Raw genomic sequence first — 115343 nt, forward strand, 5'->3', positions numbered from 1 at the left:
AGCGATCTCCAAATACAACGCACGCGGACCCGCCATCGACCGCACCACCTACAAAGCCACTATCAGCATCAACATGCTCATGAACGGGCCTTGACACCCCGGACCCCGACCTAACTGAACGGCGTTGGGCCTAGAAGTCGTCCAGCCACACCACGATCCCGGTGCGCCCGGTCAGTGCCGCCGCGGCGCCCGCCCGGATGGCGGCCGCGCAGCGGGCGTCGGTGAACGAGGCGGGGTCGTACGTCGAGGACATGCCGAGCCCCTCCCCGCGGAACGAGGCCCCCGACCAGTCGACCGCCGTCACGTTCTCGGTGGGTTCGGCGAGTTCCGCCCCCACGACCAGGAACTTCTGGGCGAGATGGCTCGGGGTCACCGTCGTCAGGGGGTCGATGAGGTCGTTGCCCGCGCTGACGACGAGATCCGGGTGCAGGTCCAGCGCCCGGGTGACGGCGGGCAGCAGGTCTGTGTCACCGGACGCGGTCACGGTGCGCAGGTCCACGTCCGTCTCCCGCGCCCACTCCTTCACCGCCTTGGCGAGGGTCTTCGCCGGGCGGTCGCCGCCCGCGGTGAGCAGGACGACACGGGTGCCGGGAGCGGGCCGGACCCCGGACCACGAACCCGGGCTCGGCGTGACGGTCGACTCAGGCGCGGGCGGCCGGTCCGGATCGGTGAACCCCGCCCCCGGTGTGCCGACGGCGGAGGGGGCGGGGCGCCGCTGCGACCAGTCGTCACCCGGGGCGCATCCGGTGAGCAGGGCGGCGGCCACCGCCAGGACGGCGGCGAGAGGCGGGCGGTACAAGGCGATCGTCCTTCGGTGCGGGGCGGCTTTTCCCTCATCCTGGTCGGCCGTTCCACACGATCTCCATCGATCCGACCGCTTTCGAACGCTTGTTTTCTCATGGTTCGCCGACCGGTCGTCGGCGGTTCATCCGCGACCAGCACGGTGCACGGGCAACCCCAAGGAGACCCATGTCGCACCGTGCCCGCCACCTGCTGCTCGCCTTCGCCGCGGCGGCCTTCCTCTTCCTCGGCCTCGCCGGGCCCGCAGCCGCCCATGGCTTCACCTCCGTCGTGTACGCGCACGTCACCGCCGATGGTGACGGCCGGCTCCGGAGCGAACTGAAGCTGGAGTACGACCTGCTCGTGGTCTCGGCCGCAGACGCGGGGTCGGACGACCCCCTCTTCCGGGCCGGGACCGACGCGTTCGAAGCCAAGGACACCGACGCCCAGGCCAAGGCCCTGGACGCGCACCGCGCGACCGTCCTCGACTACGTCACCCGCCGCTTCTCGGTCACCGCCGGTGGCGCCGACTGCGAGCCCGCTCCCGCCGGCGGCTTTCGGATGGGCACCGAGCAGGGCGTGCCGTACGCCCTGCTCACGCTCGACTGGACCTGTCCCGGACACGGCACCGGCGACCACGAGATCCGCGGCGGCCTCTTCCCCGACCCGGAGGGATACGTCAAGGGAACCAAGACGATCGTCACCTACGCCGTCGACGGCCGCACCGGCAGCGCCGCCCTCGACAGCGGTCACCCGGCCTTCTCGATCAGCCAGTCCTGGCCGCAGCGCTTCTGGGAGTTCTTCCGCCTCGGCGCCGAGCACCTGCTGACGGGCACCGACCACATCCTGTTCCTGCTCGCCCTCATCGCCGGATCGCGGCGGCCCCGCGAAGTCGTCCTGGCGGCCACCGCGTTCACCCTCGCCCACTCGGTGACGTTCCTGCTGGCCGCCCTGGGCTTGGTCGACGTCCCCGCCGGGCTGGTGGAGCCCGTCATCGCGCTGTCCATCGCCGTGGTCGCGGGCTGGCACCTGTGGCGCCTGAGAGGGGCCGGCGACCGGGCCGCGGAGCTTCCGGCGCCGGACGGGAGCCGGTTCGGGCTGGACCGCGCCGGGTGGACCCGGCTCGGCGTGGTCTTCGGCTTCGGCCTCGTGCACGGCCTCGGCTTCGCGGGCGCACTCGGCATCGAGGCGGCGTGGTCATGGACCCTGCTGTGGTCCCTGCTGGTGTTCAACGTCGGCATCGAGGCCGTCCAACTCGGCTTCATCGCCGTGCTGTTCCCGCTACTGCTGCTGCTCGGCCGCCGCTCTCCGCGGGCCGCCCGGTGGGTCACCGGAGCCCTGTCCGCGGGAGTGGCCGGCATGGGCCTCGCCTGGTTCGTGCAGCGCGTGACCGGATCGTAGGCGCGTTCCGCAGGCGATGTTCAGCCTCCGCCCGGATCGCCTTCGCGCGCTGTTCACCCGGGGCCGGGAACTTGGTGCCGTCCTTCGTGTGCGCACATCCTGCCCACCATTTGTACACAAAAGAATCGATACTTCATGAGAACGAACCCTTCCCAGCGGGCCGGCCGGCCCGTGGGGCACCGTGCGGTCACCGGCGCCACCGCCGCCTTCCTCGCTCTGGCCGTGGCCTTCGCGGGCGGACATGCCTCGCCCGCCGCCGCGGCCGAAACCTCCACCCTCTCCGGCATCGTCCTGGGCGTCGGTGCCAACGAGACCCAGCGCACCGTCAGCTGGTACTCCTCCGCCGACACCGCCCAGAAGGTCCAGCTCGTCCCCACCGCGCGGCTCACCGGTGGCGAGTTCCCCGCCGACGCGGCCGACTTCGACGCCCTGGGCGCCAAGAACACCGCCGGCGGCGGCTACAACCGCAGTGCCACGCTCACCGGCCTCAAGGAGAACACCGCGTACTCCTACCGCGTCGGGACCGACGGCAACTGGTCCCCGGCGTACTCCTTCACGACCCAGGACTTCGAGGGCGACTACGACTTCCTGTTCCTCGGCGACCCGCAGATAGGCTCCTCCGGCGACCTGGCGCAGGACCGGGCCGGCTGGCAGGACACCCTGGACGTGGCCACCAAGGCCAACCCGAAGGCCGAGATCCTGGTCTCCGGCGGCGACCAGGTCGAGAGCGCCAACAACGAGTCCCAGTGGACCGCCTTCCTGGCACCCGACCAGCTGCGCCAGTACCCGTGGGCCGCCACCATCGGCAACCACGACGTCGGCGGCAAGGCGTACGAGCAGCACTTCTCGACGCCGAACACCGACAACTCCGGTGCGCTGTACGCCAACGGCAAACCGGCGTCCGACACCTCGGGCGGCAACTACTGGTACATCTACAAGGATGTGCTCTTCATCGACCTCAACAGCAACAGCTACGACACCGCCCAGGGCGGCGGGGGCGACGAGGCGCACACCAAGTACGTCACCGACGTCATCAACGAGCACGGCTCCGAGGCCAAGTGGAAGGTGCTCGTCTACCACCACTCGATCTACTCGCCGGCCTCGCACGCCAAGGACAAGGACAACAAGGCCCGCCGGGTCGACTTCCCGACGACCTTCTCCCGGCTGGGCGTCGACATGGTCCTCCAGGGCCACGACCACAGCTACTCCCGCAGCTACCTCATCAAGAACGGCAAGAAGGCCGACCCCGACGAGCAGCCCGGCGCGGCGGACGTCTACCCCGGCCCCGGCGGCGTCCTGTACGTCACGGCCAACTCGGCCTCGGGTTCGAAGTACTACGACATCACCCCGCCCGACTCCAGCGGCACCAGCGGCGCGGGCAACGGCGCCGACCCGCTGAACCCGGACAGCTACTGGTACAACTCGGTCCAGAACCAGGAGCACGTCCGCAGCTACGTCAAGGTCCGGGTGCGGGACGACGAGCTCGTCGTGGAGAACATCCGCAGCGGCACCTGCGAGGCCCCCAACTCCCAGGTCTCCAAGGGCGACTGGTGCAAGAACACCACCACCGCCCAGCCGGTCGGCTCGGTCGTCGACAAGGTGAGCGTCCACCCGTACCACGGTGACGGCCAGTCCCTCCAGGTCAACGTCCCGAAGCCGGCCCCGGGCGAGTTCGGCTGGACCATCGACGGCTACAACGGCCTGGTGGACCTCGGTACGGCCAAGGAGGAGAACGGTGACCACTTCACCGCCTCCGGCAAGATCAACCCGATCCGCGTGACGGACACCCGCCGCTCGCTCTCCCCGTGGGCGGTCTCGGCCGGCGTGAGCACGTTCAAGGACGCCGGAAAGACGTTCGCGGGCTCCTACCTCGGCTGGTCGCCGTACATCCTCGACCAGGGCGCCGGCGCCAAGGCCGGTCCGTCGGTCCCGTCCGGCTACGCAGGCAAGGGCGACGGCCTGGCCCTCTCCCGCAACCTCGGCTCCGCGCCCCAGGGGCACGCCCGCGGTACGGCCAGGCTGGGCGCCGACCTCGACCTGAAGATCCCGGACTCCGTCCAGAAGGGCGGCTACCGCGCCACCCTCACCATCACCGCGCTGAGCAGCTGACCCTCCCCGCTCCACCGGCGTGGCAGGCTCCGGTACGCCGCAGCCTGCCACGCCGCCGTTCCGAGAGAGACCCCATGCACGCAGTGGCACCACCTCGCCGCACCGCCGCCGTCCGCGCCGCCCTCCTCGCCCTCCTCGCGGCCCTGGCGTTCGCCGTGACCACCGGCCCGGCCCGGGCGGCCGGGGGCGACGTCACCTGGACGGTCCGGACGGCCGGGGGCGACTACGGGGAAGACCGATCGAGCTTCAGCTACGCCGTCAACCCCGGCGGTGAGGCCGAGGACGCCCTCGTCGTGGCCAACCACGGCACGGACCCGCTGAGCCTCGCCGTCTACGCCGCCGACGGCTTCACGACCGAGAAGGGCCAACTCGACCTGCTCGCCGAGGGGAAGAAGTCCCGCTCCATCGGCGCCTGGGTGCGGCCCGGCCGCGAGAGCGTGCGGATACCCCCGGGCAGGAGCGCCGAGATCCCCTTCACCGTCGAGGTCCCGCGCAACGCGCCCCCCGGGGACTACGTGGGCGGCATCCTGACGTCGCTCAAGCAGGCCGGTGACACCGAGGGCATCACCGTCGACCGGCGCCTGGGCATCCGGATCAAGCTGCGGGTCAGCGGCGCACTGAAGCCCGCGCTCGCCGTCGAGGACGTGCACATCGACTACCGGGGCACCGCCGACCCCTTCGGCCGGGGCGACGCCACGGTGACCTACAGCCTCCACAACACCGGCAACGCGCTGCTCTCCGGCGCCCAGAAGGTCACCCTCACCGGCCCCTTCGGCATGCTGAGCACCGAGGCCGGCAAGATCGCGGCGCCGCCGGAGCTGCTGCCCGGCGAACGCTGGAAGGTCACGGTCCCCGTCCACGACGTCACCCCGGCCTTCCGGCTCGCGGCCACCGTCGCCGTCACCCCGCTCCTCACCGACGCCGCGGGCTCCACCCGAGCCCTCGACCCCGTCCGGACCACGGCCCACGGCTGGGCCGTCCCCTGGACGCTCCTGCTGCTCCTGGTCCTCGTCCTGGGCGTGGGCGCGGCGGTGTTCGTGTTCCTCCGGCGGGCGCGTGTGCGGCGCGCACGGCGCGAGGAGGAGCGGGTGCGCGAAGCGGTGGAGCAAGCGCTGCGCGACAAGGCGGAACAGCACTCCTGAGGGCATCGCGCATACGAGGACGGGCCGCCCGGCGTCCGGGCGGCCCGTCGTCATGGGTGCGCCGGGTGACTCAGGAGATCAGCTCGATCTCCGCCAGCGTCGCCGCTTCCGTGCTCACCAGCCGGTACTTCGCGTACGCCTTCGGCGCCCGTACCGAGAACGCCCGGGTCTGCTTGTCCCAGGCGAAGGTCTGGCCGGACCGCTTGTCGAGGTCCTTCCAGGAGGTGCCGTCCGCCGAACCCTGGAGCACCCAGCCGGTCGGGGCCTCCGCCGCCGTCGCCGAGGTCAGCGTGTACTGGACCGCCTTCGTGCCCGCGGGGGCCGGCAGCTCCACCGTCGCCACCGCGCCCGAGGTCGCCGAGGTGTTGTCGAACAGCGGGCCCTCGCCCTTCAGCACGTCCTTCCGGGGGGACGGCACCTGGTCGTCCTGGGTGATGGAGACCGGGGCGGCGTTCTTGCCGGTGCCCCAGGCGGACGGCTTCGCGCCCATGTCGAAGTCCAGCGTCCCGCCCTTGGCCAGCAGGTCGTGCGGCAGCGAGGTGGAGGTCCACTTCTTGCCGTTGACCTTCAGGCCCTGGACGTAGATGTTCCGCGCGCTGTTCTTCGGTGCCTTGACCACCAGCTTGCGGCCGTTCTCCAGGTGCACGGTGGCCTTGGTGAACAGCGGGGAGCCGATCGCGTACTCGCCACTGCCCATGACCAGCGGGTAGAAGCCGAGCGAGGAGAAGAGGAACCAGGCCGACTGCTCGCCGTTGTCCTCGTCGCCGTGGTAGCCCTGGCCGATGTCGCTGCCCGTGTACAGCCGGCCGAGGACCTCGCGGACCTTCTCCTGCGTCTTGTACGGCTGCCCGGCCGCGTCGTACATGTAGGTGACGTGGTGGGCGACCTGGTTGCTGTGCCCGTACTGGCCCATCCGTACGTCACGGGCCTCCGTCATCTCGTGGATGACGCCGCCGTAGCTGCCGACGAACTCGGGGCCCGCCGTCTCCGGGGTGGCGAAGTACGTGTCCAGCTTCTCGGCCAGGCCGTCCCGGCCGCCGTACAGGTTGGCCAGGCCCCGGCTGTCCTGCGGGGCGGTGAAGGCGTAGCCCCAGCCGTTGGTCTCCGTGTAGTCGTAACCCCAGACGCGCGGGTCGTACAGGTCGGAGGGCAGGCGCCAGTCGCCCTCGGCGTCCTTGCCCTGGAAGAAGCCCGCCTTGTCGTCGAACAGCTCCACGTAGTCGCGGGCCCGGTTCATGAAGTACTCGGACTCGTCCTTGTAGTGCTGCTTGTGCGTCTTCTCGTAGAGCGCCTGGCCCATCCGCGCGATGCCGTAGTCGTTGAGGTAGCCCTCCAGCGACCAGGACAGGCCCTCATGGGTGGAGGTGTCGGCGTAGCCCACGAACGGGGACGTCTCCATGCCCTTGCGGCCGACGCCCGAGGTCGGCGGGACCACGGTGGCGTTCTTCAGGGCCGCGTCGTACGCCGCCTCGGCGTCGAACTTCACGCCCTTGACGTACGCGTCGGCGAACGCCACGTCCGAGGAGGTGCCGGTCATCAGGTCCGCGTAGCCGGGGGAGGACCAGCGGGAGATCCAGCCGCCGTCCTTGTACTGCTGCACGAAGCCGTCGACCATCTCGCCGGCCTTCGAAGGGGTGAGGAGGGAGTACGCCGGCCAGGTCGTCCGGTAGGTGTCCCAGAAGCCGTTGTTGACGTACACCTTGCCCCGGACGATCTTCGCGCCGGTGTGCGTCGGGGTGTCCGAGCCGACCTGCGGGGAGAACGGGGAGGCGTAGGTGTCCTTGCCGTCGACCTTCTCGAAGCCCGAGTTCGGGTAGAGGTAGAGGCGGTACAGGCTGGAGTACAGCGTGGTCAGCTGGTCGGCGGTCGCGCCCTCGACCTCCACCTTGCCCAGCAGCCCGTCCCAGGCGTCCCGCGCCTTGTCCTCGACCTGGGCGAAGGAGCGCGAGGCGGGGATCTCGGCGGCCAGGTTCTTCTTCGCCTGGTCGACGCTGATCAGCGAGGTCGCCAGGCGCAGGCCGACCGTACGGTCCTTGCCCGCGTCGAAGCGGAGGTAGCCGGTCACGTCGTCACCGCCGCCGCCGGAGAGCTTGCCGCTCGCGGTGACGGGCGCGTCGAAGACCCCGTACACGAACAGGCGCGTCGCCCCGGTCGAGCCGCCGCTCCTGACGTCGGAGAAGCCCGTGAACGAGCTGGTGTCCGGGTCCAGGGTGAGCCCGCCGTCGTTGGAGACGTTGTCGAAGACGATGCTCGCGTCCTTGCCGGGATACGTGAACCGCATCCGCGCCGCGTGGTCGGTCGGCGCCATCTCGGCCTTGAGGCCGTTCTCGAACGTCACCCCGTAGTAGTGGGGCCTCGCCGTCTCGCTCTCGTGCCTGAAGGGCAGCGCGCGTGCCTCGCGGGAGGCGTCCGGGGTGCCGGAGGCCGTCGACGGCATCAGCTGGAAGGTCTGCCGGTCACCCATCCAGGGGCTCGGCTCGTGGCTCGCGCTGAACGCCTGCATGGTGGGCAGGTTGTCGTCGTTGTTGCCCCGCGCGTAGTCGTAGAGCCAGCTGGTCGAGCCGGCGTTGGTGACCGGGGTCCAGAAGTTGAAGCCGTTGGGGACGGCGGTCGCGGGGAAGTCGTTGCCGCGCGAGAAGGAGCCGCTGGAGTTGGTTCCGCGCACGGTCGAGGCGTAGTCCGAGAGGTGCGCCTTGCGCTTTTCCGGGGCCCTGGGCGCGATCTTCAGGTCGTCGATCCAGCCCTGGAACTTCGCCGGGCCCTTCGGGGAGTCGTACGCGACCAGGACGCGGTCCACGGTCTTGCCCGCCGCGACGGTGCCGATCCCGGCTTCGACCTTGTTCCACTGGTTGACGTACAGCCGCTTGGCGTCGGCCTGGCCCTGCGGGGTCAGCAGCCCGCCGTTGGAGTCGGTGGCGTGCAGGTCGCTCAGGTAGGTGCCGTCCGTGAACGCCAGGTCCACCGCGACGTGCGTGGCCGGATAGGACAGGTCCGTCTCGCCCATCTGGGGGTAGACCAGGTAGGAAAGCTCGGTGTCCCGGGTGACGGGCGTGTTGACGTCGAAGACCTTGTTGTACGAGTAACCGCGGCCGTCCGCCTTGTGCGTGCCCGCGTACCGCAGCGCCTTCCTGCCGGTGAAGCCCGCGCCGGCCTTCGCGGTGGGGGAGCCGGACGGGCCCCGGTCGACCTGGCTGCGCATGTCGGCGGGGGCGGGGGCGGAGGTGTCGCCGTCGGAGAACTGGACGTCGGCGAGCTGGGTGGCGTCGGTGGCGCCGTTGTTCCTGGTGATGTCCAGGCGGAAGTGCTGGTAGGCCCTGTCCGCCGTGAAGTCGTACGACTTGGTCTGGAACCGCTCGCTGAAGGTCTGACCGGTCCGGGTGTCCAGGTCCGTCCAGCTCTCGCCGTCCTCGGAGCCCTGGAGGGTCCAGTCCCTGGGGTCGCGCTCGTCGTGGTCGTCGGCCGAGGTCAGCGCGTACGTCACGACCTGGACCGGCTCCGTCAGGTCGAACTCGACCCAGGCGGTGGGCTCGAACGAGAGCCACTTGGTGCCGGACTCGCCGTCGACGAGGTTCTCCTTCACCTCGCCGCCGCCGGTGTTCTCGTCGCTGGCGCGGACGTCCGTGACCTTGTCGGTCACGTTGCCCGGTATTCCGGAGGAGAAGCCGCCGTCGATGCCCGATGCCCGCTTCTTTCCGTCAGGGCCTTCTTCTACGGTATTGCGCCAATCCGGCTGCTTTTCGTCCTCTTCGAAGGACGTACTGAATGTCCGGTCACCCGCGGGCTTTTGGCCTTTTCCGGCCGGCCCGGCCGATTGGGCGGCGGCCGCCGTGGGGGCTGTCACGACCAGGACCAAAGAGGCCGCGATCAGCGCCGCCGTGTTGCTTCGTCTCGTGCGAGAACGGTGTGGGGGGTGCATGCCGAGCCATTCCTCCCGGGGAAGTGCGCTTGGACAACGTTGTCAGAAGATGCGCAGGAACAAGTAGGGAGTGAAGTGGTCTGTGATGTCAAGGGTGTTGGGCCCGAGCCGGCCGCAGAATCGACCGGAATGCGGAAATCGTTACATCCGAAGGAGGGCGTACGGTGCCGAGGTATCCGCGAGGTCTCAACTCGGGAAAGACTCCCGTGCAAACTTGCTTTCGATCTTGCTCAGTTGGCGGCAAGTGGACTATACCTGTCGGCGTCTGCACAGCCGGGTCACTGGTTGAGCGGCTGGGGGACCCGGGGGAGGACAACACGACGCCGCAGGTGCGTCGGCTGTTCGGTGCCCCGACGCCCCCCACGGCAATGGTTAGCCTGAAATCTGTACCACCCAAGCGCAACTGACCGCGGTGGCGGGGCCCTTCGCTGAGGCGAATAACGACGGGGCGACCGGTACACACCGCCTGAGTCCTGGAGAAGGCGAGGACTTGAGCATGGGATACACCTCCGCCCACAAGAATGAGGGCCTTGGCCGTCGCGATGTGATCAAGCGTTCTGCCGCACTCGGTCTGATCACCGTTCCGACGATGAGCTTCCTGTCCGCCTGCGCGAGCGGCGACAGCGGCAGCGACGACACGGTCAAGAAGGGCAAGACCAGCGCGAAGAACCCGCTGGGCGTCAACGAGACGGCTTCCCTCGACGTGGTCATCTTCAACGGCGGCTTCGGCGACAAGTACGCGAAGGACGCCGAGAAGAAGTACAAGGCGTCCTACCCGAAGGCCGATGTCAAGCACTCCGCCACGCAGAAGATCCAGTCGCAGCTCCAGCCGCGCTTCAACGGCGGCACCCCGCCGGACCTGATCGACAACTCCGGTGCCGAGCAGATGGACATGGGTGTCCTCGTCGGCAAGAAGCAGCTGCTCGACCTCACCCCGCTGATGGACGCCCCGTCCATCGACGACCCGTCCAAGAAGGTCCGCGACACCCTGCGTCCCGGCGTGCTGGAGATGGGCCAGTTCGACGGCGAGCAGGTCTGGATCATGAACTACGCCTACACCGTGTACGGCGTCTGGTACTCGCAGACCGCGCTCGACAACCTCGACGCGCAGTACCCCGAGAACTGGGACGACATGCTCGCGCTCTGCGCGAAGGCGAAGAAGAAGGGCGTCGCCGGCTGGACGTACGCGGGCAAGTACCCGTACTACCTGCCGTTCTCGCTCTACCCCTTCATCGGCAAGATCGGTGGCCGCGAGGTTCTCGACAAGATCGACAACCTTGAGCCGAACGCGTGGAAGGACCCCGCCGTCAAGGCGGCGTTCGAGGCGTACTACGAGCTGTACAAGAAGGGGTACATCCTCCAGGGCACCCCCGGTCTGACCCACATCCAGTCGCAGACCGAGTGGACGAAGGGCAAGGCGCTCTTCATCCCGAACGGTTCGTGGGTGGAGAACGAGGCGGCGCCGACCACGCCCAAGGACTTCAAGATGATGGTCGGGGCGCCGTCCAGCCTGGACTCGTCCGACAAGCTGCCGTTCGGCACCATCTGGGCCGCCGGCGGCGAGCCGTTCATCGTCCCGGCCAAGGCGAAGAACCCGCAGGGCGGCATGGAGCAGCTGCGCATCATGCTCTCCGAGGAGTCCTCGAAGAACTTCACCAAGGAGGTCAAGTCCCTGAGCGCCTTCAACGGAGGCACCGACGGCCTGACCCTGTCCACGGCCCTCCAGTCCGGTGTCGACGCGCTGAACAAGGCCGGCGACAACGTGTTGAACCCGCGGCTGCAGGACTGGTACGGCAAGCTCCAGAAGGAGCAGATCGGTACCGCCTGCCTCGGCGAGATGATGGCCGGGCGCCTGACGCCCGCCGAGGCCATCAAGAAGATCCAGGACTACGCGGACGCCGCGGCCAAGGATCAGTCCATCAAGCACTACAAGCACCAGTGAGCAACCGTCACCAGCGGCGGCACCCGCGGAAAGATCGGGGTCGGTAAACGATGCAGCACGGCAAGTACCGGTTCATTGTGGGGTTCCTGGTAGTCCCCTTGGCCTTGTACGCGGTCTTCGTCATCTGGCCGTTCATCCAGGCCATCTACTATTCCTTCACGGACTGGACCGGTCTGAGCCCGGACTTCAAGATGGTCGGCTTCAGCAACTACACCAGGATGCTGAAGGACGACATTTTCTGGAAGTCCCTCCAGCACAGCGTGATCCTGGTGCTGGTGCTGCCGCTGGTGACGCTGAGCCTCGCGCTCTTCTTCGCCTTCATGCTGAACGTCGGAGGCCGCCGGCGGAAGAACGCCGCGGTCTCCGGTGTGCGGGGCTCGGGCTTCTACAAGATCGCTTATTTCTTCCCGCAGGTCCTCTCGATCGTCATCGTCGCCCTGCTGTTCCAGTTCGCGTACAACCCGCGTTCGGGAATGGTGAATTCGGCGCTCAAGGGGATCGGTCTCGACTCCGTCCAGCCGGACTGGCTGGGTGACCCGAGTCTGGCCCTGATCTGCGTCATGGTGGTGCTGGTCTGGTCGACGGTCGGCTTCTTCGTCGTCCTCTTCTCGGCCGGAATGGCGTCCATTCCCAAGGACTTCTACGAGGCGGCGCTCCTGGACGGGGCCAGCCGCGTCACGACGTTCTTCAAGATCACCGTGCCGCTGCTCTGGGACACCATCCAGTCGGGCTGGGTCTACATGGGCATCCTGGCCCTCGGTGTCGAGGCGTTCACGGCCGTCCAGGTCATGACCGTCGGCCCCGGCGGCCCCGACTACGCGACCTCCATCCTGCCGCTGTACGTCTACCAGACCGCCTTCCGGGACGGTCAGGCCGGCTACGCGACGACGATCGGTGTCGGACTGTTCGTCGTCACCATGGCGTTCGCCGCCGTCGTGATGCGGCTGGGCCGGCGCGATCGGCTGGAGTTCTGATGCTGCGCTTCCCGGGACGCGGTGCCCGGACCCCCAGCAGGCAAAACAGCCCGGTCTCGGCGGCCGGCTCGACAGTAGTACGAGGTGAGCACACGTGAAGGCCACTGAAAACCCTCCCGTGGTCGCGGTGAAGGAACCGGCCCCCGTATCCAAGGCGCCCGCCCCGGGCGGCAAGGAGAAGAGCAGCGAGGGCAAGACCCTCAACGTCTTCTCGCACGGCGTGCTGATCATCTGGGCGATCCTGGTGGTCATGCCGCTGCTCTGGGCGGTCATGTCCTCGTTCAAGAGCGACGACTCGATCCTGTCGACCCCCTGGGCGCTGCCGGACAAGCTCCACTTCGACAACTGGTCGCGCGCCTGGAGCCAGGCGCACATGAGCGACTACTTCTTCAACACGATCATCGTGGTGGGCGGTTCGCTCATCGGCACCCTGCTGCTCGGCTCGATGGCGGCCTACGTGCTGGCCCGGTTCGACTTCCCGGGCAACCGCTTCATCTACTACTTGTTCATCGGCGGGATGAGCTTCCCGATCATCCTGGCGCTGGTCCCGCTGTTCTTCGTGATGAACAACATGGGCCTGCTCAACACGCGGCACGGACTGATCATGGTCTACATCGCGTACTCACTGCCCTTCACCGTCTTCTTCCTCACCTCCTTCTTCCGGACCCTGCCAGGCTCGGTGGCGGAGGCGGCGATGATCGACGGGGCCTCGCACACCCGGACGTTCTTCCAGGTGATGCTGCCGATGGCCAAGCCCGGCCTGATCAGCGTCGGTATCTTCAACTTCCTCGGACAGTGGAACCAGTACATGCTGCCGACGGTGCTGAACACCGACCCGAAGTACCGGGTGCTCTCGCAGGGGCTGGTCGAACTGGCCAACAGCCGGGGTTACAAGGGCGACTGGTCCGGGCTCTTCGCCGGTCTGGTGATGGCGATGCTGCCGGTCCTCGCGGCCTACATCATCTTCCAGCGCCAGGTCGTGGCGGGGCTGACCGCGGGTGCGGTGAAGTAACGCCTCCGCCCCCCGCCCCCGTTCCGCCCGCCCGCACCTCCTGAACACACCTCCCGAACGAACCGAACCGCCCGCCGGCATCCCTGCCGGCGGGCGGTTCGTCTGTGTACGGGGGAGTACGGCCTGCCGGCGGTACGGGGGAGCGGTGCTCATCGGTGGCTCGGACTGCTCAAGGTCTTGACGGGGAGGACCCCAAAACGGTCAGCTTAGAGTTCACATGTTGGAGAATATGGCAGGAGTGAGTGAGTCGATGGAGACTCCGGGGTCGCAGACGTCTCTGCATCGCGCCAACCTTGAGCGGGTCGTGCGCGCCGTACGTATGGCTGGTTCGCTCACCCAGGCGGAGATCGCCAGGAGTACGGGCCTGTCCGCGGCCACAGTCTCCAATATCGTTCGCGAACTGAAGGACGGCGGCACGGTCGAGGTGACCCCCACCTCGGCGGGCGGCCGCCGGGCCCGCAGCGTCTCGCTCAGCGGCGACGCGGGCATCGTGATCGGCGTCGACTTCGGCCACACCCACCTGCGCGTCGCCGTCGGCAACCTGGCTCACCAGGTGCTCGCCGAGGAGTCCGAGCCGCTGGACGTAGACGCCTCGTCGGCCCAGGGCTTCGGACGGGCGGAACATCTGGTCAACCGCCTGATCGAGACCACCGGGATCAGCCCCGGCAAGGTCATCGGGGTGGGGCTCGGTGTTCCCGGCCCGATCGACGTCGAGTCCGGCACGCTGGGCTCCACGTCGATCCTGCCGGGCTGGACGGGCATCAACCCCAGCGAGGAGCTCGCCGCACGCCTCGGAGTGCCGGTGTACGTGGACAACGACGCCAACCTCGGCGCGCTCGGCGAGCTGGTGTGGGGGAGCGGCCGGGGGGTCAGGGACCTCGCGTACATCAAGGTCGCCAGCGGTGTCGGCGCCGGTCTGGTGATCGACGGGCACATCTACCGGGGCCCCGGCGGCACGGCCGGCGAGATCGGCCACATCACCCTCGACGAGTCGGGCCCCGTCTGCCGCTGCGGCAATCGCGGATGCCTGGAGACCTTCACGGCCGCGCGCTACGTCCTGCCCCTGCTCCAGCCCAGCCACGGCCCCGATCTCACCATGGAGCGGGTGGTCCAGCTGGCCCGTGAGGGCGATCCGGGCTGCCGGCGGGTGATCGGCGACGTCGGGCGGCACATCGGCAGCGGGGTGGCCAACCTCTGCAACCTCCTGAATCCGAGCCGCGTGGTGCTCGGCGGCTCGCTGGCGGAGGCCGGGGAGCTGGTCCTCGGGCCCATCCGCGACTCCGTGTCCCGCTACGCCATCCCCAGCGCCGCACGACAGCTCTCGGTGCTCCCGGGGGCCCTGGGAGGCCGGGCGGAGGTGCTGGGGGCGCTGGCGCTCGTGCTGAGCGAGATGGGGGATTCGACCCTTTTGGAGAGCACCTTGCCCGCGGCCACCCCTGCCTTCACTTAGATAACGAATGGCACCGTTGTCATCTCGTTAAGGATTTACTCCTTGACGTCGCCCCTGCGGCCGAGTTGACTTCCAGCCACCTCGGCCGCGACGTTGCGGCCTCGTCAGGGAGGCAAACCCCCAATGAACGCAATGACGCGACGCATCGTCATAGGTACGGCCGCAGTTTCGATGGCCGTCTCCCTCGCCGCTTGCGGCAAGGCGGGCGACGACAAGAAGGACTCGGCGGACTCGGGCAGCAAGACCAAGATCGGTCTGCTTCTCCCGGAGAACAAGACCGCCCGCTACGAGACGCTGGACAAGCCGCTGTTCATCGAGGCGGTCGAGAAGGACTGCGCGGAGTGCGAGGTCGTCTACAACAACGCGGCCAGTGACGTCGGCCAGCAGAAGCAGCAGTTCGAGCAGCAGATCGCCGACGGCGTCAAGGTCATCGCGATCTCCTCGGTCGACGCCGAGAAGTCCGCCGCGTGGGTCGCCGACGCGCACAAGAAGGGCGTCAAGGTCGTCGCGTACGACCGCGCCATCGAGGGTGCCGACGCCTACGTCAGCCACGACAACGAGAAGATCGGCAAGCTCCAGGGCCAGGCCATCCTCGACGCCCTCGGCTCCAAGGCGGCCGACTCCAACCTCGTCATGATCAACGGTGACGAGAAGGACCCGAACGCCGGCCTGTTCAAGAAGGGCGCCCACGCGTCCCTCGACGGCAAGGTCAAGATCGCCTACGAGGCGTCCGGCGAGTGGGACCCGAAGATCGCCGGCGAGAAGATGACCGCCGCCATCTCCTCGGTGGGCAAGGGCAAGATCGACGCGGTCTACTCCGCCAACGACGGCATGGCGGGCGGCATCATCACGTCCCTGGGCAACGCCGGCATCAAGGACATCCCGGTGGGTGGCCAGGACGCCGAGCTCCCCGGTATCCAGCGGATCATCGCCGGTACGCAGACCTTCACGATCTACAAGTCGCCGAAGCAGCTCGCCCCGGCGGCCGCCCAGTTCGCCGTCAACCTGCTCCAGGGCAAGGACATCGGCGCCGAGGGCGAGACGGACGGCGTTCCCTCCACGCTGCTCGAGCCGACCGTGGTGAACAAGGACAACATCCAGTCCACCGTGATCAAGGACGGCATCTACCAGGCCTCCAAGGTCTGCGTGAAGGACATCGCCGCCAAGTGCACCGCACTGGGCATCAAGTAGTCCCTCCTCGCGCCAGGGCCGGCCGGCCCTGGCGCGTACGGGTTTGATCCGCGCCGCACGGCGGAGTCCGCCCACCCCATGACTGTCCGGCCCCGGCCGGCCCACACCCCGCTGCCGGCCGGGTGCCGGACGCTCTTCCCCCAGTACTTCCCGTACGTCGACGCAGCCCCTCGTGGCGCGGCGTCTCCGCCGGTCAGGCGGCACATCCCCGCCGGTCAGGCGGCGAAGGAGATGGTTCACGTGTCACAGACGCCCGTGCTGGCGTTGCGTGGAGTCTTCAAGCGATTCGGAGCGGTCCAGGTCCTCTCCGGTGTCGATCTCGAAGTCCACGCCGGAGAAGTGGTCGCCCTGGTCGGCGACAACGGTGCCGGAAAGTCCACGCTGGTCAAGACGATCGCCGGCGTGCACCCCATCGATGAGGGCGTCATCGAGTGGGAGGGCGCGAAGGTGGACATCAGCCGTCCGCACGACGCCCAGAACCTCGGCGTAGCCACCGTCTACCAGGACCTCGCGCTCTGCGACAACCTGGACGTCGTCGCCAACCTCTTCCTCGGGCGCGAGATCAAGAAGGGCGGCGTCCTCGACGAGGTCGCCATGGAGAAGCGGGCCCAGGACCTCCTGTCCACGCTCTCCATCCGTATTCCCAGCGTCCGTATCCCGGTCGCCGCGCTCTCCGGTGGCCAGCGCCAGGTCGTGGCCATCGCCCGCGCCCTGGTCGGCAACCCCAAGATCGTGATCCTGGACGAGCCCACCGCGGCCCTCGGCGTCGAGCAGACCGCACAGGTCCTCGACCTGGTGGAGCGGCTGCGCGAGCAGAACCTCGGCGTCATCCTCATCAGCCACAACATGGCCGATGTGAAGGCTGTCGCCGACAAGGTCGCCGTGCTGCGACTCGGCCACAACAACGGCATCTTCCCGGTGGCGACGACCAGCCACGAAGAAATCATCGCCGCGATCACGGGCGCCACCGACAACGCCGTGACCCGCCGCAAGTCCCGCAGCGCGGAGGCATCCAAGTGAGCAACACCAACGAGACCCCGGCCAAGGTCCCGGCCCAGGCAGACGCCACCACCGAGGCTCCCGCGGCTGCGGCCGGCGCGGTCAGGGTCGTCGACCCCCGCCTGCTCATCCGTGAGCAGGGCTTCAAGGGCTACTGGACCGAGTTCAAGCGCAAGGTGCGCTCGGGCGAGATCGGCTCGCTGCCTGTCGTGGTGGGCCTGATCATCATCGGGATCGTCTTCCAGCTGGAGACCGGCAACTTCCTCACCTCGTACAACCTCGACCAGATCACGCTGTACGCGGCGGGCCCCGGCATCATGGCCGTGGGCATCGTCTTCGTACTGCTGCTCGGCGAGATCGACCTCGCGGTCGGTTCCGTCGCGGGTCTCGCGGGTGCGGTGTGGGCCGTGGTCGGCACGGACATACCCGACTCCCTCGCCATCGTGGTGGGCATTCTGTCCGGCACGGTCATCGGCGCCTTCCACGGCATCGTCTTCGCCAAGATCGGCGTGCCCGCGTTCGTCGTGACCCTGGCGGGCTTCCTGGGCTGGGCCGGCATGCAGACCTGGGTGATGGGCGACAAGTCCACCATCACCACCCCCCTCGGCAGCTTCGTCCGCGACCTGACCAGCTACTACTTCGCCGACGTCGCCGCCGCCTACGGTCTCGCCGTGGTCGTGATCGTCGCCTTCTACCTCGCGCAGCTGCGCGACGCGAGGCGCCGCAAGGCCGCGGAGCTGCCGCACCGCCCGCAGAGCGAGATCATCCTGCGCACCGTGCTGCTCGCCGTCCTGAGCCTCCTCGCCGCGTACGCGTTCAACCAGGAGCAGGGCCTCCCGCTCTCCCTGGTGATCTTCCTCGGGATCTTGGTCATCACCGACTTCGTTCTGCGCCGCACCACCTACGGCCGTCAGGTCTTCGCGGTCGGCGGTGGCGTCGAGGCAGCGCGTCGTGCCGGTATCAACGTGTCCTGGATTCGCATCTCGGTGTTCATGATCTCCGGCACGCTCGGTGCGGTCGGCGGTCTCTTCCTGGCCTCCGCGACCGGCGGCGCCGACCGTTCGCTCGGTGGCGGCAACCAGCTCATGATGTGCATCGCCGCAGCCGTTATCGGCGGTACGTCCCTGTTCGGCGGACGCGGCAAGGTCTGGTCCGCGCTGCTGGGCATCCTGGTCATCCAGTCGATCGTCCAGGGCCTCAACCAGATGAACCTGTCGTCGAACGCGATCCAGTACATGATCACCGGCGGAGTACTCCTCATCGCCGTGATCATCGACTCGGTCTCGCGCAAGACCCAGAAGACCGCAGGCCGCGCCTAGGATCTGTCCGGCGAAGATCCGCCGGACAGAGCCCAGGGCGCACGCCGCACGCACCACCGCCGGAGCCCGGCGCCCCGCGAAGGGGCGCCGGGCTCCGGCACGTACCGGCCCGGACGGGGCAGCCCGCCCCGCCCCCGCTTCGGGGGGAGGCCGTTAGACTCATCGGATCGGCATGCTCGACCAGCACAATCGCAAGGAGGCACGGTGACACAGCCGCGCGAAGCGCGTCACGCACGGGCGGTGGTGGGCGACGGATGGGATCTGCTGACCCGCATCGGCGGACCGCGTGACCTTGACCGGCTCACTCCCGAGCAGCTGGAGCAGCTCGCCGAAGAGATCCGGACCTTCCTCGTCGACGCCGTCTCCAAGACCGGCGGCCACCTCGGACCCAACCTCGGCGTGGTCGAGCTGACCATCGCCCTGCACCGGGTCTTCGACTCCCCGAAGGACAAGGTCCTCTTCGACACCGGCCACCAGAGCTACGTCCACAAGCTCCTCACCGGCCGCCAGGACTTCACCAGGCTCAAGAGCAAGGGCGGCCTGTCCGGCTACCCCTCGCGCGCCGAGTCCGAGCACGACGTCATCGAGAACTCGCACGCCTCCACCGTCCTGGGCTGGGCCGACGGCCTCGCCAAGGCCAACGAGGTGCGCGGCAAGGACGACCACGTCGTCGCGGTCATCGGTGACGGAGCCCTCACCGGCGGCATGGCCTGGGAGGCGCTGAACAACATCGCCGCCGCCAAGGACCGCCCCCTCGTCATCGTCGTCAACGACAACGAACGCTCCTACGCCCCCACCATCGGCGGCCTCGCCAACCACCTGGCGACCCTGCGCACCACCGACGGCTACGAACGCTTCCTGGCCCGCGGCAAGGACCTCCTGGAGCGCACCCCCGTCGTCGGCAAGCCGCTGTACGAGACGCTGCACGGCGCCAAGAAGGGCCTCAAGGACTTCATCGCCCCGCAGGGCATGTTCGAGGACCTCGGCCTGAAGTACGTCGGCCCCATCGACGGCCACGACATCGAGGCCCTGGAGTCCGCGCTCCAGCGCGCCAAGCGCTTCGGCGGCCCCGTCATCGTGCACTGCCTCACCGAGAAGGGCCGCGGCTACACCCCCGCCCTGCTCGACGAGGCCGACCGCTTCCACGCCGTCGGCAAGATCCACCCCGACACCGGCCTGCCCGTCGCCACCTCCGGGCTCGACTGGACCTCCGTGTTCGGCGAGGAGATGGTCAAGCTCGGCCACGAGCGCGAGGACATCGTCGCGATCACCGCGGCCATGCTCCAGCCGGTCGGACTGACCAAGTTCGAGAAGGAGTTCCCGGACCGGATCTACGACGTCGGCATCGCCGAGCAGCACGGCGCGGTCTCCGCCGCGGGCCTGGCCACCGGCGGCCTGCACCCCGTCTTCGCGGTGTACGCCACCTTCCTCAACCGGGCCTTCGACCAGGTCCTGATGGACGTCGCCCTGCACAAGTGCGGGGTCACCTTCGTCCTGGACCGGGCCGGGATCACCGGAACCGACGGCGCCTCGCACAACGGCATGTGGGACATGTCGATCCTCCAGTGCGTGCCCTCGCTCAGGATCGCCGCCCCGCGCGACGCCGACCAGGTCCGCGCCCAGCTGCGCGAGGCCGTCGAGGTGGACGACGCCCCGACCGTCGTCCGCTTCTCCAAGGGCGCGGTCGGCCCCTCGGTCAAGGCCGTCTCCACGGTCGGCGGCATGGACGTGCTGCGCGGGCCCGACGCCGCCCGGCCGGACGTCCTGCTCGTCTCCATCGGCGCGCTCGCCCCGATGTGCCTGGAGATCGCCGACCTGCTCGACGCCCAGGGCATCTCCACGACCGTCGTCGACCCGCGCTGGGTCAAGCCGGTGGACGAGGCCATGGCCCCGCTCGCCGCGCAGCACCGCGTCGTCGTCACCGTCGAGGACAACAGCAGGGCCGGCGGCGTCGGCTCCGCCATCGCCCAGGCGCTGCGCGACGAGGACGTCGACGTACCGCTGCGCGACTTCGGCATCCCGCCGGTCTTCCTCGACCACGCCTCCCGCAAGGAGGTCATGGCCGAGATCGGGCTGACCGCGCCGGACATCGCCCGCCAGGTCACCGGCCTGGTCGCCAAGCTCGACGGCCGCTACGAGACGGCCGCGGAGAGCCGCACCGTCGCGGAGCGCGTCCGGGACTGATCCCTACCCGCACCTCGGCCGAATGGGCCGGTCGGCCACCCTGTACGGGTGGTTCGACCGGCCCATTCGCGTGAAATCCCGCAGTGGAAGGCGTGGAGCGGGCGGCCGGGTCCGAATCATGGCGTGCACGACGAGTGCGTGGAGGTACGCCGGTGAGCACGCAGAAGGACCTGCCCCCCAGCGGAGGCGGGCTGTTCCGGACCAAGACGGTCGAACAGTCCATCCGCGACACCGAGGAGCCGGAGCAATCCCTCAAGAAGTCCCTCTCCGCGCTCGACCTCACGGTCTTCGGGGTCGGCGTCATCATCGGCACCGGCATCTTCGTCCTCACCGGGAAGGTCGCCAAGGAGACGGCGGGCCCGGCCACCGCCATCGCCTTCGTGGTCGCCGGCGTCGTCTGCGCCCTGGCCGCCCTGTGCTACGCGGAGTTCGCCTCCACGGTGCCGGTGGCCGGCTCGGCGTACACCTTCTCCTACGCCTCGCTGGGTGAGCTGGTCGCCTGGATCATCGGCTGGGACCTGGTGCTGGAGTTCGCGCTGGGTACGGCGGTGGTCGCGGTCGGCTGGTCCGGCTACGTCCGCTCGCTGCTGGACAACGCCGGCTGGCACCTGCCGGACGTGCTGTCCGGACCGGACGTGGCGGAAGGGTTCGGCTTCGACATCCTCGCGTTCGCCCTGATCCTGCTCCTCACCGTCATCCTGGTGCTGGGCATGAAGCTGTCGGCCCGGGTCACCACGGTGGTCGTCGCCGTGAAGATCGCCGTGGTCCTGGTCGTCATCATCGCGGGCCTGTTCTTCATCGACACCGCCAACTACTCGCCGTTCGTCCCCGAGGCCGAGCCGCAGCCCTCCGGATCGGGGTTCGACGCCCCGCTGGTCCAGCTGATCTTCGGCTACGCCCCGACGAACTTCGGCGTCATGGGCATCTTCACCGCCGCCTCCGTCGTCTTCTTCGCGTTCATCGGCTTCGACGTCGTGGCCACGGCGGCGGAGGAGACGAAGCTCCCGCAGCGCGACATGCCGCGCGGCATCATGGCCTCGCTGTTCATCTGCACCGCGCTCTACGTCGCCGTATCGATCGTCGTCACCGGCATGCAGCACTACACCGAGCTGTCCGTCAGCGCACCGCTCGCCGACGCCTTCAAGGCCGTCGGACACCCCTTCTACGCGGGCGTCATCAGCTTCGGCGCGGCGGTCGGCCTCACCACGGTCTGCATGATCCTGCTGCTCGGCCAGACCCGGGTGTTCTTCGCGATGAGCCGCGACGGCCTGCTCCCGAGGTTCTTCTCCAAGACGCACCCGCGCTTTCGCACCCCGTACCGCCCGACCATCCTGCTCGGCGTGATCATCGCCGTCGTCGCCGGCCTGACCAGCATCAACGAGCTGGCGACGCTGGTGAACATCGGCACCCTCTTCGCCTTCGTGGTCGTCGCGCTCGGCGTCATCGTGCTGCGCCGCACCCGCCCGGACCTGCACCGCGCCTTCCGCACCCCGTGGGTGCCGCTGATCCCCATCCTGTCGGTGGCCGCCTCGGTCTGGCTGATGCTCAACCTGCCGGCCGAGACCTGGCTGCGGTTCGCGATCTGGATGGTGATCGGCGCGATCATCTACTTCTCGTACGGGCGCAAGCACAGCCGGGTGCACCGCACCCGGGCGTGACCCTCCCCGTCAGCGCCCGGGCCGCACCGTACGCGGGCCCGCGCACCGCGCCCCGTACGCCTCGACCCGGCGCCGCAGCTCGCGGTCGGCGGTGACGACGAGGCAGGGCCGCGGCGGGGCACCCGCCGCGGCCTCGGCCGCCAGCTCGGTGATCCGGTCGTCACCGCTGCCCGGCGCGGCCTCCACCCGTACCCCCGGCACCGGAGCGACGTCCCGGGCGCGCCCCTCGACCACCAGGACCAGATCGACGGGACCGGGCAGGCCGGGCAGGCCTTCGGCGGCGTACGGAACCAGCGCGTCCCGCAGCCGCTCGGCCGCGCCGCGCCGGTCCCGCCACCAGCCGTCCGGGACGGAGCCGACCACGTTGGCGGCGTCGACGATGACCAGGGTGCGCGGGGCGGACATGCCGCAAGGGTGTCACGGGCGACGCCTTCGGCGTACGCTGCGGGGCCCCGAGTGCGGGCCGGTAGCGGCGATTCCGCGGGTTCGAACGGTGATTCTATGATGGGTGCTCCCCGACTTCCGGGTGCCGGTCGTGACACAAAGCCGCAGATCGGGAGCGGACCATCACGGAAGGATGACCTCACGACATGCGAGTCAGGTCGAGACGTTCCCAGGGGAGCACCTCGGGAAAGGGCGAGGGCGCCCTGCGAGACGTCGAAAGCGCCGAGGGGCCTGCCGGAACCCCGGTCGGCGGACGCTGGCTCGTGCGTGGCAAGGACGGCAGGCTCACCGCATACGCCCGCAACGAGGACGGGGTCCTGCGCTGGACCGAGGAGCGCCCGGGAGGGCCCCGCTGGGAGGGCCCCGAGTTCTTCCCGGTCCCGCATCTGACCCATCTCGGCATCGCCCAGGGCGCGGACGGCTACGTGCACTTCGTCGGGCGCCGGACGGTGCCCGTGGACGAGGGCCCGCCGCAGGTCGACCTCGTCCACGCCATCCAGTACCAGACGGGCCGCCCGGTCACCGCGTGGCGCTCCCTGGGCAACCCCTACAAGGACGCCGAGCGGGCCGCCCGCATCGGCCCTCCGGCGGCCGGTGTCGCCCCGTCCGGCGCGGTCAACGTCTTCGTCCGCAACGCCAACGGCGGGATGATGCTGCGCCGTGAGGGCAAGAACGGCAAATGGGAGGGGTGGAAGGACCTGCGGGGCACCCTGGGCAAGGAGACGATGGCCGTCGCGGTCGCCGAGTCCGGGCGGATCGAGCTTCTCGTCCCCGGCATCAGCAAGGCCATGAGGTGGACGCAGGCCGAACCGGGCGGCGCCTTCGAGAAGGTACCGAACCTGAACGTCAAGATCGCCGGCGGTGCGGTGAGCGTGCTGGAGACCGCTCCCGACCGCAACACCTTCTACTGGACCGACGCCGCGGCCGGCACCCTCACCGCCAACCGCCTGGGCACCCCGGCGGTCACGATCGCCGACACCCCGGCCGAGGGCCCGGTCGCCGCGCTCCGCGCCGAGCTGGACGGCTACGACTGCACGGTGCTCGCCCACCGCGACCGCGACGGCCGGGTGATGCTCGCGGCCTGCGGAACGGAGAACGAGAGCGGCGGCCTCTGGTGGGCGGCGACCGGCGAACGGACCGCCACGGCCCCGGCGTTGGCGCTCGACGGGAAGGGCCGCGTGGTCCTCGGGGTGATCGGGGTGCACGGCGGGCTCTACGTGGCCCGGCAGAACAGCGAACCGGGCCTCGCGCTGGGCCCGGCCCAGCGGGTGTGAGCCCCCGAACGGCGGCCGTGGGACCGGAAAGGTCCCACGGCCGTTTCGTACGACGCCGGGCGCGCGGTGCGCCGGTGCGGTGACGGGCCGTCAGCCGCCGGTGGCCGGGGACTTCTTGGCCGACTCGGGGATGGCGGTGTCCTCGCGGATCGCCTTCCACAACGTCTTGGCCTGCGGCTGAGCGGCGACGACCCGGTTGGGGTCGACCTTGTCGTAGGCGACGGGGAGCATGATCGTCTCCATCGTGTCCGGGTCGACGCCGTTCATCGAACGGGCGAACTGCGTGAGGGACTTGAGGGAGGCCAGGTCCTCGTCGGTGGTGAGGGACTTGGTGGCCGAGTTGGCGATCTTGTAGGCGTTCGTCGGACTGCCCAGCAGATCCTGCTTCTTGACCTCGCTGAGCAGGGCCATGAGGAACTGCTGCTGGAGCCCGATGCGTCCGAGGTCGCTGCCGTCGCCGATGCCGTGGCGGGTGCGGACGTAGGAGAGCGACTCGGTGCCGTTGAGCTTGTGCGACCCGGCGGTCAGGTCGAGCCCGGAGGACTTGTCGTGGATGTCCTCCGGGACGTCGACGGTCACGCCGCCGATGGCGTCCACGAGGTCCTTGAACCCGGCGAAGTTGATCTCCAGGTAGTGGTCGATGCGCACACCGGACATCTTCTCGACGGTCTTGACCACACAGGCCGGACCGACCTGCGCGTAGACGGAGTTGAACATCACGCGGTTCGCGGTGTCCACCGTCGAGCCGTCGGCCTTGGTGCACTCGGGCCGGGTCACCAGGGTGTCGCGGGGTATCGACACGGCGACGGCCTTGCTGCGGCCCTCGGGGATGTGCACGACCAGCGCGGTGTCGGACCGGGCCCCGCTGACACCGGCGCCGCCGCCCAGCTTCTTGTTCTCCGCGCCGGCCCGTGAGTCGGAGCCGAGGATCAGCAGGTTCTGCCCGCTGGTGGGAAGCTTCTCGGGGCGGTCATCACCCAGCGCCTTGTTGATGTCGACGCCCTTGATGTTCCCGTCGAGGCGGCTGTAGAGCCACCATGCGGTGCCGCCTGCGGCGAGCAGCAGGACGAGCAGCACAATCAGGGTGATCTTGAGACCGCGACGCCGCTTGCGACCTTCTCTGCGCTTCCGTCCGCCGCCATGAGACGCCGGAGGGCTTTCGTGCGTGCTCGCGGGTATGGCGTCGTGGCTCATCGTGGTCGAGTCCTCAAATCTCGTGGCCCGGGGCGGGCTGTGGAGTGCGTGGGACTCGGGTGGGGGGCGGGGCCGGTCCGTGCGTGTATGACTGAGCGTGCACTATAGAACAGAGGATCGTTCGAATGGGTGTCTTGGTTCCCTGGGGCCGACGGCCGCGCGACCCGATCAGGCGGATCGGCGCTGAGCATATGATGCTATCGATCCTGTGTGGGCGGGATGAGGGATCGGTGAAGGGGAGAGGGTGTCAAGGGCCATGCGGAGAAGGAAACCGGACTCCTCGGGCAGCACCCTCCTCTCGGCTCCGTCCACCGGCCGCCACCAGGTCAGCGGTACGCCGCGCGGCCGCTGGATGACGCTGGGTAAGGACGGCAGGCTCACGCTGTACGCCCGCACGGACGGCGGCCTGTTGCGCTGGACGCAGCGGAGCCGGGGCGGTGACCGGTGGGACGGGCCGGACTTCGTGCCGGTCGCGGGCCTCACGGACCTCACCGTCGTTCAGGGCGCCGACGCCTACGTGCATTTCCTCGGGCGGCGGGAACGCCGCGGTGACGAGGGGCCGAGCGTCGACTTCGTACACGCCGTCCAGTACCAGACCGGCCGGCCCGTCACCGAGTGGCGCTCCCTCGGCAACTTCTACCGCGACCGGGAGAGGGGCCGGAAGGTGGGGGCGCCGGCCGGAGCCGTCGACGCGCAGGGGACGGTCTTCGTCTTCGCGCGCAACGCGGGCCGCGGACTGCAGATGCGCCGCGAGGGTAAGGGCGGCAAATGGGGGGCCTGGCAGGACCTCAAGGGCGTCGGGCTCTCCGCCCAAATCGTGCCGTCGGTGACCTCCGGCGGGCTCGTGGAGGTCTTCGCGACCGGTGACCGCGGCGTGCAGCAGTGGCGGCAGGACGTTCCGGACGGCCCGCTGCTGATAGCTCCTCCCCTGCAGTTCTACGCTCTGGAGGGGTCTGCGACGGCGCTGGAGACCGCGCCCGGCCGCCTCACGTACTACTGGACCGATGCGGCTACGGCGGGAATCGTCTTCTTCCGGGCAGGTGCCTGGCCCGTGCTGCTGGGCGGGTACCCCGGAGAGGGCGCCGTCGTCGCGCTGCGTGCCGACCTGGGCGGCTACGACTGCACGGTTCTCGCGCAGCGCGGGACGAGCGGCACTCTGCTGATCGGGGTCTGCGGCACCGAAGGGGAGCAGGGCGGGGTCTGGTGGTCCGACACCACCGAGGAGTGCGTCGGTGATCCCGCGCTCGCCGTCGACGGGTGCGGCCGAGTCGTCGTAGCGGTGCGCGGGCGGGACGGGGCGGTGTCCCTCGCCCGGCAGGAGCCGGGTCCGGGGCTGACGCTCTCGCCGCAGTGGCACCGGCTCTGATCCGCCGGCCCCTTCCGGAGCATCGGCACGACACCGGGGTGTCGCTCCTCCGCCATGTGGCGTTCTCGTGAAGTTGTAAAAGGTTGTATGAGTTCCCAGTGGGATTCATCACGGGTACACGTCGCATCTGTCCACCTTTTTGGCTGGACGTTGACCGGTTCTTTATGTGAAGGTTCTGTGACTTGCTCGCAGGTGAGCAAATGTGACCGTCTCGCGGGGCGGTTCTTCGTGGGGGATGACAGGTTTCGGTCTCATGCCGTCCTTTGTCCGGGCGCAACGAGGCATCCGGTCGAGGCTGACGCTGGACCGCAGTGGCGTGGGTGGTGGATGCCTCGTGGTCGGTTCCGGCAATCCGGAGGCGGGATCGCTGGTTTCGGCGTACCGGTCCGTGGTGCCGGCAGGCGCACGGAGGGGCATCGTCCGCAAAGTGCCGGCTCCGCTCCGCTCGGCGGTGAAGTCCTCGTTCAGCTCCGTCGACGCCATCCGGTCCGCGACGGTCGTCTGGGCGATGGGCGGCCGCCGCAACGCACCCCGGCACAGCGCGGACTCCGCCCGCCGCGTGGTGCGCGTCAAGGGCCGACACATGCACGCCCTGGTTGTCGAGGGCGCCACGGCCTGGGCAGCCCGGGCCCGCAATCTGCACATCCTCGTCGCCGCGCTGGAGGCCGGGGGAGTTGACTACTTCTGCGTTCGCGGCGCCACGAAGGATCTTCCGACCGTCGCGGTGCCCGCAGGACAGCGCGAGTCGGCGGAGGAGATGCTCCAGATCGCCTTCGAGCAGACCCCCGGCTACGTCGGCGCGGCCACCGCATCGGAGTCCGGCATGCGGCCCGGCGACGTCGGTAAGTCCTGGCGCCAGCTGCGCAAGCACGACGCTCTGCGGGTCGCCTGGTACGTCACCGACCCCACCCAGGAGCTCGTCTACGGCGCCGACCAGGGCTGTGACCTGGAATTCTGGAAGGAACGGGACGGACAGCTGGAGGCGCCCCGCCCCAACCGGGTGGTGACCGAGGTGCCGGTCGACGTACCACGCCACACCGTCCCGCAGGCTCTGTTCGCCTTGATTCCCGGCGCCTACACCACCGGCAGCGCGCGTACCGTGGCCGAATTCACCCAGCCCCTGGCGGAGGACCACCTCTTTCCCATCGATGTCGTCTACACCTGGGTCGACGACTCCGACCCTCAGTGGAGCGCCGAACGCGACGCCGTCCGCTCGGGGCGGCTGGGCGACCCGCCCCGGACCTTGCATGCCCAGGCGGCCAACGACTCGCGCTTCACCAGCCGCGACGAACTGCGCTACTCCCTGCGCTCCCTGCACCAGTACGCGCCCTGGGTCCGCACCGTCTATCTGGTCACCGCCGGACAGGTGCCCAGCTGGCTGGACACCGACGCCTCGGGCATCAAGGTCGTCGACCATCGCGAGATCTTCTCCGACCCCACTGCCCTGCCCACGTTCAACTCGCACGCCATCGAAAGCCAGCTGCACCACATCGACGGCCTGTCCGAGCACTTCCTCTACCTCAACGACGACGTTTTCTTCGGCCGCCCCCTCGGCGCCGACCGCTTCTTCCACACCAACGGCCTGACCAAGTTCTTCCAGTCCAAGGCGCTCATACCGAGCGGCCCCGTGGGCACGGACGACCTGCCGGTGAACGCGGCAGGCAAGAACAGCCGGGCCTTGATCGAGCGGTCCTTCGGCACCCGTATCGCGCAGAAGATGAAGCACACCCCGCATCCCCTGCGCCGTAGCATCCTCTCCGACATCGAGCTGGTCTACAGCGCGGAGCACCACCGCACCCAGCACTCCCGCTTCCGGTCTCCCGAGGACGTCCCGATCGCCTCGTCACTGCACCACTACTACGGCTTCCACACCGGCCGTACGACCACCGGGAACCTGCGCTACCAGTACATCGACCTCGCCGCCGACCAGGCCCGGCGCCGCTTGGACAACCTTCTCGCCCACCGGCACTTCGACACGTTCTGCCTGAACGACACCGTCGAGCACCCCGATCCGGAGGCACAGGAGCGCATGGTCCGGTCGTTCCTCGACAGGTACTTCCCCGTCCCCAGCCGCTACGAGCTGCCCGACGGGGCCACCGGTCCCACCCGGCTCAGCGACCGCCGCGTCTCACCTCCGAAGCTGGACGCGGTTCCCACCCAACACGGACTCGCCGACGGAGTTGCCAGATGAAACGTCGACGCCCCCTGCGCGCACTGCGCCGCCGCGCGCGCCGCCGGACCGCCCGCGTCCGGTCGGTCCTGCTGCGCCGGTATTTCCTGCCCCGTCGCCAGGGCCGTGCCGCTGTGCTCCACTACGCCGCCGTGCTCGACGGGCAGACCGTCAACCTGCACGCCCGGATGCCGCACTGGGCGCGGCCGGACGAGGACGCCCGGATCGAGCTGAAGCGCCGAGGACGCCGGCTCACCACGGACGCCAAGGTCTACACCGACCACGACGGTGGCGTCGCGATGGACGCCGCGATCCTGCTCGGACAGGACGTGACCGGCCTGCCGCTGACGCCCGGCCGCTGGAAGATCCGGCTGCGCCTGTCACGCGGGGCGCGCCGCCGTGCGCTGCCCCTGCTCCTCGTGGACCTTCCCGTTCCGTACGGCGGCCCGACCCGCCCCATGGAGGCGTCCGCCGCGACCGGCGACCGCTACCGGCTGGGCCGCAGTGTCACCGGGAGCGCCCAGGTCACGTTCAGCCGGCCCCAGCCGTCGGCGGAGGTCGTGCGGGTCCACGTGACCCACAGCCAGGTCGACGTCACCTTCCGTGTGGTGGGCGGCGAGCCCCAGGCCCCGTCGGTCGAGTTCGTCGCCTCGGGGCGTCGCCTGGAGGCCGGCGTCGAGCGGTTCGACGGAGGGCTGTGGCAGGTGTCCGTGCCGCTGCACCTCATGGCGCCGCGCCGCGACCGCGCCGAGCAGTGGGACCTGGCGCTCAGCTCGGACAACCTGCGGACCATGCGCCTGGGCCGGCGTCTCCACGACGTCCGCAACCCCGGACGGGTCTTCGCCTACCGGCAGACCGCGGTCACGCCTGTGGGCCTGCACCCCATGCTCGTACTGCCCCGCTACACACCCGCGGGTAACTTCCGCATCCAGTGCAGCCCGATGACGGAAGCCGTGTAACCGCACCCAATGAAGATCACTTTTCTCCTGCTCACCGCGGATGCCGTAGGGGGCACCGAACGAGCAGTGTTCAACCAGGCCGCCGAACTCGTGGCCAACCACGACGTCCGAGTGATGAGCATCCTCAAGACGCAGCCGCAACTGTTCTTCCCGATCGACCAGCGCATCCGTGTCGACTACCTGATCGACCGGACCGGTGCCACCCCCCTCCCCGTCCGCCCCACCGGTCTGGCCCCCGAGGCGTGGGCACAGGTCGCGGACCGGCCGAGCGCCCTGGTCGACCCCGCCTGGGAAGCGGCGTTCAACAGGCTGACCGACCTGGAACTGGAGTACGCGCTCCAGCACACCGACACGGATCTGCTGATCACCACCACACCGGCGCTCATGGCCCTCGCGGTGCAGCTGGCACCCCCGCACGTGATGACGCTCCACCAGGAGCACCGTGTCTCGGAACTCCGGGGCGCCAGCGCCGAACCGCTGCTGCGCTACGCCTCCCGCCTGGACGCGCTCGCCGTGCTCAGCAACCGCACGCGTGACTGGTTCGCCGAGACCCTCGGCCACAGCGCGCCGCGCATGGATGTCGTCCCCAACGCCCTGCCGCGCGGATTCAGGCCACGCTCCACCCTGGAGACCCGGAGCGTCGTCATCGCGGGCCGTCTGGTCGGCGAGAAGCAGATCGACCACGCGATCACCATCTGGGACACCGTGGCGCGCAAGCACCCCACCTGGACGCTGCGCATCTTCGGTGACGGCCCGCTCGCCGGAACCCTGCGGCGACAGATCGACATGCTCGGCCTGCAGGACAGCGTCCAGCTCAACGGCAATTCCCCTCACCTGGCGGAGGAGTGGGCGAAGGCCAGCATCGCGCTCATGACCTCCCGCAACGAGGCGTTCCCGCTGGTGCTGACCGAGGCCCAGGCCGCCGGTGTGCCCGTGGTCTCCTACGACTGCCCCAACGGCCCGCGCGAAGTCGTCCTGGACGGGCAGACCGGCATCCTCGTGCCGGCCGGAGACACCGATGCCGCCGCCCGGGCGCTCATCCGACTCATCGAGGACGCGCCGCTGCGCCACGGCATGGGGCACGCGGCCGCGGAATCGGTCGCCCGGCTCGCTCCGCCCGTGGTGACCGCCATGTGGGAGAACGTCTTCGCCGAGATGCACGCCGAGCGGGCGTCCGGGGCACGCGAGTCGCGCAAGGCGGAGCGGCAGGCGGTGCACGCCCTGATGAGCGGCCAGGAGGGCATCCTCCGTCCGGCCGCCCCGGCCCCCGCGACCACCATCGACACCAAGGCGCAGCGGGCCCTGGAGGAGCGGATGCTGCGTGCCGATCGCGCTCTCGTCCGCGACGGCGGACAGCTGTGCCGCCGCATGGGCGGCGAATCCCCGTGGGACGTGGTCCAGCACAATCTCGCCCTGGTCGCCACGGCCCTGGAGAACGCGCGCATCCCGTACTTCGTCACCCGGGACACCAACGTCCGGCACGCCGTCGCCGTCCACACCTCGAACCGGGAGGTCGTGCTCAAAGCGCTCACCGCGGCGCACGCGGACAGTGCGGTGTACGTGGCGCTGCTCAACGAACGCCAGAGCCCGACCGCCACGGTCCTCGCCGCTTTCGCCGAGCAGTACACCCAGACCCCCTGCTCGGCCGTGCGCGTCTACCAGAACGCCGTCACGCCCGCCCGGACCCTCCGTCTCGCCGGGGTCTACGGCTGCACCATCAACTTCTGGGAGGAGGACCCGGAGGACCCGAGCATGATGGTCTCGCCGGTCCGCACCGTGGTGGGCGACAAGGTGTCCACCCAGACCATGAACGTGACGGGGATCGTGCTGGGCGGGCGCACCTACCCCACCATCGAGCCGTACGCAGGCCCCGTCCACGGCGACGTCAACTTCCCCATCGACGCGGTGTACACCTGGGTCGACGGAGGCGACATCGCTTGGCTGGAGCGGAAGAACGCGGTGATGCACGCCCTCGGCATGCAGACCGAGGACTCCGCGAGCAGCGCCGCCCGCTTTCGCGACCGCGACGAACTGCGCTACTCGCTGCGCTCCATCGACATGTACGCCCCATGGATCCGCACCATCTATCTGGTCACCGACCAGCAGGTCCCGGAGTGGCTCGACCTGAACCATCCGCGGGTCCGTGTGGTCGACCACCGGGAGATCTTCGCCGACCCGTCGGTGCTGCCGACGTACAACTCGCACGCCATCGAAAGCCAGCTGCACCGCATCGACGGGCTGTCCGAGCACTTCCTGTACTTCAACGACGACGTGTTCATCGGCCGTGTGCTGCAGCCGAGCGTGTTCTTCCACAGCAACGGCGTCGCCAAGCACTTCATGTCCCCGACGACCGTGCCCATGGGCCCGACCACGACCGCCGACGAGTTCAACGTGAGCGCGGCCAAGAACAACCGCGAACTGATAGCCGGCTCCTTCGGCCAGGTACTCGCCCACTCGTTCCTGCACGCGCCGCACCCGCTGCGCCGCAGCGTCCTCGCGGACATCGAGCACTACTACGAGCACGCTGTCGCCGGTACCGCCGCCAGCCGCTTCCGCAGCCACTCCGACCTCGCCATAGCCTCGTCGCTGCACCACTACTTCGGCTTCCACACGCAGCGGTCGGCACCGGGCAGTATCAACTGCGGCTTCGTCAACGTGGGGCTGAGCGAGCACCGGCAGCGGCTCTCCCGCCTTCAGCTAAATCGTCCGCACGACGTGTTCTGCCTGAACGACTACCACGACGGCGATGTCACCGAGGACGAGCAGGACGCCGTCCTGGCGGCGTTCCTGCCCTCGTACTTCCCGGTGGCCAGCCAGTTCGAGGCGGGCTCCCCGCGCAACCAGCGCTTCCACGCCGGGGGCCTGCCGGGGTGGCCACTGTGAGCGCGTCCCGCCCGGGCTCCCGTTCCTCAGCCGCGCCCGATCGGAGCGTCCACCGACCATGACCCAGCCGGCCGAGGCGAACTCCACTTCGCTGTTCCAGGTGTTCGCGCACACCGACGACGACCTCTACTTCGCCAACCCCGACCTGTACCGGGTGCTGGCCGCCGGTCACCGTGTCACGAGCGTCTACCTCACGGCCGGTGAGGCCGACGGTCGCAATGCGGACACCCGTGACCCCCTGCGGGATCAGGCCCCGGTCGACTATGCGGGGTACATGGAGGCGCGCCAGAACGGGCTGCGCGCCGCCTACGCCACCATGGTCCTCGGCAACAGAGAGGCCGCCTGGGGCCGGGAACCGGTCGAACTCGTGCCGGGCGTGGCCGCCGAGCGGTGCTACCTGGCGGACGCGCCGCACGTGCAGCTCTTCTTCCTGGGCCTGCGGATGGCGGATGCCGCACACGGTTTCCCGGCGGAGCAGCCGGCGGCCCGACTGACCGACCTCTGGGACGGACGGGCCGCCCGGCAGCCCACCCTCCTGGCCGCCGAGTCGGAGCTGCACCAGGCGCAGGCCCTCGCCCGTGAGGACGTCGTCGGCGCCCTCACGCAACTGCTCTCCTACGCGCAGCCCACGCTGCTGTGGACCATGGACCCGGACCCGCTGCACGAGTCGTACGACGAGAAGCGCGGCATCATTTCCAGCGACCACCCGGACCACACCGCCACCGCCCAGTTCGCCCGCGAGGCGCTCCGCCGGCACCTGCGCGCCGGAGGCCGTCCGCCGCTGACCGAGCACTTCACGGGCTACGGGAACAAGAACTGGCCGAACAACCTGAGCGAGCGCACCCACGCGCTGAAGAAGTCCCTGGTCGATGTGTACGCGGGGGCCGACGGCCACGCCTGTGCGCACCGCTACTGCGGCGACCTGCAACTCGGCGACGGATCCGACATCCGCCGGTACGGGTGGAGCACCCGCAGCCGCTATCCGCAGGGCACGCAGTGGCTGCACCGGCAGACGGACGGCCGGCTCGCCGCCTACGCGGTCCTGGGCGACCGGGCCGCCGTGTGGACGGAGACGGGAGCCGGCGCCGGACGCTTCGAGGGGCCGCTCCTGCTGCCCGGGGGCGACCTCATGCCGTGCCTCGCCGTAGCCCCCGACCGCACCGGTGGCGTCCACCTGGTCGGGCTGCGGCGCGTCCCGGGCACCGAGGGCCGGGTCGACGTCGAAGTGGTGCGCATGTGGCGCCAGGGACGCACCGGCTCCGTGCTGCCCTGGGAGTCCCTCGGCAACCCCGACGAGTCCACCGGTGACTGGCGGCGCTGCCGCGAGGCCGGGGTGCCCGCGGCGGTGGTGGACCCGGCCGGTCACCTTCACGTCTTCGTACGGAACTTCTCGGTGGGCGTCAGCATGCGACGCGAGACGCCGGAAGGGCTTGCCGGGTGGGAGGTGTTCGGCGGGCGCTGGGTGCAGGACTCCCTGACCACCGTGGCGCGCTCCACCGGCCGTATCGACATGTACGCCGCGAATCGCACCGGAGGGGTCCGGTGGCGGCAGGAGGCCGTGTACGGGCCGTTCAAACTGGAGGACCAGCTGGTGACCGGCGTGCCGGAGAGCTGGCGCCCGGCCTCCGGCCTGACCCCCGTCCAGATCGGCCGCAACCGGATGGCGCTGTTCTACCGGGAGGAGGACACCGGCGCGGTGATGCGCCACCGGCAGCGCCCCAACGGAACGTGGGAGCAGCGGGTGGAGCGGCTCAGCGACGACGGAGGCACCGGGGCGGTCGCCGCCGCCCGGCTGCTCACCCCGGAGCACCACCTCGTGGTCCTCGCCCGCAGGGACGAACGGAGCAGGCCCGCGGTGACCGTGCTGTCGGCGGACGACCAGTCCACGGAGCGGCCCGAGTGGGAGCGCCACGAGATCCAGATGGTCGGCGCACCGGCGATCGCCGCCGACGTGCACGGCCGGGCGGTCGTCGCGGTGCTCGGCACGGACGGCCGGCTGCACTGGGCGCGGCAGGAAGAAACGCGGCCGGGCGCAGGCTTCGGCCCCTGGCAGGCAGGCTGACCCCCGCCCCGGGGCCACGTGACAACGGAGACGAGAAGAAGACATGAGAAAGATCTGCGTCATCGGCAACTCGGTGGCCGCCTCACGCACCGAGGGGGAGTCGCCGCTCGCGGGCTGGGGCCAGTATCTGAAAGAGTTCCTGGGACCCGACTGCGACGTACGCAACTACGCGCGCGACGGCATGACGCTGCGGGCCTACTACACGGAGCGGTTGGCGGCGCTGCTCACGCTCGTCGACCACGGGGACCTCGTACTCATTGCCTTCGGCAATGTCGAGCAGCGCATCAACCAGCCCAACCTCTACCACAGCCCGCGCGAGTTCAAGGAGTATCTGCGGCTGTACATCGAGGCGATCCGGGCCGAGGGCGCCGTGCCCGTCCTCCTGACGCCGACGGCCCGGTGCGTCTTCGACATCTCCGGCACTCCGGTTGAGGCACACGACGGATACCCCCGGCTGGCTCTGGAGGCCGCCGCGGAACTCGGCTGCCCGGTCATCGACATGATGGCTTCCACCACCCAGCTCCTTGCCGAGCTGGGCCCCACGAGGGCCCGAGGGCTCTTCCGGTGGCTCGATCCGGGGGAGCACCCGGCGCACCCGCAGGGCATCGTGGACGCCACTCACTTCAACCATGCCGGGGCCCGCGAAGCGGCGCGGTTGGTGGCGAGCGGCCTGGCCGGCGTCCCCGGGCTGCCGCCCGGGCTGGTGGACGTCCAGCGGCTGGTGCCTGGGCAGCTCCCGCCGGTGCAGACCGAGTTCACCGTGCAGCAGCCGCAGCTCGCGCTGACCGCGCAGCCCGAGGTCGCCGCCGCTCCGGCCTTCACCTCGCCGGCCCCCGGCGCCCTGGTCGGTGTCGGCCGCAAGCTCACGGGGACGGCGCCCAAGGGGGCCGAGTACCTGCTTTTCTTCGAGGAGGGGGACTACCTCGGCGGGACCCGCACCGCCGAGGACGGGACATGGCAGTGGCGGCGCGCCGTGCAGTGGCCGGCAGGCCGGCACAAGGTGACCGCGGTCGCCCTCGCCGGCAACGCGGTCTCCACGGCGGCGGAGACGGAGTTCGAGGTTATCGACCGGTTGGCGGCGCCCGAGACCATCGGGCCGCGCAAGGGAGCGTGGAGCGGTCCCCGCCCCCGGTTCTCGGGCACGGCAGGACGTGGCGTCGAGAAGGTCGTGGTGCTGGAGCAGGGCCGGCTGGTAGCCGAGGCCCCGGTGGGGGAGGACGGCAGTTGGCGGGTCACGCACGCCCACGACTGGCGACCGGGCACCTACGCCGTCGAGTTCGTGGCGGTGTTCAGCGCGATTCACTCGCCCCCGGCGCGTTTGGAGCTGAAGGTGCACGGCGTTCCCGAGGACAGCTGGCTGCATACGTCGATGTCCTCGCGTCTGCCCTGCGGCCCGGACTGCGAGCACTACCCGGCCCTGCCCTCCTGGTGACGCGGGGCGCACGCCGAAGGGGCGGGGGCCCCGCGCGACCGTCCTGAGCCGGTCCCGCGGCACCCCCGCCCCACTACGGCGCTGCGCGTTACGCCGGAACGCTCGCCACGCCCCGCTCCAGGAACTTCTTCCCGTTCACCCGCTCGGAGACGCCCTCGCGGTCCAGGTACGGCGTGATGCCGCCCAGGTGGAAGGGCCAGCCCGCACCGGTGATCAGGCAGAGGTCGATGTCCTGGGCCTCGGCGACGACGCCCTCGTCCAGCATCAGGCCGATCTCCTGCGCCACCGCGTCCAGGACGCGGTCGCGGACCTGCTCCTCGGTCAGGACCGAGTCGCCCTGCTTGAGGAGGGCGGCGACCTCCGGGTCCAGCTCCGGCTTGCCGGAGTCGTAGACGTAGAAGCCGCGCTTGCCGGCCTTGACCACGGCGGCCAGGTTCTCGGAGACGGTGAAGCGCTCCGGGAAGGCGCGGTTCAGGGTCTCGGAGACGTGCAGGCCGATCGCCGGGCCGACCAGCTCCAGGAGCACCAGCGGGGACATCGGCAGGCCGAGCGGCTCGATGGCCTTCTCCGCGACCTCGACCGGGGTGCCCTCGTCGATGACGTTCTGGATCTCGCCCATGAAGCGGGTGAGGATGCGGTTGACGACGAACGCCGGGGCGTCCTTCACCAGCACCGCGGTCTTCTTCAGCTTGCGGGCGACACCGAAGGCCGTGGCCAGCGAGGCGTCGTCGGTCTGCTCGCCGCGCACGATCTCCAGGAGCGGGAGGATCGCGACCGGGTTGAAGAAGTGGAAGCCGACGACCCGCTCCGGGTTCTTCAGCTTCGAGGCCATCTCGGTCACCGAGAGGGAGGAGGTGTTGGTGGCGAGGATCGCGTGCGCCGGGGCGACCGCCTCGACCTCCGCGAACACCTGCTGCTTGACGCCGATCTCCTCGAAGACGGCCTCGATGATGAAGTCGGCGTCGGAGAAGCCCTCCGCCTTGTCCAGCACACCGGAGACCAGGGCCTTGAGGCGGTTGGCCTTGTCCTGGTTGATGCGGCCCTTGCCGAGCAGCTTCTCGATCTCGGCGTGGACGTAGCCGACACCCTTGTCGACGCGCTCCTGGTCGATGTCGGTCAGGACGACCGGCACCTCCAGGCGGCGCAGGAACAGCAGGGCGAGCTGGCTGGCCATCAGGCCGGCGCCCACCACACCGACCTTGGTGACCGGGCGGGCCAGGTTCTTGTCCGGGGCACCGGCCGGGCGCTTGGCGCGCTTCTGGACCAGATTGAACGAATAGATACCGGAGCGCAGCTCGCCGCCCATGATCAGGTCCGCCAGGGCCTGGTCCTCGCGGTCGAAGCCGGCGCCCAGGTCGCCGTCCTTGGCCGCGGCGATGATCTCCAGCGCGCGGTACGCGGCCGGGGCGGCGCCGTGCACCTTGGAGTCCGCGATGGCCTTGCCGCGGGCGACGGCCTGGTCCCAGGCCTCGCCGCGGTCGACCTCGGGGCGCTCCACCGTGACCGTGCCGTTGAGCACGTCCGCGGTCCACACCAGCGACCGCTCCAGGAAGTCCGCGCCCTCGAAGATCGCGTCGGCGATGCCGAGCTCGAAGACCTGCTTGCCCTTGAGCTGGCGGTTCTGGTTCAGCGAGTTCTCGATGATCACCGAGACCGCGCGGTCGGCGCCGATCAGGTTCGGGAGCAGCACGCAGCCGCCCCAGCCGGGGACCAGGCCGAGGAAGACCTCGGGCAGCGAGAACGCGGGCAGCGCCTTGGAGACGGTGCGGTACGAGCAGTGCAGCCCGACCTCGACACCGCCGCCCATCGCCGCGCCGTTGTAGTACGCGAACGTGGGGACGGCGAGCGAGGAGAGCCGGCGGAAGACGTCGTGGCCGCCCTTGCCGATGGCCAGCGCGTCCTTGTGCTCCTTGAGCAGCTCGACGCCCTTGAGGTCGGCGCCGACCGCGAAGATGAACGGCTTGCCGGTGATGCCGACGCCGGTGATCGCGCCCTCGGCGGCCTCCTTCTCGACCTGGTCGATCGCGGCGTTCAGGTTGGCCAGCGACTGCGGCCCGAAGGTGGTCGGCTTGGTGTGGTCCAGGCCGTTGTCCAGCGTGATGAGGGCGAAGCGCCCGGCACCGGCCGGCAGGTCCAGGTGGCGTACGTGCGCCTGGGTGACGACCTCGCCGGGGAACAGCTCGGCCGCACCCTTCAGAAGCTCGGTGGTGGTGCTCACTTGTCGCCTCCGGCGTTCTCGAAGTGCGGGTTCTCCCAGACGACCGTCGCGCCCATGCCGAAGCCGACGCACATGGTCGTCAGGCCGTAGCGGACCTCGGGCTGCTCCTCGAACTGGCGGGCCAGCTGTGTCATCAGCCGGACGCCGGAGGAGGCCAGCGGGTGGCCGTAGGCGATCGCGCCGCCGTACTGGTTGACCCGGACGTCGTCGTCGGCGATGCCGTAGTGCTCCAGGAAGGCCAGCACCTGGACGGCGAACGCCTCGTTGATCTCGAAGAGACCGATGTCCGAGATGGACAGGCCCGCCTTGGCGAGGGCCTTCTCCGTGGCCGGGATCGGGCCGTAGCCCATGACCTCCGGCTCGACGCCCGCGAAGGCGTAGGAGACCAGGCGCATCTTGACCGGGAGGCCCAGCTCGCGGGCGACGTCCTCGGCGGCGAGCAGGGAGGCGGTGGCGCCGTCGTTGAGACCCGCGGCGTTACCGGCCGTCACGCGGCCGTGGGCGCGGAACGGGGTCTTCAGGTTCGCCAGGGACTCCATCGTGGTGCCCGGGCGCATCGGCTCGTCGGCGGTGACCAGGCCCCAGCCCGTCTCGCCGGCTTCCGCGTTGGTGCGGCGCACGGAGACCGGCACCAGGTCCTGCTGGATCTTGCCGTTGGCGTACGCCTTGGCGGCCTTCTCCTGCGAGCGCACCGCGTACTCGTCGGCGCGCTGCTTGGTGATCGTGGGGTACCGGTCGTGCAGGTTCTCCGCGGTCATGCCCATGAACAGGGCGGACTCGTCGACCAGCTTCTCCGACACGAAGCGCGGGTTCGGGTCCACGCCCTCGCCCATCGGGTGGCGGCCCATGTGCTCGACGCCACCGGCGACGACGACGTCGTACGCGCCGAAGGCGATGGAGCCGGCCGTCGAGGTGACGGCGGTCAGGGCGCCCGCGCACATGCGGTCGATGGAGTAGCCGGGGACGGACTGCGGCAGCCCGGCCAGGATTCCGGCGGTACGGCCGAGCGTGAGGCCCTGGTCGCCGATCTGCGTGGTCGCGGCGATGGCGACCTCGTCGATCTTCTTGGGGTCCAGGTCCGGGTTGCGGCGCAGCAGCTCCCGGATGGCCTTCACGACGAGATCGTCGGCGCGGGTCTCGTGGTAGATGCCCTTCGGGCCCGCCTTGCCGAACGGGGTGCGGACGCCGTCGACGAAGACGACGTCCCGGATGGTACGAGGCACGATGGCTCTCCTCCAGGGTGCGGGATGGCACTGCTGCGGGGCGCGCCCGGAGGCACGCCGCTCCGCTCATGCTACTTGCGGGTAACCAGACTGCCCACCCCCTGTGCCGGGAGCGGTGAAGGTCACACAGGGGAAAGTGCCCGCTCCGGGCCGCGCCGCACACGGCGAATGGCCCGGACGGACTCGAAATCGAGTCCGTCCGGGCCATGGCGGAGTGCGTGCCGCGTGGCGAGGGGTCGCGCAGAACTGGCGTGAATACGCCCCTGTCCTATGCCGTTCCCATGCCTTCTCAGGCCGACTGCGTGAGCGCGCGGACCAGGAGCGGGGCCACCTGCTCGATCTGCCAGTGCCGCGCGCCGTATCCGGCCAGCGCCGATTCCACCGTCTCCGGCGTCGGATTCTTCGGCGGCTCCCAGCACACCCGGCGCACGGTGTCCGGCGTGATCAGGTTCTCCTGCGGCAGGTGCAGGCGCTCCGCCAGCTCGGAGACCGCGGTACGGGCGGCCGAGAGCCGGGCCGCGGCGGCCGGGTCCTTGTCGGCCCAGGCGCGCGGCGGCGGCGGGCCCGCGAGGGCCTGGCCGGGCTGCGGCAGCTCCGTGTCGGGCAGCGCCTTGGCCCGGTCGACGGCGGCCTGCCACTGCTCCAGCTGGCGCCGCCCCATGCGCGGGCCGAAGCCGGGCAGGGCCGTCAGCGCCTGGGTGTTCGGCGGCAGCGCGAGCGCGGCCTCGATGATCGCGGCGTCCCCGAGCACCTTGCCGGGCGAGATGTCCCGCCGCCGGGCGACCTGGTCACGGGTGGTCCACAGCTCCCGTACCACCGCCATCTGCCGGCGGCGGCGGACCTTGTGCATCCCGGAGGTGCGGCGCCAGGGGTCCTGGCGCGGGGGAGCGGGCGGCGCCGAGGCGATGGCGGCGAACTCCTCCTGCGCCCACTCCAGCTTGCCCTGCCGGTCGAGCTCGTCCTCCAGGGCGTTGCGCAGGTCGATCAGGAGCTCGACGTCGAGCGCGGCGTACCGCAGCCAGGGCTCGGGCAGCGGGCGGGTGGACCAGTCGACGGCGGAGTGGCCCTTCTCCAGGGAGTAGCCGAGGACGTTCTCGACCATCGCGCCGAGGCCGACCCGCGGGAACCCGGCCAGCCGTCCGGCCAGCTCGGTGTCGAAGAGCCCGGTCGGCGTCATCCCTATCTCGCGCAGACAGGGCAGGTCCTGCGTCGCCGCGTGCAGAATCCACTCGGTGCCGCGCAGGGCCTCGCCGAGCCCGGACAGGTCGGGGCAGCCGACGGGGTCGACCAGCGCGCTGCCCGCGCCGTCACGGCGCAGCTGTACGAGGTAGGCGCGCTGCCCGTAGCGGTAGCCGGACGCCCGCTCGGCGTCCACGGCCACCGGCCCGGAGCCCGCGGCGAAGGCCGCGATCACCCCGGCCAGGGCGTCGTCGGAGGCCACCACCGGCGGAATGCCCTCGCGCGGTTCGAGCAAGGGGATCGGCGCCGGGGCGACGTCGTCCGGGGGAGCGCCCCCGGTGGTTCGCAGTGAACTGTCTGCTGCGGTCTCTTGGGCGTCGGTCACGTGTCAAGGGTATCTGTGTGTGCGCGGCGCCCGTCGACGGAACGTTCCGTCGACGGGCGCCGATGTGCGTAATCCGGCCGGTTCCGCATTTCTGCACACCGGCCGGGGTGCGGAATCAGTGGATGATGCCCGTCCGCAGGGCCACGGCGACCATTCCTGCGCGGTCTCCGGTGCCGAGCTTGCGGGCGATGCGGGCGAGGTGGCTCTTGACGGTCAGGGCGGACAGCCCCATCGAGACGCCGATGGCCTTGTTGGACTGGCCTTCGGCGACGAGCCGCAGAACCTCCACCTCGCGGCCGGACAGTTCGCGGTAGCCGCCCGGGTGGCTCGGGGTGCCGGGGGGCCGGCGGTGCATACGGGCGGCGGTGGCGCCGATGGGGGCGACGCCGGGACGGGCCGGGTGGCCGATATTGGTACGGGTGCCGGTGACGACGTAGCCCTTGACGCCGCCCGCGAGGGCGTTGCGCACGGCGCCGATGTCGTCGGCGGCGGACAGGGCGAGACCGTTGGGCCAGCCGGCGGCTCGGGTTTCGGACAGCAGGGTCAGCCCGGAACCGTCGGGCAGGTGGACGTCGGCAACGCAGATGTCGCGCGGGTTGCCGACGCGGGGACGGGCCTCCGCGATGGACGACGCCTCGATGACGTCACGTACTCCGAGGGCCCACAGATGGCGGGTGACGGTGGAACGGACGCGCGGGTCGGCCACGACGACCATGGCCGTCGGCTTGTTCGGGCGGTAGGCGACCAGGCTTGCGGGCTGCTCGAGGAGAACGGACACCAGGCCTCCTGGGAAGTGGACGGGACGGGCCGGCTCGGGGATGAAGCCGGGGCGAACCGTGCTTGAAGGGTCATTGACTCCTTCGGCAGCAGACCCCTGCTCCTTTAGGGGAAGATCACGATTGCTGCGTAACAATTCGGGCAAATAGGACGCGCGATCGATTGTACGAAAAGCGCGGCGATGGCTGGAAGTGATCGGGTGACGCAGCGTCACGAGAAACGGAGGCGGTCCGCACGCCTTACTGAGACCTGTGGCCCGCGCCGCTGACGTCCTACGGGACCTGCGGCCCACGCCGCTGACGTCCTACGGGACCTGTGGCCCGCGCCGCTGGGGCAGTGTCACCACCGCCGCGTCGAGCGGGCCCGAGGGCGGCAGCCCCGCGATCTGGCACAGCAGGTCCCCCCACGCCACCAGATGCGCCGCCGTGTCCGGCACACCGCCGCGTCCCTCGCGCGGCGTCCAGGACGCCCGGATCTCGATCTGGGTCGCGGGGCGCCGCGTCTCCAGCGCACCGAAGTAGTGGGAACCCGCCATGGTGACCGTGCCGCCGGCCTCCCCGTAGGACAGTCCGCGCGCCTCCAGCGCGCCGGTCAGCCAGGACCAGCACACCTCCGGCAGCAGCGGGTCGGCGGCCATCTCCGGCTCCAGCTCCGCGCGCACCAGCGTCACCAGCCGGAAGGTGCCCTGCCAGGCCTCGTGCCCGTCAGGGTCGTGGAGCAGGACGAGCCGGCCGTCGGCGAGATCGTCCTCGCCGTCGACGACCGCCGCCTCCAGTGCGTACGCGTGCGGAGCGAGCCGCTTCGGCGGCCGGGTCGGTTCCACCTCCAGCTCGGAACGCAGCCGCGCCGAGCGCAGCGCGTCCACCGCCGAACGGAACGCGGGCGGGACGGAACCACCCTCCGCGCCGTCCTTGCCGTCAGCGCCATCGGATTGACCGGAGATGTGTCCCTGAGCCGCAGCCATGCGGGGAAGAGTAGGCGGAACCGGAGCTTCGCGCGCGGAAGGACACCCGTGCGGGGCCGGGCTCGTTGCGCGCACGTGCGAAGATTCTGTGCGTGAGTGCCAACGATCGCCCCTCGGGGCAGCAGACGAAGACCTCCGCCACCCATGACTCGGCGTTCCTGAAGGCGTGCCGCCGCGAGCCCGTGCCACACACGCCGGTCTGGTTCATGCGTCAGGCGGGGCGCTCGCTGCCCGAGTACCTGAAGGTGCGCGAAGGCATCGCGATGCTCGACTCCTGCATGATGCCGGAGCTGGTCGCCGAGATCACCATGCAGCCCGTACGCCGCCACAAGGTCGACGCCGCGATCTACTTCAGCGACATCGTCGTCCCCCTCAAGGCCATCGGCATCGACCTCGACATCAAGCCCGGCGTCGGCCCCGTCGTCGCCGAGCCGGTCCGCACCCGCGCCGACCTGGCCCGGCTGCGCGACCTCACCCCCGAGGACGTCCCGTACGTCACCGAGGCCATCGGCCTGCTCACCGCCGAGCTGGGGGCCACCCCGCTGATCGGCTTCGCGGGTGCGCCGTTCACCCTCGCGAGCTACCTCGTGGAGGGCGGCCCGTCCCGCAACCACGAGCACACCAAGGCCATGATGTACGGCGACCCGGAGCTCTGGGCCGACCTGCTCGACCGCCTCGCCGAGATCACCGGCGCCTTCCTCAAGGTCCAGATCGAGGCCGGCGCCTCGGCGGTGCAGCTCTTCGACTCCTGGGTGGGCGCGCTCGCCCCCGCCGACTACCGGCGCTCCGTGCTGCCCGCCTCCGCGAAGGTCTTCGACACCGTCGCCCCCTACGAGGTCCCCCGCATCCACTTCGGCGTCGGCACCGGCGAACTGCTCGGCCTCATGGGCGAGGCGGGCGCGGACGTCGTCGGCGTCGACTGGCGGGTTCCCATGGACGAGGCCGCGCGCCGCGTCGGCCCCGGCAAGGCGCTCCAGGGCAACCTCGACCCCGCCGTGCTGTTCGCCCCGACCGCCGCGGTGGAGGCCAAGACCCAGGAGGTGCTGGACGCGGCCGCGGGTCTTGAGGGCCACATCTTCAACCTGGGCCACGGCGTGATGCCGTCGATGGACCCGGACGCGCTGACCCGCCTCGTCGAGTACGTCCACACCAGCACCGCCCGCTGACCGCCCGGGGGCGGGCGCCGCTCAGGCGGTGCCCGCCTTCCGCAGCACCGACACCGTCTTGCGGGCCGCCACCAGGACCGGGTCCCAGACCGGCGAGAACGGCGGGGCGTAGCCCAGGTCCAGGGCCGTCATCTGCTCGACCGTCATCCCGGCGGTGAGCGCCACGGCCGCCACGTCCACCCGCTTGCCCGCGCCCTCGCGGCCCACGATCTGCACGCCGAGCAGCCGCCCCGTGCGGTACTCCGCGAGCATCTTCACCGTCATCGGCCGGGCCCCCGGGTAGTAGCCGGCCCGGCCCGTCGACTCGATCGTCGCCGTCACGAACCGCAGGCCCACCGCCCGGGCGTCCTTCTCGCGCAGCCCGGTGCGGGCGATCTCCAGGTCGCAGACCTTGCTCACCGCCGTACCCACCACGCCGGGGAACGTGCCGTAGCCGCCGCCGACGTTGGAGCCGATGACCTGCCCGTGCTTGTTGGCGTGCGTGCCGAGCGCGATGTGCCGGGTGCGGCCCGCCACCAGGTCCAGGACCTCCACGCAGTCGCCGCCCGCCCAGATGTTCTCGTGGCCCACGACCCGCATCGACAGGTCGGTGAGCAGCCCGCCGTACGGTCCCAGCGGCAGCCCGACCGCTCGGGCCAGCGTCGTCTCCGGCTCGACGCCGATGCCGAGCACCACCACGTCCGCCGGGTAGGACGCGCCGTCCGTGGTGACCTCCGTGACCCGGCCGTCCGGCCCGGTGCGGATGCCGGTGACGTCGGCCCCGTTCACCGTGGTGATGCCGAGCCCGTCCATGGCGTCGTGGACCATGCGCCCCATGTCCGGGTCGAGCGTCGCCATCGGCTGCTCGCCGCGGTTGAGCACGGTCACCTCGTAGCCGCGCTTCAGCATCGCCTCCGCCATCTCGACCCCGATGTAACCGGCCCCGACGACGACCGCGCGCCGGCCCTTCGTCCGCTCCAGGCTCTCCAGCAGCGCCTGCCCGTCGTCCAGGGTCTGCACCCCGTGCACCCCGGCCGCGTCCATGCCGGGCAGCTCCGGGCGCACCGGGCGGGCCCCGGTGGCGATGACCAGCTTGTCGAACCCGGTCCAGTACGTCTCCCCGGAGTCCCGGTCCAGGGCGCGCACCCGCCGCCCGGCCACGTCGATCTCCGTCACCTCGGTGCGGGTGCGCAGGTCGATGTCGCGGGCCCGGTGCTCCTCGGGGGTACGGGCGATCAGGTCGTCCAGCTCGGACACGTCGCCGCTGACCCAGTACGGGATGCCGCACGCGGAGAACGAGGTGAAGTGGCCCCGTTCGAAGGCGGTGATGCTCAGCTCGTCCGGGCCCTTGAGCCGCCGGGCCTGGGACGCGGCGGACATCCCCGTCGCGTCCCCGCCGATGATCACCAGTCGTTCAGCCGCCATGCCAGTCCCTTCGACGCCCCGTCAGAAGGAACCCACGCTACGGCGCGGCCCGCCCCGGTGACGTACGCACCCGCCCACGGCGGCCCCGGGGAACCGGTTTGAGAGAGTGGGGGAATGCAGCGTTCAACACACAGCGCGGACAGGGCCCCCGGCCGCGTCGTCGTCATCGGCGGTGGCATCGCCGGACTGGCGGCCGCCCACCGGCTCGTCGGCGCCGGGCTGAGGGTCACCGTCCTGGAGGCGACCGACCGGCTCGGCGGCAAGCTGATGACCGGCGAGGTCGCGGGCGTCCGGGTCGACCTCGGTGCCGAGTCCATGCTCGCCCGCCGACCGGAGGCGGTCGACCTGGCCCACGCGGTGGGCCTCGGCAACCGGCTCCAGCCGCCCGCCACGACCACCGCCGCCCTGTGGACGCGCGACGCGCTGCGCCCCATGCCCAAGGGTCACGTGATGGGCGTGCCGGGTGATCCGTCCGTCCTCGGCGACGTCCTCTCGCCCGAGGGGCTCGCCCGGATCGCGCAGGAACGCGACCTCACCCCGACGGCCGTCGGGGACGACGTCGCCGTCGGCGCGTACGTGGCCGACCGGCTGGGCCGCGAGGTCGTCGACCGGCTGGTGGAGCCGCTGCTCGGCGGGGTGTACGCGGGCGACGCCTACCGGATCTCGTTGCGCGCCGCCGTTCCGCAGCTGTTCGACGTCGCCCGGCAGGCGGGCTCGCTGCTCGACGGGGTCACCCGCATCCAGGAGCAGGCCGCGGACCGGCAGCGCACCGGGCCGGTCTTCCAGGGCATCGACGGCGGCATCGGCAGCCTGCCGGGCGCCGTCGCCGACGCCGTACGCGCCGGGGGCGGCGAGATCCTCACCGAGACCCCCGTGCTGGGCCTGACCCGTACCGCCGAGGGCTGGGACGTGCGCACCGACACCCGGGTCTTCCCCGCCGACGGCATCGTCCTCGCCACCCCCGCCTGGTCCGCCTCCTCCCTGCTCGCCGCCGAGTCCCCGGCCGCCTCGGTCGAGCTGGCGGGCGTCGAGTACGCGTCGATGGCCCTGGTCACCATGGCCTTCCGGCGCTCCGACGTGGCGGATACGGCCGCACTCGCCGGTCGCTCCGGGTTCCTGGTGCCGCCGGTCGACGGGCGCACCATCAAGGCCGCCACCTTCTCCACCCACAAGTGGCAGTGGGTCGCCGACGCGGCACCCGACCTCTTCGTCCTGCGGACCTCCGTGGGCCGCTACGGCGAGGAGGACCACCTGCACCGCGAGGACGGCGAACTCGTCGGCGTATCGCTGCGCGACCTCGCCGCCGCGACCGGACTCGCCGCGAAGCCCGTCGCCACCGAGGTCACCCGGTGGATCGGCGGGCTGCCCCAGTACCCCGTGGGCCACCTGGCCAGAGTCGCCCGCATCCGCGACGAGGTCGCCAAGCTGCCCGCGCTGCGCGTCTGCGGCGCGGTCTACGAAGGGGTCGGCATCCCCGCGTGCATCGCGAGTGGCCGGCGCGCCGCGGACGAGGTCGCCCGCGGCGTTTCCGGGGAGACCACCGCCACGGCGACCCTGGTTCGGGGCACTCGGAGCGAGGCGGGACAATAGCCGTATGAGTGCTCCTGAGACTGAGACATCAAGCAAGGCTCCGAACGCCGGCAAGAAGGCCAAGGACCTCAACGAGGTCATCCGCTACACGCTGTGGTCCGTCTTCAAACTGCGCGACGTCCTGCCCGCCGACACGGACCGCGCGGCCGTCGCCGGCGAGGTCCAGGAGCTGTTCGACCAGCTCGCGGCGAAGGACATCACCATTCGCGGCACCTACGACGTCTCCGGCCTGCGCGCCGACGCCGACCTCATGATCTGGTGGCACGCGGAGACCGCGGACGAGCTTCAGGAGGCGTACAACCTCTTCCGGCGTACGCGGCTCGGCAAGCACCTGGAGCCGGTCTGGTCGAACATGGCGCTGCACCGCCCCGCCGAGTTCAACAAGTCGCACGTCCCGGCGTTCCTCGCCGACGAGACGCCGCGCAACTACATCAGCGTGTACCCCTTCGTGCGCTCGTACGACTGGTACCTGCTGCCCGACGAGGACCGCCGCCGCATGCTCGCCGACCACGGCAAGATGGCCCGCGGCTACCCCGACGTGCGGGCCAACACGGTCGCCTCGTTCTCCCTCGGCGACTACGAGTGGATGCTGGCCTTCGAGGCCGACGAGCTGTACCGCATCGTCGACCTGATGCGGCACCTCAGGGCCTCCGAGGCGCGGATGCACGTCCGCGAGGAGGTCCCCTTCTACACCGGCCGGCGCAAGTCGGTCGCGGACCTGGTGGCCGGGCTCGCGTAGCGAACGGGCTCCCGACCACCCCAACCCGGAAGATCAGACGGCGGGCACCCGGCACCTCGTGCCGCCCGCTGGTCCAGCGACACCGGGTTCGGCTTCGAACGGTGCGGCGCGCGAAGCGCGCCGCACCGTTCGTCATTCGCGGTTCCGGCGTCCTCGTACAGCGTGAGTTCCCGTCGGCGCGCGGTGGGCCGCACCCCCTGGGACGCCGCCCCGGCCCCGCTGGGCCAGGCGGGCTCCAACAGGTGGACGAGGCGTCTCAGGAACTGCTGCTCCCGCAGCTGGAACCGCCGCCGCAACTCGATCCGCCCCCGCAGCTGGAGCCGGAACCCGAACCGCAGCTCGAACCCGATCCGCATCCGTTGGCCCCGCCGCAGCCGCTTCCGGACGAGCCGCCGCAGCCGCCTCCGGGGCTCGACCCCGCGCACCACGCCGACGGCGTGAGCAGCGGCCCCGAGGAGCCCGTGGAGCCGTGCGAGGTGTGCGGGGGTCCGGCGGACCGGGTCCGGGCCGCCGCGCTCAGGTGCGTCCGCAGCGCGGGGTCCGGGAGGGCGCGCAGGCCGTGGGTCGCCACCAGGAACGCCGGGTCGGTCCGGTCGGCGTGGGCGGCCCGGAACTCCGCCGCCGCCCTGCGCCCCGCCCGGGTGACCCGGGAGCGGGCCACCGCCGCGCACACCAGCCCGGCCACGAACCCGCCGAACACGGCCGGGATCACCGGAACGAACGGGAAATCCGAACCGGCGCCCCCGTTGTCGTCCATGAACCTGCTGATGGCCAGGCCGAAGGCGACCGGGGCGGCCAGAAAGCACAGCAGCGCCTGCACGAGGCCCCACACACGCCACTTCGCGCTCGCACCGGGCCGGGCCAGCAGCCCGCGCGCGGCCAGTCCGTCACCGGTCTCCTGCACCGCCGGGTGCCGCATCACCGCGACCCGCAGGGTGCGCAGGGCCCCGTTCGGGGCAGCCGCCTGCTCCTGGAGCACGGCCCGCTCCACCGGGTCGTGGGCGACCGGGTGGAGGACGGCGACGATGCCCGGGCCGCCGACGTCCAGCCGGCCGTCCGCCTGCATGGCGGTGAGTGCCGTGTCGACCACCCGGCCGGGCCCGCCGTTCAGGAAGGCCGCCTCGAACAGGTCGTGGACCGGCCCGCCCTGCCCCCGGTGGGCGCGCACGAGCCCGGTGATCAGCAGGACGGAGGAGAGGGCCACCGCGAGCGTCAGGGTGAGAGCCAGTGCGTTCACCCCGGTCACCGCCCCACCAGCACGGAGCGGGCGGCCCTGGCCAGCCGGGTGGCGCGCCCGGGCGGTCGCGGCGCGGCCCGGTCCCGCCACCAGTACGTCAGCCGGCGGCGGGCCCCGTCGTCCTCGGGGCGGCCCGCGATGAGCAACTGCTCGGCGAAGTCCAGGGCGTCGCGCCGGTAGCCCGCCGTCATGGGCCGCGCTCCGGCGTACGCGAGGAACGCGGCCCGGTAGCCGCGGCCCAGGATCTCCGGAAGCTCGGGCGCCACCTTGGCGACGACATCGGCGCGCTTGGCGGCCAGGGCCCGGCTCTGCACGCCGAGCCGGCGCGGGTCGAAGCCCTCGGGCGCGGGGGTGCCGGCGACCAGGGCGGAGAGCAACGCGGTCTGGGCGACCGCGACCCCGTCCCGCACGGCCTCCGGGACGGCGGGGGCGGTGGGGGTGGTGGGGACCGCCCCCACGGCTCCCGCGCCCGCGACCGCACCGGGGACCGCCCCCACGGCCCCCGCGCCCGCGACCGCACCGGGGACCGCACCCGCACCCGCGCCCGCACCCGCGCCAGGGCCAGCGCCAGTGCCCACGCCCGCGCCCGTCCCCGCACCGCCGGCGCCCCCGCCCGCCTCCAGCGTGCCCCGGATCGCGTCCAGTTCGCCCGCCAGCTCGGCGGCCGGCGGGAAGGCGTCGTCGCGTTCCAGCAGCACCCCCGGCGGGGCGACCCGGGAGCGCAGCTCGGCCAGCACGTCCAGCACCGGGGCGGTGACCGGGTGGGCGTGCGTGTCGTGCCACACGCCGTCCTTCTCGACCCCGCCCGCCACATGCACGTACGCGATGGCTTCCACCGGCAGCTCGTCCAGGGCGGTCGCCGGGTCCTCGCCCCGGTTCACGTGGTTGGTGTGCAGGTTGGCGACGTCGATCAGCAGCCCCACCCCCGTGCGCTCCACCAGCTCCGCCAGGAACTGCCCCTCGGTGAGCTCCTCGCCGGGCCAGGAGATCAGCGCCGCGATGTTCTCCAGGGCCAGCGGCACCGGCAGCGCGTCCTGCGCGATCCGCACGTTCTCGCACAGCACGTCCAGCGCCGCCCAGGTGCGCGGCACGGGCAGCAGGTGCCCCGCCTCCAGCACCGGCGACCCGGTGCGCGCCCCGCCCGCCCGTACGAACGCGATGTGCTCGGTCACCAGCGGGGCGTCCAGCAGCGCGGCCCGGGCGGCGAGGCCGGCGAGGCGGCCGGGGTCGGGGCGGTCGGCCCCGCCGAGGCCCAGCGAGACCCCGTGCGGCACGACGGTGACCCCGCGCTCCCTCAGCCGTACCAGGGAGGCCGGCAGATGGTCGGCGCAGAGGTTCTCCGCGACCGCCTCCACCCAGTCGATCCCCGGCAGCGCCTCCACCTCGTCGGCGATCTCCGGCCGCCAGCCGATCCCGATTCCCAGCTCCATGCCGTCCCCCCTCTGTTCCGTGCGGGGGTGATGACCCCGCAGCACGGCGGTGAATCCGGAAGGGAGGACATTCAGAGCTTCATTTGAGGTTCCGAGGGCGTACGTGTCTCAGCGGCGCAGGGCCGGGTGGTCGGCGACCACCGTGCAGGAGCCCGGCGCGATCTCGGTGAACCCGGCGTCCCGTACGACCGGCAGGCCGCTCACCGTCAGCTCCCGCCAGCGCTCCGGCCCCGGGGTGGCGACCGAGAAGGGGAAGCCCGCCTCGCGCCACGCCTTGCGCTCGGTCTCCGACAGCTCCCACCAGGCGAGCTGCGCCCCGTGCCCGACCTGGGCCATCTCCTTGCCGGCCGACATGCCCAGCTCCGGATTGAGCCAGAGCACCGGGTGCGCGGGGTCGGGTGCGGCCGGCGGCTCGGGGTCGTCCAGGTCCGTCCCCGAGACCTGGAGCTTGGCCAGTTCCTTCGGCCAGCCGTCCAGGGGCACCGGCGGGAAGACCCGCACCTCCGCCTCGTCGCCCGTGACCGTGATCCCGGGCAGCGCGGCCGCCTTGCGCCACTCCGCACCACGGGCCCGCCGCACCACCTTGCGGATGCGGGCGTCCTGCCAGTCCCGCATCAGCCGCGCCCATTCGCCCTCGCCCACCGACCGCTCGTCGGAGAGCATCACCAGGACCGCGCGGGCCGCCGTGCGCAGGGCGTCGGTGCGGGCCGGAGGCGCCGCCTTCTCGATGTGCACCACCAACGGCAGTACGTACTGCGGCGGTTCGTCCCGGTTCGTCCGCTCGGAACGGAACGGGCTGTCCACGGGCGGGGTGTCCGGCTCGGCGGGCGGGGGCGCGGGGATGTCGTTGCTGCTCACCCGACCAGTCTGCCAGCCGGCCCCACCGGGGTTATTGGCGGAATGGAACCCTCCGGGCGAGGATGCTCCGCATGAAGAGTGATCTCTTTTCCAGCGAGCACATGGCCGAGCAGGCAACGGCCCCCGGGATGACGCTGCAGAACGCCAAATCCATCAAGTACGCGGTCAACGGGGAGATGCACGCCCGCCAGGGATCGATGGTCGCCTTCCGCGGTGATCTGCAGTTCGAGCGCAAGGGCCAGGGCATCGGCGGCCTGCTCAAGCGCGCCGTCACGGGGGAGGGGCTGCCGCTGATGGCCGTCCGCGGCCGGGGCGAGGCGTGGTTCGCCCACGAGGCGGCCAACTGCTTCATCGTGGAGATGGAGCAGGGCGACGTCCTCACCATCAACGGACGCAACGTCCTGTGTTTCGACGCCACGATCTCCTACGAGATCAAGACGGTGAAGGGCGCCGGGATGACCGGCGGCGGTCTCTTCAACAGCGTCTTCACCGGCTACGGCAAGCTCGGCCTGATGTGCGAGGGCCACCCCATCGTCATCCCCGTCACGCCCCAGCAGCCGGTCTGCGTCGACACCGACGCGGTCGTCGGCTGGAGCGCCCAGCTGAACACCTCGCTGCACCGCTCGCAGAGCGTCGGCTCGATGATCCGCGGCGGCTCGGGCGAGGCCGTTCAACTGCGCCTGGAGGGGCAGGGGTTCGTGATCGTACGGCCGAGCGAGCTGAAGCCCGAGAAGGCGACGGCCCACTGAAACACGGTACGGAGGCCCTGCGGCTGCGGGGCGTGGGCCGGCGGTACGGCCTCGCCGGGCCCTGGGTGCTGCGCGGGGTCGACCTCGGCCTGCCCGCCGGCGCCCTCGTCCGCGTCGAAGGGGCCAACGGCACCGGAAAGTCGACCCTGTTGCGACTGCTGGCCGGAATCGACGCCCCCTCCGAGGGCACGATCACCGGCAGCCGGCCGCGCACGGCGTACGTCCCCGAGCGGTTCTCCGCCGCGCTGCCCTTCACGGCCGCCGGCTACCTCGTCCACCTGGGCCGCGTCCACGGGCTGCGGCGGGCGGAGGCGGCGGACCGGGCGAGCAGCTGGCTGACCCGGTTCGGCGCCGCCGCGTACGCCGGGACCCCGCTCGCCGAACTCTCCAAGGGCACCAGCCAGAAGGTCGCCGTCGCTCAGGCGCTGCTCGCCGAACCGGAGCTGCTGGTGCTGGACGAGGCCTGGACCGGCCTGGACACCGAGGCGCGCGGCGAACTGGACCGGGCCGTCGCCGAACGCGTCGCCGCCGGGGCGACGGTCGTGTTCGTGGACCACGACCCGCGCCGGCAGGCGGGCGCGGTCGACGCCGCGTACCGCGTCGAGGGGCTGGGCCTGGTCGCCGTGCCGCTCGCCGCCCCGGGGACGGGCGCGGGCCCCCGGGTCCGGATCGACGCGACGTGCGTGCCGGGCACCGCGCTCCCGGCCGCACTGCCCGGCGCTCCGACGTGCGCGGTCGCGCCGGACGGCACAGCGCGGCTCACGGTCGCGGCCGCGCACTCCGACGCCCTGCTGGGCGCACTGCTCACGGCCCGCCCGCCCTGGCACATCAGCCATGTGGCGACGGTGTCCGAGGCCCCGGCGCATCGCTCCTCCTCCCGGGACGAGGCTCCATGACCGCGCTCATCCGCTACCAGGCCGACCTGCTCGTACGGTCCCAGCGCTGGCTGGCCCCGGTGCTGTTGTACGCGGCCTTCCTCGGCGTCGGCGTGCGCGCCGGGCAGCCCGTGCTGGACTCGCTCGGCTACACCGCCGCCGGGCTGCTTCCGGTCACCGCGTGGCTCGTACGGGCCTGCGTCACCCAGGAGCCGCCCGCCGCCCGCGCGGTCGTCGCGGCGGCGGCCGGCGGGCAGCCGCGGGCGCATCTGGCCGCCCTGCTCACCGCGTTGGGGTGCGCCGGGCTGCTGGGCACCGCCGCCACCGCCGTCGTGCCGGCGATCAGCGATCCGGCCAGTACCGACGACTCGGTCCGGGTGCCGTTGCCGTCGGCCTGCGCCGCCGGACTGCTGGCCACCGCCTGCTGCGCGCTGCTGGGCGCGGCGGTCGGCGCCCTGTGCACCCGGCCGCTGCTGCACGGGCGCGGCTGGTCGGTCGTGGCGACCGTGCTCGCGTCGCTGCTGGCGCTGGTGACCGCCGGATCGCCCGCGAATCACGCGGTGACGGGCCTGGTCACCGGTTCGCTCACCGGCACGGTCCACGTGCCGGTGCTCCCGCTGCCGGGGGCCGCGGCCGTCGCCGCCGCCGTGATCGCGCTCGCCTGCCGGCTCACCTCGGTACGCGGCTGAGTAGGCTCGTACGTATGAGTGAGGACAGGAACGAGCGCGTGGACGAGCAGGCGGACGCGGGTCGCGGGTCCTACTGCGAGACGCCGGACGCGTCCCCGGAGCGGGCCGCCGGGCCCCCGTACGCCGAGTGCGTGCTGTGCCGGGAACCGACCGAGTACGCCGAGTCGGTCAAGGGGGTCACGCTGTGCCCGGTGTGCGAGTGGCAGGAAGCCCAGCGCACGGCCTGTTCGGGCTGAGGGCCTTCAGCCGGCCATCAGCTCGGACACCTTGACGAAGCGGTAGCCGCGCTTGCGCAGTTCCGGGACGACCCGGCCGACGGCCTCGGCCGTCACCGGCGCCGCGCTGCGGGTGCAGTGCATGACGACGAGCGAACCGGACCGCACCCCGTCCAGCACCTGTTCGGCGACCGCGTCCGCGTCCGTCGCGAAGGCGTCGCCGCTGACCACGTCCCACTGGACCGCGGTCACCTTCTCCGGCCCGAGCGCGCGCAGCGTGTCGTCGTCGTAGCAGCCGCCGGGGAAGCGGAAGTACGGCACCACATTGCGGGCGCCGGCCTTGCGGATCGCCCCGAAGGCCCGCCGCACCTCCTCGCGCACGGCGTCCTTCTCCACGGTCGGCAGCCCGTAGCACGGCGTGGTGAAGGCGTAGTGGCTGTAGGAGTGGTTGCCGATCTCGAAGAGGGGGTCGGTGCCGATGGAGCGGGCCTGGTCCGGGTACTCCTCGGCCCACCGCCCGGTCATGAAGACCGTCGCCGGCACCTTCAGCCGGCGCAGCAGGGCGATCAGTTCCGGGTTGTCGAAGTGCTCCCCGCCCGCCGCGCGCGGCCCCTCGTCGGCCGTCATGTCGGCGTCGAAGCTGAGCGCCACGACCTTCGCCGCGCGCTGCGGCCCGCGCTCGAACACGGGCGTCAGCCCGCCAGGACCGGGCGCCAGGACGGCGGGTTTCTTCGGGGCGCCCGGGGCGGTGGGCGAGGCGGCGGGGCGGGCCGGGGCATGGGCGGCGGTACTGGCGGAGGCCGAGGGGTGGCCGGCGGCCGCGGACGGGTCGGGGCCGGAGTGGCCGCACCCGACGAGCCCACCGCCGAGCACCGCCCCCAGCACGCCCAAAGTTGTCACTCTGCGTGCAAAAGATGTCATTCTCGGAAAATAACCGATCAGATGATCGGAGCCGGGCTGGCGCGCTGGACGGGCCGCCGCCCCGGTGGGCCAGTGGGACGGCGCCCGCGCTCAGCCCGTCAGCGCCACGGGCCCGTCACCGCGAACGTGGTGCCCGGGGTGTAGACGTTCACGTACATCGTCCCGTAGTCCGGTGCGAAGGTGACGCCGGCGAACTCGCCCCACTCCGGTGCCTCGGGCGTGCCGATGTTCTGCCGGCCGCGGGCCATCGCGTACACCTCGCCGCGCCGGGTCAGGCCGAACACGTGCTGGGCGCCGCCGCCGTCCTCGCACACCATCAGGCCGCCGTCGGGGGCCAGGGTGATGTTGTCGGGGGACTCTCCGGGCAGTTGGAGATCGGTGTCCGGGCCGAAGACGACGACCAGGGTCAGCCGGCGCCGGTCGGGGTCGTAGCGCCAGACCTGTCCGTAGTGGTCCGCCGCCGAACCCTCCTCGCGGTGCGCGAAGCTGGAGACGAAGTAGACGCACGAGCCGCCCCAGTAGCAGCCCTCCAGCTTCTGGCCGTGGGTGATGCCCTTCGGGCCGAAGTCCTGGAAGCGGACGGGGGTTTCGGCGGCCTGCGGGTCCGGCACGGGAACCCACTCGATGCCCTCGAACACCGTCCCGGTCTCCTGGACCGCCGAGAGGTCGGGGACGCCCGGCACCCGCATGGCCTCCAGCCGGCCGCCCGCCCGCAGCGAACCCGTGCCGCCCAGCGGCTTCTCGGGCAGGAAGCGGTAGAAGAGGCCGAACGGCTTCTCGAACGCGTCCTCCGTCTCGTAGACCGTCCCGTTGCGCGGGTCGATCGCGATCGCCTCGTGCTGGAAGCGGCCCATCGCGGTCAGCGGCACGGCGCCGGTGCGGTGCGGGTCGGCGCCGTCCACCTCGAAGACGTAGCCGTGGTCCTTGGTGTAGCCGTTGGTGCCGGCCCTGTCCTCGGTCTCCTCGCAGGTCAGCCAGGTGTCCCAGGGGGTGCGCCCGCCCGCGCAGTTCACCGCCGTACCGGCGATGGCGACCCGCTCGGTCAGCACCCGGTTGTGACCGTCGAGCTCCAGGGCCGTACAGCCGCCCTTGCCCATCGGGTCGTACGTGAGCCCGTCGACCGTCGGTACGGGGATCGCGGCGTCCACCCGGTTCTCGTGGTTGCGCACCAGCCGTACGTGTCCGCCCCGGCCGGCGAATGCGGCCATGCCGTCGCAGTGGCTGGGCACCCGGCCCTCGCCGGAGCGGAGCGGGTCGCCCTCCCGGGACAGCAGCCGGTAGCGGAAGCCCCTGGGGAGGTCGAGCAGGCCGTCCGGGTCCGGCACGAGCGGGCCGTAACCGCTGTGGCCGCGCGCGGCGGAGCTGCCCGCGAAGAGTTCGGTGAACGCCCCGGTGAACGCGATCGACACGGCGGCGGCGCCGCCCGCGGCCAGGACGGTGCGCCGGGTCGCGAGGGGGCGGGGTGCGGCTGACATGGGCAACTCCCTGCTGGGGGACAGGACAGATGGCATGGCTTCGTCAGGAGAGGGGCTGCCCGTTCGAGTCTTCCGCCGGACGTCGGCCCTCTCGGCAGACGTTGTCACGGCAGGTGCGCCGGATCGGCGCCGACGCTCCGGGGCAGCAGCAGACGGAACGTGGAACCGTAGCCCGGCCGGGTGTCGAGTTCGAGCCGCCCGTCGTGCGCCTCGGCGATGGTGGAGGCGATCGACAGGCCGAGACCGGACCCGGGCTCCGCGCCGTCCGGCCCCGTCGCGGGCCCCCGGTAGAACCGCTCGAACACCTGCTGGGCCGCCTCGGCCGTCAGTCCGGGCCCGTCGTCGGCGACCTCGACCACGCACGCCGGCACCCCGGCGGGCAGCGCCGCCGTGGCGCTGCTGCGGCCCGGCCGGTCGGCGCCCCCGGTCTCCGGGCCGGTGCGTACGGCGCCGACCCGCACCTCGACGCGGGCGCCGGGCGGGGTGTGCCGACAGGCGTTGGCCAGCAGATTGGCGATCACTTGGGAGAGCCGGTGCGCGTCCCCCAGCGTCTCCACCACATCGAGCGCCGGCCCCGAGCCGTCCGGGCCGCCACCGCCCAGCGGTGTCAGCCGCACGTCCCGCCCCGGATGCGCGACGACGGCCGCGCCGACCCCGTCGGCCGCCAGCGACAGCAGGTCCACGGTCTCGCGGTGCGCGACGGGCGCGTAACCCAGCTTGGCCAGCAGAAAGAGGTCGTCGACGAGACGGCTCATCCGCTCCGCGTTCCGGGCGATCAGCTCGTGGGCCTCGCGCCGGCGCGCCGCGGGCAGGCGCGGCTGCTCCACGAGCAGTTCGGCGAAGCCCTGGATCGAGGTGAGCGGTGTGCGCAGTTCGTGGCCCGCGTCGGCCATGAAGCGACGCAGCCGCTGCTCGGACGCGTCCTTGCGGTGCAGGGCCGCCCGGACCTGGTCGAGCATCGTGTTGAAGGCGATGCCGAGCCGCCCGGTCTCCGTAAGCGGATCGGTGTCGGCGACGGTCAGGGCCGACTCACCGCCGGTGATGCGCAGAGCCGTGCGTTCCATCCGGGCCAGCGGGCGCAGCCCCAGCCGTACGGCCGCGCTGCCCAGCAGCCCGACACCGGCGGCCACGACAGCGCCGATCGCGAGGCTGAACCACAGCAGCTTGGACGTGGCGCCCTCGACGGTGCCGAGGGGGAGCGCGACGACGACGCGCCGCCCGTCCCGGCCCGTGTCGGCGATCACCCGCCAGCGCGAGCCCCCGTCGGCGGCGGGCACGGTGGCGGGATGCCCGTTCCTCAGCGTGAGGGCGGAGACGCTGGCGGGCAGATAGGGCCGGCCGCTGCCGCTGCCGCTGCCGCTGCCCAGCGAGTCGGGGCGGAGCCGACCGTCCGAGGTGTAGAAGAAGACCCGGTAGTCGGAGGGCAGGGCGTCCTCGCGGGGCTCGGGAGCATTCGGCCGCTTGCCGTGCGCCGGGGCGTGCGCGGCCGGGGGTGGCGGGCGGAAGTCGGTCAGGCGGTGGTCGATCTGGCCGGTCAGCCAGGACCGCATGACCGCGAGACCGGCGGCCTGCGAGACCAGCACGGCCACCGTGGCCAGCACGGTGGAGATCAGCACGAGCCGGGTCCGCACCGAGCGGGGCCGCAGCCGACGCGCCCGCAGCTTCACGGCGCGTCCTCACGCGGCAGCCGCAGGCAGTAGCCGACGCCCCGCACGGTGTGGATCAGCGGCCGGCCCGCGCGGTCGATCTTGCGGCGCAGGTTCTTGATGTACGTGTCGACGATGCGGGTGTCCCCGGCGAAGCCGTACTGCCACACGGCCAGCAGGATGTCCTGCTTCTCCAGCACCTTCTCGGGCTGGGACGCCAGGCACACCAGGAGCCGGAATTCGGTCGGGGACAGCTGTACGGGTGCGCCGGCCCGGTGCACGGTGTGCCGCTCGCGGTCCACGCTCAGGTCCGCGTACCGCAGCGGGGGCTGTTCGGCGGGCGGCCGGGGCGCGCCCGCGGTGCGGCGCAGGATGGCCCGTATCCGCAGCAGGATCTCCTGGATGTGGAACGGCTTGGTGACGTAGTCGTCGCCCCCGGAGCTGAGCCCGATGATGCGGTCCTCGATGTCCGTGCGGGCCGTCAGGAACAGCACCGGGGTGTAGTCGCCCCGGGACCGAAGCTCGCGCGTCACGGCGAACCCGTCGGTGTCCGGGAGCATCACGTCCAGCACGATCAGGTCCGGCCGGCAGCGGTCCGCCCCGCCCACCGCGTCCCGCCCGTTGGCCGCCGAGGCGACGCAGTAGCCGGCCGCGTTCAGGGCCGAGGTGAGCAGGGTGCGGATGCTCGGGTCGTCCTCGACGACGAGAACGGTGTGCCGGGCCGACCGGTCGCCCATCGGAAGGATCACCTCGCGGCGTTGCGGGGAAGGGCGCACGCCGGGCGGGGCGGCGCCGTGCGGTGGACGCGCGCGATGCTAACCGGCGAACATGTGCGGGCTCACAGGAAAGCCCCGGCCGGGCCCGGTATGCGACGGCGCGCCCCGGGCGGGGAAGGCGGACGGGGCCTTCCTGCCGGGGCGCGCCGGCGGTCAGCCGGTCACCTCCTTGTTCTTCGCCAGAGCCGTGGCGCGCTCGGTGACCGTCGTACGCAGCGTGCCGACCGCGCTCTCCACCTCCTTGTCGGAGATCCCGGCCCGGGCCGCCTGCTCCGCGAGGTCGGCGAGCGCCTTCGTGGCCTTGCCGGAGGCGTAGAACTTCTCGTACAGGTCCTTGTACGCCTTCTTGTAGACCGCGTCGAAGGCGTCGAGCTCCAGGAACCGGTCCTTCAGCGCGTGCCCGGACATCATGCCGCCGCCGCGCCGGGCGCCGGCCGCGTCGTCTCCGTCACCGCCCGGTGCTCCCGGGCCGCCCGCCATGTCAGGCATATCGGGCAGCTGCGACATGTCCGGTACACCTTCGGGCGCCTGCCCGGCCTGGCCTGCCTGACCGCCCTGGCCTGCCTGACCGCCCTGACCGGCTTGGCCATTCCGACCCGCTTGCCCGCCCTGGCCGCCGCCCATGCTCATCCGGTCGTCGGGCCCGGCGGCCGCGTCCCCGCTGAAGGTGAGGTTGTAGTCCCAGCCGAGCACCGAGAACCTCTTGGTGTTCAGGTCGTACCCGAGCAGGTAGTTCTTCCCCGGGCCCGCCATGTCGTCGAAGTTCATCAGCAGGTTCTGCGCCGCGACGTAGTGGGCGAACGAGTCGACGTCGACGTACTTGTCGAGGCCGGCGGCGAACTCCTTGTCGGACGCCTTCTCCACCCACTTGGTCAGCTTCATCACGGGTTCGAGGTCCTGGCTGCCGACCTTGTTCAGCTGCCGGAAGGAGGTCTCGTACTTCGAGGGGTCGTCCCCCTGGTAGTCGAACGTGCCGCCCGCCCTGGCCTTGTAGACCACGGACTCACCCTCGACGGCCTCGGCGTATTCGGTGTCCGGGTTCTCGACCATCAGCCGCACGGCCGTCGGCCGGTCGTTGACCTTCAGGGTCGAGAAGCCGTACCGCTCGGCCGGCTCCCCGGTCCCGTCGATCAGCGAGAGCGCCAGCGCCTCGTTGACCGGGACCTGGGCGTTGCTGCCCGGACGCAGCGAGATCTCCCGCTCGCCCTGGTAGGCGCGCCCCTCCACGTACTCGTCGGTCTTGATGAGCCAGGGCAGTTCCTCGGGCTTGTCGGCGGACAGCGGCCGGCCCGGGAACAGCCGTGTCCCCGGGCAGGCGCGCGGGGCGCCGGCCCGGGGACACGGGAAAGAGATCAGGCGAGCGAGGCGCTCAGCGTGATCGTGGTGCCCGACAGGGCCTGGCTGACCGGGCAGTTCGCCTTCGCGTCCTCGGCCGCCTTGGCGAAGCCCGCCTCGTCGAGACCGGGCACCGTGCCCACGACGGTGAGGTGGATGCCGGTGATGCCGGTGCCGGGCTGGAAGGTGACCTCGGCCTTGGTGTCCAGCCGGGCCGGCGGGTTGCCGGCCGAGGCGAGACCGTTGGAGAGCGCCATCGAGAAGCAGCTGGAGTGGGCCGCGGCGATCAGCTCCTCCGGGCTGGTCTTCCCGTTCGCCTGCTCGGCGCGGGACGGCCAGGAGACCGGGTAGTCACCGATCCCGGAGGAGTCGAAGGTGACGACGCCCTTGCCCTCAAGGAGGTTGCCTTCCCATTCTGTGTGGGCCTGACGCGTGGTAGCCATGCTGGTTCCCTTCAAACGGAATGCGCGGTTGTACGGGAACGGCGGGGCACACCGTCGTGCCCCGGCCGGTGGTACGTCCTACGCCCCCGAACCTACTGCGCCACCAGCCCCTTCGCGTCACGCGCCAGCGCGGTCAGCCGGGAGATCGCCCGGAAGTACTTCTTCCGGTACCCGCCGTTCAGCATCTCCTCACTGAACAGCCGGTCGAACGGCTGCCCGGACGCGAGCACCGGCACCTCGCGGTCGTACAGCCGGTCCGCGAGCACCACGAGCCGCAGCGCGGTCGACTGGTCGGGCACCGGCCGCACCTCGGTCAGGCACACCGCCCGCACCTCGTCCGTCAGCGCCCCGTACCGGCTCGGGTGGACCCGGGCCAGATGGTCGAGGAGGGCGGGGAAGTCGTCCAGGCTGGCGCCCTTTGTCGCGTACGCCGCCCTGGTGACCTGCTCGTCCGAGTAGGGCGGCGGGGCCTCGGGCAGACCGCGGTGGCGGTAGTCATCGCCGTCGATGCGCAGGGGGCGGAAGTGCGCGGAGAGACCCTGGATCTCCCGCAGGAAGTCGGCCGCGGCGAACCGGCCCTCGCCGAGCTTGCCGGGCAGCGTGTTGGAGGTCGCGGCCAGCGCCACCCCCGCCTCGACCAGCCGGCTCAGCAGCGAGGACACCAGCACGGTGTCGCCCGGGTCGTCGAGCTCGAACTCGTCGATGCACAGCAGCCGGTGCCCGCTCAGCGTCCGCACGGTCTGCTGGAAGCCGAGCGCGCCCACCAGGTTCGTCAGCTCCACGAAGGTCCCGAACGCCTTCAGCGAGGGCGCGGCCGGCGTGGCGTGCCAGAGGGAGGCGAGCAGGTGGGTCTTGCCGACGCCGTAGCCGCCGTCGAGGTAGACCCCGCGCGGACCGGACGGCTGCGCCGCCTTGCGGCCGAACCGCCCACCCGTCGCCCGCCACCACCCCTCACGGGACGCGCTTCGCGCTCCTCCGGATTTGCCCGAGCCCGAAGCGTGCGCCCCGCCGAGCCCGGCGGCGAAGTCGCTCAGGACCCGGACCGCCTCGGTCTGGCTCGGCTGATTGGGGTCGGGTACGTACGTATCGAAACGCACCGAGTCGAAGCGCGGCGGCGGCACCATCTCGGCGACCAGACGGTCGGCAGGGACATGCGGCTCGAGGGCGCACAGGGAGAGCGGGGCCGTTTCGGCTATGGGGCTGGACCCCGGCACGGCGTGGGAGGACGACACAACCGTCAAGCTTACGGCCGTGTCAGACTGCCGACATGCGACGCCTGTTCCCTGTGACCGACCTGACAGCGGCCGACGCCCCGCGCGAGTGGAGCCTGGACGACCTCGCCGACGTCTACGCCTACCCCGGCACGGACGGCCCCTGGCTGCGCGCCAACATGGTGTCGACCCTCGACGGGGCCGCCCAGCACGACGGCCGCTCGCAGCCGATCTCCTGCGAGAGCGACATGCGGATCTTCGGCACCCTGCGCGGCCTGGCCGACGTGGTGATCGCGGGCGCGGAGACGGTACGCCTGGAGGGCTACCGGCCGGCCCGCGCCCGGGAGGCGTTCGCGGCGCGGCGGGCGGCGGCCGGTCAGGGCCCCGCTCCGGCCGTCGCCGTGGTGAGCGGCAGCCTGGACCTGGACTTCTCGCTCCCGCTCTTCGTCTCCCCGCTGGTCCCGACGCTGGTGCTGACCGGTGCGGGTGCGCCGCCCGACCGGATCTCGGCGGCCCGGAAGGCCGGTGCCGACGTGGTGATCGCGGGGGAGGGCTCGCGCGTCGATCCCGTCCGGGCCGTGCGGGAGCTGGCCGACCGGGGGCTGAGGAGGCTGCTGACGGAGGGCGGGCCCCGGCTGCTCGGCCAGTTCGTGGCGTCGGGCGTGCTGGACGAGCTGTGTCTGACCGTCGCGCCCCTGCTCACGGCCGGGGACGCCCAGCGGATCGCGGGCGGCCCGGCGGTCACCGTGCCGAAACGATTCGCCTTGGCGTCCCTGCTGGAGGAGGACGGGTTCCTCTTCTCCCGGTACCGCCGGAGCTGACGCGCGGCCGCCCCGCACCGCCGCCGGAGCCGGTGCGGGGCTCTCCCGTACAGCGCCGGCGGGCAGCAATCAGCGGAATATTCCGTTCCGGTTAGCTTTCCGTGGGCAGAATGGATCTCGCAGACCCCGTGCGAGCGCGGGGAAGGATGGTTTCAGCAGCGGCCGGCGGCGGTCGCTGAAGAGAAGGGCTCCTGTGGTGTTCACCAGCGTTTTGATGATCGAGAAGGCCCTCACGTCCGGGGACGTCGAATTCGTCACCACCCTGCACGGCGACGAGCAGACCTCGTTCGTCGTCCTCATGCAGCCGCGCGGAGACCAGGCGGATGTGCTCCTGCGTGCCATCGACGACCTCGCGATGGGCGAACTGAAGGAAGCGGCCCGCGAGGGCGAGGAGCCCGAGGGCAAGAACGCCAGGGAGTCGGCCGAACTCGCCCTTCAGGTGTCCGTGGAGGCCCTGCGCCAGGCGGGCTCCGAGGCCGTCGGGCAGGTGATCGAGAACCACCCCCTGGACAAGCTCACCTCCGTGGTGGACGAGTCGGACGCCGACGAGGTCATCGTGCTGACCGCGCCCCACTACGTCGAGGAGTTCTTCCACCGCGACTGGGCCTCCCGCGCCCGGCACAAGGTCGGCGTCCCGGTGCTCAAGCTCTTCGCGCACAGCGAATAGGCTGGGGTCGCGGTCGCCGGAGTGGCACCGGCCCGCACTCGAAACCCACCCCGAGGAGCACAGATGGCACCCGGCATTCCCGCCGCCATGGAACGACCGCACTTCATCGGCATCGGCGGCGCCGGAATGTCGGGCATCGCGAAGATCCTCGCCCAGCGCGGTGCGAAGGTCGCGGGCAGCGACGCCAAGGAGTCCGCGACGGCAGAGGCGCTGCGCGCGCTGGGGGCGACCGTCCACATCGGGCACGCCGCCGGACACCTGGCGGACGACGCCACCTGCGTGGTCGTCTCCAGCGCCATCCGCGCCGACAACCCGGAGCTGGTGCGCGCCGGGGAGCTGTCGATCCCCGTCGTGCACCGCTCCGACGCGCTGGCCTCCCTGATGCACGGGCTGCGCTCCATCGCCGTCGCGGGCACCCACGGCAAGACGACGACCACGTCGATGCTGGCCGTCGCCCTGAGCGAGCTGGGCCTCGACCCCTCGTACGCGATCGGCGGCGACCTGGCGGGCCCCGGCACCAACGCCATGCACGGCGAGGGCACGATCTTCGTCGCCGAGGCCGACGAGAGCGACCGGAGCTTCCAGAAGTACGACCCCGACGTCGCGATCGTCCTCAACGTCGAGCTGGACCACCACGCGAACTACGCCTCGATGGACGAGATCTACGAGTCCTTCGAGACCTTCGCCGGCAAGATCGTCCCCGACGGCACCCTGGTCGTCTCCGCCGACCAGTCCGGCGCCGTCGAGCTGACCCGCCGGGTGCGCGCCGAGCTGCCCGCGCTCACGGTCGTCACCTACGGCGAGTCCGAGACCGCCGACGTACGCGTCCACAAGATCACCCCGCGCGGCCTGACCAGCGAGGTCACGGTCGTCCTGGGCGGCAAGTACCTCACCTTCACCGTCTCGGTCCCCGGCCGCCACTACGCCCTCAACGCGGTGGCCGCCCTGGCCGCGGGCATCGCCCTCGGCGTCCCCGCCCACAACCTCGCCTCGGCCCTCGGCAAGTACACCGGGGTCAAGCGCCGCCTCCAGCTCAAGGGCGAGGCGGCCGGCGTCCAGGTCATCGACAGCTACGCCCACCACCCCACCGAGATGACCGCCGACCTGGAGGCCATGCGCGGCGCCGCGTCCGAGGCCCGCCTCCTCGTCGTCTTCCAGCCCCACCTGTTCTCCCGCACCCAGGAGCTCGGCACCGAGATGGGCCAGGCCCTCGCGCTCGCCGACGCCTCCGTGGTCCTGGACATCTACCCGGCCCGCGAGGACCCGGTCCCCGGCGTCACCAGCGCCCTGGTCATCGACGCCGCGCGGGCCGCCGGCGCGGACGTCACCGCCGTCCACGACAAGGCGATGGTCCCCGAGGCCGTCGCGGGAATGGCGAAGCCCGGCGACCTCGTTCTCACCATGGGAGCGGGCGACGTCACCGACCTCGGCCCGCAGATCCTGGACCACCTGTCGAACTGAAGGAGCCACCGTGCCGTACGACGTCGAGAAGCCGGACGAACAGTGGCGGGAGGAACTCACCGCCGCCGAGTACGCGGTGCTGCGCAAGGCCGGCACCGAGCCCGCCTTCGTCGGTGAGTACACCGACACCAGGACCGCCGGCGTCTACTCCTGCCGGGCGTGCGGAGCGGAGTTGTTCCGCTCCGACACGAAGTTCGAGTCGCACTGCGGCTGGCCGTCCTTCTACGACCCGAAGGACACCGACGCGGTCGAACTGATCCAGGACCGCAGCCACGGCATGGTCCGCACCGAGGTCCGCTGCGCCCGCTGCGGCTCGCACCTGGGCCATGTCTTCGAGGGCGAGGGCTACCCCACCCCGACGGACCAGCGGTACTGCATCAACTCGATCTCCCTGCGGCTGACCCCGGAGGACTGATCCGGCCCGCCCGTACGAGGGGGTGTCTCGTCGGCCCTGACCGAAAAGACACCCCCGGGGACCGGCGCGCGCCGCGTCAGCCCTCGTACGGCTCCTCCTGCCGCAGCAGCGGGTGCGCGACGCCGGGGAAGACCCGGGCCCGCACCACGGGCTCCGCCGCGCCGCCCTGGACCACGGTCTCCGCGACACCCCAGGGCCGGCCCGGCAGGACCACGGTCAGGGTGTACGAGGCCGGGCAGCCCAGGCACTCGTACCGGTCCACCCACGTCTCCACCTCGGTCGTGCTGCCCGGGTAGCGCGCCACGTGCCGGTGCAGCGCGTGGCAGCGCCCGCACCGCTCGCCCGGCTCGCAGGTGCCGCCGCAGGGGCACGGCACGTCGAGGGAATCGGCCGGCTGCCAGCGCTGGGTGAGGACGGCGTCCCGCGTGGCGCCCATGTCCTTCATCGCCTTGAGATTGCGGGCGGCCACGTTGTACGACTCACCGGTCGCCGCCATCCGGTCGCGGATGACGTCCTTGCGGCCGCGGTTCGTCGTCATGTGTCTGCTCCTCCTGGCTTTCACGCAGCCCACCAGGAGGGCGCACGAGATCGGTGACCTCAACGGTACCGGGCGCCGCGGGTGTCCCGCGCCGCGCTCAGGTCCGCCGCACCCGGCCCGCGATGCGCCGGCCCAGGCGGCCCAGGGTGCGGCGCTCCCGGCGGTTCCAGTCGCGGAAGGCGTCCGCCCGGCCGCTGCTGCCCGAGCGGCCGACGGCCTCCTCGACCGCCGCGACCCGGTCGGCGGGCAGCCCCCGCACCACCGGGCGCAGGACCTCCTCCAGCAGGGCCGCGGCGGCCCTGCTCCAGGGGGGACCGGCGTGCGGGTGGGCCGTCCATACGGTGAAGCAGTCGGCGGCGTACGTGGAGTCGGCCGCCAGCCGGGCCCGGACGCTGTCACCGCGCGCGGCCCGGTCGTAGGCGGCGATCAGGTCCGCGTCACCGCTGTGCACCAGTGCGTACAGCTCCGCCTCGGGCCGCTCCGGCGCCAGCAACCGCGCGGCCACCGCGGCGCACGCCTGCCCGAGCACCCCCGGCTCCACCGGCTCGGCCTCCGCGCGCAGCGCCCGCACCCGCTCGGCCCACTCCGGCTCCGCCGCCCCCGAGCGCACCTCGCGGGCGAACTCCAGGAGCAGGAGCGCCGCACGCACCCGGCCCCCGGTCTCCTGCGGGAAGCCGCGCAGCAGGTCGTGGGCCAGCTCCGGCGCCTCGCAGTCCTCGGCGCCGGCCGCGAGCGCGGCGCCCACCAGGTGCGACCAGGTGCCGGCCGCCCGGTGCGCGTCCGAGGTCGCCGCCTCCAGCAGCAGCCGGGCCTCGGCCGCCGTCGGGGCGGACCCGTCCCACACCAGGCCCACGGCCGTCCGCAGCACCAGCGGCTCCGCGAACGGCGACATCCCGCCGACGCGCAGAATCCGCTGTAGCGCCCCCACCCGGTCGTCGCCGCAGTCGGCCTTGGCCTCCGGCGCGCCGGCGCACATCCGCAGGTGCGGCAGCGCCTGCGTGCCGGTGAACGGCAGCGGCACCCGCGCCAGCAGCCGTTCCACCCCGTCCGGGCGGTCCGGCGCGATCCGGTCGAGCGCGCCGAGCAGGGCCGTACGCACATCGAACTGCTCGTCCATCAGCTCCAGCAGGGCCGGCGCCCAGGCCGGGGTGCCCTCGTCGCCCTCGTCGCCCTCGTCGCCCTCGTCGCCCTCGTCGCCCTCCAGCAGGGCGGGCGCCAGCCGGGCCACGACCGAGGGCAGCAGCTCGGCGCAGTCCACCCCCAGCAGCCGTGCCACCCGCAGGAGTTGGACCGTACGGGCCACGTCGCGGCCGACGCCCGCGCCGCCCAGCTCGGTCAGGATCTCCGGCCCGAGCACACCGGCGACGGCCGCGCCCTCGGGCCCGCTGAAGGCGGTGCGGCCCGGCAGTTCGAGGGAGTCGTTGCCACCGCGTACCGCCTCGGTCACCAGCATCGCGGCCAGCGGGGCCGTGGTGCTCGCCGGGGAGCGGCCGTCCAGCGCGGCGAACAGCCGCCCCGCCGCGTCGAATTCGGGCCCGGAACGCTCGTCCACGCCCGGCGCGGTCAGCGCGTCGACCAGCTGCCGGGTCCGCTTCGCGTCCAGCGCGTACGGCCGTTCGGCGGCCCACTCCGCGGCGGCGGCGCGCCCGCCCGTCCCCAGCGCGATGCCCGCGCACAGCGCCGTCACCGCCACCGGCCCGGCGGCGAACGGCTCCCCGGGCAGCTCGGCGGCCTCCCGGAACAGCTCGGGGGCGCGGTTGCGCCAGATCCGCGCGGCCGTCTCGGCCCAGGCGTCGTCCACGGCCCCGTCCGGGCGGGCCCCGGCGCACCGGTGCACGCGGACGTCCGGGCCCGTCAGCTCCTCGGCGTCCTGGGGCAGCACGCCGACGATCTGTTGCGGGGCGCGCAGGGGGTGGCGGGTGTAGGTGGTGAACGTAAGCCGCTCGGCGAGCTCGTCGGGCAGGGCGACGCAGGCGAGCGCGATCCACCGGGCCACGTCCGTGCTCTGCGGCTCGACGAGCACGACCCGGCCGGAGGCGCCCGGCTCGCACAGCCGGCGCAGATCGGCCAGCACCCCGGCGAGCCACGGCCCGCGCGAGACGGCGAAGTCGTTCAGCCCCTCGCGCTCGCGGGCGTGGTGGCAGGTGGCGCCGGGCAGCGCGGCGAGCGGGTCGGGCAGTGGGCGCCCGGGGGTCGAGGCGGCCCAGCGGGCGGTCCGGCAGGCGGTGATCGGGAGCGCGCCGCCCGGCAGCCGGCTGCCGGGCGGGAGGTGGACCGCGTGTGCGTGGAAACCGACGGAGGCCGATGGCGCGGGGCGGGTCGCGACCGTCCGGGCCAGCAGATGACCGCCGTCCGAGAGCACGCTGAAGCTGAGTGATTCGGGCAGCGAGCGCAACGCGGCGTCGGGCAGCCGGGGTTCGGTGCCGGCCGGGGGCTCGTAGCCCAGCAGCGGGCCCGCCTCGGTGAGCACGGACCCGGGTATCGCGGCGTCAACTGCGCTGAAACGGCCCGGTATCGGACCCGCCTCGCCGCCTTCGGGGCCGTCCCCGTCCGCCGCGGAGGTGTAGTGCAACTGCGCGAGGCTCATGCGTCGGCTCTCTTCGTCCCTGCCGTGAAGGTCCCCCTGCCACCCGCACCCGCTCCCGCGGTGGCAGCGCCGTCCCGGCAGAGAGCGGCGACCCCGGCGGGGAGTGTTCCGCAGTCGCTGGGGCGACGCTATCAAGGACCCGCGCGCCCCGGTGCCCGCGCGGGCGGGAAGCCCGCGGCCCGCCGGTGTGCGGGCGCATGGCCGATTCGACGCCGTGGGAACGGGCCGCCTGGCTGCGGTGGGATGCCGGGGGGAAAGCCATGATGCGGACACTGCTCGATCGCGAGGACCTGCCGCCGAGGGAGCGACTGGCGGCTCTGAACGACCTGTTCGTCGCCGGCGAGCACCCCATGGGTGTCCTCAGCCGTTCGGCGGAGGACTTCACCGCTTCGGTCCGGGAGGCGGGCCTCGCGGCGGTTGACGTGGTCGAACTGACGATGTCACCGGGGCGGATCGTGCGTTCCGTGAAGATGGTGCGGCAGGCGGACCCGGAGCTGGTCTGCGTCGCGGTGGCCGTTTCCGGGAGCATGGTGCTGAGCCAGGCGGGACGGGACGCGGCGCCCCGGGGGAGGTGGCGCCCGCGGGGTGGTTCCCGAAGGTCGCCCCCGCGGGGTGGTTCCCGAACGGGGAGGCGGACGTTCTCGCCTGATGCGGACGGCCCCCGCGACCGTCGGGGCGATCGCGGGGGCCCGCCCGGCTATTCGAACCGCGAGGTGTCGCCGGCCCCTCGCCGTACGATCTCCAGGTCGCCGTTGGAGAAGTCGATGACGGTGGTCGGCTCGGTGCCGCAGTCGCCGGAGTCGAGGACGATGTCCACCTCGTGGTCCAGGCGCTCCTTGATCTCCCAGCCCTGGGTCAGGGGTTCGTCCTCGTCGGGCAGGAGCAGGGTGCTGGAGAGCAGCGGTTCGCCCAGCTCCGTCAGCAGGGCCTGGACGACGGCGTGGTCGGGGATGCGGACGCCGACGGTCTTCTTCTTCGGGTGCAGCAGTTGACGGGGCACCTCCTTCGTGGCCGGCAGGATGAAGGTGTACTGGCCGGGGGTCGCCGACTTGACCGTGCGGAACACGTCGTTGTCGATGTGCACGAACTGCCCGAGCTGGGCGAAGTTCTGGCACATCAGCGTGAAGTGGTGGCGGTCGTCGAGATTGCGGATCGCCCGGATGCGGGAGAGGCCGTCACGGCTGCCGAGCTGGCACCCGAGTGCGTAGCAGGAGTCCGTCGGATACGCGACGAGAGCCCCGGAGCGGATGCTTTCGGCCACGTTGGTGATGGTGCGCTGCTGGGGGTTTTCGGGGTGTACGTCGAAATACTTCGCCATCCGGCGAGTCTACGGCGGGGCGTGCGGCTGGTTCGCGGCAAAGGCGGATTGCCCCGCCCCCGGGAGAGGCCGGACCACCGGTTCGAGTGGTGGTCGCCGGTCAAACCTTTTCGGCCAGTACGGGAGGGGTAGCCGAGTGGTGACGACCCAGGAGACCGGCGGGGTGGGCCACGTACGCTGTGTGCATGATGCATAGGACGTGCATCATGCACACATCCCGTGGTATATCTGTTGCGGAGAGGCCGCCGTCCCGGTCCGGGAGGTGCGCCCGCAGTCGTAGGGAGCCGTGCGTGGACATGCCTGTGGACCGGATCGAGTTCGAGACGATGCTGCTCGGGCGGCACATGAGTCTGCTGACTTCACGAGGCGACGGGCGGCTCGACCGGAGCGCGTACATCCTTCTCAGCCGTATCCGGGTCCAGGGGCCGATGTCCATCGGTCAGCTGCACGACGCCTTCGGCCTGGACACCTCCACGCTGAACCGGCAGACCGCGGCCATGCTCCGGGCGGGTGTCGTCGAGCGCATCGCCGACCCGGACGGCGGGATCGCCCGGAAGTTCGTCATCACGGACGAGGGCGAACGCCGGCTGGACAAGGACCGGTCCGAGAACCGGGAGGGCCTTCAGCGCGTCCTGGCCGACTGGACGCCGGAGGAGGCCGCCCGCTTCGCGGACGACCTCGCCCGGCTCAACCGGGACATCGAGCGCCTCGACGGGCGGCCCTGGCCGCGCGGCTGAGCCGGGGGAGCGCTCCGGTCAGGACTGCCTGGTGAAGGTCCACGTCTGGATCGCGGTGGCGGAGGCCGCCTGCTGGGTGAGCAGGGCCCCGTCGGCCGCGGAGGCGGCGGTGAGCAGCAGGCCGCTGCGCCTGCTCGCCAGCTGGTAGCCGCCGGCCGCCGGGGTGGCGGTCCAGCGCTGGTTGTCGGCGCCGCTGCACGGCCACTGGATGATCGCGGCCCCGGCCTGTGTGGAGTTGGCGTCGACGTCGGCGCACAGGCCGCTGTGCACGTTCTTCAGCGTGTACGTGCCGTCGGTGTTGGCCGTCACGTTCCACTTCTGGTTGTCGCCCCCGTTCCAGAGCCAGCCGACCAGCTGGGTGCCCTGGGCCGTGGAGTGCGCCGGTACGTCGATGGCCTGGGTGCCCGCGGAGATCCGGTTGACCCCGGCCTCCGGTCCCGTCGGCTCCGTGCACGCGGTGGACGACTGGTGAGCGCCCCGGTCGGGCACGCAGCCCGCGGTGACCGGGTTGCCGAAGTAGTCGCGCCCGCCCGCGTCCGGGACGACGGCCCCGTTGGCGAGGGCGGAGGAGCCCGCGCGGAGCCGGTAGCCGTCGGCGTCGGTGCGCGAGGTCGCGGTACCGGGGGCCGTCAGCTTCGGGTCGGCCGTCACCTTGTGGGCGTCGGCCGGCTCGCCGGCCGGGTGGGTGCCGTGGAAGACGTTCGAGTCGAAGCCGAGGCCGGCGGCGTTCACGTAACTCGCCTCGGCCGTCGCCACGTGGAAGACGTTGTTGGTGAACGTGGCGTTCGCCGCCGCCGAGCCGTTGGCGTTGTTGATGATCTGTACCGGATCGGCGAGGTAGAAGGTGTTGTTGTAGATCTGCGTGCCGGTCGTCTTCGCGCAGACCATGTCGAAGAGCTGGCCGCCGTCGTTCTGGCTGATGTTGTAGCGGACGATGTTGCCGTCGGTGGTCGATCCGGAGCCGTTGCACAGGAGGATGAAGCCACCCTCGTTGTCGTGGCTGTAGTTGTACTGGTAGATGGTGTGGATATTGGCCTCGTCGAGGTCGAGCCCCTGCCCGTCGCAGTCGCTCTTGCCGCCGCTCACCTCGTTGAACTGGTACACCGCGTCCTGCGTGTTCCAGCCCCAGACGCCGGCCGCGCAGTGCTGCGGCTCGCGCTCGCGGAAGCCGTCGACCTTGTTGTACTCGACGAGCGCGCCCTCGGTGTGATGCGGCACGATCGCGTCGCCGCCGATGTCCGACACGGTGTTGCCCCGGATGACGACCCGGGTCTGCGGGGTCCACGCCCCGCAGGTGGACCCGCAGTTGGCGTTGTTCAGCTCCGGGCGCTTCATCCACCGGGTCCAGAAGTGGATGCCGTAGCGGTCGACGGTCCGCACGGTGTTGTCCGTGATCGCGACGTCGTCGAACTTCGTGGGCGTGGTGTTCCCCAGGACCTCGAAGAAGATGCCGGCGCTGGCGTCGTCGTCCTTCCTCGTCCGGTTCCCGTTGACGTCGTGGATGTCCAGGCCCGCGATCCGGTAGTACGTGCCGGTGCCCGAGTCCGTACGGGTGACGTGGACGCCGCGCCGGGTGTCGGCCGCCGCGCCCCGGTTGGAGATGTCCAGGTTGCGGATCTCCCAGTACTGCTGGTCCGCGAGCCGCACGACATCGGTGACCTGCCCGGCGCCGGCCAGCGCGGGCTTGGCGCCCGTGCCGTAGGCGTCGACCACGATCGGCGACCCGGCGGCGCCCGAGCCCTTGGGGAAGAGCTGCTGGCCGGTACAGGTGGAGCCGCGCTTGAGGAGGATCGAGTCACCTGCCTCGAATGTGTGCGCGTTCACCGGTGCCAGTGAGTTCCACGGCGCGGCCTGGGTTCCGTCGCCGGCGGCGGTGGCGCCACAGTCGACGTAGAAGGTCTGCGAGGCCGACGCGGCGGCCTGTGCTGCTGTGGTGGGGGCCGCGACCAGAAGGGATGCCAGCGGTAGCGACAGGGCCGAGAGGAGCAGGGTTCGTCTTCCGGGCATGGAACAACTCCATAGTCTGAAAACGGACAGCAGACGTCTGATGCCGGCTCACACTAGGGAGCCGTGACGCCAGTGGTCAAGACCTGTTCATGTCAATCGACGGCCGGTGGCCGCTGGCCGCCTCACCGTTCACGCCGTCCCGGCCGCCGCCCGCGCACCTCCGCCACCGCGAACGGTCCGGCCCGCCGCCCGCCCCCCACCGCACCATCCGGGCCCCGGTCGCGGCGCGTAACCGGTCGCGCACTTTGCCGGTCCGCCGAACGGAGCAGGGGCGGCTGCCGTACGGCAGCTCCCGCCCGTACGGCAGCTCCCGCCCGTACGGCAGCCGCCCCACGACAGGGCGTGAAGCGGAGCTGCGGCCCCGTTTAAGAAAACCTCGATGGACCTGGGGCGCGGGGTACGGCAGATTTCTCCGTGACGGCGGAGGATGGTGCGCGGCAGCCGGTGCGAGCGCGCTGCCATGCCGTCCCTCTCATCCTTCCCCGGGCCGCAGGCTTCCTCAGGCATGCCCCCGGCCCGGGGAGATCAACGCCGCACCAGGTACAGGGAGCCGCAGCCGTGAAGGCACTCGTGAAGCAGAAGGCCGAGCCCGGACTCTGGCTGATGGACGTACCCGAGCCGGAGACCGGCCCCTCGGACGTCCTGATCAAGGTCCTGCGCACCGGCATCTGCGGGACCGACCTGCACATCCGCAACTACGACGGCTGGGCCCAGCAGGCCATCAGCACCCCGCTCGTCCTCGGCCACGAGTTCGTCGGCGAGGTCGCCGCGATCGGGTCCGACGTCGTCGACATCGCCGTGGGCGACCTGGTCAGCGGCGAGGGCCACCTCGTCTGCGGCAAGTGCCGCAACTGCCTGGCCGGACGCCGCCACCTCTGCCGCTCCACGCTCGGCCTCGGCGTCGGCCGCGACGGGGCGTTCGCCGAGTACGTCGCGCTGCCCGCGTCCAACGTGTGGGTGCACCGGGTCCCCGTCGACCTCGACATCGCCGCGATCTTCGACCCGTTCGGCAACGCCGTGCACACCGCGCTGTCCTTCCCGCTGGTCGGCGAGGACGTCCTGATCACCGGCGCGGGCCCCATCGGCATCATGGCCGCCGCCGTCGCCCGGCACGCCGGTGCCCGCAACGTCATGATCACCGACGTCAGCGAGGCCCGTCTGGAGCTGGCCCGCAAGGTCGGCGTCAGCCTGGCGCTCAACGTCGCCGAGCAGACCATCGCCGACGGCCAGCGCGAGCTGGGACTGCGCGAGGGCTTCGACATCGGCCTGGAGATGTCCGGCCGCCCCGAGGCGATGCGCGACATGATCGCCAACATGACGCACGGCGGCCGGATCGCCATGCTCGGACTGCCCTCCGAGGAGTTCGCCGTCGACTGGGCCAGGATCGTCACCTCCATGATCACGGTCAAGGGCATCTACGGCCGTGAGATGTACGAGACCTGGTACGCCATGTCGGTCCTGCTGGAGGGCGGCCTCGACCTCGCCCCCGTGATCACCGGCCGGTACGGCTACCGCGACTTCGAGGCGGCCTTCGACGACGCGGCGAGCGGGCGCGGCGGCAAGGTCATCCTCGACTGGACCGCCTGACCTCCCGACCCCTTAAGGAACCCGGCATGTTCGACTCCGTACGCGACGACCTGCGCACCACCCTCGAAGAGATCGAGGCCGCCGGGCTGCACAAGCCCGAACGCGTCATCGGCACCCCGCAGTCCGCGACCGTCGCCGTCACTGCGGGCGGGCGCCCCGGCGAGGTGCTGAACTTCTGCGCCAACAACTACCTGGGCCTCGCCGACCACCCCGACGTGATCGCCGCCGCGCACGAGGCGCTGGACCGCTGGGGCTACGGCATGGCCTCCGTCCGCTTCATCTGCGGCACCCAGGAGGTCCACAAGGAGCTGGAGCAGCGGCTCTCCGCCTTCCTGGGCCAGGAGGACACGATCCTCTACTCCTCCTGCTTCGACGCCAACGGCGGCGTGTTCGAGACGATCCTCGGCCCGGAGGACGCGGTCATCTCCGACGCCCTCAACCACGCCTCGATCATCGACGGCATCCGCCTGTCCAAGGCCAGGCGCTTCCGCTACGCCAACCGCGACATGGCCGACCTGGAGCAGCAGCTCAAGGAGGCGTCCGGGGCCCGGCGCCGCCTCGTCGTCACCGACGGCGTCTTCTCCATGGACGGGTACGTCGCGCCGCTGCGCGAGATCTGCGACCTCGCCGAGCGTTACGACGCCATGGTCATGGTCGACGACTCGCACGCCGTCGGCTTCGTCGGGGCCGGCGGACGCGGTACGCCGGAGCTGCACGACGTGATGGACCGCGTCGACATCATCACCGGCACCCTCGGCAAGGCGCTCGGCGGCGCGTCCGGCGGCTACGTGGCCGCCCGCGCCGAGATCGTCGCCCTGCTCCGCCAGCGCTCGCGCCCGTACCTCTTCTCCAACTCGCTCGCCCCGGTCATCGCCGCCGCCTCCCTCAAGGTCATCGACCTGCTGGAGTCCGCCGGCGACCTGCGCGACCGGCTCAACGCCAACACCGCGCTCTTCCGTACCCGGATGACCGAGGAAGGCTTCGACGTCCTGCCCGGCGACCACGCCATCGCTCCCGTGATGATCGGGGACGCGGCGAAGGCAGGCCGGATGGCGGAGCTGCTCCTGGAGCGCGGTGTGTACGTGATCGGGTTCTCGTACCCGGTCGTCCCGCAGGGCGCGGCCCGCATCCGCGTCCAGCTCTCCGCGGCCCACTCCACGGCCGACGTGAACCGCGCCGTGGACGCGTTCGTCGCCGCCCGCGCCGCGTTGGAGAGCTAGTCCCGGCTGGTCGCGGGGGCGGTCAGGGCGCCCCCGCGACCTGGGACAATGGGTCACATGATCGATGCACGGCGGCTGCGTATCCTGCGTGCCGTGGCGGACCACGGCACGGTGACCGCCGCGGCCGCCGCGCTCTACCTGACCCCCTCCGCCGTCTCCCAGCAGCTCGCCGCCCTCGAACAGGAGACCGGCCACCGGCTGGTCGAACGAGGCTCGCGCGGCGCCCGCCTCACGCCCGCCGGCGAGATCCTGCTCACCCACACCAACGCGGTGCTGGCCCAGCTGGAGCGGGCCGAGGCCGAGCTCGCCGCGTACGGCGCGGGCGACGCCGGAACGGTCACGGTCGCCGCCTTCGCCACCGGCATCGGCCTCGTCCTGGCCCCCGCCATCGCCGCCCTGAGCGCCACCGCCCCCGGCATCAAGGTCCGGGTCCAGGACGCCGAGGGCGACGCCAGCGTCCCGATGGTCCTGGACCGGCAGGTCGATGTGGCCGTCGCCGTCGAATACCGGGGCGCCCCGGGCGAGGACGACCGCCGGCTCACCCGCGTACCCCTGTACTCGGAGCCGTTCGACGCGGTGCTCCCGGTCGGGCACCGGCTGGCCGGCCAGGAGCAGGTGGCCGTCGCCGACCTGGCCAAGGACGCCTGGATCGGTCCGTACCCGGGCAACCCCTGCCACGACGTGGTGGTCCTGGCCTGCGAGTACGCCGGTTTCGCACCGAACCTCGAACACTCGTCGGACGACTTCCACGCGGTGGTCGCGCTGGCCGGGGCGGACGCCGGAGTGGCCCTGGTCCCGCGTTCCGCGCTGCGGGGCATGGCCCTGAGCGGTGTGGTGATCCGCCCGGTCCAGGGCACCGCCCCGACCCGCCGGGTGTTCGCAGCGGTACGCCGGGGCGCGGAAGCCCATCCGCTGATCGCGCCGGTGCTGGACGCGCTGGCGGGGGCGGCGGGCGGCGACGTGCTCGCGGCAGGCTGAGCCGGCCCTGACGGAAACCGAACGTGCGTGTGGGCAGTCATGGGTGGGGTGACTGCGCACAGCAGGTGACCGGGGGATTGGGGGACGAGTCGTCCGACCGCGACGGACACCACAACCGCGGACTGCCCACTTCGGTTCCCCGGCCAGTACGCCGACTCCGATCAGGGTGTTCGGTAGACCGTTGCGCGCTTGCGGCATGGCCGGCCCCGGGTTCGGGCCCGGTTCAGCGAAAGCCCGCTGACAGTCAGCCACGTCCTGCGGCCGGCCGCCCCCGCACCGGGAACAGCGTGCCCACGGTCGCCGCAGCCGCCACGGCCAGCGCCAGCACCCCGTACCGCACCGGAGGCAGGTACGGCAGTCCGCCCGTCGCCGGGAGTGCGAACGCGAGCAGGGGGATCGCCGCGACCGCGGTTCCGATGGTCAGACCGGCCACCGTCACCAGGCCCGTTTCCAGCACCCGCATCCGCAGCAGTTGCCCGCGCCCCGCGCCGACCAGTCGCAGCAGGCGGAACTCCGGGCGGCGGCCGACCGAGATCAGGGTGAGGGTGCTGACCACGGCGAGCAGCGCGAAGCCGCCGATCACGCCGACGCCGATAACGATCAGGGCATCGTCCTGGTCCGAGGACGACGGGCTGATCCGGACGTCGTCCGCCGTCGCCGGCCGGACATGGAGCCCCTTGTACGGTGCCAGCGCACGCCGTACGGCCGACGTGGCGTCCCCGTCCGCCGAGCGCACCAGGATCTGCTGGTCGCGCGGAGCCGAGACATGCCCGGCCAGTGCCTCGCGGGGCAGCATGAACTCGCCGAGGCCCAGGGACCGTTCGTAGAGCGCCACCACCTTGAGCCGTACCTGCGTGCCGTCCCCGAGACGCAGCCCCACCGTGTCTCCGACGCCGGCGCCCAGGTCGTCGGCCCGGTCCTCGCCGACCGCGACCGTTCCCCGGCCCGTAAGGGCGGCCGGGTCGCCCGCCGTGACCCGGGCGTCGAGCGTGCCGGACAGCTGGTCCGCCGTGACGCCCAGCACCGGGAAGCGGTCCAGCGCCGGGTCGCCGGCCTCGCGGTGGGCGAGGACGACGGCCGACCGCAGCAGCCCCGTCGCGGCCGCCACCCCGGGGGCCTCGCGCACTGCCTGCGCCGCCTCCGCCGGGATGCCCGATGCGGGGCCCGTCACCACGAGGTCCGCCCGCAGGGCGTCGGCCGCCTGCCGGTCGGCGGCCCGCTCCAGCGTCGTACCGGCCGCCAGCTGGACGCACACGAACGCGACGACCAGCACGATCGGGGTGAGCGCCGCACCCAGCCGGCGGTTGTGCGCGGCGGCGGACCGTGCGGCCAGGAATCCGGAGACCCCGCCCGCACGCCGGGCCGGTGCGCCGAGGACGCGCATCGACACCCGGGCGATCCACGGACCGAGCAGCGCCACCGCGATGATCAGCGAGGTCGCCGCTCCCGACGCGGCCAGCGCCGCGGCCTGACCGCTCTGCGTGGCCGCTGTACCGGCCGAACCGAGCCCCGCGACCGTCAGCAGCACACCGGCGCCGGTGCGCAGCCGCCCCGGCTCCCCCGGCTCCGGCGCCCGCGCCGCGCTCAGGGCGACCGCGGGACGCATCCGGGTCACCGTTCGCGCCGCGAGCAGTGCCACCGGCCGGGCGGCCAGTGCCACGACCAGCGCACCCGCGACGCCCGCCGCGACCGGGAGCCACACCGGGACGGGCAGCGGCAGCGGGTCGGTGGTCAGCAGCGACCGCATCAGCAGCCCGAGCGGCACGGACCCGACCGCGCCCAGTACCGCGGCGGTGTCCGCGACCCGGCCCGCCTCATGGCCGACCGCCGACCTGAGCTGCCGGGGAGTCGCCCCGACCGCCCGCAGCAGCGCCAGTTCGCCGGAACGCTGGTGTACCGCCTGGGAGACCGCGGTGGCGATCACGAGCAGGGCCACCATGACCACCGTTCCGGCGATCGACGCCAGCATTGCCAGCAGATCGCCGCGCCCGCCGAGCGCGTCGACGTGCTCCGCCTCGCCGCGCTCGGCACCCGTCAGCACGCGCGGACCGCGCTCACCTCCGGCCTGCCCTGCCACGGCCTCGCCGACGGATGCCCGCAGCGCGTCGGCGGAGACGCCGCGCTCGGCGACGACGCCGATCGCGTCCACTGTGCCGGGGTGGCCGGCCAGCGCGGTGAGCTGTGCTTCGGTGAAGAACACGGCGGGCGTGCCGCCCCGGTGACCGGTCGCGGCCACCCCGCTGACGGTGTACTGCCGGGTCGCGCCGCCCACTTGGACGGTGATGTGCCCGCCCGCGTCCGCCAGCGCCCGGTCCACGACCACCTCGGACGCGGACTTCGGCGCGCGCCCATCGGACAGCTCGTACGAGGTGAGCACGGCGGAGGCCCAGGAGCGGCCCACCGCCGGCGCCCCGTCGCCCACGGTCACCGGGACGGAGTCGTCCGCGACGGCCAGTGCCACGCCGTCCGCCGCTGCCGCCTGCGCCACCAGGGAGCGGTCCAGCCGTACCCGTTCCGGTAGATGGGCGGTGGCCGTCTGCGGCTCGCTGCCCCATGGCTTCGCCGTGTACGTGACCCGCTGATCGGCCACCACCACCGCATCGGCCCCGGCATAGTGATCCACCGGCGGCCGCGCCAGCAGCAGCGAGCCGAGCACCAGGGCGAAGGCGCCGAGCAGCGCGGCCGCTGCCGCCGCTGACGCGAACACGGCGGCCCAGGCGCGGCGATGGGCCTTGAGCGAGCGGCGGGCCAGGAACGCCGAGGCGCGCCGGCTCCCGGCGCGCAGGGCCGTCCTGCTTCCGGAGGAAGTCATCGCAGCCGGCCCCCGTCCATGGTCAGCACGGTGTCGGCCCAGCTGGCCGCCGCCGGATCATGGGTGACCATCACGACCGTACGGCCGTCCAGCCGTACCGCGTCCCGCAGCAGACCCAGCACCAGCGCGGCCGACTCCGGGTCGAGGGAGGCCGTCGGCTCGTCCGCGAAGAGCACATCGGGTCGATTGACCAACGCCCGTGCGACCGCCACGCGTTGCTGCTGGCCGCCGGACAGGGTGCCTGGCCGGTCGTCGCCCCGGCCGGCCAGGCCCACCCGGTCCAGCAGCCGCCGCCCCTGGTCCAGCACGCGTGCGTCCCGCGGGTCGGCGCCGGCCAGGACCAGCGGCAGTACGACGTTCTCCACGATGCTCAGCGACGGCACCAGGTTCAGCGCGTGGGACTGGAAGACGAATCCGATCCGGTCCCGCCGCAGCCGGGTCAGCGCCGCCTCGGAGAGTCTGCCGAGATCGGTCCCCGCGATACGTACCGTCCCCGACGTCGGCCGGTCCAGGCCCGCCGCGCACTGGAGGAAGGTGCTCTTGCCCGATCCGGAGGGGCCGACCACCGCGGTGAAGCTCCCCACCGGCACCGCACAGCTCACCGCGTCCAGGGCGACCGCTTCCAGGCCGCCGCGCCGCCCGTGGTGCCGGCTCACCGCCTCCAGCTCCAGCGCCGCCGCGCGCACCGTCGTGGTTGTCTCCACCGTGAACCCCTCGCTCGTTTGCCCGTACCGCCTGACCTGCATAAACGGTAGGAGCGGCGAGGCGGGCCGGGGAGGGTACGCACTCCCGAGCCGGGGTACAGCCTGCTCCACCACGCCCCGGGGAGACGGCCCCACTCCGGGGGCGGGCCCGCCCCCGTAACGTGGTGCGGCATGAGCACCGCCGCCCCTGCCCCGCTGACGACCGCTATCCGCCGCTCCTGGCAGGCCTCGCAGTACATCCTCATCGGTATTCCGGTGGCGCTGTTCGCCTATGTGGCCACCTTCCTGGTGGTGGCGGCGCTGCTGTTCGCCGTCGTGGTCATCGGGCTGCCCGCGCTGCCCGAGGCGGCGAAGGCGTTGCACAGGTTCGCCGAGTTCGAGCGGCGCAGGGCGGCGGACTGCCTCGGCGTCCCGTTCCGGCCGATGCCGCACCTGCCGTACGACGGCGGCGAACTCGGCCAACGGGTCCGGCGGGTGCTCGCCGACCCGGTCGCCAGGCGCGAGGCCCTGTGGCTGCCGTTCCAGGCGGTCGCGGGCAACGTCGTCGGCTACGCCATGATGGTGCTGTGGCCGGTCGGGCTGCTGGTGGACGGGATCATGCTGTCCTTGACGCATCTGCTGGACCGGCGGGCCGCCGACGAGTACGGCTCGCCGCGGCCCGAGCGGTACGGCCTGGTCCTGCGCTGGCATCCCGTGCTCGCCCGGCTCTCGGCGGAGTGGACGAGCTCCCTGCTCAAGGCGCCGCCCGCCGCGGAACTCGCCGAACGCGTGGCCCAGCTGACGGAGAGCCGGGCCGGTGCGGTCGAGGCGCACGGTGCTGAACTCCGCCGTATCGAACGCGACCTGCACGACGGTGCGCAGGCCCGGATCGTCGCCCTGTCGATGCGCATCGGCCTGGCCAAGCAACTGCTGGACCAGGACCCGGCCGCCGCCCGGCAGCGCCTGGACGAGGCCCAGGACGGTGTCGATGCCGCGCTCGCCGAGCTGCGGCACGTGGTGCGGGGCATCCACCCACCGGTTCTCACCGACCGCGGACTCGTTGGCGCGGTAAGGGCGTTGGCCGCGGACTGCGCCGTCCCCGTCACCGTGGAGCTCGACGCGGTGGACGACGGGCGCCGGCTGCCGGCCGCCGTCGAGGCGGCCGCCTACTTCGTGGTCGCCGAAGCGCTCACCAACATCGGCAAGCACAGCGGCGCGACGGCCGCGAGCGTCCGCATCGACCGGGCCCCCGGCGCCCTGCTCGTGGCCATCGGCGACGATGGGCACGGCGGCGCGGACGAACGCGGCGGCAGCGGACTGGTCGGGATCAGGCGGCGTATCGCCGCCCTGGACGGCACCACCCGCATCAGCAGCCCCCTCGGGGGGCCGACAGACATCGAGGTGGAGCTGCCGTGCGGATCGTGATCGCCGAGGACAACGCCCTGCTGCGGGAAGGCCTGATCCTGCTGCTCACCAGCTCGGGCCACGAGGTGGTGGCCGACGCGGCGGCCGGCCCAGAGGTGCTCCCCGCCCTGCTGCGGCACCGCCCGGACGCCGCCGTCCTGGACGTACGGCTGCCGCCCACCTTCCGCGACGAGGGGCTGCGCGCCGCCATCGCCGCCCGCGAGGAGCTGCCGGAGCTGCCGATCCTGGTCCTGTCCCAGTACGTCGAGGAGACGTACGCGGCCGAGCTGCTGGCCCAGGGAGCCCAGGGCATCGGCTACCTGCTCAAGGACCGGGTGGGCCGCGTCGACCAGTTCCTCCAGGCGCTGGACCGGGTGGCGGCCGGCGGCACCGCGCTCGACCCGGAGGTGGTCAGCCAGCTGCTCACCCGCAAGGCGTCCGCGAAGCCCCTGCTGAGCCTCACACCCCGCGAGCGGCAGGTCCTGGAACTGATGGCCCAGGGCAAGGCGAACGGCACGATCGCCGCCGAACTCGTCGTCACCGAACGGGCGGTGAGCAAGCACATCGGCTCCATCTTCGCCAAGCTCGGCCTCGAAGCGGACGACGGCTCGGTGCACCGCAGGGTCCTGGCGGTCCTGGCGTATCTGGAGGGCAACGGCACGCGCTGACAGGGCAGCCCCTCCACCCGGCGTCCCCTACCGGGACTGGACTGGGGGCGGCCCCGTTCCTCACGCCGGCTGGAGCAGGTCCCAGCGGTTGCCGTGCAGGTCCTCGAAGACCGCGACCGTGCCGTAGACCTCGTGGCGGGGCTCCTCCAGGAACCGCACTCCGGCCGCCGTCATGCGGGCGTGGTCGGCCGCGAAGTCCTCGGTGTGCAGGAAGAAGCCGACCCGGCCGCCCGTCTGCGCCCCGATACTCGCCGCCTGCGCCTCGTCCTTGGCGCGGGCCAGCAGCAGCCCCGTGCCCTCGGTGCCGCGCGGGCGCACCACGACCCAGCGGGAGCCGTCGCCCCGGTCGGTGTCCTCCACCAGGTCGAAGCCGAGGGCGCCGGTGTAGAAGGAAAGGGCCTCGTCGTAGTCGCGGACGACCAGGGTGACCAGGGCGATGTGGGGCATGGGATTCCTCGCGGGACGGGTGGGCGCGGACGGTCACCGGCCCGGGACGCGACACTATCCGCATGGATCTCAGCGACCTCACCGGCCTCACCGCCCGCGCGCGCCGGCTCGCCCGGACCGGGGAGCGGCGCATCCTCGGAATCGCCGGGCCGCCCGGAGCCGGCAAGTCCACCCTGGCCGGCCGGATCACCGAAGCGCTCGGGTCGCTCGCCGTCCTCGTGCCCATGGACGGCTTCCACCTCGCCGGGGCCGAACTCGAACGGCTCGGCCGGGCCGACCGCAAGGGCGCACCCGACACCTTCGACGCCGCCGGGTACGCCGCCCTGCTGAGGCGGCTGCGGGCCCCCGAGCCCGGGACCGTCGTGTACGCCCCCGCTTTCGACCGCGCCCTGGAGGAGCCGGTCGCCGGAGCGGTCCCCGTACCGCCGCAGGTCCCGCTCGTCGTCACCGAGGGCAACTACCTGCTGTACGGGGAAGGGCCCTGGGCGCCGGTGCGCGGGCTGCTGGACGAGGCGTGGTTCCTCGAACTCGACGACGCCGTACGCGTACGCAGGCTGGTCGACCGGCATGTGCGGTACGGGAGGCCGAGGGCCGATGCGGAGCGCTGGGTGGCCCGGTCCGACGAGGCCAACGCGCGGCTCGTCGCACCCGGCCGCGACCGCGCCGACCTCCTCGTGCGGGAGGGGAGCGGCCCCCGGCCCTGACTACTCGCGCGCCCGCCGCCGGACGGGCAGGATGAAAGGGCCGTTGCGCGCCGTCAGGAGGCCCCGCATGTCCCGCACGCACCAGCCCGTGCCGTTCACCGCCGACGACTACCGGGCCCGGATGGCACGGGCCGCCGACAGCGCCGCCGCGGCCGGGCTCGCGGGCGTGCTGGTCGCGCCGGGGCCCGACCTGGTGTACCTGACGGGCTACCAGCCGACCGCGGCGACCGAGCGCCTCACCCTCCTCGTCCTCGCGGCCGGCCAGGACCCCGTCCTGATCGTGCCGACGCTGGAGGCCCCGGACGCGGAGAAGGCCGTGGGCGCCCCCGCGCTGACCCTGCGGGACTGGACGGACGGCAAGGACCCGTACGCCGTCACCGCCCCGCTGCTCGACGCGCGCGGCCGGTTCGGGATCAGCGACAACGCCTGGGCGATGCACCTGCTCGGCCTCCAGCAGCGGCTGCCCGACACCTCGTACGCCTCGCTCACCGAGGCGCTGCCGATGCTGCGCGCCGTGAAGGACGCCCACGAGCTGGAACGGATCGCCGCGGCCGGGGCGGCAGCCGACGCCGCGTACGAGGAGATCGTCAAGGTGCGCTTCGCCGGCCGCAAGGAGACGGACATCGCCGCCGACCTGGCCCGGCTGCTCACCGAGCACGGGCACTCCCGGGTCGACTTCACCGTGGTCGGCTCCGGGCCCAACGGGGCCAACCCGCACCACGAGGCCGGTGGGCGCACCATCGAGCACGGCGACATGGTCGTCCTCGACCTCGGCGGACTCAGACACGGCTACGGCTCCGACACCTCCCGTACGGTCCACGTCGGCGAACCCACCGCCGAGGAGCAGCGCGTCCACGACATCGTGCGCGAGGCGCAGCAGGCCGGCTGCGCGGCGGTGCGCCCCGGCGTCGCCTGCCAGGAGATCGACCGGGCCGCCCGTGCCGTCATCACCGAGTTCGGCTACGGCGAACGCTTCATCCACCGCACCGGCCACGGCATCGGCGTCACCACCCACGAACCCCCGTACATGATCGAGGGCGAGGAGCAGCCGCTGGTGCCCGGCATGTGCTTCTCGGTGGAGCCCGGCATCTATCTGCCGGGCCGGTTCGGCGTCCGCATCGAGGACATCGTGACCGTCACCGAGGACGGCGGGCGGCGCCTCAACGCCACCGCCCGCGAACTGGTGGTCGTCGAGTAGCGGTCAGCCGTCGGCCAGGAGCACGCACGACTCCGGCGGCAGGTGCAGCATCCCGTCCGGGCCCGGCGGGTCGACAGGCAGCCAGGCGGTCAGCACCCGGTCCGCGCCGCCGCGGTGCCGGCCGCCGCCCAGCGGGATCGCGGCCGGCTCCCCGTCGAGGTTGACCGCGATCCGCAGGTCGCCCCGGCGCACCGCCAGCCAGCGCGCCTCGTCGTCGTACGCCGTCCTCACCGACGCCAGATCCGGGTCGCAGAGGTCGGGCAGGGCGCGCCGCAGCGCGATCAGCTCGCGGTACCAGGCGTGCAGCCGGGCGTGCGGCTCGCGGTGGGGTTCGTCCCAGTCCAGGCAGGAGCGGGCACGGGTGGCCGGGTCCTGCGGGTCCGGGATGTCCTCCTCCGCCCAGCCGTGCGCCCCGAACTCCCGCCGCCGTCCGGTGCGCACGGCCTCGGCCAGCTCCGGGTCCGTGTGGTCGGTGAAGAACTGCCAGGGCGTCCGGGCGCCCCACTCCTCGCCCATGAACAGCATCGGCGTGAACGGCCCGGTCAGCACGAGGGCCGCCGCGCAGGCCAGCAGTCCTGGGGAGAGGGAGGCGGCGAGCCGGTCGCCGAGGGCCCGGTTGCCGATCTGGTCGTGGGTCTGGGCGTACCCGACGAAGCGGTGGGCGGCGCTGCGGCCGGCGTCGACGGGGCGTCCGTGCGTACGGCCGCGGAAGCTGGAGTACGTGCCGTTGTGGAAGAAGGCGCTCGTCATCGTCTTGGCGAGCCCGGCCAGTGGGGCGGCGGCGAAGTCCGCGTAGTAGCCCTGTGCCTCACCGGTCAGCGCGGTGTGCAGACAGTGGTGGAAGTCGTCGTTCCACTGGGCGTGCAGGCCGAGCCCGCCCTCCTCGCGTGGCGTCGTGGTGCGCGGGTCGCACAGGTCGGACTCGGCGATCAGGGTGAGCGGGCGGCCCAGCTCCGCCGAGAGCGCGTCGGTGGCGGCGGACAGCTCCTCCAGGAACGTCAGCGCCCGGGTGTCGGCCAGCGCGTGGACGGCGTCCAGCCGCAGCCCGTCCAGCCGGTAGTCCCGCAGCCAGGCGAGCGCGCTACCCAGCAGGAACGCCCGCACCTCGTCGGAGCCCGGCGCGTCCAGGTTGACCGCCGCGCCCCACGGGGTGTGGTGCGTCTCGGTGAAGTACGGGCCGAAGAGGGGGAGGTAGTTGCCGGACGGGCCCAGGTGGTTGTGGACCACGTCCAGGACGACGGCGAGCCCCAGACCGTGCGCCGTGTCGACAAAGCGCTTCAGCCCTTCCGGCCCGCCGTACGGTTCGTGCACGGCCCACAGCGACACCCCCTCGTACCCCCAGCCGTGCACCCCGGGGAAGGGGCAGACCGGCATCAGCGAGACATGGGTGACGCCCAGCTCCACGAGGTGCCCGAGCCGGGCCGCCGCCGCGTCGAAGGTGCCCTCGTCGGTGTACGTGCCGGTGTGCAGCTCGTACAGGACCGCGCCCGGCAGCCCGCGCCCCGCCCAGTCGGAGCGCCAGGTGTACGCGTCGTGGTCGACCACCGCGGACTCACCGTCCGGCCCGTCCGGCTGGCGGCGCGAACGCGGGTCGGGGCGCACCGGCCCGCCGTCCAGCGCGAATCCGTACCGGTCGCCGTCCGAGGCGTCCGCCTCGGCGGTCCACCAGCCGGACCGGTCCGGATCGGGTTCCATCGGCCGCAGCTCGCCCGCCAGTCGCAGAGCGGCCGATCCCGCGTCCGGTGCCCATACCTCGAACAACATGCAGCGCTCCCTCGCTTCCGGGGCCGTTCGTCCCGGCCCATGGTCGGCAGCGGGCGCGATCTCCGGCCCCCGACACTGGATCGAGTTCGATACTGGCGATTAAGGTCTGATTCTGATCACTGCCCTGCCGGGTTCTGCCCTACGCACTCCCTCTAACGGCTGTGGAGGCCGAGATGACCGTGCCGTCGTTCCCACCGGGTTTCCTGTGGGGAGCCTCCGCGTCCGCCTTCCAGACCGAGGGCGCCGCCGACGCCGACGGCAAGGGCCCGTCCGGCTGGGACGCCTTCGCCGCGCAGCCCGGACGCATCAAGGACGGCACCGACACGAGCCGGGGCACCGGCTTCCACCGGCACTACCGCGAGGACGTCGCGCTGCTGGCCGGACTCGGCGCCGACGCCTTCCGGTTCTCGGTGAGCTGGCCGCGCGTCGTGCCCGGCGGCAGCGGCCGCGTCAACCCGCAGGGCCTCGACTTCTACGACCGCCTCGTGGACGAGCTCTGCGCCCACGGCATCACCCCGGCCCCCACCCTCTACCACTGGGACACCCCGCTCCCGCTGGACGAGGCCGGCGGCTGGCTCAACCGCGACACGGCCTACCGCTTCGCCGAGTACGCGGGCGTCGTCGCCGAACGCCTCGCCGACCGTGTGCCCATGTGGATCACGGTCAACGAACCCGCCGAGGTCACCCTGCTGGGTTACGCGCTCGGCGAGCACGCCCCCGGCCGCACCCTCCTCTTCGACGCGCTGCCCGCCGCCCACCACCAGCTCCTCGCCCACGGCCTGGCCGTGAGCGCACTGCGCGCGGCGGGCGCCGGCAACATCGGCATCGCCGTATCGCACTCGCCGGTCTGGACGGCGGGGGAGTCCGACGATGACCGCTTCGCCGCCGAGCTGTACGACACCCTCACCAACCGGCTGTTCGCCGACCCGCTCCTCACCGGCCGCTACCCCGACGAGAACTTCGCGGCCCTGATGCCGGGGCCCGTCGAGGACGACCTGCGGACGATCTCCACCCGGCTCGACTGGTACGGCGTCAACTACTACAACCCCACCCTCGTCGGCGCCCCCACACCCGACGCCCTCGACAGCTTCGCCGGCTTCGGCATGCCCGAGAGCCTTCCCTTCGGCATCCGGGAGATCGAGGGGTACGAGAAGACCGACTTCGGCTGGCCCGTCGTCCCGGACGGGCTGCGCGAGACCCTGGTCCAGCTGCGGGAGCGCTACGGGGACCGCCTCCCGCCGCTTTACATCACCGAGAACGGCTGCGCCGTGGACGAGCCCGCGAAGGACACCCGCCGGATCGCCTTCCTCGACGGCCACCTCAGGGCCCTGCGGGAGGCGATCGACGCGGGCGTCGACGTACGCGGCTACTTCACCTGGTCGCTCACCGACAACATCGAGTGGACCGAGGGGGCCAGCAAGCGCTTCGGCCTCGTCCACATCGACTACGAGACGCTGCGCCGCACCCCGAAGGACTCCTACGCCTGGTACCGCGACCTCATCAAGGCCCAGCGGGGCGCGGAGAGGTGACCGGGGTTCAGTCGTCCCACACCATGTCGAAGGCGCGCTCGAAGTTGACGTAGCCCAGCCGCTCGAACGCCTTCGCCATCGGCACGTTGCCGAGGTCCGTCGCCGCCCGGACGCGTTCCACGCCCACCTGCGCGGCGAGCATCCGGGTGCCCTCGGCGAGGATGTCGTCGATGTGGCCGTGACCGCGGTGGGCGGGCAGCACCCCGATGTACGCGATGATCGGGTTGTAGTCGTTGCGGGCCGGGATCACGAAGCCGACGGGCTCCCCGTCCGGCAGCTCGGCCACCCGCCACCACTCCCGGGGCGTCGCGTAGCCCGCCAGCTCCTCGTCGTAGTGCTTCTCCGCGGCCTGGCGCGGTGTGAGGCCGGCCGCCAGGTCCTCCCGGCCGTGGGCGTCGAGGGTGCCCTCCATCACCGGTGTCATCAGGGCGAGCAGGTCCTCACGCCCGGCGACCGGACGGAACCGCAGCCGCCCGCTGTCGGCGGGGACCGGCGTACCCCGGCGCCACTCCAGGCGCAGCCGCTCCACGAGCATCCGGGCACCGGTGCGCTCCATGACCCGGATACGGGCCTCCACGGCGTCGCGGACCGCCGGGTCCTCGCGCCAGTCGGCCGGTACGAACCGCCCGTACTCGGGGCGCGGTGTCCCGGCCGGTACGACGGCGGCCGTCGCCGCCTCGACCAGCCGCAGCCCCGCCTCCTCGCGCTCGGGCCCCGGCAGGGTGTCGTCCAGGTCGAAGAAGTCGAGCAGCAGCGGCTTCCCGCCGTCCCGGCTCCACCACGCGATCCGCGCCACCACCCGCTCACCGCGCAGCGCCACCCACATCCACTCCGGGCGGCGGCGGCCCGTAGCGAGGTCGTCCTCCAGCTCGTGGTCGAGGACGTAGGGCAGTTGGCGGAAGAGGTCCAGCTCCTCCGGGCCGCCGAGCGGTCGGACGGTCAATGCGAGTGGCGCGTCGGGCACAGATCCCCCACGGGTGTCGGCTGCGTCACGGCGGACGTCGCCGGACGGCAGGGCCGCCGACCCTAGCAACGCGCCGAAGCGGCCGCCCCCGGTTATCCGCATGAGGGCCCGTGCAGGTCAGGAGCACCGAAAGCAGGGTTGTTCTGGACACTCCGGGGCCGTCGGACCGACAATTGGATGCGTGACGTCCTCCTTCGAGTCCCACACGTATCCCGCGCGGCTGTCGGACGCCCAGCGCGACCGTGTTCTCGGTGTGCTCAGAGAGGGCGCGGCCCAGGGCAGGCTCTCCCAGGACACCTTCATGCGGCGCATGGAAGTGGCCCTGACGACGAGCCGCCCCGAGGAACTGGAAGCGCTCACCAAGGACCTTGAGCGCGAGAGCCGTTGGTCGCGCGGGCTGCTGCGGGTCGTGGGCTCGGTCTCCGGCTTCCCGGAGCGCGTCCGCCGGGCGTGGCGGGCGGAGCGGCTCCCCAAGCTGCTGCTGCCGGCCCCCAGCCCGCACCCCCTGCTCATCGGCCGCGACCCGGGCAACGGACTGCGTCTCAGCCACGAGACCGTCTCCCGGATGCACGCCGAACTGACCGCGCACGGCGACCGCTGGCTGCTGCGCGACCTCGGCTCGACCAACGGCACCTGCGTCAACGGACAGCGCGTCACCGGCACGGTCCCGGTGCGCGAGGGGGACCAGGTCAGCTTCGGCCGCATGATGTTCCGGCTCTCCGCACCCGCGCTCCGGCCGCCCGCCTGACGCCGCTGGCTCACGCCTGCTGGTGAAGTCCCCGGCCCGCCAGGGTGAGGAAGGACTCGCCGACGGCCTCCGAGAGCGTCGGGTGCGGGTGGATGTGCTGGGCCACGTCCAAGGGTTCCGCTTCCCAGCCGACGATCAGCTGGCTCTCGGCGACCATCTCCGAGACGTGCGGCCCGACCAGGTGCACCCCGAGGACCCGGCCCCCGCGCTCCGCGACCACCTTCACCATGCCGCCCTGCCCGTGCACCATGCCCTTGGCGACGGCCGTCAGCGGCATCGTGTTGACCACGACGTCGTGCCCCGCGTCGCGCGCACCCGCCTCGGTCAGGCCCACCGCCGCGGTCTGCGGCGCCGAGTAGGTGACCCGGGGCACCGCCTCGTAGTCCACCGGCACCGGACGCAGCCCCGCCAGGGCCTCCGCCACCAACATCCCCTCGGCGAACGAGGCGTGGGCCAGGCCCAGGGACGGCGGCGGCAGCAGATCCCCCACCACGTGGATGCCGGGCACCGCGGTCTCCAGCCGTGACCAGTCCGCCGGCGCCACGTACCCCCGCTCGTCCGTGGCGAGCCCCGCGGCGGCCAGGCCGAGCCCGTCCGTCACCGGTACCCGGCCCACCGCGACCAGCAGCCGCCGCGCCTGAACCGTGCGGGTCTCGCCGCGCGGGGTGCGGAGCGTGGCCCGGACCCCGTCGTCGAGCAGCGCGGCCTCCAGCAGCCGGGTGCCGGCCTGCACCTCGATGCCCCGCCTCTTCAGGCCGCGGGTCAGATGGCGCGACACATCGGCGTCCTCCAGCGGCACCAGCCGGTCGGCGGCCTCCACCAGCGTCACCCGCGCCCCCATCGACCGGTGCAGCGACGCGTACTCCACGCCGATCGCCCCGCCGCCCAGCACCAGCACCGAATCCGGCAGACCGGGCGCGAACAGCGCGTCGTCGCTTGTCACCACCCGCCGCCCGTCCGTCGCCGGGCCCGGCGGCATCCGGGGCCGCGACCCCGTCGCCAGTACGATGCCGCGCCGGGCGACGACCTCCCCGTACCCCTCGATCCGCACCCCGCGCGGACCCGTCAACTCCGCGCTGCCCGCCACCACTTCGACGTTCGCGTGCGCCAGGCGCGCCTGGACGCCCCGGTGGTTGCGGGTCACGACGTCGTCGCGGGTGGCGACCAGCGCCGGCCAGTCCACCGACTCCAACACCGCCTTCACGCCCCAGCGTTCACGCGCCTCCGCGATGCCGTCGACCAGTTCGGCGGCATGCAGCATCGCCTTGCTGGGGATGCAGCCCCGGTGCAGACAGGTCCCGCCCACCTTGTCGCGCTCCGCGAGGACCACGCTCAGCCCGAGCCCGGCAGCCCGCAACGCCGTCGAGTAACCACCGGTCCCGCCGCCGATGACGACGACATCCGTCTCGTTCGTACGCTGATTCCGTGTCATGACCCCCACCCTTCGCCCGGTCCTTGCCATGAGTCCAAGGCAATGTTTGTGTGGCTTCCATGCACACGGTTCATGGCGGGTGAACCGGTGCGCACACGAAAGGGGGCCCGATGAGCCTGCGGCAGATGGAGTACTTCCTCACGGTGGTCGAGGAGTCCTCCTTCACCCGCGCCGCCCAACACCTCCACGTCACCCAGCCGGCGCTCTCCCACCAGATCAAGGCCCTGGAACGGACCGTCGGCGGCCCCCTGCTCGAACGGCTGCCGCGAGGGGTGCGGCTCACCGCGATGGGCCGCGCCTTCCTGCCGCACGCCGAACGCTCCGTACGCAGCGCCGCCCAGGCCCGGCGCGCCGCCCGCGCCGCCGCCGGGGCCCAGGGCGGCGAACTGCACATCGCCACCGTCCACGCGATCGCCGTCGGCATCCTCCCCGACGTCTTCGCCCGCTGGCGCGCCGACCGCCCCGGCGTCGCCCTCGTCCTGCACGAGTACGCCACCACCGAGGCGCTGGAGGAACAGATCGAACGGGGCAACGCCGACCTCGCCGTCGGACACCCGCCCGCCCGCTGGAGCGGCCCCGTCGTCCCGATCGGCGCGGAGGACATCGTCCTCGTCGTCCCCTTCGACGACCCCCTCGCCGGACGCGCCTCGGTCCGCCTCCAGGAACTCGCCGACCGCTTCTGGGTGCGCTGCGCCATGGAGCCCGTCGTGGAGGGGAGCCCGTTCCTCGACCGGGCCTGCGCCCGGGCCGGCTTCACACCCCGTACGGTGGTGCGCACCGAACACACCTCGACCGCGGTACGGATGGCGGCGGCCGGCGTCGGTGTCGCCGCGGCCCCCGCGCACGTCGTACGGGGAGCGGTCGGCGAGGACTGCGCCCTGCTCACCGTCGACCCGCCCTGGCGGCGCGAGCTCGCCGTCTTCTCCCGCGTCGCGCTGACCGGCGCCGCCGCCGCGTTCACCGAGCTGCTGGCCGAGGCCCGGCGGACCGGCGAGAGCGCCCCGACGTCACCCGGACGGCCGCGCGCCGACTGCGGCGGGCCCGTTCAGGTGATGCCCTGAGGGGGACCGCGCCGCGCACCGGCGCACCGACACGCCCCGGGGGAACGCCATGCAGGCCGACGCACCCCGAGACATACCGGCCCCGACCACCTCGCCCGAACCCCTCACCCGCGCCACCCGGTCCGGTCGGCGCCCCACCGGCCCCAGCCTCCTGGCGCGCGGCGCGGCCCACGACCCGTACCGCTTCTACCGGATGCTGCGCGAGCGGTACCCGCTCAGCTACGACGCGCCGCTCGGCGCCTGGCTGATCAGCCGGTACGACGACGTGACCGCAGCCCTCACCGACCCGAGGTTCACCGGCTTCCCGCACGACGGGGCGCCCCGGGGCGGCCCCGCGCCCCTCGGCCTGTGCCACGGCAACGCGCGCTGCCTGCCCACCGACCGGTACACCGTGGTGACCGGCACCGTCCCCGCCGGCCTCGCCGAGCGCGTGGAGCGCACCGCCTACGTACTGGCCCGACGCATCGCCCGGCGCCCCCGGGCCGACCTCGTCGAGGAGTTCTGCCGCTGGCTGCCCGCGGGGCCCGGCCGGGGCCCGGACCGGGCCGCGGACGGGGAGACAGCCGCGGTCACCGCCGCACCGGCCGGCGACGGGCCCTGCCTCCGGGACACCGCCCTGCGCGAGACCGCGCTCGCCTCGCTCCTCGCCAACCTGCTGGACGACCCCGACCTGCTGGCCGCGCTGCGCATCGAGCCCGCGCTCGCCGGCCGGGCCTGGACCGAGTCCCTGCGCCGCGACCCGCCCGTTCAGGTCGTGCTGCGCCGCACCGTCGCCGAGGTCACCCTCAGCGGCGGCACCCTCCCCGCGAAGGCGCCCGTCGCCTGCCTCGTCGGGGCCGCCGCCCGCGACCCGCAAAGGTTCGCCGCCCCGGACGTGTACGACCCGTTCCGCCCCGACCAGGACCGCACGCTGACCGGCCCGCCTGGCTGCCCCGCCGTGGCGCTCGGCCGGCTGGAGGCCGAACTGGGGCTGCGCGCGCTGCTCGACGCGATGCCCCGGCTCCGCTGGGCGGAAGGCTTTCGCCCGGCGGCCACCGGGCTGCTCACCCGGGGCCCGCGCTCCCTGCTCGTCAGGCCCGGGTGAGCAGCGCCACCGGACGCTCCGCGAAAAGCTCGGCCACCGCGACCGTGCCGCCGGAGAACTCCCGCCCGGGCGACAGCAGGTCCCGCCACACCCCGTCGTCCGGCAGCCCCAGCCGCGTCCCGCGCCAGCCGCCCGACTCCGCGAGCCGCATCGACAGCCGGGTCACCGCCGTGACGACCTCGCCCGAACGGCAGAAGGCCAGACAGTGCGCCGCCGCCGGACCGGACGCGCTCAGCGGGGCGTACGTGCCCGACTCGCCGAACACCCCCGGCCGCTCGCGCCGCAGCCGCAGCGCCGCCGTTGTCAGCTCCGCCTTCTCGTCGGCGGGCGCGTCGGGCGGAGGCTGCCGGAACGGCCGCCGGTTGTCCGGGTCGACCAGGGCCAGATACGGGCGCTCGGTGCCCTGGTAGATGTCCGGCACCCCCGGCATCGTCAGGTGCACCAGCGCGGCCCCCAGCACCTGGACCCGCACGTGCGGGGCGAGCGGGGCCGCGAACTCCTCGACGAGTTCCCGGACCGGGCCGGTGTCCGCGGCCGGCCCGGAGGCGACGAAGTCCGAGGCCATCCGCTCGTACACCGGATCGGGCTCGGTCCAGCTGGTGAACAGGCCCGACTCGCGCACCGCCTTCAGCAGGGCGGGCTCCAGCCGAGCCGCCCGCTCGTCGGCGGGAATCCCGGCGCAGCCGACCGCGGTCTGCCAGGCCTGCCAGGCCAGCTGCGGATCGGGGGCGGCCGGCGCCGACCGCGCCAGCCCGGCGATCAGCCCCGCCCACCGGCCGGGGCACTGGGACAGCACCGCGATGCCCGCCCGCACATCGGCGCTGCGCTTGGTGTCGTGCGTGGTCAGCGCCGTGCCCGTGGCGGGCCAGTCCCGGGCGAGCCGGGCGCAGTAGGCGTGGAAGTCCGCCGGTTCCACCGCCGGGTGTCCCGGGTCGCCGCCCACCTCGTTCGCGGAGACCAGCGGCACGTACCGGTAGTACGCCGTGTCCTCGACCGCCTTGGCGCGCAGCGCGGACGCCGTCTGGGCGAACCGGGCGCAGAACGCCGCCCGGTCACCGCCCCCGCCGAGCCGTCCGAGCGCCAGGTCCCGCACCACATCGACGGCCGACGCCTCCTCACGTACCGCGAACACCGCCTTCGCGTCGCTCACCGCCGTCGCGTCGAGCGTCGCCTCGGCCGTATCGGAGCAGGGGCCGCCCGCCGTCACGTACGGCCGGTAGACCGGGACCCGGACCAGCAGCTCGCGCACCGCCGTGTGCAGCGCCCAGGGGGCGTGGTCGCGCAGCGCGGGGTCGTCGGCGCAGATCCGGGACGCCAGCCGGGTCAGCAGCTCGGTCTCCGCCGCCAGTTCATGGGTGACCACGCGGTACGCGGCCCGGCGCACGGTCGCCGTCCAGTAGCCGCCCCGGTCGGCGGCCGGGGCGGCGGAGTCGCGGTAGTGGCCCAGCAGCTCCGCCGCGCCCTCCGGGTCGGTGAAGAGACCGTCGATCCGGTACAGCGCGTCGTACCCCGTCGTCCCCGCCACGGCCCAGCCGGCCGGCAGCGGCTCGGACCCGGTGAGGATCTTCTCCACCACCGTCCACACCCCGCCGCTCGCTTCGGAGAGCCGCTCCAGATAGCCGGCCGGGTCGGCGAGCCCGTCCGGGTGGTCGATCCGCAGACCGTCCACGACCCCCTCCCGCACCAGTTCGAGGATCTTGCCGTGGGTGGCGGCGAAGACCTCCGGGTCCTCCACCCGGACCCCGATCAGGTCGGAGATGGTGAAGAACCGCCGGTAGTTCAGCTCGGTGCGGGCCAGCCGCCACCAGCCGAGCCGGTAGTGCTGGGCGTCCAGCAGCTCGGGCAGAGCGAGATGGGCGGTGCCGGCCCGGAGCGGGAACTCCTGTTCGCCGTAGCGCAGCACCTCGCCGTCGACCCGCATCCGCGCCGTCTCGTCGCCGATCCGGCCGGCGAGCACCGGCAGCAGCACCCGCCCGCCGCCCGCCGCCCAGTCGATGTCGAACCAGCGGGCGTACGGCGAGTCGGGCCCCTCGCGCAGCACCTCCCGCAGGGCGTGGTTGTGCCGGGGGTCGGCCGCCATGTGGTTCGGCACGATGTCCAGGACGAGCCCGAGCCCGTGCTCCCGCGCGGTGCGCGCCAGCCGCCGCAGCCCCTCCTCGCCGCCCAGCTCGGCGCGGACCCGGCCGTGGTCGACGACGTCGTAGCCGTGCCGGGAGCCGGGCACGGCTTCGAGGACGGGCGACAGATGCAGATGGGAGACGCCGAGCGAGGCGAGGTACGGCACGGCGTCCTCGGCGGCCGAGAACGGGAACTCCGGCTGGAGCTGGAGCCGGTAGGTGGCGGTAGGCGTCATGGGAACCTTCGTACCCACATCCGGGCCGCCTCTGTCACCCCGCCGGGCACAAGGGCACGACGGGGTGACACCGGATGTCCCGGTGACCGCTCAGGCGGGCCGTTGCAGCACCACCATGCTCCGCCCCACCAACGTCACCCGATCGCCCGCCGCCACTTTCGGACCCGACCCGGTCAGCAGCACCCCGGCCGGGCGCGCGGTGTCCACGACGGCGTGCCACTGCCGCCCGTGGTTGACCGGCACGGCGAACTCCAGGGTCTCGGCGCTCGCGTTGAACATCAGCAGGAACGAGTCGTCGGAGATCCGCTCCCCGCGCGGGCCCGGCTCGGAGATGGCGTGCCCGTTCAGGAAGACCGTCAGCGCCTTGGCGTGCGCCGCCTGCCAGTCCCGCTGGGTCATCTCCTGGCCCTCCGGGGTGAACCAGGCGATGTCGGACAGCTCGTCGTGGGTGCCCTCCACCGGGCGGCCGTGGAAGAACCGGCGGCGCCGGAAGACCGGGTGGTCGCGGCGCAGCCACACCATCGCCCGGGTGAACTCCAGCAGGCTGCTGCCCGGCGTCTCGCCGTCCTGCTCCCCGTCGGCCTCCTCGTCGTCGCCGTCCCTGGCCCCTGCCGGCACCGGCCAGTGCACCCACGACAGCTCGTTGTCCTGGCAGTAGGCGTTGTTGTTGCCGCGCTGGGTACGGCCGAACTCGTCGCCGTGGCTGAGCATGGGCACGCCCTGGGACAGCATCAGCGTGGCGATGAAGTTGCGCATCTGACGCTCGCGCAGCTCCAGCACCTCGGGCAGGTCCGTCTCGCCCTCGGCGCCGCAGTTCCAGGACCGGTTGTGGCTCTCGCCGTCCCGGTTGCCCTCGCCGTTGGCCTCGTTGTGCTTGTCGTTGTACGAGACCAGGTCGTGCAGGGTGAAGCCGTCGTGGCAGGTGGTGAAGTTGATCGAGGCCAGCGGGCGCCGCCCGTCGTCCTGGTACAGGTCCGACGACCCGGTCAGCCGCCCGGCGAACTCGGCCAGGGTCCTCGGCTCACCGCGCCACAGGTCGCGGACCGTGTCCCGGTACTTGCCGTTCCACTCGGTCCACAGCGGCGGGAAGTTCCCCACCTGGTAGCCGCCCTCGCCCACGTCCCACGGCTCGGCGATCAGCTTCACCTGGCTGACCACCGGGTCCTGCTGCACCAGGTCGAAGAACGACGACAGCCGGTCCACCTCGTGGAACTGACGGGCCAGCGTGGCCGCCAGATCGAACCGGAATCCGTCCACATGCATCTCGGTCACCCAGTACCGCAGCGAGTCCATGATCATCTGGAGTACGTGCGGCGAGCGCATGAGCAGGGAGTTCCCGGTCCCCGTGGTGTCCATGTAGTAGCGCTGGTCGTCGGTCAGCCGGTAGTACGAGGCGTTGTCCAGGCCGCGGAAGGAGAGCGTGGGCCCCAGGTGGTTGCCCTCGGCGGTGTGGTTGTAGACCACGTCGAGGATCACCTCGATGCCCGCCTGGTGCAGGGCGCGCACGGCCTGCTTGAACTCCAGCACCTGTTCGCCCCGGTCGCCCCAGGAGGCGTAGGCGTTGTGCGGGGCGAAGAAGCCGATCGTGTTGTAACCCCAGTAGTTGGCGAGCCCCGCGTCCGCCAGCCGGTGGTCCTGGACGAACTGGTGCACCGGCATCAGTTCGATGGCCGTGACACCCAGCTCCGTCAGATGGGCGATGACCTCCGGGTGCGCGAGCCCGGCGTACGTGCCGCGCAGCTCCTTCGGCAGCCCCGGATGGAGCATCGTCAGGCCCTTCACATGGGCCTCGTAGATCACCGTGCGGTGGTAGTCCGTACGGGGCCGCCGGTCGTCGCCCCAGTCGAAGTACGGGTTGACCACGACCGAGCTCATCGTGTGCGGGGCCGAGTCCAGGTCGTTGCGCGCGTCCGGCCGGCCGAAGGGGTAGCCGTAGACCGCCTCGCCCCATTTGATCTGCCCGGACACCGCCCGCGCGTAGGGGTCCAGGAGCAGCTTGGCGGAGTTGCACCGGGTGCCCCGCTGCGGTTCGTACGGGCCGTGCACCCGGAATCCGTAGCGCTGACCGGGCATCACCCCGGGCAGGTACGCGTGACGGACGAAGGCATCGGTCTCTCTCAGTTCCACCGCCGTCTCGGAACCGTCGTCGTGCAGCAGGCACAACTCGATTCGGTGGGCGGCCTCCGAGAAGACCGCGAAGTTGGTCCCGGCGCCGTCGTACGTGGCACCGAGGGGGTACGCCTGTCCCGGCCAGACCTGCATGGATTCGACTCTTCCAGTTCTGCTGCGGTCGCCTGGGGAATGCGGGCCACCTCCGGCAGATCTTCCCCGAAAGACCGGCTTGTACCTAGGACGTCGGCCGGTCGGTCAACCTCGTGCCTCTCCGTGTCGCCCGGAACCGGCCTCCGGACGCCCCCTCGGCACTCCTGTCCGGTTTGCGGCCCGTGCTGGGGTGTTTAATCACTATGAATCCGCTCACTCCCGCCGAACTCGCCAAGGGGAACAGGTTTGATCCCATGGGGAGTTGGTAAAGGAGCCTGCGCATCCGGCTGCACCGGCTCCCGCTCCCGGAGTACCCTTCCTTGATCGTTGGTGGGGGAGTGGAAGGCGGTGCGTGGGTGAGCTCGGGAGGGTTCGAGCTGCCCCCGGGTGACACGGGTCACGAGGGGGACGTGGCCGATGTACCGCCCGGGGCGGTCTCGCTGGCGCAGCCGCTTGAGATCGGTGCGGAACTGGACTGGGGCGCCGACGCCTGGAGCGAGGTGCGCACGCGCGCCCAGCGGGCCGGGCGCGCCTACATCTGGCTGAATCTCGTCGAACAGCGGCTGCGTGCCGTCGTCGCGGCGGTGCTCCGGCCGATCTACGAGCCCGTCCACGGCGAGGACTGGGTGGTGGCCGCCGCGGGGCCCGCCGGACAGGAGTGGGTGCAGCGCGCCGTCGCCGTGCGCGAGGTCTCCCGCCGCAAGGGCTACCTGCTCGACCCGGCCGACGACAACGTCCTGAGCTTCCTCACGCTGCCCCAGCTGCGCGAGCTGATGGTCCAGCACTGGCCCTGCTTCGAGCCCTACTTCGACGACCGCCGTGACGTCGAACTGGCACTCGACGAGCTGGAGGTCGCGCGCAACGTGGTCTCCCGCAACCGCGCCCTCAACGAAGCGGTGCTGGCCCAGGCCGAGCGGGCCTCCGCCCGGCTCCTGGAGATGCTGGGCAGCGGCGCGGCCGTGCCCTCCGCCGACCGGCTCCCGGTCGACGCCGTCGAGGATCTGGTCGGCGACCGGTACGCGGACGTGGTGTCCGTCCACTCCGACCGGGTGCGCCTCCAGCGCCAGCTGCCCGCCGAGGACCTGTTCGGCGACGCCCGCCGCCTCGACGCGATCGGCATCGGGCTCAACCTGCTGGTGCAGAACTTCTCCGGCCGCCGGCTGATCCGGCTCGCCGAGTCCGGCTGCCGGATACGGCTGCTGTTCATCAACCCGGCCAGCAGCGCGGTCAAGCGCCGGGAGCGGGAGCTCGGGCTCAAGAAGGGCGAGCTCAGCCGGTCGGTGGAGATGAACATCCTGCACATGCGGCGGGTGCGCTCCAAGCTCCGCGACCCGGGGGCCTTCGAGATCCACGTCTTCGACGAGACCCCCCGCTTCACGGCCTACCTGGTGGACGGCGACGGGGCCGACGCTGTGGGCGTCGTGCAGACCTATCTGCGCCGGGCGCGCGGCATGGAGGCGCCGGTGCTGGTGCTGCGCGGCGGCGGGCGTGCGGTGGTCCGGGCGGGGCAGGGGTACGAGCACGGGCTGTTCGAGACCTACCGCGAGGAGTTCGAGTCCGTGTGGACGGACTCCCGGCCGGTCTCCTGAACGAGCGTTGTCAGTGGCCCGTGCGAGGGTGGTCGTCATCCGGGGGAGCACCACGAAGGAGGTACGGGATGAGCTGGCACCGGCACGCGCTGGTCGGCTTCGATCTGGAGACGACGGGGACGGACCCGCTTGAGGCCCGCATCGTGACGGCCGCGGTGATCGCCGTGGACGCACGGGACGGCGAGCCCGTGGACCGGCACAGCTGGCTGGCCGACCCGGGCATCCGCATCCCCGCCCAGGCCTCCGCCATCCACGGCATCAGCAGCGAGCGGGCGGCGGCGGAGGGCCGTCCGGCGCGCGAGGTGGCCGACGAGATCGCCGACACCCTGGCCGGCTACTGGCGCCGGGGCGTCCCGGTCGTCGCATACAACGCCGCCTTCGATCTGACGCTGCTCACCGCCGAGTTGCGACGCCACGGGCTGCCCTCCCTCAGCGACCGGCTCGACGGCGCCCCCATCGGCCCCGTCATCGACCCGTACACCATCGACCGGGCCGTCGACCGCTACCGCAAGGGCAAGCGGAATCTGGAGGCGGTCTGCGTCGAGTACGGCGTGGTCCACGGCGGGGCGCACGACGCGGCGGCGGACGCGCTGGCCGCGGTGCGGGTGGCGTACGCGATAGCCGGCCGGCACCGCGAGGTGGCCGAGCTGGACGCCGGCCGGCTCCACGAGCGCCAGATCGCCTGGTACGCGCAATGGGCCGCCGACTTCCAGCGGTTCCTGCGCCGCAAGGGCACCGCCGACGCGGAGATCGACGGCCGCTGGCCGGTCCGGGAGCCGGTGCCGGCCGCCGAATCGAGCCCGGCCATATCAAGCCCGGTCATATCAAGCCCGTCCGGCGATTGAGGACAAGCGCTCGGCCGGTGCGCGGGTCGGCTCGGCCGAATCAAGCCCGTCCGGCGATTGAGGACAAAACCCTCAAAAGGGATACCACCGCACCGCCGTGTCCCCGTCCCGCAGGGACGCCACGCGCCGACGGAACTCGGCGAGAGCCGCCGCGTTGGCCGGGGCGTGCTGCGCGACCCACGCACAGCTCGCCGTCTCCCGCGCCCCGCGCAGCACCCCGCAGCCGTCCCACTCGCGCACGTCCCAGCCGTACGCCTCGGTGAACGCGTCGTAGGCGTCGGCCGCCAGGCCGTACCGGTCGCGGGACAGTGCGAGGACCACCAGGTCGTGCTCGCGCAGATCCGTGGCGAAGGTCTCCAGGTCCACCAGGACCGGACCCTTGGGGCCGACATGGACGTTGCGCGCCAGCGCGTCGCCGTGGATCGGGCCCGGGGCCAGGTGCGGGACCAGGGCCGCTGCCGCCGCCGCGAAGCCGTCGCGGCGCTCGCGCAGATAGTCGGCGTCGGCCGGGTCGATCGTGTCGCCCGCCAGGCTCAGCCAGCGCTCGACGCCGCCCAGCAGCTCCCGGCGGGGCAGCGTGAAGTCCTCGGGGGCGGGCAGCGCGTGCACGGCGGTGAGCAGCGGGGCCAGATCGCGCGGTTCGGCGGGGCGCACCGCCTCGGGCAGCCGGTGCCACAGGGTCACCGGGTGGCCCTCGACCAGCCGAGCCCGGTGTTCGGCCGCCCGCACGGCGGGGACACCGGAGGCGGCGAGCCACCGTGCGACGGCCACCTCGCGCTCGGCCCGCTCCCGCAGCTCCGGGCTGCGCGCGGCGTCCCGGCCGACCTTGACGACGAGGCCACCGGCCGCGAACACGGCGTTCTCGCCGAGCGCGAGCAGTTCGGCGTCGCCGGAGAACCCGGCGGCGGTGAGCACCTCGCGCGCTTCCATCTCGTTCATGGTCCGATTTTCGCATCCGCGCGGGTTGTCCTGACGAACCGGTGGCCCGTCAGCACGATGACGGAGGCCACCTGAGCGGCCAGAACGGCCCCGGACCCGTCCGACCCTGATCCGCCGGACGGACCCCGAGCCGGTCAGTTCCTTGGTGACCTGCTGCACGACGGGCTGTTCGCGAAGAGTTCAGGCAGGTCACCAAGGAACTGACCGGCAGGGGCGCTACGGGGTAGCCCGGTCGCTCAAGGAACCGGTCTCCGTCACCCTCAACCTCGGCCTCTCGGCGGGCGGCGGGCTCCTCCGCCGGGGCGCCGACGGAAAGGTGACCGTCGCGATGGGGGAGGCCGGCCAGGTGGTCCCGGCACCATCCACGACCAGGTCGACACCGGCCACAGCGCCGCCCGCACCGTGCTCGGCATGGGCGACCGGCGCCGCCCTCGCCGGAGCGCTGCGCTCCGCACCGGCCCAGTCCGTGCGCGGCTACCCCGAGTGGAAGGACAAGGCCGCCACGCCCGCGCTCCAGGAGTACTACAGCGGGGCGATCGACGCGGCCGAGCTGAAGAAGCGTCTGGTGACGGACGGCAACCGGGTCCTGGCCCGCTACCGGCGCTGAACGCGCACGCCCTCCTCCCGGAGTCCGGGAGGAGGGCGTGCGCGCGGCCGGGGTCAGACGCCGACCCGCTCCGGCTCCTCGCCCGCGTGGGCCGGCGCGGAGGCGTCCGGCACCTCGTCGTAGGACTCGTCGTGGGTCATGTCCGGCAGCCACCGCAGCCACTTCGGGAAGTACCAGTTGCGCTCCCCGAGCAGGGCCATCGCGGCCGGCAGGAGGACACCGCGGATGATCGTCGCGTCGATCAGCACGGCCGCGGCCAGGCCCACGCCCATCTGCTTCATGGACTGCATCGACAGGGTGCCGAAGATCGCGAACACGGCGACCATGATGACGGCCGCGCTGGTCACCACACCGGCCGTGGTGACCACGCCGTGGGCGATGGCGTCCCGGGTGGTGCGGCCCTGGAGGCGCGCCTCACGGATACGGGAGACCACGAACACGTGGTAGTCCATCGAGAGCCCGAAGAGGATCACGAAGAGGAACAGCGGCAGCCAGGAGATGATCGCGCCGACCCCCTGCGCGCCCACCAGCGAGGCGCCCCAGCCGTGCTGGAAGACCGCGGTCAGGATGCCGTAGGCGGCGCCCACCGAGAGCAGGTTGAGGACGATCGAGGTGACCGCGACCGTCAGGGACCGGAAGCAGAGCAGCATCAGCAGGAAGGCGAAGACGACCACGAAGGCGAAGACCGGCACGACCGAGCCGACGATCTGGTCGTTGAAGTCCTTCGAACCGGCGACCTGACCGGTGATCGGCGCCTCGACCCCCGCCACCTTGCCGAGCGTCGCAGGGCGCACGGTGTCGCGCAGCAGGTCCAGGCTCTTGACGGCCCGGTCCTGGTCCGAACCGCCGACCAGCGGTACGTCGATGACCGCGATGTTCTCCGCGTCGTGCGTGACGATGTCGACCGGGCCCTTCGAGGCACCCGAGGCGACGGCCTGCCGGCGGAACTCCGCCAGCGCCTGGCGCACCGGAGCGGCGCCGATGTCGTCGGCCTTGACGACGACCTGCGCCGGGTCGGCGCCCCCGGGGAACGCCTCGTTCAGCCGGTCGTAGGTCTGCACGATCGGCAGCGAGTGGCCGAACTCCTGGTCCAGGGTGAGGTTCTGGGTGTGCATGCCGAGCGCGGGCAGGGCGATCGCGGCGAGCGCACCGGCGGCGACCACGAGAGCGGTCCAGGGCCGGCGCAGCACCACGGTGAGCACCGCACGCCAGACCCGGGACTCACTGTCGGCGCCGCCCCGCTCCGAGCGCTTCAGACGGGCCAGGAACGGCACCCGGCCCTTCTCGACCCGCTCGCCGAGCAGCGAGAGCAGCGCGGGCAGCACGGTGACGGAACCGACCATGGCGACCGCGACGACCATGAGCGAGGCCAGGCCCATCGCCTCGAACTCGGCGATGCCGGTGAAGAGCATGCCCGCCATCGCGACACAGACCGTCACACCGGAGACGACGATGGCGCGTCCACTGGTCGCGGCGGCGATCATCAGCGCGGTCCGGGCGTCCCGGCCCTTGGCCCGCTCCTCGCGCTCCCGGCGCAGATAGAACAGGCAGTAGTCGACGCCGACGGCCAGGCCGACCAGCAGCATCACCGAGTTGGCGGTGTCGCTCATGGGCTGGAAGTGGCTCACCACGCCCATCAGCCCCATGGTCGCCATGATCGCGGTGAGGGCCAGGGCGACCGGGAGCAGCGCGGCGACCAGCGCGCCGAAGGCGATCAGCAGGATGCCGAGGGCGACCGGCACGGCGGAGAGCTCGGCCCGCTGGAAGTCGCTGCCGAAGGCGTCGTCGAAGGTCTTGCCCATGCTGGCGCCGCCGATCTCCTCGATCAGCAGCCCCTCGTGCTCGCCGTCCACCTTCGCGACGGCCTTCAGCACGGGTTCGACGCGTTCGCTCGCCGTCTCGGGGTCGCCGCGCATCTCGAACTGCACCAGCGCGCTGTGCCCGTCCGCCGAGATGGTCCTGGCGGTGTACGGCGAGGTGACGGCGGTGACCTCACCGGTGGCCTGCACGGCCTTGATCACGTCGTCCACGGCCGACCGGAACTCCGGAGAGTCCGCCTCGACCGCGTTCTTGCCCTCGGACTGGATGAGCACGGTCTCGCCGGCCGGGTCCTTGAGCCCCGCGTCCTCGATGATCTGCACGGCCCGGCCCACCTCGCCGGACATCTGGTCGCTCTCCCTGACGTCGACCCGGCCGGCCGCGGAGCCGAGGCCCATGGCCAGGACGACGAACAGCACCCAGATCGTCACCGCCGCCCAGCGGTGCCGTGCGCTCCAGCCGCCCGCCCGGGCCGCGATGCCCCGCACCCGTGGCGCCCGTGTCCGCGCCGCATCCACTTTCCCCATGACGGGCTTGCCCCCTCGTGACCGGCTCCGGCCCACCGCCGTCGCCTCCCGATTCGAAGGTAGGCGCGGAATAAAGGCGTCTCGTCATGCTCTCTGCGGAGCCGGGCGCGGCCCTTCTCCGCCTTGCGGACCGGTCGTGCCCCCGAGGCGCAGGATCGAAGCCCCTTACACGTAAAGGTGATTGGCGCATCGGTGCGCAGGTGAGGGCTTCTTGTGGCGAAAGCTTGACGACTGCGTCAGAGCCATATGAAGGTCTTGATCTGAGCGCGTCAATCGGTAAAAGTTTCGAGCAGCCCCCGGAGAATTTCCGGCCGAGGGTCAATCCCCCCACAAAGAATGACGAGGAGACCCCTCTTCATGGCGATTCACAAGCGCGCACGCCGGTTCAAGCTGACCGCCTCCATCACCGCGGTGGCGGCAGCCGCCGGCGTCACCCTGCTGGGCAGCCCCATGGCCGGAGCGACACCCGCTCCCGCCATGGGCAAGATCTACGGCGCCGACGCGGCGACCGCGGTCTCCGGCAGCTACATCGTGATGCTGGACCACAAGGCGGACAAGGCGAAGCTGGCCAAGGAGTACGGCGGCAAGCTGAGCCGCGACTACAGCTCCGCCATCAACGGCTTCTCCGCCAGCGGCCTCACGGAGACCGAGGCCAAGCGCCTCGCCGCCGACCCGGCCGTCTCCAAGGTCGTCCAGAACAAGAAGTTCCACATCGACGCCACCCAGGACAACCCGCCCTCCTGGGGCCTGGACCGCATCGACCAGACCCAGACCGCCGGCGACAACGCCTACACCTACCCGGACAGCGCCGGCGAAGGTGTCACCGCCTACGTCATCGACACCGGGGTCCGCACCACCCACGAGGAGTTCGGGGGCCGCGCCGGCTCGGGCTACGACGCCGTGGACGACGACGACAGCGCCGACGACGGCAACGGCCACGGCACCCACGTGGCCGGCACCATAGCCGGGGCGACGTACGGCGTCGCCAAGAAGGCCAAGATCGTCGCCGTCCGCGTCCTGGACGACTCCGGCTCCGGCACCACCGAGCAGGTCGTCGCCGGTATCGACTGGGTCACCGAGCACCACGAGGGCCCGTCCGTCGCCAACATGAGCCTGGGCGGCGGCGCCGACGAAGCGCTCGACGCGGCGGTCCAGAAGGCCATCGCCTCCGGCGTCACCTTCGCGGTGGCCGCCGGCAACGAGTCGAGCGACGCGAGCGAGGGCTCCCCGTCCCGCGTCCCCGAGGCCATCACCGTCGCCTCGTCCACCGTGGACGACGAGCAGTCGTACTTCTCCAACTACGGCCCGGTCGTGGACATCTACGCCCCGGGCTCCGACATCACCTCGTCCTGGAACGACAGCGACACCGGCTCCAACACCATCTCCGGTACGTCGATGGCGACCCCGCACGTCGTCGGCGCCGCCGCCGTCTACCTGGCCGGACACCCGGACGCCACCCCGGACGAGGTCGCCACGGCCCTGACCGACGGCGCCACCCCGGACGCCGTCAGCAACGCCACCCAGGGCACGGCGAACAAGCTCCTGAAGATCGTCGAGTAGGAGGTCCCTCCGGCCGGCGGCCACCGCGCCCTCCCCCACGGGGCGCGGCGGCAGCCGGCCCGGCGTCAGCGGCGGGGCGTCCGCCGGGCGCGGGCCGTCCACCGGCCGTCCGTGCGGGTGATGTGCACCGGGTGACCGAAGCACTCGCTGACCCGGTCCGTGGTCAGCACCTCGTCCGCCGCGCCCGAGGCCAGGCACCGCCCGCCGCGCAGCAGCATCGCATGCGTGGTCGACGCGGGCAGCTCCTCCAGATGATGCGTGACCAGCACCGTCGCCAGCTCCGGATGCTCCTCGCGCAACGCGTCCAGACTGTCCAGCAACTGCTCCCGGGCGGCCAGGTCCAGCCCGGTCGCCGGCTCGTCGAGCAGCAGCAGCCGGGGCTGCGGCATCAGCGCACGGGCGATCAGCGTCCGGCCGCGCTCACCCTGCGAGAGCGAAGGCCAGCGCGACCCCGTCTTGCCGCCCATGCCCAGCATCGTCAGCAGCCGCTCCGCCCGCTCCCGCTGCCCCGGACCGGGCGACCAGCGCGGCACCGGCTCGACCGAGTTCGTCAGACCCGTCAGCACCACCTCGTCCACCGTCAGCCCGGACCGCAGCGGATGACGCGGATTGACATGGCCCAGCAGCGTCCGCAGCTCCCGCAGATCCACCCGCCCCAGCGTCCGGCCCAGCACCTCGACCGAACCCCGGGTGGGGTGAGTGACCGCGCCGAGCAGCCCGAGCAGGGTGCTCTTGCCCGCCCCGTTGGCCCCGAGCAGCGCCCAGTGCTCCCCGCCGCGCACCGTGAGCGAGACCGAGTCGAGCAGGACGTTCCCGTCGCGTACGAGTGAGACCCCGTCGGCCCGGATGACCGGCACCGGGGCCGTGACGAGGGAGGGGGACAGGGGTGCGGTGGTGGTCACGTGCGGCTGCTCCTTCGTACGGGCGCGAGCGCCTTCCGGCGCACCGGAAAGCCTAGTCCGTGGCCCGTACACCCTCGCCGCCCGCCTCCTGTCGCCTTTCTTCAATACCGGCCGGGCCGTGCGCACCTACGTTGTCGTGCATGAAGAACGAGCACGCCCACATGACCGAATGCGCCGCCGAGGCCGCCCGTGTGGCCCGGGGCGTCAGCGCCCGGCAGCTGGAGGCGACCGCCACCCCCTGCGCGGACTGGGACGTCCGCACACTCATCAACCACTGGGTCCTCTACACCTCGCACGGCATGGAGCACCGCGCCCTGCGCACGGAACTCCCCGAGGAGCTGATCGCCCGCGACTTCACCGCCGACGCCGACTGGGCCGAGCGGTACGCCGCCCAGCTGGACCGGGCCGTCGCCGCCTGGGCCGACCCGGCCGTCTGGGAGGGCGCCATCGGCACCGGCGAGTCCGCCTCCCCGGCCGCCGACACCGCCGCCATGCTCACCGAGGAGATCGCACTGCACGGCTGGGACGTGGCCCGCGCCACCGGCCAGGAGTTCCGGCTCTCCGACGCGGCCGCCGCCTACGTGCTGGGGACCGTCGAGAAGACCGCCGCGCTCTACCGCCAGTACGAGGGGTTCACCGACGAGGTGGACGCCCCGGGGGCCTCCGGATTCACCCGCGCCCTCGCCCTGAGCGGGCGCGACCCGCAGTGGAGCGCGGGCTGAAATTGGCCCAGGCCGCAGGGTACTGAATGGCCCGGACGAGAGGGCCAACGGCTGGCTACGCTCACCCCATGACAACCCACCGCACCCCGGAACGGGGCAGGCCCGTCGTCGACTTCTACTTCGACCCGGCCTGCCCGTTCGCCTGGATCACCTCCCGCTGGATGCTGGAGGTGGAGCAGCACCGCGACATCGAGCTGCGCTTCCACGTCATGAGCCTCTACCTGCACAACACCGGCAACGAACTCCCCGACTGGTACCGCGACCTGGTCGACCGGTCGATCGGCCCCGTGCGGGTCGCCGCCGCTGCGGCAGAGGAACACGGCGAGGAGGTCCTGCGCGACCTGTACACGGCCCTCGGCAGCCGTATCCACCAGCAGAAGAACGAGGACTTCGACGAGGTCGTCGCCCAGTCCCTCGCCGAGCTGGGCCTGCCCGCGCGACTCGCCGGGGCCGCCCGCACCGAGACCTACGACGAGGCCGTGCGGCGCAGCCACGAGGCGGGCCGGGACCCGGAGGCCGGCGGGTACGTGGGCACACCCACGATCCACGTCGACGGGACGGTGTGGTTCGGCCCGGTGCTGCGGGCGATCCCGCGCGGCGAGGAGGCGGCCCGGCTGTTCGACAGCTTCCGGGTGCTCGCCGGCCACGCGGACTTCTTCGAGCTCAAGCGCGCCCGCACCGGCGGCATCGACGTGGGCTGAGCGGCCCGGCCGGCTCAGGCGCTGAGCGGGACCGGGCGCGCGGACCGCACGCGGGCCTCGTCGTACCGGTCCAGCAGCAGCCGGGCCAGCTCCGGCGCCGGCCCCAGCACCCCGGCCAGCACATCCGCGCCGGCCTCGGCCGCCCCCGCCGCGATGCGGTCCGGGAGGCGGCCGGGCGCGATCACGTACGGGGCCACCGCCACCCGGCGCACGCCGTCGGCCCGCAGGGCCCGTACCGCGTCCTCGGTACAGGGACGGGATGCGGAGGCGAACGCAGGCCGCACGGAACACCAACCGGTGTGCCGCAGCTCCCGCGCGATTTCAGCGATCACTGCGATCGCCTCCGGGTCTGTGGAGCCCGCCGAGGCCAGGACGAGCCCGGTCGAACTCCGGTCGCCGGGGCGGACCCCGGCCTCGTACAGCCGCCGTTCCAGGGCGGCGTTCAGCAGCGGCGACGGGCCGAGCACCTCGGCCTGCCGCACCCGCAGCCGGGGCAGCGCGGCGCGGGCCTCCCGCAGAACCGCCGGGATGTCCGACTTGGCATGGAACGCCCGGGTGAGCAGCAGTGGCAGCGCCACCACCTCGTGCGCGCCCTCGGCGGCCAGCCGTTCCAGGACCCGCGGCACCGAGGGTGCGTTGAAGTCCAGGAAGCCGGTCTCCACGCGCAGCCCCGGCCGCGACGCCCGTACCCGCGCGGTCAGCGCGTGCACGGTCGCGGCGTGCCGCGGGTCACGGCTGCCGTGGGCGATGAGGAGGAGGACCGGAGAGGACATGGCGGCTCAGTTCCTGACGAGGAGACCGCGGCTGCGCAGCACCCACCGCTCCAGCGGACTGAAGATGAGCAGGTCGATGGCGATGCCGACGAAAAGGATCAGGATGATGGCGAGGAAGATGCCCGGCATATCCGCGTTGTTGCGGCCGTTCTCCAGCAACTGCCCGAGTCCGAGGCCGAGTTCCGGGGACGAGGCGATGATCTCGGCGGCCATCAGGGAACGCCAGGAGAACGCCCAGCCCTGCTTGAGACCGGCCAGGTAGCCCGGCAGGGCGGCCGGCATCACGATCAGCCAGGTGCCGCGCAGCCCGGTCGCGCCGAGGGTGCGGCCCGCCCGCAGGAACAGCGGCGGCACCTGGTCGACGCCGGAGACCAGGCCGTTGGCGATCGAGGGCACCGCGCCGAGCAGGATGACCGCGAACATCATCTTGTCGTCGAGCCCGAGCCAGATCACGGCCGGCGCCACCCAGGCCACCGAGGGCAGCGACTGAAGCCCGGACAGGATCGGGCCGATCGCGGCCCGGACGAACTTCACCCGGGCCACCAGCAGGCCGAGCGGGGTGCCGATGACGACCGAGAGCAGGAAGCCGAGCAGACCGCGCGAAACGCTGGTCCACACCACCTCCAGCAGGGTGCCGTGCAGCCACATGTCGCGGGCGCTGTCCCAGACGGCGGAGGGCGAGGGCAGCTTGTAGTCCTCGGTCACCTCGGCCCAGACGAGCACCTGCCACACGACGAGGACCAGGGCCACCGCCAGCAGCGGGGGCAGGACCTTGCGCAGCAGGACCTCGCGCACCGGGGTGCGCTGCACGTGCACCGCGTCCAGGGCGTCCAGACCGGCCTCCAGACCGGCCAGGTCGTCCGGCTTCCCCGAACCGGGCCCGCTCCCGCCGGAGCCCGCCTCGTCCGACTTGATGTCAGTGCTGGCCATGACGGCGGATCTCCCCACGCAGTTGTTCGGTGATCTCGACGGACAGCTCCGCCACGGAGGTGTCCTCGATGCGGCGCGGCTGCTCGATGTCGACCGTCCACTCCCGGGCGATCCGGCCGGGGCGGGACGAGAGCAGCACCACGCGTTCGGCGAGCCGTACGGCCTCGCGCACGTTGTGCGTGACGAAGAGGACCGAGACGTCGGTCTCGCGCCAGATCCGGGTCAGCTCGTCGTGCAGCACATCGCGGGTGATGGCGTCGAGCGCGGCGAAAGGCTCGTCCATCAGCAGCAGTTGGCTGTCCTGGGCGAGCGCGCGGGCCATCGCCACACGCTGCCGCATGCCGCCGGAGAGCTCGTGCACCCGCTTGCCGTACGCTCCGCCCAGGCGCACCAGCTCCAGGAGCCGTTCCGCCTCCTCGCGGCGCTGCGACTTCGGCACGCCGCGCAGGCGCAGCGCGAGTTCGATGTTCTTGCCCGCGGTCAGCCACGGGAAGAGGGCGTGCTCCTGGAACATCAGGGCCGGCCGGCCGCCGGGGGTCTCGATGGTCCCCCCGGTCGGCCGGTCGAGTCCGGCCACCAGGTTGAGCAGCGTCGACTTGCCGCACCCGGAGGCTCCCAGAAGGGTGACGAACTCGCCCGGGGCGACATCGAGACTGATGTCGTCCAGGACCAGCTGCGTTCCCGCGGGCCCGGCGAAGGACTTCGAGACATGTGCGAGACGAGCGGCGTGCCCGACCGAGACACGGTCCTCGGCCTTGGTGAGGGTGTTCGCCATGGTCGTCACCTCCTGGGAGTCTTCGGGCGGCTGGTTACTTGACGCCGAGGCCGGCGTCGTCGGCCTCGGGCTTGCCCGCGGCCTTGAGGATCTTGTTCAGCGGCTTCAGGTCGTAGATGCCCTTGAGGTCGGGCTGCTCCAGCAGACCGGCCTTCACCGCGTGCTGGGCCTGCGCGTCGAGCGTGGCGGCCAGCGGGTCGTCGGTGATCAGGATCGACTTCCACGCAGGGTCGATCACCTCGGCCGGAAGCTCCTTGCCGGTGAGCTTCTTCAGCGCGGCGTTGGCGGCGTCCTTCGCCTTGTCCGGGTTGGCGTTGATCCACGCGTTCGTGGCGACGGAGCCGCGCAGCACGGCCTCGACGACGTCCTCGTGTTCCTTGAGGAACTTCTGCGACACGATGATGTTGGTGATCACGAACTGGTCGTCCGGCCACAGCTTCGACTCGTCGAGCAGTTCCTTCGCGCCCTCGGCGACCAGCTTGGACGCGGTCGGCTCGGGGACCCAGGCGCCGTCGATGGAACCGGAGCGGTAGGCGTCGGGCGTCACCTTGTTGTCCGTACGGACGACGGAGACGTCACCCTTGCCGCTCTGGGCGTCGACCTTCCAGCCCTTCTCGGAGATCCAGTTGAGGAAGGCCACGTCCTGGGTGTTGCCGAGCTGGGGGGTGGCGATCTTCTTGCCCAGGAGGTCGTCCAGGGACTTGATCTTCTTGGGGTTCACGACGAGCTTGACGCCGCCGGAGGCGGAACCGCCGATGATCCGCAGGTTCTTGCCCTTGGACTTGGTGTAGCCGTTGATGGACGGCGAGGGGCCGATGAAGCCGATGTCGATCGAGTTGGCGTTCAGCGCCTCGATCTCGGACGGGCCGGCGTTGAAGGTGGCGGTCTTGAGCTGGGTGCCGCCCAGTTCCTTCTGGAACAGACCCTCCTGGTCGCCCACGAGCGCGGTGGCGTGCGTGAGGTTCGGGAAGTACCCGATGCGCACGGTGTCGGCGGAGAGTTTCTTCCCGTCGGCGGCGGCATTCGCCTTCTTGGCGTCGTCGTCGGTCGCCTCGGAACCGTAGCCGCAGGCGGTCAGCGCCACGGCCAGCAGGGGCAGGGCGGCGACGGCGGCGATGCTGCGGCGCAGCGTGGTACGGGGGGCAGGCACGGGAGGTCTTCCTCTCGGAGGCCCGGTGCTCACGCCCCTCGGAATTGCGGGGGCGCGGCCGGGCGGTCGGCAGGTCTTCGTCGATGCGGGCGGTGCGGGCGGAGCCGTTGGTGCTGCCGGGCGCGCAGGCAGTGCGCGTACGTCATCGCGCACATCGCGCCACCCCGCCCTGCCCTCCCCCAACCTCTCGAATCTGCTCAAGGAGGGGGCACCCCCTCCCGAGGGCGCCGCTGCCGACGAGGCCGCCCTCCTTCGCGAAGGTCGGGTAGATGTCGATGCCCATCAGAAGTCCCACTCGGCGTCGTCGTCCGCCGCCGGTGCTTCCTCGGCCGCCGCGAACGAGGCGCCCGCCATGCCCGCCGACAGCGTGGTGCCGTCCGCCGGGTCGATCAGGAGGAAGGAGCCGGTGCGGCGCGAGTCGGCGTACGCGTCGAGCGCGAGCGGTTCGGCGGTGCGGACCACGACCCGGCCGATGTCGTTGGCGACGAGCCGGCCGGGTGCCGGGTGCTGCGAGAGGTCGTCCAGGGTCAGCCGCGAGGGGATGTCCTTGACGATCGCCTTGACCGTACGGGTGGTGTGCTTGAGCAGCACCCGCTGCCCCACCGTGAGCGGCTGGTCCGCGACGTGGCAGACGGTCGCCTCCACGTCCTGGGTGACGGCCGGCGCGTCGTCCACCGGGGAGATGAGGTCGCCGCGCGAGACGTCGATGTCGTCGGCCAGCCGCAGGGTCACCGACTGGGGGGCCCAGGCGATGTCCACACTGTCGCCGAGCAGGTCGATCCCGGCGATGGTGGAGGTGCGGCCCGAGGGCAGTACGGTGACGGGCTCGCCGACCCGGAACACACCGGCGGCGATCTGGCCCGCGTAGCCCCGGTAGTCGGGGTGCTCGGCGGTCTGCGGGCGGATCACGTACTGGACGGGGAAGCGGGCGTGGCAGCCGGTGAGGTCGTGGCTGACCGGGACCGTCTCCAGGTGCTCCAGGACGGTCGGACCGCCGTACCAGTCCATGTGCGCGGACGGCTCCACGACGTTGTCGCCGGCCAGCGCGGAGATGGGGATCGCGGTGATCTCGGGGACGCCGAGGGAGGCAGCGTACGCGGTGAACTCCTCGGCTATAGCGGCGAACACCGGCTCCGCGTAGTCCACCAGGTCCATCTTGTTGACGGCCAGCACCACGTGCGGGACGCGCAGCAGCGCCGCGACCGCGGCGTGCCGGCGGGTCTGCTCGACCACTCCGTTGCGGGCGTCGACCAGGACGACGGCCAGTTCGGCGGTGGAGGCGCCGGTGACCATGTTGCGGGTGTACTGCACATGGCCGGGGGTGTCGGCCAGGATGAACCGGCGCCGGGGGGTGGCGAAGTAGCGGTAGGCGACATCGATGGTGATGCCCTGCTCGCGCTCGGCGCGCAGTCCGTCGGTCAGCAGCGCCAGGTCCGGCGCCTCCTGGCCGCGGCTGCGCGAGGCGTGCTCGACGGCCTCCAACTGGTCGGTGAGGACCGACTTGGAGTCGTGCAGGAGCCGTCCCACGAGGGTGGACTTGCCGTCGTCGACCGAACCCGCGGTGGCGAACCGCAGCAGGGTGGTGGCCGCGAGCAGATCGGCCGACTGGGTGGACGTGGTCATTTTAGAAGTACCCCTCGCGCTTGCGGTCTTCCATCGCGGCCTCGGACATCTTGTCGTCGGCGCGGGTGGCGCCCCGTTCGGTGAGCCGGGAGGCGGCGATCTCGGTGATCACGGCGTCCAGCGTGGTGGCGTCGGAGTCGACGGCCCCGGTGCAGGACATGTCGCCGACCGTGCGGTAGCGCACCTGACGGGTCTCGGTCTTCTCGTGCTCCTTGGGGCCGCCCCAGTCGCCCGCGGTGAGCCACATGCCGGAACGGTTGAAGACCTCGCGCTCGTGGGCGAAGTAGATCGCCGGGAGCTCGATCTGCTCGCGCTGGATGTACTGCCAGACGTCCAGCTCGGTCCAGTTGGAGATCGGGAAGACCCGGACGTGCTCACCGGGGGCGTGCCGGCCGTTGTACAGCTGCCACAGCTCGGGGCGCTGGCGGCGCGGGTCCCACTGGGAGAACTCGTCGCGCAGCGAGAAGACCCGCTCCTTGGCGCGCGCCTTCTCCTCGTCGCGCCGCCCGCCGCCGAACACGGCGTCGAAGCGGTGCTGCTGGATGGCCTCGGTCAGCGGCACCGTCTGGAGCGGGTTGCGGGTGCCGTCGGGCCGCTCGCGGAGCTTGCCGGCGTCGATGTACTCCTGGACGGAGGCGACGTGCAGCCGCAGCCCGTGCTCGGCGACCGTGCGGTCGCGGTACTCCAGGACCTCGGGGAAGTTGTGCCCGGTGTCCACGTGCAGCAGGGCGAACGGCACCGGCGCGGGCGCGAACGCCTTGAGCGCCAGGTGCAGCATCAGGATCGAGTCCTTGCCGCCGGAGAACAGGACCACCGGCCGCTCGAACTCGCCCGCCACCTCGCGGAAGATGTGCACCGCCTCGGACTCCAGGGAGTCCAGGTGGCTCAGTGCGTACGGATTGTCGGTGCCTTCCGACACAGTCGCGACGGTCGTCACGCTGCACCCCTCTCGCTCAGCAGCGCGTACAGCTCCGCCGCGGACTCCTGCACGGTCTGCCGGTGCGACTCGATCCGCAGATCGGGCGATTCGGGCGCCTCGTAGGGGTCGTCCACCCCGGTCAGCCCGCTGATCTCGCCCGCCGCCTGCTTGGCGTACAGCCCCTTCACATCGCGCTCCGAGCACACCTCGACCGGAGTGGCGACATGCACCTCCAGGTACGCGGTGCCTTCGGCCTGGTGCCGCTTGCGCACCGCGTCGCGGCTGTCCGCGTACGGGGCGATGACCGGGACCAGCACCTTCACGCCGTTGGCCGCCAGCAGTTCGGCGACGAAGCCGATCCGCTGGACGTTGGTGTGCCGGTCCTCGCGCGAGAAGCCGAGGCCCGCCGAGAGGAACTCGCGGATCTCGTCGCCGTCGAGCACCTCCACCCGGTGGCCCTCGCCGCGCAGCCGCCCGGCGAGTTCGTAGGCGATGGTGGTCTTGCCCGCGCTCGGCAGACCGGTCAGCCAGACGGTGGCCCCCGTCTCCGTCACGCTCATCGAAGTCTCCTGATCAGTCGTCATCAGCCGTGCAGCCCGCACTCGGTCTTGCCGCGCCCGGCCCAGCGGCCGGCCCGCGCGTCCTCGCCCTCCAGCACCCGGCGGGTGCAGGGCGCGCAGCCCACGGAGGCGTAACCGTCCATCAGCAGCGGGTTGGTGAGCACACCGTGCTCGGCGACGTACGCGTCGACGTCTTCCTGGGTCCAGCGGGCGATCGGCGAGACCTTCACCTTCCGCCGCTTCTCGTCCCAGCCGACCACGGGGGTGTTCGCCCGGGTGGGGGACTCGTCGCGGCGCAGCCCGGTCGCCCAGGCCGTGTACGCGGTCAGGCCCTCTTCCAGGGGCTTGACCTTGCGCAGCTTGCAGCAGAGGTCGGGGTCGCGGTCGTGCAGCTTCGGCCCGTACTCGGCGTCCTGCTCGGCCACCGTCCGGCGCGGGGTCAGCGTGATGACGTTGACGTCCATCACGGCGTCCACCGCGTCCCGGGTCCCGATGGTCTCCTCGAAGTGGTAGCCGGTGTCGAGGAACACCACGTCCACCCCGGGCAGCACCCGGGAGGCGAGGTGGGCGACGACCGCGTCCTCCATGGAGGAGGTGACGCAGAACCGGGGCCCGAAGGTCTCGGTCGCCCACCTGAGGATGTCGAGCGCGGAGGCGTCCTCCAGCTCGCGTCCGGCTTGTTCGGCGAGCTCCCTCAGGGCCTGGTCGGTGAGCGTGTCGGTTTCCCGAGTGACCGTCATATCCCGTCCCCTCCGACGTTGTTGGGCTTCAGTCCCTGGCTCAGCAGCCCCAGGAACTTCAGCTGGAACGCGCGATTGCAGGAGGCGCATTCCCACGCCCCGTGCCCGGCCTCGTGCGGGCGCAGGTCCTCGTCGCCGCAGTAGGGGCAGTGGAACGGGGCGGCGCGCTCACTCATGACAGCGACTCCGCACTGGCCCGGGCGGCCCAGGTGGCGAAGCGCTCGTCGCTCTCGCGCTCCTCCAGGTAGCGGCCGATGACCCGCTCGACGTAGTCGGGCAGCTCGTCCGAAGTGACCTTCAGGCCCCGCACCTTGCGGCCGAACCCGGCGTCCAGCCCGAGCGCCCCGCCGAGGTGCACCTGGAAGCCCTCGACCGCGCTTCCGTCGGCATCGAACATCAGCTGGCCCTTGAGGCCGATGTCCGCCGTCTGGATGCGGGCGCAGGCGTTGGGGCAGCCGTTGAGGTTGATGGTGAGCGGCTCGTCGAAGTCGGGCAGCCTGCGCTCCAGTTCCTCGATGAGGGAGGCGCCGCGGCCCTTGGTGTCGACGATCGCCAGCTTGCAGAACTCGATGCCGGTGCAGGCCATCGTGCCCCGCCGGAAGGTCGAGGGCTTCACCTGGAGACCCAGGGCCTCCAGGCCGGCGGAGAGGGAGTCGACCCGGTCCTGCTCCACATCGAGGATGATCAGCTTCTGCTCCACGGTGGTGCGCACCCGGTTCGAACCGTGCGCCTCCGCCAGCTCGGCGATCTTGGTCAGCGTGGTGCCGTCCAGCCGGCCGACGCGCGGGGCGAAGCCCACGTAGAACCGGCCGTCCTTCTGCGGGTGGACGCCCACGTGGTCGCGCCAG

At 72.0% G+C, this 115343-nt stretch carries 91 protein-coding genes and 2 pseudogenes (1 of these 93 running past the window's edge); 48 read left to right on the top strand and 45 right to left on the bottom strand.

Annotation, left to right across the window (positions count from 1 at the left end):
• Positions 1-130: 130 nt before the first annotated feature.
• Positions 131-799 (bottom strand): hypothetical protein, encoded by a 669-nt coding sequence (locus E6P78_RS18825; protein WP_136204774.1) that lies wholly within the window; start codon positions 797-799, stop codon positions 131-133.
• A 170-nt stretch (positions 800-969) separates the two neighbouring features.
• Here E6P78_RS18825 and E6P78_RS18830 point away from each other — a divergent pair, with 170 nt between their 5' ends.
• The 3 genes from E6P78_RS18830 to E6P78_RS18840 all read left to right on the top strand — a co-directional run bounded on the left by E6P78_RS18830 (position 970) and on the right by E6P78_RS18840 (position 5432).
• A complete protein-coding gene (locus tag E6P78_RS18830) occupies positions 970-2181 on the top strand; it encodes a HupE/UreJ family protein (protein ID WP_136204775.1) in 1212 nt (403 codons plus the stop codon).
• 135 nt (positions 2182-2316) lie between these two features.
• Positions 2317-4290, top strand: coding sequence for a metallophosphoesterase family protein (locus tag E6P78_RS18835; RefSeq protein WP_136204776.1), 1974 nt, complete (start codon positions 2317-2319; stop codon positions 4288-4290).
• Between the two features lie 74 nt (positions 4291-4364).
• On the top strand, positions 4365-5432 hold the full coding sequence (locus tag E6P78_RS18840) for a DUF916 domain-containing protein (protein WP_136204777.1): 1068 nt from the start codon (positions 4365-4367) through the stop codon (positions 5430-5432).
• Positions 5433-5502: 70 nt separating this feature from the next.
• On the opposite strand, the gene E6P78_RS18845 is transcribed toward E6P78_RS18840, so the two are convergent.
• The gene (locus E6P78_RS18845) at positions 5503-9348 is read right to left on the bottom strand and encodes a GH92 family glycosyl hydrolase (RefSeq protein WP_240799270.1); all 3846 of its coding nucleotides are present in this window, start codon (positions 9346-9348) and stop codon (positions 5503-5505) included.
• Between the two features lie 496 nt (positions 9349-9844).
• On the opposite strand from E6P78_RS18845, the gene ngcE reads away from it, so the two are divergent.
• From ngcE to E6P78_RS18890, 9 genes are all read left to right on the top strand, one after another.
• Positions 9845-11290, top strand: a complete 1446-nt coding sequence (gene ngcE, locus E6P78_RS18850; protein WP_136204779.1) for an N-acetylglucosamine/diacetylchitobiose ABC transporter substrate-binding protein — start codon at positions 9845-9847, stop codon at positions 11288-11290.
• Between the two features lie 50 nt (positions 11291-11340).
• Positions 11341-12264 carry a sugar ABC transporter permease gene (locus tag E6P78_RS18855; RefSeq protein ID WP_136204780.1) on the top strand — a complete coding sequence of 308 codons (924 nt, stop codon included), beginning with the start codon at positions 11341-11343 and terminating at the stop codon, positions 12262-12264.
• A 118-nt stretch (positions 12265-12382) separates the two neighbouring features.
• Entirely contained in the window at positions 12383-13276 is an 894-nt protein-coding gene (locus E6P78_RS18860) for a carbohydrate ABC transporter permease (protein WP_136204867.1), read from the top strand.
• A 250-nt stretch (positions 13277-13526) separates the two neighbouring features.
• On the top strand, positions 13527-14726 hold the full coding sequence (locus E6P78_RS18865; protein ID WP_136204868.1) for an ROK family transcriptional regulator: 1200 nt from the start codon (positions 13527-13529) through the stop codon (positions 14724-14726).
• A 132-nt stretch (positions 14727-14858) separates the two neighbouring features.
• Positions 14859-15917: a substrate-binding domain-containing protein gene (locus E6P78_RS18870; RefSeq protein WP_136204781.1), complete on the top strand. Its 1059-nt coding sequence runs from the start codon at positions 14859-14861 to the stop codon at positions 15915-15917.
• Between the two features lie 231 nt (positions 15918-16148).
• Positions 16149-16937, top strand: coding sequence for an ATP-binding cassette domain-containing protein (locus E6P78_RS18875; protein ID WP_078622658.1), 789 nt, complete (start codon positions 16149-16151; stop codon positions 16935-16937).
• Complete coding sequence (locus tag E6P78_RS18880) at positions 16934-18235, top strand: sugar ABC transporter permease (RefSeq protein ID WP_136204782.1); 1302 nt, start codon at positions 16934-16936, stop codon at positions 18233-18235. Before E6P78_RS18875 ends, E6P78_RS18880 begins: the two co-directional genes overlap by 4 nt.
• A gap of 204 nt (positions 18236-18439) precedes the next feature.
• The gene (dxs, locus tag E6P78_RS18885; RefSeq protein WP_136204783.1) at positions 18440-20419 is read left to right on the top strand and encodes a 1-deoxy-D-xylulose-5-phosphate synthase; all 1980 of its coding nucleotides are present in this window, start codon (positions 18440-18442) and stop codon (positions 20417-20419) included.
• A 152-nt stretch (positions 20420-20571) separates the two neighbouring features.
• Positions 20572-22077 carry an amino acid permease gene (locus E6P78_RS18890; RefSeq protein WP_136204784.1) on the top strand — a complete coding sequence of 502 codons (1506 nt, stop codon included), beginning with the start codon at positions 20572-20574 and terminating at the stop codon, positions 22075-22077.
• A 9-nt stretch (positions 22078-22086) separates the two neighbouring features.
• Here the strand turns inward: E6P78_RS18890 and E6P78_RS18895 are convergent, their stop codons facing one another.
• Positions 22087-22482 (bottom strand): NYN domain-containing protein, encoded by a 396-nt coding sequence (locus E6P78_RS18895; RefSeq protein WP_136204785.1) that lies wholly within the window; start codon positions 22480-22482, stop codon positions 22087-22089.
• 302 nt (positions 22483-22784) lie between these two features.
• Here E6P78_RS18895 and E6P78_RS18900 point away from each other — a divergent pair, with 302 nt between their 5' ends.
• Positions 22785-23795, top strand: a complete 1011-nt coding sequence (locus E6P78_RS18900; protein WP_240799271.1) for a hypothetical protein — start codon at positions 22785-22787, stop codon at positions 23793-23795.
• Positions 23796-23885: 90 nt separating this feature from the next.
• Here E6P78_RS18900 and E6P78_RS18905 read toward each other — a convergent pair whose 3' ends face one another.
• Entirely contained in the window at positions 23886-24989 is a 1104-nt protein-coding gene (locus E6P78_RS18905; RefSeq protein ID WP_136204787.1) for an LCP family protein, read from the bottom strand.
• 256 nt (positions 24990-25245) lie between these two features.
• Between E6P78_RS18905 and E6P78_RS18910 the strand changes: the two genes are divergently transcribed.
• The 6 genes from E6P78_RS18910 (at position 25246) to E6P78_RS18935 (ending at position 35861) form a co-directional block, all read left to right on the top strand.
• Entirely contained in the window at positions 25246-26355 is a 1110-nt protein-coding gene (locus E6P78_RS18910) for a hypothetical protein (protein ID WP_240799272.1), read from the top strand.
• 388 nt (positions 26356-26743) lie between these two features.
• A complete protein-coding gene (locus tag E6P78_RS18915; RefSeq protein WP_136204870.1) occupies positions 26744-28546 on the top strand; it encodes a stealth family protein in 1803 nt (600 codons plus the stop codon).
• Entirely contained in the window at positions 28543-29484 is a 942-nt protein-coding gene (locus E6P78_RS18920) for a hypothetical protein (RefSeq protein ID WP_136204788.1), read from the top strand. Before E6P78_RS18915 ends, E6P78_RS18920 begins: the two co-directional genes overlap by 4 nt.
• A 9-nt stretch (positions 29485-29493) precedes the next feature.
• On the top strand, positions 29494-32367 hold the full coding sequence (locus E6P78_RS18925; RefSeq protein WP_136204789.1) for a stealth conserved region 3 domain-containing protein: 2874 nt from the start codon (positions 29494-29496) through the stop codon (positions 32365-32367).
• 58 nt (positions 32368-32425) lie between these two features.
• Complete coding sequence (locus tag E6P78_RS18930; protein ID WP_136204790.1) at positions 32426-34429, top strand: PIG-L family deacetylase; 2004 nt, start codon at positions 32426-32428, stop codon at positions 34427-34429.
• A gap of 43 nt (positions 34430-34472) precedes the next feature.
• The gene (locus tag E6P78_RS18935; RefSeq protein WP_136204791.1) at positions 34473-35861 is read left to right on the top strand and encodes a GDSL-type esterase/lipase family protein; all 1389 of its coding nucleotides are present in this window, start codon (positions 34473-34475) and stop codon (positions 35859-35861) included.
• An 88-nt stretch (positions 35862-35949) separates the two neighbouring features.
• Here E6P78_RS18935 and E6P78_RS18940 read toward each other — a convergent pair whose 3' ends face one another.
• From E6P78_RS18940 to E6P78_RS18960, 5 genes are all read right to left on the bottom strand, one after another.
• Positions 35950-38079 carry a 3-hydroxyacyl-CoA dehydrogenase NAD-binding domain-containing protein gene (locus tag E6P78_RS18940; protein ID WP_136204792.1) on the bottom strand — a complete coding sequence of 710 codons (2130 nt, stop codon included), beginning with the start codon at positions 38077-38079 and terminating at the stop codon, positions 35950-35952.
• Entirely contained in the window at positions 38076-39302 is a 1227-nt protein-coding gene (locus E6P78_RS18945; RefSeq protein WP_136204793.1) for an acetyl-CoA C-acyltransferase, read from the bottom strand. Before E6P78_RS18945 ends, E6P78_RS18940 begins: the two co-directional genes overlap by 4 nt.
• A 289-nt stretch (positions 39303-39591) precedes the next feature.
• Positions 39592-40866 carry a ribonuclease D gene (locus E6P78_RS18950; RefSeq protein WP_136204794.1) on the bottom strand — a complete coding sequence of 425 codons (1275 nt, stop codon included), beginning with the start codon at positions 40864-40866 and terminating at the stop codon, positions 39592-39594.
• Between the two features lie 115 nt (positions 40867-40981).
• Positions 40982-41644: a response regulator transcription factor gene (locus E6P78_RS18955; RefSeq protein WP_018100712.1), complete on the bottom strand. Its 663-nt coding sequence runs from the start codon at positions 41642-41644 to the stop codon at positions 40982-40984.
• 303 nt (positions 41645-41947) lie between these two features.
• Positions 41948-42607, bottom strand: a complete 660-nt coding sequence (locus E6P78_RS18960) for a DUF3000 domain-containing protein (RefSeq protein WP_136204795.1) — start codon at positions 42605-42607, stop codon at positions 41948-41950.
• A 92-nt stretch (positions 42608-42699) separates the two neighbouring features.
• Here E6P78_RS18960 and hemE point away from each other — a divergent pair, with 92 nt between their 5' ends.
• Positions 42700-43773, top strand: a complete 1074-nt coding sequence (gene hemE, locus E6P78_RS18965; RefSeq protein ID WP_136204796.1) for a uroporphyrinogen decarboxylase — start codon at positions 42700-42702, stop codon at positions 43771-43773.
• Positions 43774-43794: 21 nt separating this feature from the next.
• Here the strand turns inward: hemE and E6P78_RS18970 are convergent, their stop codons facing one another.
• Positions 43795-45177 carry an FAD-dependent oxidoreductase gene (locus tag E6P78_RS18970; RefSeq protein WP_136204797.1) on the bottom strand — a complete coding sequence of 461 codons (1383 nt, stop codon included), beginning with the start codon at positions 45175-45177 and terminating at the stop codon, positions 43795-43797.
• A gap of 114 nt (positions 45178-45291) precedes the next feature.
• On the opposite strand from E6P78_RS18970, the gene hemG reads away from it, so the two are divergent.
• Entirely contained in the window at positions 45292-46767 is a 1476-nt protein-coding gene (gene hemG, locus E6P78_RS18975) for a protoporphyrinogen oxidase (protein ID WP_136204798.1), read from the top strand.
• 4 nt (positions 46768-46771) lie between these two features.
• Positions 46772-47506 (top strand): hydrogen peroxide-dependent heme synthase, encoded by a 735-nt coding sequence (hemQ, locus tag E6P78_RS18980; RefSeq protein WP_136204799.1) that lies wholly within the window; start codon positions 46772-46774, stop codon positions 47504-47506.
• 256 nt (positions 47507-47762) lie between these two features.
• Here the strand turns inward: hemQ and E6P78_RS18985 are convergent, their stop codons facing one another.
• The 3 genes from E6P78_RS18985 to E6P78_RS18995 form a co-directional block, all read right to left on the bottom strand.
• A complete protein-coding gene (locus tag E6P78_RS18985) occupies positions 47763-48743 on the bottom strand; it encodes a TIGR04222 domain-containing membrane protein (RefSeq protein WP_240799273.1) in 981 nt (326 codons plus the stop codon).
• A 5-nt stretch (positions 48744-48748) separates the two neighbouring features.
• A complete protein-coding gene (locus E6P78_RS18990) occupies positions 48749-50173 on the bottom strand; it encodes a DUF692 domain-containing protein (RefSeq protein ID WP_136204801.1) in 1425 nt (474 codons plus the stop codon).
• 108 nt (positions 50174-50281) lie between these two features.
• The gene (locus tag E6P78_RS18995) at positions 50282-51031 is read right to left on the bottom strand and encodes a peptidyl-tRNA hydrolase (protein WP_136204802.1); all 750 of its coding nucleotides are present in this window, start codon (positions 51029-51031) and stop codon (positions 50282-50284) included.
• Positions 51032-51102: 71 nt separating this feature from the next.
• Between E6P78_RS18995 and E6P78_RS19000 the strand changes: the two genes are divergently transcribed.
• Genes E6P78_RS19000 through E6P78_RS19015 form a run of 4 tightly spaced genes read left to right on the top strand, consistent with a single transcriptional unit; the run spans position 51103 to position 53580 of the window.
• Entirely contained in the window at positions 51103-51780 is a 678-nt protein-coding gene (locus E6P78_RS19000) for an AIM24 family protein (RefSeq protein WP_136204803.1), read from the top strand.
• Positions 51781-51797: 17 nt separating this feature from the next.
• The gene (locus tag E6P78_RS19005) at positions 51798-52676 is read left to right on the top strand and encodes an ATP-binding cassette domain-containing protein (protein WP_206307843.1); all 879 of its coding nucleotides are present in this window, start codon (positions 51798-51800) and stop codon (positions 52674-52676) included.
• Positions 52673-53344, top strand: coding sequence for an ABC transporter (locus tag E6P78_RS19010; protein WP_136204804.1), 672 nt, complete (start codon positions 52673-52675; stop codon positions 53342-53344). The genes E6P78_RS19005 and E6P78_RS19010 overlap by 4 nt, the downstream gene beginning before the upstream one ends.
• Positions 53345-53358: 14 nt before the next feature.
• Positions 53359-53580, top strand: coding sequence for a hypothetical protein (locus E6P78_RS19015; RefSeq protein WP_136204805.1), 222 nt, complete (start codon positions 53359-53361; stop codon positions 53578-53580).
• 6 nt (positions 53581-53586) lie between these two features.
• Here the strand turns inward: E6P78_RS19015 and E6P78_RS19020 are convergent, their stop codons facing one another.
• From E6P78_RS19020 to zapE, 7 genes and pseudogenes are all read right to left on the bottom strand, one after another.
• Positions 53587-54480, bottom strand: coding sequence for a polysaccharide deacetylase family protein (locus E6P78_RS19020; protein WP_240799274.1), 894 nt, complete (start codon positions 54478-54480; stop codon positions 53587-53589).
• Between the two features lie 98 nt (positions 54481-54578).
• Complete coding sequence (locus E6P78_RS19025; RefSeq protein ID WP_136204806.1) at positions 54579-55955, bottom strand: alkaline phosphatase PhoX; 1377 nt, start codon at positions 55953-55955, stop codon at positions 54579-54581.
• Positions 55956-56059: 104 nt separating this feature from the next.
• Entirely contained in the window at positions 56060-57622 is a 1563-nt protein-coding gene (locus tag E6P78_RS19030; RefSeq protein ID WP_206307842.1) for a HAMP domain-containing sensor histidine kinase, read from the bottom strand.
• Complete coding sequence (locus tag E6P78_RS19035; protein ID WP_136204807.1) at positions 57619-58338, bottom strand: response regulator transcription factor; 720 nt, start codon at positions 58336-58338, stop codon at positions 57619-57621. The genes E6P78_RS19030 and E6P78_RS19035 overlap by 4 nt, the downstream gene beginning before the upstream one ends.
• Before the next feature lie 192 nt (positions 58339-58530).
• Positions 58531-59658, bottom strand: a pseudogene (locus tag E6P78_RS19040) (CotH kinase family protein); the annotation flags it as partial.
• Between the two features lie 71 nt (positions 59659-59729).
• Complete coding sequence (locus E6P78_RS19045; protein ID WP_136204808.1) at positions 59730-60155, bottom strand: OsmC family protein; 426 nt, start codon at positions 60153-60155, stop codon at positions 59730-59732.
• Between the two features lie 92 nt (positions 60156-60247).
• Positions 60248-61387, bottom strand: a complete 1140-nt coding sequence (gene zapE, locus E6P78_RS19050; protein ID WP_136204809.1) for a cell division protein ZapE — start codon at positions 61385-61387, stop codon at positions 60248-60250.
• Positions 61388-61422: 35 nt separating this feature from the next.
• Between zapE and E6P78_RS19055 the strand changes: the two genes are divergently transcribed.
• The 4 genes from E6P78_RS19055 to msrB all read left to right on the top strand — a co-directional run bounded on the left by E6P78_RS19055 (position 61423) and on the right by msrB (position 64730).
• Positions 61423-62187, top strand: a complete 765-nt coding sequence (locus E6P78_RS19055; RefSeq protein ID WP_136204810.1) for a pyrimidine reductase family protein — start codon at positions 61423-61425, stop codon at positions 62185-62187.
• Positions 62188-62401: 214 nt separating this feature from the next.
• A complete protein-coding gene (locus tag E6P78_RS19060; protein WP_136204874.1) occupies positions 62402-62854 on the top strand; it encodes an indole-3-glycerol phosphate synthase in 453 nt (150 codons plus the stop codon).
• A 63-nt stretch (positions 62855-62917) separates the two neighbouring features.
• A complete protein-coding gene (murC, locus tag E6P78_RS19065; RefSeq protein ID WP_136204811.1) occupies positions 62918-64315 on the top strand; it encodes a UDP-N-acetylmuramate--L-alanine ligase in 1398 nt (465 codons plus the stop codon).
• A 10-nt stretch (positions 64316-64325) separates the two neighbouring features.
• Positions 64326-64730: a peptide-methionine (R)-S-oxide reductase MsrB gene (gene msrB / locus E6P78_RS19070; RefSeq protein ID WP_136204812.1), complete on the top strand. Its 405-nt coding sequence runs from the start codon at positions 64326-64328 to the stop codon at positions 64728-64730.
• A gap of 76 nt (positions 64731-64806) precedes the next feature.
• Here msrB and E6P78_RS19075 read toward each other — a convergent pair whose 3' ends face one another.
• The 3 genes from E6P78_RS19075 to E6P78_RS19090 form a co-directional block, all read right to left on the bottom strand.
• On the bottom strand, positions 64807-65268 hold the full coding sequence (locus E6P78_RS19075) for a hypothetical protein (RefSeq protein WP_136204813.1): 462 nt from the start codon (positions 65266-65268) through the stop codon (positions 64807-64809).
• Positions 65269-65365: 97 nt separating this feature from the next.
• The gene (locus E6P78_RS19080; RefSeq protein ID WP_136204814.1) at positions 65366-67855 is read right to left on the bottom strand and encodes a GTPase-associated protein 1-related protein; all 2490 of its coding nucleotides are present in this window, start codon (positions 67853-67855) and stop codon (positions 65366-65368) included.
• 697 nt (positions 67856-68552) lie between these two features.
• The gene (locus E6P78_RS19090) at positions 68553-69173 is read right to left on the bottom strand and encodes an L-threonylcarbamoyladenylate synthase (protein WP_136204815.1); all 621 of its coding nucleotides are present in this window, start codon (positions 69171-69173) and stop codon (positions 68553-68555) included.
• A gap of 290 nt (positions 69174-69463) precedes the next feature.
• Between E6P78_RS19090 and E6P78_RS19095 the strand changes: the two genes are divergently transcribed.
• Complete coding sequence (locus tag E6P78_RS19095; protein WP_136204816.1) at positions 69464-69910, top strand: MarR family transcriptional regulator; 447 nt, start codon at positions 69464-69466, stop codon at positions 69908-69910.
• Positions 69911-69928: 18 nt separating this feature from the next.
• Here the strand turns inward: E6P78_RS19095 and E6P78_RS19100 are convergent, their stop codons facing one another.
• Positions 69929-71917, bottom strand: coding sequence for an RICIN domain-containing protein (locus tag E6P78_RS19100; RefSeq protein ID WP_136204817.1), 1989 nt, complete (start codon positions 71915-71917; stop codon positions 69929-69931).
• A gap of 558 nt (positions 71918-72475) precedes the next feature.
• Here E6P78_RS19100 and tdh point away from each other — a divergent pair.
• Genes tdh through E6P78_RS19115 form a run of 3 tightly spaced genes read left to right on the top strand, consistent with a single transcriptional unit; the run spans position 72476 to position 75702 of the window.
• Positions 72476-73504, top strand: a complete 1029-nt coding sequence (gene tdh, locus E6P78_RS19105) for an L-threonine 3-dehydrogenase (protein ID WP_136204818.1) — start codon at positions 72476-72478, stop codon at positions 73502-73504.
• Positions 73505-73530: 26 nt separating this feature from the next.
• On the top strand, positions 73531-74724 hold the full coding sequence (locus tag E6P78_RS19110) for a glycine C-acetyltransferase (RefSeq protein WP_136204819.1): 1194 nt from the start codon (positions 73531-73533) through the stop codon (positions 74722-74724).
• 57 nt (positions 74725-74781) lie between these two features.
• The gene (locus tag E6P78_RS19115; protein ID WP_136204820.1) at positions 74782-75702 is read left to right on the top strand and encodes a LysR family transcriptional regulator; all 921 of its coding nucleotides are present in this window, start codon (positions 74782-74784) and stop codon (positions 75700-75702) included.
• Positions 75703-75946: 244 nt separating this feature from the next.
• Here E6P78_RS19115 and E6P78_RS19120 read toward each other — a convergent pair whose 3' ends face one another.
• Positions 75947-78514, bottom strand: a complete 2568-nt coding sequence (locus E6P78_RS19120) for an ABC transporter permease (RefSeq protein ID WP_136204821.1) — start codon at positions 78512-78514, stop codon at positions 75947-75949.
• Positions 78511-79260: an ABC transporter ATP-binding protein gene (locus E6P78_RS19125; RefSeq protein WP_136204822.1), complete on the bottom strand. Its 750-nt coding sequence runs from the start codon at positions 79258-79260 to the stop codon at positions 78511-78513. Before E6P78_RS19125 ends, E6P78_RS19120 begins: the two co-directional genes overlap by 4 nt.
• Before the next feature lie 129 nt (positions 79261-79389).
• On the opposite strand from E6P78_RS19125, the gene E6P78_RS19130 reads away from it, so the two are divergent.
• Together E6P78_RS19130 and E6P78_RS19135 are read left to right on the top strand one after the other, a co-directional pair.
• Entirely contained in the window at positions 79390-80622 is a 1233-nt protein-coding gene (locus E6P78_RS19130; protein WP_136204823.1) for a sensor histidine kinase, read from the top strand.
• On the top strand, positions 80610-81269 hold the full coding sequence (locus E6P78_RS19135; protein ID WP_136204824.1) for a response regulator transcription factor: 660 nt from the start codon (positions 80610-80612) through the stop codon (positions 81267-81269). Before E6P78_RS19130 ends, E6P78_RS19135 begins: the two co-directional genes overlap by 13 nt.
• 60 nt (positions 81270-81329) lie before the next feature.
• Here E6P78_RS19135 and E6P78_RS19140 read toward each other — a convergent pair whose 3' ends face one another.
• Positions 81330-81716: a VOC family protein gene (locus tag E6P78_RS19140; protein WP_136204825.1), complete on the bottom strand. Its 387-nt coding sequence runs from the start codon at positions 81714-81716 to the stop codon at positions 81330-81332.
• Positions 81717-81778: 62 nt separating this feature from the next.
• On the opposite strand from E6P78_RS19140, the gene E6P78_RS19145 reads away from it, so the two are divergent.
• Both E6P78_RS19145 and E6P78_RS19150 read left to right on the top strand, forming a co-directional pair.
• Positions 81779-82420 carry a nucleoside/nucleotide kinase family protein gene (locus E6P78_RS19145; protein ID WP_136204826.1) on the top strand — a complete coding sequence of 214 codons (642 nt, stop codon included), beginning with the start codon at positions 81779-81781 and terminating at the stop codon, positions 82418-82420.
• A gap of 67 nt (positions 82421-82487) precedes the next feature.
• A complete protein-coding gene (locus E6P78_RS19150; RefSeq protein ID WP_136204827.1) occupies positions 82488-83618 on the top strand; it encodes an aminopeptidase P family protein in 1131 nt (376 codons plus the stop codon).
• Between the two features lie 3 nt (positions 83619-83621).
• Here E6P78_RS19150 and treZ read toward each other — a convergent pair whose 3' ends face one another.
• A complete protein-coding gene (treZ, locus tag E6P78_RS19155) occupies positions 83622-85382 on the bottom strand; it encodes a malto-oligosyltrehalose trehalohydrolase (RefSeq protein ID WP_136204828.1) in 1761 nt (586 codons plus the stop codon).
• 173 nt (positions 85383-85555) lie between these two features.
• Here treZ and E6P78_RS19160 point away from each other — a divergent pair, with 173 nt between their 5' ends.
• Positions 85556-86911: a GH1 family beta-glucosidase gene (locus E6P78_RS19160; protein WP_136204829.1), complete on the top strand. Its 1356-nt coding sequence runs from the start codon at positions 85556-85558 to the stop codon at positions 86909-86911.
• Between the two features lie 7 nt (positions 86912-86918).
• Here E6P78_RS19160 and E6P78_RS19165 read toward each other — a convergent pair whose 3' ends face one another.
• Entirely contained in the window at positions 86919-87875 is a 957-nt protein-coding gene (locus E6P78_RS19165; RefSeq protein ID WP_136204830.1) for a GNAT family N-acetyltransferase, read from the bottom strand.
• Between the two features lie 181 nt (positions 87876-88056).
• On the opposite strand from E6P78_RS19165, the gene E6P78_RS19170 reads away from it, so the two are divergent.
• Entirely contained in the window at positions 88057-88623 is a 567-nt protein-coding gene (locus tag E6P78_RS19170; RefSeq protein WP_136204831.1) for a DUF1707 and FHA domain-containing protein, read from the top strand.
• A 10-nt stretch (positions 88624-88633) separates the two neighbouring features.
• On the opposite strand, the gene lpdA is transcribed toward E6P78_RS19170, so the two are convergent.
• The gene (gene lpdA / locus E6P78_RS19175) at positions 88634-90055 is read right to left on the bottom strand and encodes a dihydrolipoyl dehydrogenase (protein ID WP_136204832.1); all 1422 of its coding nucleotides are present in this window, start codon (positions 90053-90055) and stop codon (positions 88634-88636) included.
• 110 nt (positions 90056-90165) lie between these two features.
• Between lpdA and E6P78_RS19180 the strand changes: the two genes are divergently transcribed.
• Together E6P78_RS19180 and E6P78_RS19185 are read left to right on the top strand one after the other, a co-directional pair.
• A complete protein-coding gene (locus tag E6P78_RS19180) occupies positions 90166-91116 on the top strand; it encodes a LysR family transcriptional regulator (RefSeq protein ID WP_136204833.1) in 951 nt (316 codons plus the stop codon).
• A 49-nt stretch (positions 91117-91165) separates the two neighbouring features.
• On the top strand, positions 91166-92200 hold the full coding sequence (locus E6P78_RS19185) for a cytochrome P450 (RefSeq protein WP_136204834.1): 1035 nt from the start codon (positions 91166-91168) through the stop codon (positions 92198-92200).
• On the opposite strand, the gene treY is transcribed toward E6P78_RS19185, so the two are convergent.
• Both treY and glgX read right to left on the bottom strand, forming a co-directional pair.
• Positions 92187-94553, bottom strand: a complete 2367-nt coding sequence (gene treY, locus E6P78_RS19190; RefSeq protein ID WP_136204835.1) for a malto-oligosyltrehalose synthase — start codon at positions 94551-94553, stop codon at positions 92187-92189. The two genes, E6P78_RS19185 and treY, sit on opposite strands and share 14 nt — an antisense overlap.
• Before the next feature lie 90 nt (positions 94554-94643).
• Positions 94644-96815 (bottom strand): glycogen debranching protein GlgX, encoded by a 2172-nt coding sequence (gene glgX / locus E6P78_RS19195; RefSeq protein WP_136204836.1) that lies wholly within the window; start codon positions 96813-96815, stop codon positions 94644-94646.
• A gap of 356 nt (positions 96816-97171) precedes the next feature.
• Between glgX and E6P78_RS19200 the strand changes: the two genes are divergently transcribed.
• Both E6P78_RS19200 and E6P78_RS19205 read left to right on the top strand, forming a co-directional pair.
• Positions 97172-98404, top strand: coding sequence for an SAV2148 family HEPN domain-containing protein (locus tag E6P78_RS19200; RefSeq protein ID WP_136204837.1), 1233 nt, complete (start codon positions 97172-97174; stop codon positions 98402-98404).
• 68 nt (positions 98405-98472) lie between these two features.
• On the top strand, positions 98473-99249 hold the full coding sequence (locus E6P78_RS19205; RefSeq protein ID WP_136204838.1) for a 3'-5' exonuclease: 777 nt from the start codon (positions 98473-98475) through the stop codon (positions 99247-99249).
• A gap of 72 nt (positions 99250-99321) precedes the next feature.
• Here the strand turns inward: E6P78_RS19205 and E6P78_RS19210 are convergent, their stop codons facing one another.
• On the bottom strand, positions 99322-100188 hold the full coding sequence (locus E6P78_RS19210; RefSeq protein ID WP_136204839.1) for an aminoglycoside phosphotransferase family protein: 867 nt from the start codon (positions 100186-100188) through the stop codon (positions 99322-99324).
• Positions 100189-100364: 176 nt separating this feature from the next.
• Here E6P78_RS19210 and E6P78_RS19215 point away from each other — a divergent pair.
• Positions 100365-100795 (top strand): annotated as a pseudogene (locus tag E6P78_RS19215) (hypothetical protein); the annotation flags it as partial.
• Positions 100796-100848: 53 nt separating this feature from the next.
• Here the strand turns inward: E6P78_RS19215 and E6P78_RS19220 are convergent.
• The gene (locus E6P78_RS19220; RefSeq protein WP_136204840.1) at positions 100849-103140 is read right to left on the bottom strand and encodes an MMPL family transporter; all 2292 of its coding nucleotides are present in this window, start codon (positions 103138-103140) and stop codon (positions 100849-100851) included.
• A 357-nt stretch (positions 103141-103497) separates the two neighbouring features.
• On the opposite strand from E6P78_RS19220, the gene E6P78_RS19225 reads away from it, so the two are divergent.
• Positions 103498-104700 carry a S8 family peptidase gene (locus tag E6P78_RS19225; RefSeq protein WP_136204841.1) on the top strand — a complete coding sequence of 401 codons (1203 nt, stop codon included), beginning with the start codon at positions 103498-103500 and terminating at the stop codon, positions 104698-104700.
• Between the two features lie 65 nt (positions 104701-104765).
• On the opposite strand, the gene E6P78_RS19230 is transcribed toward E6P78_RS19225, so the two are convergent.
• Positions 104766-105602: an ATP-binding cassette domain-containing protein gene (locus tag E6P78_RS19230; RefSeq protein ID WP_136204842.1), complete on the bottom strand. Its 837-nt coding sequence runs from the start codon at positions 105600-105602 to the stop codon at positions 104766-104768.
• Positions 105603-105742: 140 nt separating this feature from the next.
• Between E6P78_RS19230 and E6P78_RS19235 the strand changes: the two genes are divergently transcribed.
• Both E6P78_RS19235 and E6P78_RS19240 read left to right on the top strand, forming a co-directional pair.
• Positions 105743-106324 (top strand): TIGR03086 family metal-binding protein, encoded by a 582-nt coding sequence (locus E6P78_RS19235; RefSeq protein WP_136204843.1) that lies wholly within the window; start codon positions 105743-105745, stop codon positions 106322-106324.
• Positions 106325-106392: 68 nt separating this feature from the next.
• Complete coding sequence (locus E6P78_RS19240; RefSeq protein WP_136204844.1) at positions 106393-107025, top strand: DsbA family protein; 633 nt, start codon at positions 106393-106395, stop codon at positions 107023-107025.
• 14 nt (positions 107026-107039) lie between these two features.
• Here E6P78_RS19240 and E6P78_RS19245 read toward each other — a convergent pair whose 3' ends face one another.
• The 10 genes from E6P78_RS19245 to E6P78_RS19290 all read right to left on the bottom strand — a co-directional run.
• Positions 107040-107798 (bottom strand): sirohydrochlorin chelatase, encoded by a 759-nt coding sequence (locus E6P78_RS19245; RefSeq protein WP_136204845.1) that lies wholly within the window; start codon positions 107796-107798, stop codon positions 107040-107042.
• 6 nt (positions 107799-107804) lie between these two features.
• Complete coding sequence (locus E6P78_RS19250) at positions 107805-108728, bottom strand: ABC transporter permease (protein WP_136204846.1); 924 nt, start codon at positions 108726-108728, stop codon at positions 107805-107807.
• Positions 108715-109503 (bottom strand): ABC transporter ATP-binding protein, encoded by a 789-nt coding sequence (locus tag E6P78_RS19255; protein ID WP_136204847.1) that lies wholly within the window; start codon positions 109501-109503, stop codon positions 108715-108717. The genes E6P78_RS19250 and E6P78_RS19255 overlap by 14 nt, the downstream gene beginning before the upstream one ends.
• A gap of 34 nt (positions 109504-109537) precedes the next feature.
• On the bottom strand, positions 109538-110653 hold the full coding sequence (locus E6P78_RS19260; protein ID WP_136204848.1) for an aliphatic sulfonate ABC transporter substrate-binding protein: 1116 nt from the start codon (positions 110651-110653) through the stop codon (positions 109538-109540).
• 282 nt (positions 110654-110935) lie between these two features.
• Positions 110936-112276 (bottom strand): GTP-binding protein, encoded by a 1341-nt coding sequence (locus E6P78_RS19265; protein WP_136204849.1) that lies wholly within the window; start codon positions 112274-112276, stop codon positions 110936-110938.
• 1 nt (position 112277) lies between these two features.
• Complete coding sequence (gene cysD / locus E6P78_RS19270; RefSeq protein WP_136204850.1) at positions 112278-113213, bottom strand: sulfate adenylyltransferase subunit CysD; 936 nt, start codon at positions 113211-113213, stop codon at positions 112278-112280.
• A complete protein-coding gene (gene cysC, locus E6P78_RS19275; protein ID WP_093705017.1) occupies positions 113210-113779 on the bottom strand; it encodes an adenylyl-sulfate kinase in 570 nt (189 codons plus the stop codon). The genes cysD and cysC overlap by 4 nt, the downstream gene beginning before the upstream one ends.
• A complete protein-coding gene (locus tag E6P78_RS19280; protein ID WP_136204851.1) occupies positions 113779-114495 on the bottom strand; it encodes a phosphoadenylyl-sulfate reductase in 717 nt (238 codons plus the stop codon). The genes cysC and E6P78_RS19280 overlap by 1 nt, the downstream gene beginning before the upstream one ends.
• Entirely contained in the window at positions 114492-114671 is a 180-nt protein-coding gene (locus E6P78_RS19285) for an IS1 family transposase (protein ID WP_136204852.1), read from the bottom strand. The genes E6P78_RS19280 and E6P78_RS19285 overlap by 4 nt, the downstream gene beginning before the upstream one ends.
• Positions 114668-115343: the 3' end of a nitrite/sulfite reductase gene (locus tag E6P78_RS19290; RefSeq protein WP_136204853.1), read on the bottom strand. 1022 nt of this gene lie beyond the right edge of the window; 676 of the gene's 1698 nt are visible here — the last part of the coding sequence; the start codon falls outside the window, past its right edge — the gene reads right to left on this strand; the stop codon is at positions 114668-114670. The genes E6P78_RS19285 and E6P78_RS19290 overlap by 4 nt, the downstream gene beginning before the upstream one ends.

Source organism: Streptomyces sp. A0958 (assembly GCF_004795035.1).
Lineage (GTDB): Bacteria > Actinomycetota > Actinomycetes > Streptomycetales > Streptomycetaceae > Streptomyces.

Excerpts from the sequence above, each read along its gene's own strand:
- E6P78_RS18830 (WP_136204775.1), top strand. The coding sequence starts at position 970 with ATGTCGCACCGTGCCCGCCACCTGCTGCTCGCCTTCGCCGCGGCGGCC.
- E6P78_RS18835 (WP_136204776.1), top strand. The coding sequence starts at position 2,317 with ATGAGAACGAACCCTTCCCAGCGGGCCGGCCGGCCCGTGGGGCACCGT.
- E6P78_RS18840 (WP_136204777.1), top strand. The coding sequence starts at position 4,365 with ATGCACGCAGTGGCACCACCTCGCCGCACCGCCGCCGTCCGCGCCGCC.
- E6P78_RS18845 (WP_240799270.1), bottom strand. The coding sequence starts at position 9,348 with ATGCACCCCCCACACCGTTCTCGCACGAGACGAAGCAACACGGCGGCG.
- ngcE (WP_136204779.1), top strand. The coding sequence starts at position 9,845 with ATGGGATACACCTCCGCCCACAAGAATGAGGGCCTTGGCCGTCGCGAT.
- E6P78_RS18855 (WP_136204780.1), top strand. The coding sequence starts at position 11,341 with ATGCAGCACGGCAAGTACCGGTTCATTGTGGGGTTCCTGGTAGTCCCC.
- E6P78_RS18865 (WP_136204868.1), top strand. The coding sequence starts at position 13,527 with ATGGAGACTCCGGGGTCGCAGACGTCTCTGCATCGCGCCAACCTTGAG.
- E6P78_RS18870 (WP_136204781.1), top strand. The coding sequence starts at position 14,859 with ATGACGCGACGCATCGTCATAGGTACGGCCGCAGTTTCGATGGCCGTC.
- E6P78_RS18875 (WP_078622658.1), top strand. The coding sequence starts at position 16,149 with ATGGTTCACGTGTCACAGACGCCCGTGCTGGCGTTGCGTGGAGTCTTC.
- E6P78_RS18895 (WP_136204785.1), bottom strand. The coding sequence starts at position 22,482 with ATGTCCGCCCCGCGCACCCTGGTCATCGTCGACGCCGCCAACGTGGTC.
- E6P78_RS18905 (WP_136204787.1), bottom strand. The coding sequence starts at position 24,989 with ATGAGCCACGACGCCATACCCGCGAGCACGCACGAAAGCCCTCCGGCG.
- E6P78_RS18910 (WP_240799272.1), top strand. The coding sequence starts at position 25,246 with ATGCGGAGAAGGAAACCGGACTCCTCGGGCAGCACCCTCCTCTCGGCT.
- E6P78_RS18920 (WP_136204788.1), top strand. The coding sequence starts at position 28,543 with ATGAAACGTCGACGCCCCCTGCGCGCACTGCGCCGCCGCGCGCGCCGC.
- E6P78_RS18925 (WP_136204789.1), top strand. The coding sequence starts at position 29,494 with ATGAAGATCACTTTTCTCCTGCTCACCGCGGATGCCGTAGGGGGCACC.
- E6P78_RS18930 (WP_136204790.1), top strand. The coding sequence starts at position 32,426 with ATGACCCAGCCGGCCGAGGCGAACTCCACTTCGCTGTTCCAGGTGTTC.
- E6P78_RS18935 (WP_136204791.1), top strand. The coding sequence starts at position 34,473 with ATGAGAAAGATCTGCGTCATCGGCAACTCGGTGGCCGCCTCACGCACC.
- E6P78_RS18960 (WP_136204795.1), bottom strand. The coding sequence starts at position 42,607 with ATGGCTGCGGCTCAGGGACACATCTCCGGTCAATCCGATGGCGCTGAC.
- E6P78_RS18970 (WP_136204797.1), bottom strand. The coding sequence starts at position 45,177 with ATGGCGGCTGAACGACTGGTGATCATCGGCGGGGACGCGACGGGGATG.
- hemG (WP_136204798.1), top strand. The coding sequence starts at position 45,292 with ATGCAGCGTTCAACACACAGCGCGGACAGGGCCCCCGGCCGCGTCGTC.
- hemQ (WP_136204799.1), top strand. The coding sequence starts at position 46,772 with ATGAGTGCTCCTGAGACTGAGACATCAAGCAAGGCTCCGAACGCCGGC.
- E6P78_RS18990 (WP_136204801.1), bottom strand. The coding sequence starts at position 50,173 with ATGGAGCTGGGAATCGGGATCGGCTGGCGGCCGGAGATCGCCGACGAG.
- E6P78_RS19000 (WP_136204803.1), top strand. The coding sequence starts at position 51,103 with ATGAAGAGTGATCTCTTTTCCAGCGAGCACATGGCCGAGCAGGCAACG.
- E6P78_RS19010 (WP_136204804.1), top strand. The coding sequence starts at position 52,673 with ATGACCGCGCTCATCCGCTACCAGGCCGACCTGCTCGTACGGTCCCAG.
- E6P78_RS19015 (WP_136204805.1), top strand. The coding sequence starts at position 53,359 with ATGAGTGAGGACAGGAACGAGCGCGTGGACGAGCAGGCGGACGCGGGT.
- E6P78_RS19020 (WP_240799274.1), bottom strand. The coding sequence starts at position 54,480 with ATGACATCTTTTGCACGCAGAGTGACAACTTTGGGCGTGCTGGGGGCG.
- E6P78_RS19025 (WP_136204806.1), bottom strand. The coding sequence starts at position 55,955 with ATGTCAGCCGCACCCCGCCCCCTCGCGACCCGGCGCACCGTCCTGGCC.
- E6P78_RS19035 (WP_136204807.1), bottom strand. The coding sequence starts at position 58,338 with ATGGGCGACCGGTCGGCCCGGCACACCGTTCTCGTCGTCGAGGACGAC.
- E6P78_RS19045 (WP_136204808.1), bottom strand. The coding sequence starts at position 60,155 with ATGGCTACCACGCGTCAGGCCCACACAGAATGGGAAGGCAACCTCCTT.
- E6P78_RS19055 (WP_136204810.1), top strand. The coding sequence starts at position 61,423 with ATGCGACGCCTGTTCCCTGTGACCGACCTGACAGCGGCCGACGCCCCG.
- E6P78_RS19060 (WP_136204874.1), top strand. The coding sequence starts at position 62,402 with ATGATCGAGAAGGCCCTCACGTCCGGGGACGTCGAATTCGTCACCACC.
- murC (WP_136204811.1), top strand. The coding sequence starts at position 62,918 with ATGGCACCCGGCATTCCCGCCGCCATGGAACGACCGCACTTCATCGGC.
- E6P78_RS19075 (WP_136204813.1), bottom strand. The coding sequence starts at position 65,268 with ATGACGACGAACCGCGGCCGCAAGGACGTCATCCGCGACCGGATGGCG.
- E6P78_RS19080 (WP_136204814.1), bottom strand. The coding sequence starts at position 67,855 with ATGAGCCTCGCGCAGTTGCACTACACCTCCGCGGCGGACGGGGACGGC.
- E6P78_RS19090 (WP_136204815.1), bottom strand. The coding sequence starts at position 69,173 with ATGGCGAAGTATTTCGACGTACACCCCGAAAACCCCCAGCAGCGCACC.
- E6P78_RS19100 (WP_136204817.1), bottom strand. The coding sequence starts at position 71,917 with ATGCCCGGAAGACGAACCCTGCTCCTCTCGGCCCTGTCGCTACCGCTG.
- E6P78_RS19110 (WP_136204819.1), top strand. The coding sequence starts at position 73,531 with ATGTTCGACTCCGTACGCGACGACCTGCGCACCACCCTCGAAGAGATC.
- E6P78_RS19115 (WP_136204820.1), top strand. The coding sequence starts at position 74,782 with ATGATCGATGCACGGCGGCTGCGTATCCTGCGTGCCGTGGCGGACCAC.
- E6P78_RS19120 (WP_136204821.1), bottom strand. The coding sequence starts at position 78,514 with ATGACTTCCTCCGGAAGCAGGACGGCCCTGCGCGCCGGGAGCCGGCGC.
- E6P78_RS19125 (WP_136204822.1), bottom strand. The coding sequence starts at position 79,260 with ATGCAGGTCAGGCGGTACGGGCAAACGAGCGAGGGGTTCACGGTGGAG.
- E6P78_RS19130 (WP_136204823.1), top strand. The coding sequence starts at position 79,390 with ATGAGCACCGCCGCCCCTGCCCCGCTGACGACCGCTATCCGCCGCTCC.
- E6P78_RS19140 (WP_136204825.1), bottom strand. The coding sequence starts at position 81,716 with ATGCCCCACATCGCCCTGGTCACCCTGGTCGTCCGCGACTACGACGAG.
- E6P78_RS19145 (WP_136204826.1), top strand. The coding sequence starts at position 81,779 with ATGGATCTCAGCGACCTCACCGGCCTCACCGCCCGCGCGCGCCGGCTC.
- E6P78_RS19150 (WP_136204827.1), top strand. The coding sequence starts at position 82,488 with ATGTCCCGCACGCACCAGCCCGTGCCGTTCACCGCCGACGACTACCGG.
- treZ (WP_136204828.1), bottom strand. The coding sequence starts at position 85,382 with ATGTTGTTCGAGGTATGGGCACCGGACGCGGGATCGGCCGCTCTGCGA.
- E6P78_RS19160 (WP_136204829.1), top strand. The coding sequence starts at position 85,556 with ATGACCGTGCCGTCGTTCCCACCGGGTTTCCTGTGGGGAGCCTCCGCG.
- lpdA (WP_136204832.1), bottom strand. The coding sequence starts at position 90,055 with ATGACACGGAATCAGCGTACGAACGAGACGGATGTCGTCGTCATCGGC.
- E6P78_RS19180 (WP_136204833.1), top strand. The coding sequence starts at position 90,166 with ATGAGCCTGCGGCAGATGGAGTACTTCCTCACGGTGGTCGAGGAGTCC.
- E6P78_RS19185 (WP_136204834.1), top strand. The coding sequence starts at position 91,166 with ATGCAGGCCGACGCACCCCGAGACATACCGGCCCCGACCACCTCGCCC.
- treY (WP_136204835.1), bottom strand. The coding sequence starts at position 94,553 with ATGACGCCTACCGCCACCTACCGGCTCCAGCTCCAGCCGGAGTTCCCG.
- glgX (WP_136204836.1), bottom strand. The coding sequence starts at position 96,815 with ATGCAGGTCTGGCCGGGACAGGCGTACCCCCTCGGTGCCACGTACGAC.
- E6P78_RS19205 (WP_136204838.1), top strand. The coding sequence starts at position 98,473 with ATGAGCTGGCACCGGCACGCGCTGGTCGGCTTCGATCTGGAGACGACG.
- E6P78_RS19210 (WP_136204839.1), bottom strand. The coding sequence starts at position 100,188 with ATGAACGAGATGGAAGCGCGCGAGGTGCTCACCGCCGCCGGGTTCTCC.
- E6P78_RS19220 (WP_136204840.1), bottom strand. The coding sequence starts at position 103,140 with ATGGGGAAAGTGGATGCGGCGCGGACACGGGCGCCACGGGTGCGGGGC.
- E6P78_RS19225 (WP_136204841.1), top strand. The coding sequence starts at position 103,498 with ATGGCGATTCACAAGCGCGCACGCCGGTTCAAGCTGACCGCCTCCATC.
- E6P78_RS19235 (WP_136204843.1), top strand. The coding sequence starts at position 105,743 with ATGAAGAACGAGCACGCCCACATGACCGAATGCGCCGCCGAGGCCGCC.
- E6P78_RS19240 (WP_136204844.1), top strand. The coding sequence starts at position 106,393 with ATGACAACCCACCGCACCCCGGAACGGGGCAGGCCCGTCGTCGACTTC.
- E6P78_RS19245 (WP_136204845.1), bottom strand. The coding sequence starts at position 107,798 with ATGTCCTCTCCGGTCCTCCTCCTCATCGCCCACGGCAGCCGTGACCCG.
- E6P78_RS19250 (WP_136204846.1), bottom strand. The coding sequence starts at position 108,728 with ATGGCCAGCACTGACATCAAGTCGGACGAGGCGGGCTCCGGCGGGAGC.
- E6P78_RS19255 (WP_136204847.1), bottom strand. The coding sequence starts at position 109,503 with ATGGCGAACACCCTCACCAAGGCCGAGGACCGTGTCTCGGTCGGGCAC.
- E6P78_RS19265 (WP_136204849.1), bottom strand. The coding sequence starts at position 112,276 with ATGACCACGTCCACCCAGTCGGCCGATCTGCTCGCGGCCACCACCCTG.
- cysC (WP_093705017.1), bottom strand. The coding sequence starts at position 113,779 with ATGACGACTGATCAGGAGACTTCGATGAGCGTGACGGAGACGGGGGCC.
- E6P78_RS19280 (WP_136204851.1), bottom strand. The coding sequence starts at position 114,495 with ATGACGGTCACTCGGGAAACCGACACGCTCACCGACCAGGCCCTGAGG.
- E6P78_RS19285 (WP_136204852.1), bottom strand. The coding sequence starts at position 114,671 with ATGAGTGAGCGCGCCGCCCCGTTCCACTGCCCCTACTGCGGCGACGAG.